The 110,230-nt window shown below is 64.3% G+C and carries 120 protein-coding genes, 1 other RNA gene and 1 pseudogene (2 of these 122 only partly in view); 51 read left to right on the forward strand and 71 right to left on the reverse strand.

Going from position 1 to position 110,230, the window contains the following annotated elements:
* A protein-coding gene (locus ACP153_RS02965) for a tetratricopeptide repeat protein (RefSeq protein ID WP_424969481.1) crosses the window boundary here: on the forward strand, positions 1-264 show its 3' portion. Its footprint begins 1,974 nt before the window's first position; 264 of the gene's 2,238 nt are visible here — the last part of the coding sequence; its start codon lies beyond the left edge, outside the window; its stop codon occupies positions 262-264.
* A 492-nt stretch (positions 265-756) separates the two neighbouring features.
* Here ACP153_RS02965 and ACP153_RS02970 read toward each other — a convergent pair whose 3' ends face one another.
* The 7 genes from ACP153_RS02970 to mgtE all read right to left on the reverse strand — a co-directional run bounded on the left by ACP153_RS02970 (position 757) and on the right by mgtE (position 10,166).
* Entirely contained in the window at positions 757-2,424 is a 1,668-nt protein-coding gene (locus ACP153_RS02970) for a calcium-binding protein (protein ID WP_424969482.1), read from the reverse strand.
* Between the two features lie 131 nt (positions 2,425-2,555).
* Positions 2,556-4,286: a calcium-binding protein gene (locus tag ACP153_RS02975; protein WP_424969483.1), complete on the reverse strand. Its 1,731-nt coding sequence runs from the start codon at positions 4,284-4,286 to the stop codon at positions 2,556-2,558.
* Between the two features lie 209 nt (positions 4,287-4,495).
* Entirely contained in the window at positions 4,496-6,295 is a 1,800-nt protein-coding gene (locus ACP153_RS02980) for an SLC13 family permease (protein WP_424969484.1), read from the reverse strand.
* Between the two features lie 19 nt (positions 6,296-6,314).
* The gene (locus ACP153_RS02985; RefSeq protein ID WP_424969485.1) at positions 6,315-7,283 is read right to left on the reverse strand and encodes a DMT family transporter; all 969 of its coding nucleotides are present in this window, start codon (positions 7,281-7,283) and stop codon (positions 6,315-6,317) included.
* Positions 7,280-8,122 carry a TIGR00282 family metallophosphoesterase gene (locus tag ACP153_RS02990; RefSeq protein ID WP_424969486.1) on the reverse strand — a complete coding sequence of 281 codons (843 nt, stop codon included), beginning with the start codon at positions 8,120-8,122 and terminating at the stop codon, positions 7,280-7,282. Before ACP153_RS02990 ends, ACP153_RS02985 begins: the two co-directional genes overlap by 4 nt.
* 71 nt (positions 8,123-8,193) lie before the next feature.
* A complete protein-coding gene (locus ACP153_RS02995) occupies positions 8,194-8,766 on the reverse strand; it encodes a 5-formyltetrahydrofolate cyclo-ligase (protein ID WP_424969487.1) in 573 nt (190 codons plus the stop codon).
* A 17-nt stretch (positions 8,767-8,783) separates the two neighbouring features.
* Positions 8,784-10,166, reverse strand: a complete 1,383-nt coding sequence (gene mgtE / locus ACP153_RS03000) for a magnesium transporter (protein WP_424969488.1) — start codon at positions 10,164-10,166, stop codon at positions 8,784-8,786.
* 136 nt (positions 10,167-10,302) lie between these two features.
* Here mgtE and guaD point away from each other — a divergent pair, with 136 nt between their 5' ends.
* The gene (gene guaD, locus ACP153_RS03005; protein ID WP_424969489.1) at positions 10,303-11,589 is read left to right on the forward strand and encodes a guanine deaminase; all 1,287 of its coding nucleotides are present in this window, start codon (positions 10,303-10,305) and stop codon (positions 11,587-11,589) included.
* 5 nt (positions 11,590-11,594) lie between these two features.
* Here guaD and ACP153_RS03010 read toward each other — a convergent pair whose 3' ends face one another.
* From ACP153_RS03010 to ACP153_RS03025, 4 genes are read right to left on the reverse strand one after another with little or no spacing between them, the layout of a single operon-like run.
* Positions 11,595-12,056, reverse strand: a complete 462-nt coding sequence (locus ACP153_RS03010; RefSeq protein WP_424969490.1) for a CAP domain-containing protein — start codon at positions 12,054-12,056, stop codon at positions 11,595-11,597.
* Positions 12,053-13,393, reverse strand: a complete 1,341-nt coding sequence (locus ACP153_RS03015; protein ID WP_424969491.1) for an 8-oxoguanine deaminase — start codon at positions 13,391-13,393, stop codon at positions 12,053-12,055. Before ACP153_RS03015 ends, ACP153_RS03010 begins: the two co-directional genes overlap by 4 nt.
* Positions 13,390-14,214 (reverse strand): histidinol-phosphatase, encoded by an 825-nt coding sequence (gene hisN, locus ACP153_RS03020; RefSeq protein WP_424969492.1) that lies wholly within the window; start codon positions 14,212-14,214, stop codon positions 13,390-13,392. Before hisN ends, ACP153_RS03015 begins: the two co-directional genes overlap by 4 nt.
* 57 nt (positions 14,215-14,271) lie before the next feature.
* Complete coding sequence (locus ACP153_RS03025) at positions 14,272-14,643, reverse strand: helix-turn-helix domain-containing protein (RefSeq protein WP_424969493.1); 372 nt, start codon at positions 14,641-14,643, stop codon at positions 14,272-14,274.
* A gap of 385 nt (positions 14,644-15,028) precedes the next feature.
* Here ACP153_RS03025 and ACP153_RS03030 point away from each other — a divergent pair, with 385 nt between their 5' ends.
* Positions 15,029-15,988: an NADPH:quinone oxidoreductase family protein gene (locus ACP153_RS03030; protein ID WP_424970001.1), complete on the forward strand. Its 960-nt coding sequence runs from the start codon at positions 15,029-15,031 to the stop codon at positions 15,986-15,988.
* Positions 15,989-15,991: 3 nt separating this feature from the next.
* On the opposite strand, the gene ACP153_RS03035 is transcribed toward ACP153_RS03030, so the two are convergent.
* Entirely contained in the window at positions 15,992-16,846 is an 855-nt protein-coding gene (locus ACP153_RS03035) for a LysR family transcriptional regulator (protein ID WP_424969494.1), read from the reverse strand.
* A 125-nt stretch (positions 16,847-16,971) separates the two neighbouring features.
* Here ACP153_RS03035 and ACP153_RS03040 point away from each other — a divergent pair, with 125 nt between their 5' ends.
* Both ACP153_RS03040 and ACP153_RS03045 read left to right on the forward strand, forming a co-directional pair.
* Complete coding sequence (locus tag ACP153_RS03040) at positions 16,972-17,190, forward strand: DUF1127 domain-containing protein (protein WP_424969495.1); 219 nt, start codon at positions 16,972-16,974, stop codon at positions 17,188-17,190.
* A gap of 168 nt (positions 17,191-17,358) precedes the next feature.
* Positions 17,359-18,081, forward strand: a complete 723-nt coding sequence (locus tag ACP153_RS03045; protein WP_424969496.1) for a Bax inhibitor-1/YccA family protein — start codon at positions 17,359-17,361, stop codon at positions 18,079-18,081.
* 58 nt (positions 18,082-18,139) lie between these two features.
* Here the strand turns inward: ACP153_RS03045 and ACP153_RS03050 are convergent, their stop codons facing one another.
* The 10 genes from ACP153_RS03050 to ACP153_RS03095 all read right to left on the reverse strand — a co-directional run bounded on the left by ACP153_RS03050 (position 18,140) and on the right by ACP153_RS03095 (position 24,423).
* Entirely contained in the window at positions 18,140-18,640 is a 501-nt protein-coding gene (locus ACP153_RS03050) for a GNAT family N-acetyltransferase (protein ID WP_424969497.1), read from the reverse strand.
* A gap of 87 nt (positions 18,641-18,727) precedes the next feature.
* The gene (gene rpmG, locus ACP153_RS03055; RefSeq protein ID WP_012179442.1) at positions 18,728-18,895 is read right to left on the reverse strand and encodes a 50S ribosomal protein L33; all 168 of its coding nucleotides are present in this window, start codon (positions 18,893-18,895) and stop codon (positions 18,728-18,730) included.
* Between the two features lie 134 nt (positions 18,896-19,029).
* Positions 19,030-19,521: a hypothetical protein gene (locus tag ACP153_RS03060; RefSeq protein WP_424969498.1), complete on the reverse strand. Its 492-nt coding sequence runs from the start codon at positions 19,519-19,521 to the stop codon at positions 19,030-19,032.
* Positions 19,522-19,601: 80 nt separating this feature from the next.
* Positions 19,602-19,986: RNase P RNA component class A (gene rnpB, locus ACP153_RS03065), an RNA gene on the reverse strand.
* A gap of 12 nt (positions 19,987-19,998) precedes the next feature.
* Positions 19,999-20,640: an N-acetylmuramoyl-L-alanine amidase gene (locus tag ACP153_RS03070; RefSeq protein ID WP_424970002.1), complete on the reverse strand. Its 642-nt coding sequence runs from the start codon at positions 20,638-20,640 to the stop codon at positions 19,999-20,001.
* 62 nt (positions 20,641-20,702) lie between these two features.
* The gene (locus ACP153_RS03075) at positions 20,703-21,353 is read right to left on the reverse strand and encodes a hypothetical protein (protein WP_424969499.1); all 651 of its coding nucleotides are present in this window, start codon (positions 21,351-21,353) and stop codon (positions 20,703-20,705) included.
* Positions 21,354-21,385: 32 nt separating this feature from the next.
* Positions 21,386-22,873 (reverse strand): Asp-tRNA(Asn)/Glu-tRNA(Gln) amidotransferase subunit GatA, encoded by a 1,488-nt coding sequence (gatA, locus tag ACP153_RS03080; protein WP_424969500.1) that lies wholly within the window; start codon positions 22,871-22,873, stop codon positions 21,386-21,388.
* A 3-nt stretch (positions 22,874-22,876) separates the two neighbouring features.
* On the reverse strand, positions 22,877-23,164 hold the full coding sequence (gene gatC / locus ACP153_RS03085) for an Asp-tRNA(Asn)/Glu-tRNA(Gln) amidotransferase subunit GatC (protein ID WP_424969501.1): 288 nt from the start codon (positions 23,162-23,164) through the stop codon (positions 22,877-22,879).
* A gap of 34 nt (positions 23,165-23,198) precedes the next feature.
* Positions 23,199-23,864 carry a ceramidase domain-containing protein gene (locus ACP153_RS03090; RefSeq protein WP_424969502.1) on the reverse strand — a complete coding sequence of 222 codons (666 nt, stop codon included), beginning with the start codon at positions 23,862-23,864 and terminating at the stop codon, positions 23,199-23,201.
* Between the two features lie 82 nt (positions 23,865-23,946).
* The gene (locus tag ACP153_RS03095) at positions 23,947-24,423 is read right to left on the reverse strand and encodes a hypothetical protein (protein ID WP_424969503.1); all 477 of its coding nucleotides are present in this window, start codon (positions 24,421-24,423) and stop codon (positions 23,947-23,949) included.
* 170 nt (positions 24,424-24,593) lie between these two features.
* Here ACP153_RS03095 and ACP153_RS03100 point away from each other — a divergent pair, with 170 nt between their 5' ends.
* Complete coding sequence (locus tag ACP153_RS03100; protein WP_424969504.1) at positions 24,594-25,286, forward strand: metal-dependent hydrolase; 693 nt, start codon at positions 24,594-24,596, stop codon at positions 25,284-25,286.
* A 76-nt stretch (positions 25,287-25,362) separates the two neighbouring features.
* Here ACP153_RS03100 and ACP153_RS03105 read toward each other — a convergent pair whose 3' ends face one another.
* The gene (locus ACP153_RS03105) at positions 25,363-25,818 is read right to left on the reverse strand and encodes a nucleoside deaminase (protein WP_424969505.1); all 456 of its coding nucleotides are present in this window, start codon (positions 25,816-25,818) and stop codon (positions 25,363-25,365) included.
* A gap of 82 nt (positions 25,819-25,900) precedes the next feature.
* On the opposite strand from ACP153_RS03105, the gene ACP153_RS03110 reads away from it, so the two are divergent.
* The 8 genes from ACP153_RS03110 (at position 25,901) to dtd (ending at position 33,686) form a co-directional block, all read left to right on the forward strand.
* Complete coding sequence (locus ACP153_RS03110) at positions 25,901-26,695, forward strand: pseudouridine synthase (protein WP_424969506.1); 795 nt, start codon at positions 25,901-25,903, stop codon at positions 26,693-26,695.
* Between the two features lie 194 nt (positions 26,696-26,889).
* Complete coding sequence (locus ACP153_RS03115; protein ID WP_424969507.1) at positions 26,890-27,783, forward strand: 5-bromo-4-chloroindolyl phosphate hydrolysis family protein; 894 nt, start codon at positions 26,890-26,892, stop codon at positions 27,781-27,783.
* A 35-nt stretch (positions 27,784-27,818) separates the two neighbouring features.
* A complete protein-coding gene (locus ACP153_RS03120) occupies positions 27,819-29,012 on the forward strand; it encodes a toxic anion resistance protein (protein ID WP_424969508.1) in 1,194 nt (397 codons plus the stop codon).
* On the forward strand, positions 29,009-29,965 hold the full coding sequence (locus tag ACP153_RS03125) for a DUF2927 domain-containing protein (protein ID WP_424969509.1): 957 nt from the start codon (positions 29,009-29,011) through the stop codon (positions 29,963-29,965). The genes ACP153_RS03120 and ACP153_RS03125 overlap by 4 nt, the downstream gene beginning before the upstream one ends.
* 23 nt (positions 29,966-29,988) lie before the next feature.
* The gene (locus ACP153_RS03130) at positions 29,989-31,116 is read left to right on the forward strand and encodes an SPFH domain-containing protein (protein ID WP_424969510.1); all 1,128 of its coding nucleotides are present in this window, start codon (positions 29,989-29,991) and stop codon (positions 31,114-31,116) included.
* A 9-nt stretch (positions 31,117-31,125) separates the two neighbouring features.
* On the forward strand, positions 31,126-32,235 hold the full coding sequence (locus ACP153_RS03135; protein WP_424969511.1) for a primosomal protein N' (replication factor Y) - superfamily II helicase: 1,110 nt from the start codon (positions 31,126-31,128) through the stop codon (positions 32,233-32,235).
* A gap of 93 nt (positions 32,236-32,328) precedes the next feature.
* The gene (locus ACP153_RS03140) at positions 32,329-33,252 is read left to right on the forward strand and encodes a carbohydrate kinase family protein (RefSeq protein ID WP_424969512.1); all 924 of its coding nucleotides are present in this window, start codon (positions 32,329-32,331) and stop codon (positions 33,250-33,252) included.
* Positions 33,249-33,686, forward strand: coding sequence for a D-aminoacyl-tRNA deacylase (dtd, locus tag ACP153_RS03145; RefSeq protein WP_424969513.1), 438 nt, complete (start codon positions 33,249-33,251; stop codon positions 33,684-33,686). The genes ACP153_RS03140 and dtd overlap by 4 nt, the downstream gene beginning before the upstream one ends.
* Positions 33,687-33,689: 3 nt before the next feature.
* Here the strand turns inward: dtd and ACP153_RS03150 are convergent, their stop codons facing one another.
* The 12 genes from ACP153_RS03150 to ACP153_RS03205 all read right to left on the reverse strand — a co-directional run bounded on the left by ACP153_RS03150 (position 33,690) and on the right by ACP153_RS03205 (position 44,051).
* Complete coding sequence (locus ACP153_RS03150; RefSeq protein ID WP_424969514.1) at positions 33,690-34,130, reverse strand: DUF302 domain-containing protein; 441 nt, start codon at positions 34,128-34,130, stop codon at positions 33,690-33,692.
* Between the two features lie 62 nt (positions 34,131-34,192).
* The gene (locus ACP153_RS03155; protein ID WP_424969515.1) at positions 34,193-35,461 is read right to left on the reverse strand and encodes an FCSD flavin-binding domain-containing protein; all 1,269 of its coding nucleotides are present in this window, start codon (positions 35,459-35,461) and stop codon (positions 34,193-34,195) included.
* Positions 35,462-35,495: 34 nt separating this feature from the next.
* Positions 35,496-36,203 (reverse strand): c-type cytochrome, encoded by a 708-nt coding sequence (locus ACP153_RS03160; RefSeq protein WP_424969516.1) that lies wholly within the window; start codon positions 36,201-36,203, stop codon positions 35,496-35,498.
* 4 nt (positions 36,204-36,207) lie between these two features.
* Positions 36,208-37,239 (reverse strand): c-type cytochrome, encoded by a 1,032-nt coding sequence (locus ACP153_RS03165; RefSeq protein ID WP_424969517.1) that lies wholly within the window; start codon positions 37,237-37,239, stop codon positions 36,208-36,210.
* The gene (soxC, locus tag ACP153_RS03170) at positions 37,223-38,500 is read right to left on the reverse strand and encodes a sulfite dehydrogenase (protein ID WP_424969518.1); all 1,278 of its coding nucleotides are present in this window, start codon (positions 38,498-38,500) and stop codon (positions 37,223-37,225) included. The genes ACP153_RS03165 and soxC overlap by 17 nt, the downstream gene beginning before the upstream one ends.
* A gap of 72 nt (positions 38,501-38,572) precedes the next feature.
* Entirely contained in the window at positions 38,573-40,267 is a 1,695-nt protein-coding gene (soxB, locus tag ACP153_RS03175; RefSeq protein WP_424969519.1) for a thiosulfohydrolase SoxB, read from the reverse strand.
* A gap of 147 nt (positions 40,268-40,414) precedes the next feature.
* On the reverse strand, positions 40,415-41,269 hold the full coding sequence (gene soxA, locus ACP153_RS03180) for a sulfur oxidation c-type cytochrome SoxA (protein WP_424969520.1): 855 nt from the start codon (positions 41,267-41,269) through the stop codon (positions 40,415-40,417).
* A gap of 53 nt (positions 41,270-41,322) precedes the next feature.
* The gene (gene soxZ, locus ACP153_RS03185) at positions 41,323-41,652 is read right to left on the reverse strand and encodes a thiosulfate oxidation carrier complex protein SoxZ (RefSeq protein ID WP_424969521.1); all 330 of its coding nucleotides are present in this window, start codon (positions 41,650-41,652) and stop codon (positions 41,323-41,325) included.
* Positions 41,653-41,670: 18 nt separating this feature from the next.
* Entirely contained in the window at positions 41,671-42,087 is a 417-nt protein-coding gene (gene soxY, locus ACP153_RS03190) for a thiosulfate oxidation carrier protein SoxY (protein ID WP_424965046.1), read from the reverse strand.
* Positions 42,088-42,122: 35 nt separating this feature from the next.
* Entirely contained in the window at positions 42,123-42,605 is a 483-nt protein-coding gene (gene soxX / locus ACP153_RS03195) for a sulfur oxidation c-type cytochrome SoxX (RefSeq protein WP_424969522.1), read from the reverse strand.
* A 120-nt stretch (positions 42,606-42,725) separates the two neighbouring features.
* Complete coding sequence (locus tag ACP153_RS03200) at positions 42,726-43,289, reverse strand: thioredoxin family protein (RefSeq protein ID WP_424969523.1); 564 nt, start codon at positions 43,287-43,289, stop codon at positions 42,726-42,728.
* Positions 43,290-43,316: 27 nt separating this feature from the next.
* Positions 43,317-44,051, reverse strand: coding sequence for a cytochrome c biogenesis CcdA family protein (locus tag ACP153_RS03205; protein WP_424969524.1), 735 nt, complete (start codon positions 44,049-44,051; stop codon positions 43,317-43,319).
* 73 nt (positions 44,052-44,124) lie between these two features.
* Between ACP153_RS03205 and ACP153_RS03210 the strand changes: the two genes are divergently transcribed.
* From ACP153_RS03210 to ACP153_RS03225, 4 genes are read left to right on the forward strand one after another with little or no spacing between them, the layout of a single operon-like run.
* Positions 44,125-44,505: a thioredoxin family protein gene (locus ACP153_RS03210; RefSeq protein ID WP_424969525.1), complete on the forward strand. Its 381-nt coding sequence runs from the start codon at positions 44,125-44,127 to the stop codon at positions 44,503-44,505.
* Positions 44,502-45,020: a GlcG/HbpS family heme-binding protein gene (locus tag ACP153_RS03215; protein ID WP_424969526.1), complete on the forward strand. Its 519-nt coding sequence runs from the start codon at positions 44,502-44,504 to the stop codon at positions 45,018-45,020. The genes ACP153_RS03210 and ACP153_RS03215 overlap by 4 nt, the downstream gene beginning before the upstream one ends.
* A 20-nt stretch (positions 45,021-45,040) precedes the next feature.
* Positions 45,041-45,388 carry an ArsR/SmtB family transcription factor gene (locus tag ACP153_RS03220; RefSeq protein ID WP_424969527.1) on the forward strand — a complete coding sequence of 116 codons (348 nt, stop codon included), beginning with the start codon at positions 45,041-45,043 and terminating at the stop codon, positions 45,386-45,388.
* 54 nt (positions 45,389-45,442) lie between these two features.
* Positions 45,443-46,504, forward strand: coding sequence for a YeeE/YedE family protein (locus tag ACP153_RS03225; protein ID WP_424969528.1), 1,062 nt, complete (start codon positions 45,443-45,445; stop codon positions 46,502-46,504).
* A 50-nt stretch (positions 46,505-46,554) separates the two neighbouring features.
* Here the strand turns inward: ACP153_RS03225 and ACP153_RS03230 are convergent, their stop codons facing one another.
* The 6 genes from ACP153_RS03230 to ACP153_RS03255 form a co-directional block, all read right to left on the reverse strand.
* Positions 46,555-47,586 carry a diguanylate cyclase domain-containing protein gene (locus tag ACP153_RS03230; protein WP_424969529.1) on the reverse strand — a complete coding sequence of 344 codons (1,032 nt, stop codon included), beginning with the start codon at positions 47,584-47,586 and terminating at the stop codon, positions 46,555-46,557.
* Positions 47,583-48,167, reverse strand: coding sequence for a heme NO-binding domain-containing protein (locus ACP153_RS03235; protein ID WP_424969530.1), 585 nt, complete (start codon positions 48,165-48,167; stop codon positions 47,583-47,585). The genes ACP153_RS03230 and ACP153_RS03235 overlap by 4 nt, the downstream gene beginning before the upstream one ends.
* Positions 48,168-48,225: 58 nt before the next feature.
* On the reverse strand, positions 48,226-49,944 hold the full coding sequence (locus tag ACP153_RS03240) for a hypothetical protein (RefSeq protein WP_424969531.1): 1,719 nt from the start codon (positions 49,942-49,944) through the stop codon (positions 48,226-48,228).
* A 37-nt stretch (positions 49,945-49,981) separates the two neighbouring features.
* Positions 49,982-51,541, reverse strand: a complete 1,560-nt coding sequence (locus ACP153_RS03245) for a trimethylamine methyltransferase family protein (protein ID WP_424969532.1) — start codon at positions 51,539-51,541, stop codon at positions 49,982-49,984.
* A 122-nt stretch (positions 51,542-51,663) separates the two neighbouring features.
* Positions 51,664-52,386, reverse strand: coding sequence for an HAD family hydrolase (locus tag ACP153_RS03250; protein WP_424969533.1), 723 nt, complete (start codon positions 52,384-52,386; stop codon positions 51,664-51,666).
* 360 nt (positions 52,387-52,746) lie between these two features.
* Complete coding sequence (locus ACP153_RS03255) at positions 52,747-53,025, reverse strand: DUF3572 domain-containing protein (RefSeq protein ID WP_424969534.1); 279 nt, start codon at positions 53,023-53,025, stop codon at positions 52,747-52,749.
* An 84-nt stretch (positions 53,026-53,109) separates the two neighbouring features.
* Between ACP153_RS03255 and ACP153_RS03260 the strand changes: the two genes are divergently transcribed.
* A complete protein-coding gene (locus tag ACP153_RS03260) occupies positions 53,110-54,495 on the forward strand; it encodes a diguanylate cyclase (RefSeq protein ID WP_424969535.1) in 1,386 nt (461 codons plus the stop codon).
* A 130-nt stretch (positions 54,496-54,625) separates the two neighbouring features.
* Here the strand turns inward: ACP153_RS03260 and ACP153_RS03265 are convergent, their stop codons facing one another.
* The 4 genes from ACP153_RS03265 to ACP153_RS03280 form a co-directional block, all read right to left on the reverse strand.
* Positions 54,626-55,150, reverse strand: a complete 525-nt coding sequence (locus ACP153_RS03265) for a periplasmic heavy metal sensor (protein WP_424969536.1) — start codon at positions 55,148-55,150, stop codon at positions 54,626-54,628.
* The gene (locus ACP153_RS03270; RefSeq protein WP_424969537.1) at positions 55,150-55,533 is read right to left on the reverse strand and encodes a hypothetical protein; all 384 of its coding nucleotides are present in this window, start codon (positions 55,531-55,533) and stop codon (positions 55,150-55,152) included. The genes ACP153_RS03265 and ACP153_RS03270 overlap by 1 nt, the downstream gene beginning before the upstream one ends.
* Positions 55,530-56,111 (reverse strand): RNA polymerase sigma factor, encoded by a 582-nt coding sequence (locus ACP153_RS03275; RefSeq protein WP_424969538.1) that lies wholly within the window; start codon positions 56,109-56,111, stop codon positions 55,530-55,532. The genes ACP153_RS03270 and ACP153_RS03275 overlap by 4 nt, the downstream gene beginning before the upstream one ends.
* Positions 56,112-56,185: 74 nt before the next feature.
* Positions 56,186-56,662, reverse strand: coding sequence for an EF-hand domain-containing protein (locus tag ACP153_RS03280; RefSeq protein ID WP_424969539.1), 477 nt, complete (start codon positions 56,660-56,662; stop codon positions 56,186-56,188).
* 206 nt (positions 56,663-56,868) lie between these two features.
* Between ACP153_RS03280 and ACP153_RS03285 the strand changes: the two genes are divergently transcribed.
* On the forward strand, positions 56,869-57,267 hold the full coding sequence (locus ACP153_RS03285) for a DUF983 domain-containing protein (RefSeq protein ID WP_424969540.1): 399 nt from the start codon (positions 56,869-56,871) through the stop codon (positions 57,265-57,267).
* Positions 57,268-57,297: 30 nt separating this feature from the next.
* Positions 57,298-57,981 carry an NUDIX hydrolase gene (locus ACP153_RS03290; protein ID WP_424969541.1) on the forward strand — a complete coding sequence of 228 codons (684 nt, stop codon included), beginning with the start codon at positions 57,298-57,300 and terminating at the stop codon, positions 57,979-57,981.
* Between the two features lie 182 nt (positions 57,982-58,163).
* Here ACP153_RS03290 and ACP153_RS03295 read toward each other — a convergent pair whose 3' ends face one another.
* The gene (locus ACP153_RS03295; RefSeq protein WP_424969542.1) at positions 58,164-59,210 is read right to left on the reverse strand and encodes an aldo/keto reductase; all 1,047 of its coding nucleotides are present in this window, start codon (positions 59,208-59,210) and stop codon (positions 58,164-58,166) included.
* Between the two features lie 115 nt (positions 59,211-59,325).
* Here ACP153_RS03295 and ACP153_RS03300 point away from each other — a divergent pair, with 115 nt between their 5' ends.
* From ACP153_RS03300 to ACP153_RS03320, 5 genes are all read left to right on the forward strand, one after another.
* A complete protein-coding gene (locus tag ACP153_RS03300) occupies positions 59,326-60,225 on the forward strand; it encodes a DMT family transporter (protein WP_424969543.1) in 900 nt (299 codons plus the stop codon).
* A 60-nt stretch (positions 60,226-60,285) separates the two neighbouring features.
* Positions 60,286-61,659, forward strand: a complete 1,374-nt coding sequence (locus ACP153_RS03305; RefSeq protein WP_424969544.1) for a thioesterase family protein — start codon at positions 60,286-60,288, stop codon at positions 61,657-61,659.
* A 60-nt stretch (positions 61,660-61,719) separates the two neighbouring features.
* The gene (locus ACP153_RS03310) at positions 61,720-62,376 is read left to right on the forward strand and encodes an ImuA family protein (RefSeq protein WP_424969545.1); all 657 of its coding nucleotides are present in this window, start codon (positions 61,720-61,722) and stop codon (positions 62,374-62,376) included.
* Between the two features lie 59 nt (positions 62,377-62,435).
* Entirely contained in the window at positions 62,436-62,999 is a 564-nt protein-coding gene (locus ACP153_RS03315; protein ID WP_424969546.1) for a YceI family protein, read from the forward strand.
* A 92-nt stretch (positions 63,000-63,091) separates the two neighbouring features.
* Positions 63,092-64,609, forward strand: coding sequence for a YifB family Mg chelatase-like AAA ATPase (locus ACP153_RS03320; RefSeq protein WP_424969547.1), 1,518 nt, complete (start codon positions 63,092-63,094; stop codon positions 64,607-64,609).
* A gap of 3 nt (positions 64,610-64,612) precedes the next feature.
* Here ACP153_RS03320 and gshB read toward each other — a convergent pair whose 3' ends face one another.
* From gshB to rsmI, 3 genes are all read right to left on the reverse strand, one after another.
* Entirely contained in the window at positions 64,613-65,548 is a 936-nt protein-coding gene (gshB, locus tag ACP153_RS03325; RefSeq protein ID WP_424969548.1) for a glutathione synthase, read from the reverse strand.
* Positions 65,549-65,630: 82 nt separating this feature from the next.
* On the reverse strand, positions 65,631-66,035 hold the full coding sequence (locus ACP153_RS03330; protein ID WP_424969549.1) for a YraN family protein: 405 nt from the start codon (positions 66,033-66,035) through the stop codon (positions 65,631-65,633).
* Between the two features lie 22 nt (positions 66,036-66,057).
* On the reverse strand, positions 66,058-66,909 hold the full coding sequence (gene rsmI / locus ACP153_RS03335) for a 16S rRNA (cytidine(1402)-2'-O)-methyltransferase (protein WP_424969550.1): 852 nt from the start codon (positions 66,907-66,909) through the stop codon (positions 66,058-66,060).
* Positions 66,910-67,025: 116 nt separating this feature from the next.
* On the opposite strand from rsmI, the gene ACP153_RS03340 reads away from it, so the two are divergent.
* The 3 genes from ACP153_RS03340 to murJ all read left to right on the forward strand — a co-directional run bounded on the left by ACP153_RS03340 (position 67,026) and on the right by murJ (position 72,685).
* The gene (locus ACP153_RS03340; RefSeq protein ID WP_424969551.1) at positions 67,026-68,207 is read left to right on the forward strand and encodes a penicillin-binding protein activator; all 1,182 of its coding nucleotides are present in this window, start codon (positions 67,026-67,028) and stop codon (positions 68,205-68,207) included.
* Positions 68,208-68,334: 127 nt separating this feature from the next.
* Entirely contained in the window at positions 68,335-71,049 is a 2,715-nt protein-coding gene (locus tag ACP153_RS03345) for a [protein-PII] uridylyltransferase (RefSeq protein ID WP_424970003.1), read from the forward strand.
* A gap of 37 nt (positions 71,050-71,086) precedes the next feature.
* Positions 71,087-72,685, forward strand: a complete 1,599-nt coding sequence (gene murJ, locus ACP153_RS03350) for a murein biosynthesis integral membrane protein MurJ (RefSeq protein ID WP_424969552.1) — start codon at positions 71,087-71,089, stop codon at positions 72,683-72,685.
* A gap of 4 nt (positions 72,686-72,689) precedes the next feature.
* Here murJ and ACP153_RS03355 read toward each other — a convergent pair whose 3' ends face one another.
* Complete coding sequence (locus ACP153_RS03355) at positions 72,690-73,373, reverse strand: rhomboid family intramembrane serine protease (protein ID WP_424969553.1); 684 nt, start codon at positions 73,371-73,373, stop codon at positions 72,690-72,692.
* 126 nt (positions 73,374-73,499) lie between these two features.
* On the opposite strand from ACP153_RS03355, the gene trpS reads away from it, so the two are divergent.
* The 15 genes from trpS to ACP153_RS03430 all read left to right on the forward strand — a co-directional run bounded on the left by trpS (position 73,500) and on the right by ACP153_RS03430 (position 85,955).
* On the forward strand, positions 73,500-74,525 hold the full coding sequence (trpS, locus tag ACP153_RS03360; protein ID WP_424969554.1) for a tryptophan--tRNA ligase: 1,026 nt from the start codon (positions 73,500-73,502) through the stop codon (positions 74,523-74,525).
* An 89-nt stretch (positions 74,526-74,614) separates the two neighbouring features.
* On the forward strand, positions 74,615-75,148 hold the full coding sequence (locus tag ACP153_RS03365; RefSeq protein ID WP_424969555.1) for a VOC family protein: 534 nt from the start codon (positions 74,615-74,617) through the stop codon (positions 75,146-75,148).
* Positions 75,149-75,259: 111 nt separating this feature from the next.
* The gene (locus ACP153_RS03370; protein ID WP_424969556.1) at positions 75,260-75,403 is read left to right on the forward strand and encodes a hypothetical protein; all 144 of its coding nucleotides are present in this window, start codon (positions 75,260-75,262) and stop codon (positions 75,401-75,403) included.
* Between the two features lie 147 nt (positions 75,404-75,550).
* A complete protein-coding gene (locus ACP153_RS03375; protein WP_424969557.1) occupies positions 75,551-76,411 on the forward strand; it encodes a branched-chain amino acid aminotransferase in 861 nt (286 codons plus the stop codon).
* A gap of 80 nt (positions 76,412-76,491) precedes the next feature.
* A complete protein-coding gene (locus ACP153_RS03380; protein WP_424969558.1) occupies positions 76,492-76,947 on the forward strand; it encodes a universal stress protein in 456 nt (151 codons plus the stop codon).
* A gap of 118 nt (positions 76,948-77,065) precedes the next feature.
* Positions 77,066-77,629, forward strand: coding sequence for a NifU family protein (locus ACP153_RS03385; protein ID WP_424969559.1), 564 nt, complete (start codon positions 77,066-77,068; stop codon positions 77,627-77,629).
* On the forward strand, positions 77,619-78,284 hold the full coding sequence (gene tsaB / locus ACP153_RS03390; RefSeq protein ID WP_424969560.1) for a tRNA (adenosine(37)-N6)-threonylcarbamoyltransferase complex dimerization subunit type 1 TsaB: 666 nt from the start codon (positions 77,619-77,621) through the stop codon (positions 78,282-78,284). Before ACP153_RS03385 ends, tsaB begins: the two co-directional genes overlap by 11 nt.
* A complete protein-coding gene (rimI, locus tag ACP153_RS03395) occupies positions 78,284-78,703 on the forward strand; it encodes a ribosomal protein S18-alanine N-acetyltransferase (protein WP_424969561.1) in 420 nt (139 codons plus the stop codon). The genes tsaB and rimI overlap by 1 nt, the downstream gene beginning before the upstream one ends.
* A gap of 180 nt (positions 78,704-78,883) precedes the next feature.
* Positions 78,884-79,873 (forward strand): BMP family lipoprotein, encoded by a 990-nt coding sequence (locus tag ACP153_RS03400; RefSeq protein ID WP_424969562.1) that lies wholly within the window; start codon positions 78,884-78,886, stop codon positions 79,871-79,873.
* Between the two features lie 74 nt (positions 79,874-79,947).
* Positions 79,948-81,495, forward strand: a complete 1,548-nt coding sequence (locus tag ACP153_RS03405; RefSeq protein WP_424969563.1) for an ABC transporter ATP-binding protein — start codon at positions 79,948-79,950, stop codon at positions 81,493-81,495.
* Between the two features lies 1 nt (position 81,496).
* Complete coding sequence (locus ACP153_RS03410) at positions 81,497-82,618, forward strand: ABC transporter permease (RefSeq protein ID WP_424969564.1); 1,122 nt, start codon at positions 81,497-81,499, stop codon at positions 82,616-82,618.
* Positions 82,618-83,253 (forward strand): LysE family translocator, encoded by a 636-nt coding sequence (locus ACP153_RS03415; protein WP_424969565.1) that lies wholly within the window; start codon positions 82,618-82,620, stop codon positions 83,251-83,253. The genes ACP153_RS03410 and ACP153_RS03415 overlap by 1 nt, the downstream gene beginning before the upstream one ends.
* A gap of 3 nt (positions 83,254-83,256) precedes the next feature.
* On the forward strand, positions 83,257-84,222 hold the full coding sequence (locus ACP153_RS03420) for an ABC transporter permease (RefSeq protein ID WP_424969566.1): 966 nt from the start codon (positions 83,257-83,259) through the stop codon (positions 84,220-84,222).
* A 58-nt stretch (positions 84,223-84,280) separates the two neighbouring features.
* Positions 84,281-85,198, forward strand: coding sequence for a sulfite exporter TauE/SafE family protein (locus tag ACP153_RS03425; protein ID WP_424969567.1), 918 nt, complete (start codon positions 84,281-84,283; stop codon positions 85,196-85,198).
* Between the two features lies 1 nt (position 85,199).
* A complete protein-coding gene (locus tag ACP153_RS03430) occupies positions 85,200-85,955 on the forward strand; it encodes a TIGR02186 family protein (RefSeq protein WP_424969568.1) in 756 nt (251 codons plus the stop codon).
* Positions 85,956-85,967: 12 nt separating this feature from the next.
* Here the strand turns inward: ACP153_RS03430 and ACP153_RS03435 are convergent, their stop codons facing one another.
* The 7 genes from ACP153_RS03435 to ACP153_RS03465 form a co-directional block, all read right to left on the reverse strand.
* On the reverse strand, positions 85,968-86,699 hold the full coding sequence (locus tag ACP153_RS03435; RefSeq protein ID WP_424969569.1) for an SDR family oxidoreductase: 732 nt from the start codon (positions 86,697-86,699) through the stop codon (positions 85,968-85,970).
* On the reverse strand, positions 86,696-88,234 hold the full coding sequence (locus tag ACP153_RS03440; RefSeq protein WP_424969570.1) for an AAA family ATPase: 1,539 nt from the start codon (positions 88,232-88,234) through the stop codon (positions 86,696-86,698). Before ACP153_RS03440 ends, ACP153_RS03435 begins: the two co-directional genes overlap by 4 nt.
* Before the next feature lie 49 nt (positions 88,235-88,283).
* A complete protein-coding gene (locus ACP153_RS03445; protein WP_424969571.1) occupies positions 88,284-88,904 on the reverse strand; it encodes an acyl-homoserine-lactone synthase in 621 nt (206 codons plus the stop codon).
* Between the two features lie 102 nt (positions 88,905-89,006).
* Positions 89,007-89,705 carry a helix-turn-helix transcriptional regulator gene (locus tag ACP153_RS03450; protein WP_424969572.1) on the reverse strand — a complete coding sequence of 233 codons (699 nt, stop codon included), beginning with the start codon at positions 89,703-89,705 and terminating at the stop codon, positions 89,007-89,009.
* On the reverse strand, positions 89,662-89,877 hold the full coding sequence (locus tag ACP153_RS03455; RefSeq protein WP_424965096.1) for a hypothetical protein: 216 nt from the start codon (positions 89,875-89,877) through the stop codon (positions 89,662-89,664). The genes ACP153_RS03450 and ACP153_RS03455 overlap by 44 nt, the downstream gene beginning before the upstream one ends.
* A 209-nt stretch (positions 89,878-90,086) precedes the next feature.
* A complete protein-coding gene (gene ccrA / locus ACP153_RS03460) occupies positions 90,087-91,379 on the reverse strand; it encodes a crotonyl-CoA carboxylase/reductase (RefSeq protein WP_424969573.1) in 1,293 nt (430 codons plus the stop codon).
* A gap of 119 nt (positions 91,380-91,498) precedes the next feature.
* Positions 91,499-92,890 carry a 1-acyl-sn-glycerol-3-phosphate acyltransferase gene (locus ACP153_RS03465; RefSeq protein ID WP_424969574.1) on the reverse strand — a complete coding sequence of 464 codons (1,392 nt, stop codon included), beginning with the start codon at positions 92,888-92,890 and terminating at the stop codon, positions 91,499-91,501.
* A 248-nt stretch (positions 92,891-93,138) separates the two neighbouring features.
* Between ACP153_RS03465 and ACP153_RS03470 the strand changes: the two are divergent.
* Positions 93,139-95,115: pseudogene (locus tag ACP153_RS03470) on the forward strand (protein meaA); the annotation flags it as partial.
* Between the two features lie 225 nt (positions 95,116-95,340).
* Here ACP153_RS03470 and ACP153_RS03475 read toward each other — a convergent pair.
* Together ACP153_RS03475 and ACP153_RS03480 are read right to left on the reverse strand one after the other, a co-directional pair.
* Complete coding sequence (locus ACP153_RS03475) at positions 95,341-97,017, reverse strand: flotillin family protein (RefSeq protein WP_424969575.1); 1,677 nt, start codon at positions 97,015-97,017, stop codon at positions 95,341-95,343.
* A gap of 40 nt (positions 97,018-97,057) precedes the next feature.
* Complete coding sequence (locus ACP153_RS03480) at positions 97,058-97,750, reverse strand: YqiJ family protein (protein ID WP_424969576.1); 693 nt, start codon at positions 97,748-97,750, stop codon at positions 97,058-97,060.
* 130 nt (positions 97,751-97,880) lie between these two features.
* Between ACP153_RS03480 and ACP153_RS03485 the strand changes: the two genes are divergently transcribed.
* Entirely contained in the window at positions 97,881-98,327 is a 447-nt protein-coding gene (locus ACP153_RS03485; RefSeq protein ID WP_424969577.1) for a helix-turn-helix domain-containing protein, read from the forward strand.
* 310 nt (positions 98,328-98,637) lie between these two features.
* Here the strand turns inward: ACP153_RS03485 and ACP153_RS03490 are convergent, their stop codons facing one another.
* Positions 98,638-99,165: a DUF4329 domain-containing protein gene (locus ACP153_RS03490; protein ID WP_424969578.1), complete on the reverse strand. Its 528-nt coding sequence runs from the start codon at positions 99,163-99,165 to the stop codon at positions 98,638-98,640.
* A gap of 79 nt (positions 99,166-99,244) precedes the next feature.
* On the opposite strand from ACP153_RS03490, the gene ACP153_RS03495 reads away from it, so the two are divergent.
* Both ACP153_RS03495 and deoD read left to right on the forward strand, forming a co-directional pair.
* Positions 99,245-99,703 (forward strand): hypothetical protein, encoded by a 459-nt coding sequence (locus tag ACP153_RS03495; RefSeq protein WP_424969579.1) that lies wholly within the window; start codon positions 99,245-99,247, stop codon positions 99,701-99,703.
* Between the two features lie 157 nt (positions 99,704-99,860).
* The gene (gene deoD / locus ACP153_RS03500; RefSeq protein WP_424969580.1) at positions 99,861-100,571 is read left to right on the forward strand and encodes a purine-nucleoside phosphorylase; all 711 of its coding nucleotides are present in this window, start codon (positions 99,861-99,863) and stop codon (positions 100,569-100,571) included.
* Between the two features lie 99 nt (positions 100,572-100,670).
* Here the strand turns inward: deoD and ACP153_RS03505 are convergent, their stop codons facing one another.
* The 10 genes from ACP153_RS03505 to ACP153_RS03550 all read right to left on the reverse strand — a co-directional run bounded on the left by ACP153_RS03505 (position 100,671) and on the right by ACP153_RS03550 (position 107,991).
* Positions 100,671-101,267 carry a hypothetical protein gene (locus ACP153_RS03505; protein WP_424969581.1) on the reverse strand — a complete coding sequence of 199 codons (597 nt, stop codon included), beginning with the start codon at positions 101,265-101,267 and terminating at the stop codon, positions 100,671-100,673.
* A gap of 182 nt (positions 101,268-101,449) precedes the next feature.
* Complete coding sequence (locus tag ACP153_RS03510) at positions 101,450-101,632, reverse strand: hypothetical protein (protein WP_424969582.1); 183 nt, start codon at positions 101,630-101,632, stop codon at positions 101,450-101,452.
* Between the two features lie 125 nt (positions 101,633-101,757).
* Positions 101,758-102,537: a succinate dehydrogenase iron-sulfur subunit gene (locus ACP153_RS03515; protein WP_424965105.1), complete on the reverse strand. Its 780-nt coding sequence runs from the start codon at positions 102,535-102,537 to the stop codon at positions 101,758-101,760.
* A 53-nt stretch (positions 102,538-102,590) separates the two neighbouring features.
* Positions 102,591-103,349, reverse strand: coding sequence for a hypothetical protein (locus tag ACP153_RS03520; protein WP_424969583.1), 759 nt, complete (start codon positions 103,347-103,349; stop codon positions 102,591-102,593).
* Positions 103,346-104,173: a hypothetical protein gene (locus tag ACP153_RS03525; RefSeq protein WP_424969584.1), complete on the reverse strand. Its 828-nt coding sequence runs from the start codon at positions 104,171-104,173 to the stop codon at positions 103,346-103,348. Before ACP153_RS03525 ends, ACP153_RS03520 begins: the two co-directional genes overlap by 4 nt.
* A complete protein-coding gene (locus tag ACP153_RS03530) occupies positions 104,170-104,997 on the reverse strand; it encodes a polysaccharide pyruvyl transferase family protein (protein WP_424969585.1) in 828 nt (275 codons plus the stop codon). Before ACP153_RS03530 ends, ACP153_RS03525 begins: the two co-directional genes overlap by 4 nt.
* A gap of 145 nt (positions 104,998-105,142) precedes the next feature.
* A complete protein-coding gene (sdhA, locus tag ACP153_RS03535) occupies positions 105,143-106,945 on the reverse strand; it encodes a succinate dehydrogenase flavoprotein subunit (protein ID WP_424969586.1) in 1,803 nt (600 codons plus the stop codon).
* A 16-nt stretch (positions 106,946-106,961) separates the two neighbouring features.
* Complete coding sequence (gene sdhD, locus ACP153_RS03540; protein WP_424969587.1) at positions 106,962-107,333, reverse strand: succinate dehydrogenase, hydrophobic membrane anchor protein; 372 nt, start codon at positions 107,331-107,333, stop codon at positions 106,962-106,964.
* 11 nt (positions 107,334-107,344) lie between these two features.
* Positions 107,345-107,728, reverse strand: a complete 384-nt coding sequence (sdhC, locus tag ACP153_RS03545) for a succinate dehydrogenase, cytochrome b556 subunit (RefSeq protein ID WP_424969588.1) — start codon at positions 107,726-107,728, stop codon at positions 107,345-107,347.
* Positions 107,728-107,991 carry a hypothetical protein gene (locus tag ACP153_RS03550; RefSeq protein WP_424969589.1) on the reverse strand — a complete coding sequence of 88 codons (264 nt, stop codon included), beginning with the start codon at positions 107,989-107,991 and terminating at the stop codon, positions 107,728-107,730. Before ACP153_RS03550 ends, sdhC begins: the two co-directional genes overlap by 1 nt.
* Positions 107,992-108,038: 47 nt before the next feature.
* Between ACP153_RS03550 and ACP153_RS03555 the strand changes: the two genes are divergently transcribed.
* The 3 genes from ACP153_RS03555 to ACP153_RS03565 all read left to right on the forward strand — a co-directional run bounded on the left by ACP153_RS03555 (position 108,039) and on the right by ACP153_RS03565 (position 109,673).
* Complete coding sequence (locus ACP153_RS03555) at positions 108,039-108,515, forward strand: c-type cytochrome (RefSeq protein ID WP_424969590.1); 477 nt, start codon at positions 108,039-108,041, stop codon at positions 108,513-108,515.
* A gap of 9 nt (positions 108,516-108,524) precedes the next feature.
* Positions 108,525-109,406 carry a c-type cytochrome gene (locus ACP153_RS03560; RefSeq protein ID WP_424969591.1) on the forward strand — a complete coding sequence of 294 codons (882 nt, stop codon included), beginning with the start codon at positions 108,525-108,527 and terminating at the stop codon, positions 109,404-109,406.
* Between the two features lie 108 nt (positions 109,407-109,514).
* Positions 109,515-109,673: a hypothetical protein gene (locus ACP153_RS03565; RefSeq protein ID WP_424969592.1), complete on the forward strand. Its 159-nt coding sequence runs from the start codon at positions 109,515-109,517 to the stop codon at positions 109,671-109,673.
* 39 nt (positions 109,674-109,712) lie between these two features.
* Here the strand turns inward: ACP153_RS03565 and ACP153_RS03570 are convergent, their stop codons facing one another.
* Positions 109,713-110,230: the 3' portion of a MaoC family dehydratase gene (locus ACP153_RS03570; protein ID WP_424969593.1), read on the reverse strand. 514 nt of this gene lie beyond the right edge of the window; the window shows 518 of its 1,032 coding nt (coding positions 515-1,032); its start codon lies off the right edge, out of view; its stop codon occupies positions 109,713-109,715.

Consider the following 110,230-nt stretch of genomic DNA (forward strand, 5'->3'; position numbering starts at 1 on the left):
GAAGCCGGGCAGGCAGGGACAGCGGAGGGATTGTTGCGCGAGGCCTATCAGATCTACTGCGAGATCTTTGCGACGCGGCCCGACCACCAATACCTCAAAACTTCCGCCGGTTGGCTGACTTCTTGCCTGCTGACGCTCGTGCGCGCTGGGGATGATCCAGAGGGGCGACAACGGGAGGCGCGCGAGATTTGCGCGCGGCACCGTCTCGACTTCGAAGAGATTGAAGCCGCCGCTGTTCAACTACCCATCAGCCCGCCGAAGTAACCCTTCCCCGCTCCTTGGGAAGCTTCGTGTCTCTCTCGCGGGTCTTCGAGCGCGGGTTCTCGGAGTGCTGATACAGGGCGATAGCGGTGGCACGCAGCCGTAGGACGCGCGCATTAGATACGTTCGAGGTGGCATCCGGGTGTTCGAAGAAGCTGAGCGGTGGAAACAGCGTTTGAGCCAAAGTCACTGCCGCCTCAAGCTCAGATAGATCCAGCCCCAGCGCGCTTGCAATCGTTTCTCGGGCAGTGAGGTCATGAACCTGTCTTTGCGAGGAAGAAACGACCAAATCTCTGCCGACGTAGAACGATGCGTCAGCGTGGATACGCGCCACTGGCTGGGTCGAGGCTATGGATCAGCCAGTCCGACACCATGGACTGCATGCATGGTCGCTTCAGATGCGCATAACGGGCCACAAGGCAACTTGCTTTTCAGGAATGCGGTGGCATTCGCGACGGGCGCGCGCTGCTTCTGACGCGGCGGCGCCCTGCGGGATCAGACCATGTCGTCCGGGAAGAACCCGCCATCGGCGATGAAGGTGTTGTAGAGCCGTTCGAGGTCCGTCACGCCGTAGAATGTCACCGAGCTGCCATTGTCGAAATCCAGCCGGATGCTGTTGTTGCCGACGGTCGCGTAGTTCTGTTCCAGCTCAGCGAGGGACGGAACACTGTCGCCCACGAGCGCGGCATCGATGAAATGCGCATCATTATAGATCTCTTCCCCGCCGAAGACGCGGTCATCGCCGAGATCTCCGGTAAAGTAAAAGACATCCGTGCCGCCCTTCCCGATCATGATGTCATTGCCGAGATTGCCGAAGAACGTATCGGACTGCTTGCCACCGATCATGATGTCGTTGCCTTCGCCGCCATCGGCCCGCAAAGACGCGCTTTCGATCTCCTCATCCACGCGGATCCGGTCTCGGCCAGCGCCGCCATAAGCTTCCACGCGGCTGCCCTGCGCGATGATCGTATCTCCGCCATTGCCGCCGAAGACAAAATCGTCCTTCCCGCCCAACAGCTCATCCCGGCCCCGCAGCCCGTAGATCCCGTCGATCTCGCCCTCCGTGCCCGAGAGCTCATCGCCAAAGAACGGGCGCACCGGGTTCTCATCACCCACCACGGAGTTCTCGAAGAGCAGGCCGAGATCCACCGCATCGCGCAACTCGCGAGTCATCTCGGCAAGGTCCGCGACCGCCTCATTCAAGGGGTCCGTCAGATCGGCGAGCAGACTGTTGAATTTCGAGTTCAGATCATTGATCGCCTGTTGGATCGGGTTGAACGGCGACAGGAGATCGGCGAGCAGATCATTGATCGCGTCGTCAATGCTGCCAAGGCTCAAGCCAATCGCATCAAGCGCAATGTTCACAAGCTCGGTTATCCCATCCACGATGAATTCTGCGAAATCACTAATCGCGTTCAGAACGTCGAGCGCACTGAACCCGAAGAGCTTGATCCCGTCGAGCGCGTCTTCCACATCTTTCAGAAGATTTGAGATCGGATCAAACACCTTTTCCAACGCGCGCTTCAGGCCGGTCGCAACGCTCGTATCCGGCATCGCGTCGGCCAGCGCATCTGCGGCCGTTTCCGCCAGCGCCGCCACTTCGCTGATCCCGTTCAGAACCTCATTGCGCAGGGCGACATACTCATCCACCGCCTCGTTGAACCCATCAATGCGCGATGGCAGACGGAAGGACCCGCCGCCCGGATAGAAGGGCTGATCGCCAAAGCTGGCCTCAAGCCGCGCGGCCTCATCCTCGGCCACGATGAACGCCGTGGCCGCCAGCGTGACGGTCGTGTTGGCCAGAGAGATCGCCTCCTTGCCGTCCTCAACCGCATCGCGGACCGGGTTCAGCTTGGTGTTGATCTGGTCCATGGTCGTCTTGGAAGTAGAGATCGAGGCCTTGAGCCCCTTGGCCGCGCTGTCAAAGGCTTTCACCGCCGTGCCGATGCCGAATGGCAGGTTTTTCAGCACATTGATCACCGAGGTCGGGATCGACAAAGCACCACTCGCACTGTTCAGCGCAGAGGAGATGGTCGCGGGGACGCCGAGAAACGCCTCCACCGCGTCGAGGGCATCGCCCACATCCACCGTCGCGGTTTGAATGGTCCCGAGATCGCTCTCGATGACCGCGACGTTCTCCAGGTAGCGTGTCAGTTGCAGCATGTCTCAACCTTCCCTTGCAGTCTTGGGCATCGGGCTGAAGGGCCGCGGCGCCGTGTACTGATACTTTCTTGCGATCATCCCCAGAGCGAGAACGGCGCGACGAAGGAGCCGCCCCGGTCCATGCCCAAAGGTCAGACCAAAATTATGTCGTCCACCAAGTCCTGAGCATCGATCCCCGCCACGATGACGCGCGCCCCGTCCACGGTAACCGTGGTGTTACCATTCCGCTCGGACAGAAGGCTCTCGGGGATCGCGTCGCCCGCATTGGCGCCCGCGACGAGATCGGCCTCGATCAGAAGCGAGTCGAGATTGTCTTCGAAATCCGTGACGAACTCGAACCCCGAACCCGCAAGAATAACGAACTTGTCTGCCTCTGTACCGCCGCTGAGGATGTCAAAGCCACGGCCACCTAAAACCGTATCCTTGCCTTTGCCACCGGAGACATTGTCGAAGCCAAGTCCCCCATCCAGCAAGTCGCTTCCGCCATCCCCCTCGATAACATCACGCCCTGCCCCGCCATAGGCTTCGTCGTTGTCAGCGCCGCCGGAGAGGGTGTCATTGGCCAACCCGCCGAAAAGGAAGTCATTGCCCTTGCGTCCCATGAGCGTGTCATCGGCGCCAAGACCGAACAGCGCGTCCTCTCCATCCGTGCCATCCAGGAAATCCGCGACAGCTTCGCCGCCTGCATCCCCTTCAACACGGTTTTCGAAAAGACTGCCCAGATCGACCACATCGCGCAGATCCTCGACTATGGTGGTCAGGTCATCCACCAGCCCATCGACCAGCCCGTTTAGCGTGTCGATCAGCGGATCGGCGAAGGCCAGCAGGTTGTCCAACGCGTCCAGGACCGGCTGGAGCGGCGTCAGCAGCAGCTCTTCCAGATCATCCGCAAGCCCGCCAAGGTCAATCCCGATGAGGCCGAGCACATCCGAAATTACGCCTTCGACGAAATCCTGAACCACCTGAAGCTGATTTCCGAGCTCCTCAAGGATCCCGCAGATATCCACAACGACCGCCGGGATGGTGAAGCCCGGGGTGATGACTGCGGGGATGGTGATCCCGGTCCCGGGGACCAGCACGCCGAAGACATAGACCGGCGGGATGACGATCTCTGGCGTGATCACCACCGGCGGCACGACAATCTCGGGCGTCACCTCGAAGACGACGCAGAGCGCCTCCTCGATATCCGAGAGCGCATTGGCAATGGGCTCAAAGACCGTGTTCACCGCGTCGAGCACCTCATCGACAATGCCCAGATCCGGCAGCAGCGCCGCCAGATCATCAGCGGCCTTGTCCAGCGCGGCCGCGGCGGCCTGCACCGGGGCCAGAAGGGCCTCCTGCGTGTTGAACCAGGCATCCGCTGCGGTTTCGTATTCGGCAATCCGCGCGGACAGCTCAGAACCATCATAAATGGTCTGGGTGCCGAGGCTCACGGACAAAAGCGCCGCCTCATCGAGGCGGAACGTATGCTCCACATTGAACCCGGTCAGAGCGATGCCCGCGGCCTCGTTCACATCCGAGAGCACATTCACCACCTGGCGCAGAGGCGCCCAGGCATCGTCGAGCGCGCCCATCGCGTCGGCCTGAACCTCGATCTGGTCAGAAGTGAACGCGGAAATATTGTCGATGGTCTTCACGGCGCTGCCAATCACGGGCGCAAAGCTCAGGGGCACGATCAGCACGTCAGGCAGATCCAGCGCGTTGGCCGGCACGCGCAGCTTGTCCTCAAGCTTGCCGGGGATCTCGAGAATGAAGTTCAGTTTTTCCAGACCAGAGCCAAGCGTTCCGGAGGCGTTGGAAGCGGTGACGATATCGTCGCGCACCCGGTTGACTGTCGTGAGGTAGCCGGTGGCCGTGGTCATAATGAAGTACCTGTGCTGAACATGACGGGGAAGCGTGTAATGCACAAAAAAGAAGCAAGCGTTTGCGCGACATTACGCCGAGACCTTGCGTCAAAGCAATAAGTCGCTGAGTTTACCCCCCGTTTACTTCCACAAAATTGCGTCTAAGCGGGGATTGATCGCGCGAGAGAGTTTTGCCTGCGCCGTAAGACACGCGGGCCGTGTCCGGTTCAGAGCGGCCAGATAAAGGGGATGACCGCGCTGGCCAGGATCCCCGTGCTCAGGTTCAGCGGAATACCAACCTTCATGAAATCCGTGAAGCGATAGCCGCCCGGGCCAAAGACCATCATGTTGGTCTGGTACCCGATCGGTGTCGCAAAGCTCGCCGAGGCCGCCACCATCACCGCGACGACCAGCGGGCGCGCATCCACGCCCAGGGCCTCCGCGAGCCCGATGGCGATCGGTGTGACCACGACAGCCACCGCATTGTTCGACACGAGCTCGGTCAGCACCGAGGTCAGCAGATAGATCGCCCAGATGATCACGAAGGGCGGCAGTTGCATCAGCCCCGGCGCCACCGCATTCACGATCAACGCCACCGCGCCGGAGGCATCGAGGGCTGCGCCAACGGCCAGCATGGCAAAGATCAGCGCCAGAAGGCGGCCATCGATGAAGGAAAACGCCTCCTCCGCGTCGATGCAGCGGGTCAGAAACACCACGGCCACAGCGACAATGGCCATCATCAGGATCGGCGCCACGCCCAGCGCCGAAAGGGTCACCACCCCCACCAGCGCGGCCAGCGCAATCGGTGCATGACTCCGGCGATAGGCCCGGGCCGAGGGCTGGGCGATATCCACCAGCCCCACATCCGCGGCAAGGCGCTGGATATCCTCCGGCGCCCCTTCGAGCAGCAGTGTGTCGCCCACCCGCACCACCAGATCATCGAGCTGCCGTCCGATATTCTGGTTCCGGCGGTGCACAGCCAGCGGATAGACCCCGTAGCGCCGCCGCAGGCGCAGCTGCCCAAGCGACCGCCCCACGAGCCCGCAACCGGGCGTGATCAGCACCTCGACCGTCGTGGTCTGGACCGAGCTCAGCTTGTCGACCCCGGGGCCCATCGCCTCCGCCGTCTCGACCGAGCGCGAGGATTTCAGGCTCAGCAGTTCCGCCATTTCCGTGCGCAGCACCACGCGGTCCCCGGCCTCCAGCGCCACATCGCTCAAGTCACGGCGCAGGGAGGCATCTCCGCGCAGCACGTCGATCAACCGCACGCCATCGCGCTTGAAAAGATCGACGCCTCTTGCCTGCTGTCCGATCAGAGGGCTATCCTCGGGGATCGCGACCTCGGTGAAGAACTTCATCTTGGATTTGTTCGACAGAAGCATCGCCATGCTGTCGCGATCGGGCAGCAGTTTGGGCCCGAGCACCGTGAGGTAAATCATCCCCCAGATCACCACGATCAGGCCAAGGGGCGTGACCTCGAACATGGAGAACGCCTCCAACCCATTGGCGCGCGCCACCCCGTCCACCAGCAGGTTGGTCGAGGTCCCGATCAGGGTCAGCGTCCCTCCCATAATCGCCGCATAGCTGAGCGGGATCAGGATCTTCGAGGCCTTGATGCCAAGGGTTTGGCTGAGCTGGACAAAGACCGGGATCATCACCACCACGACGGGCGTGTTCGACACCACCGCCGAGGAAAACACAACGAAGCTGATCAGCACCACGATGGACATCTTGGGCCGCTCTTCGGCGCGCTTTTGCGCGAGAGACGTGAACCAGTCGAGCGCGCCCGTGCGCACCAGCGCTCCCATCACGATGAACATCGCCGCGATGGTCCAGGGCGCCGGGTTCGACAGCACGTTCAGAGCAGCGTCATAGGGCAGGATCCCCAGAACCAGCAGAACGGTCGCCCCGCCAATGGCCACGACCTCGGTCGGGTAGGTCTCGCGCAGAAACAGCGCGAACATCGCGATGACCACCGAGAGGGCAATCAGGGCGTCCTGGGTTGGCGCAAGGCCGAGATCGATCATGGGGCGCGCGTGGTCTTGGTTATGGCCCTGCCGCAGGAGGCGGCGGAGCGGCGGCCTTACTGTGCGGAGCGTCAGCCTTGCTGGCAAGGGACGAATTGGCGCGCGGGGTGACAAGGAAGAGACCGACCATCATCAGGGCGGTCGCGGCCCAGACCGGACCGGAATAGCGCTCTCCGAGGATGAGCATCGCCCAGAAGAGGCCAAATCCCGTCACCAGATAGCTGACCTGCGCGGCAAAGACCGGACCGGACCGGCCCACGAGCCAGACATAGCTGCTGTAGACCAACCCGTGGATCGTGGCGCTGGCCACGAGGGCCGCGTCCGGCGCGCCCCAGGGCGGGCGCGGGTCGATCCACTGCCCCGAGAGCAGCGCGAAGGGCAGTGCCAGAACGATCCCGACCAGGGAGGCGCCCAGCAGGACCTGCACCGCATCCACCCCGTAAGTGCCCCATTTCGCGACCACATTCCCCTCCAGCGCGTAGAAGAGCGGCGCCAGCAGCGAGACCGGCACCCAGATCAGCATCGCCGCATCGGGCAGCGCCGTACCGGGCAAAACGATCAGGGCGACACCCCCGAGACCACAACAAAGCCCCGCGATCCGCTTGAGTGAGAACTTGTCAAGCCCGAGGGCCAGGGCGATGGGAAAGGCCAGCATCGGCACAAGAGAGAGCAGAATCGACGTGATCCCCGAGGGCAGGTGCACGATTGCCGCGTAGGAGGCCGAATTGGGCAGCAAGGTGCCGATGATCGCCATGATCACATAGAGCCGGATCTGCTTGCGCCCGAGCGGCAGGCGCTTGCCACGCGCCAGCGTGATGGCTCCGAGGACCACCGCCCCCACGGCAAACTGCCAGAAGATCAGGCCGAAATGGCCATAGCCTTCGGAAACCGCGATTTTCGAGAGAGGTTGGGTAACCCCCCATCCGGCCCCGAGCACAACCAGCAGACCTGTCAGCCAGAGCCGCGCGCCGGGGGCCTGATCCGTCATCGGACCGGCGCCGCGTCGGTGACCGGCGCAGGGCCCGCCGCTGCCAGCCGCCCGCCATGGCGGACCATTTCGACCCGCGTGGCCTTGCCCGTACGGTCATCGGTTTCGACATAGAGCCCCGAGAGCGTCGCCGGCCCCAGCGCCGGCACATAGCGCCCCTTGGACATGCCGGTGACGAAGCGGCGCATGGGTTCGGCCTTTTCCATACCGATCACCGAGTCGTAGTCGCCGCACATGCCCGCATCGGCCTGAAACGCCGTCCCGCCGGGCAGGATCTGCGCATCCGCGGTGGGAATATGCGTATGGGTGCCGACCACGACCGAGGCGCGCCCATCGCAGTAATGCCCCACGCCCATCTTCTCGGACGTGGCCTCGCAATGGATATCCACGAGGCTCGCCTGCACCAGACCGCCCAAGGGGTGGGCGCGCAGAACCCGGTCGAGATCCGAGAAGGGATCCGGGAAGGGCCTCTTCATGAAGACCTGCCCCAGCACTTGGGTGACGAGCACCTTGCGGCCCTGGCTCGCCGAATAGATCCTGTGACCGCGTCCAGGCGCGTCCTTGGCGAAATTCATCGGCCGCAGGATCCGCGGCTCGCTCTCGATGAATTGCAGCATGTCGCGCTGGTCAAAGGCGTGATCCCCAAGGGTCAGGCAATCCGCCCCCGCGGCCAGCAGCCCTTTGGCGTGATCGGGCGTGAGCCCCGCGCCATTGGACGCGTTCTCGCCATTCACCACCGCAAAATCGATCTTCCACGCCGCCCGCAGGCGGGGAAGCTCTTCCGCGATGGCGGACCGTCCGGCCCGCCCCATCACATCTCCAAGAAACAGCAGTCGCATGGGCCACCGTTAGGCCTCTGGCGGCTCCGGCGCAAGCGTGCTTATGCGCGCCCTTTGCGCGCGCAGGGGGCTCAGGACGGCAACAGACCCTCTTCGGTCACCAAACCGTCGAGGGGCTGATCCGTCTTCTCTCGGGGCAGTGGGTCCGGGGCCTCTTGCGCCGCATAGGCCAGACCGATGGCGCGCACGGGCCCCGCCGCACGCAAAAGCGCGAGCGTCCGGTCATAGTACCCGCCCCCATAGCCCAGGCGCGCGCCCGCCCGGTCAAAGGCCACGAGGGGCACGATCACAACGCTGGGCTGCACGATCTCGGCCTGGCGCGGGACCTGGGCGCCGAACGGCCCCTCGACCATCTCGGTCTCGGGCGTCCAGCGGTGAAAGAGCAGCGGTTGCCCTTTGCCCTGAATGACCGGGACGCAGAGGGTTCGGGTCGCGGACAGCGCAGTCATTGCGGGCAGAGGCGACATCTCGCTGCGGATCGGCATATAGCCCGATACCGCACCCGGAGGTGCATCCCGAAGCACATCGAGCAGAGCCGCAGTCGCCGCCGCAACCCAGGGAAACCCCGCTGCGCGATCCGCATCAAAGGCGGCCTTGCGGCGGGCAAAGGCCGCCTTCCGAGCCGCAGCCTTGGCGGCGGTCATGGGGTCGTCGGGCCTCGTCACAGCAAGATCATCGACGCAAAACCGAGGAAGACGAAGAACCCCACCACATCCGTTACCGTCGTCACGAAGGTGCCAGAGGCCAGAGCCGGGTCGATCCCCAGCTTGTCCAGCGCCAACGGGATCAGCAGCCCCGCGAACCCGGCAACGGCCAGGTTCACCACCATCGCCACGGCGATGACCAGCGCCAGCACCGGCGTGCCAAACCAGATCAGGCTGACCCCGCCCATGATCAGCGCAAAGACCGCCCCGTTGAGTGTGCTGGCCATGACCTCGCGCCGGAGCACCCGCCAGGCGTTCGAGCCCGTCAGGTCCTTCGTGGCAATCGCGCGCACCGCCACGGTGAGGGATTGTGTGCCGGCATTTCCGCCCATGGAGGCAACAATGGGCATCAGCACCGCGAGGGCGACGACCTGCGAGATCACATCCTCGAACAGCGAGATCACCAGCGAGGCAATGATCGCCGTCAGAAGGTTCACGCCCAGCCAGGGAAAGCGCTGCTTGGTGATGTCCCATGTGGTGTCCGAGACCGACTCGTCGCCCACACCGGCCAGACGCAGGATATCCTCGTTATGCTCCTCATCGAGCACGACCATGGCGTCATCGATGGTGATCACCCCGACCAGCCGGTCATCGGCGTCCACCACCGGGGCCGAGATCAGGTGATACTGGTTGAACGCATAGGCCACGTCGCTTTCGGGTTGGGTCACCGGAATAGTCCGGAAGGTATCCTCGGTCAGATCCAGAAGCGGCACCTCGCGCCGCGCGCCCAGCATCCGGCCGAGCGTTACATAGGCCGTGGGGCGCATGCGCGGATCCACGAGGATGATGTGGTAGAACTGCTCCGGCAGATCCTCTTCGGCGCGGATATGATCGATGGCCTGCCCGACGGTCCAATGTTCGGGCGTCATCACCAGCTCGCGCTGCATCAGGCGGCCCGCGGAATACTCGGGGTATTGCAGCGACTGCTCGACAGCGACCCGATCCGGCGCCTCCAGCACCTCGAGAATCGCGCTTTGCTGTTCGGCGTCGAGATCCTCGACCAGATCGACCACATCGTCGCTCTCAAGATCGCGGACGGCATCGGCCAGCACGGTCTTGGGCAGGGCGTCGATCACCTCTTCGCGCAGCCCCTCGTCGAGCTCCGAGAGGACCGCACCGACCTCATCGGAGGTCCAGATCTCAAGGAGTGCGCGCAAGCGCCCTGAACCGATCTGCTCAAAAAGGTCCGCGATATCAGCCGGGTGCATCGGCTCGAGGATCTCGGCCACCAGCGCCGGGTCTTCGGCGTCGAGCGCATCATAGAGGGTGGTGACCACGTCCCGGTCGAGGGCGTAATCCTCCTCCTGCATCTCTTCGATGGGTTGCGGGCTGTCCGCCATGCCTGCCTCCGGACCTGCGCGGGCCTGCGCCGAGCCACGCTGCGGGGACCATAGACAGGGCGCGCCGCGAAGGCGAGCCGCTCCGAGCGGAAATTCGACATTTACCCCGCTGGGCGTCCTGCCTACGGTGCTGCACATGCAGCATCATCTCGTGACCGGGCAAACGCTCGAATTCTTGGACAATCCCTTGCGCGCGCCTTGGCAGGACTGCGTCCGCATCGACAGCGCCGGGGCGGTGCGGATCGAAGGCGGCAAGATCGCCGAAATCGGCCCCGCCGCTGCCCTGCGGGCGGCCCATCCCGCCCTGCCTGTGACCGATATGGGCGATGCGCTGCTGCTGCCCGGTTTCGTGGATGCCCATGCGCATTACCCGCAAACCGCGATGATCGCGAGCTGGGGCAAACGGCTGATCGACTGGCTCAACAGCTATACCTTCCCCGAGGAGCTGCGCTTTGCCGACCCGGATTACGCCGCAAAGATCGCGGCGCGCTATTTCGATCTGACCCTCGCCCATGGCACGACCACGGTTTGCGCCTATTCCACGGTCCATCCCGCAAGCGTGGAGGCGTTTTTCACCGAGGCGCAGGCGCGCGGGCTGCGCGCCCTGACCGGCAAGACCTGCATGGATCGCAACGCGCCGGAGGGCCTGACCGATACCGCGCAGAGCGCCTATGACGACAGCAAACGCCTGCTGGAGGCCTGGCACGGGGTCGACCGGCTGTCCTATGTGATCACGCCGCGCTTCTCACCGACCTCAACGCGGGAGCAGCTGAGCGCCCTTGGTGCGCTTTACGGCGAGCATCCCGATTGCCTGATGCAGACGCATATCTCCGAGCAGACCGACGAGATCGCCTGGGTCGCCGAGCTCTTTCCCGAGGCGCGCGACTATCTCGACACCTATGAGGCCGCTGGGCTGCTCGGGCCCACGGGGCTTTTTGGCCATGCGATCCACCTGATGGCGCGCGAGGTCGACCGGCTGGCCGAGACCGGGGCGGCGGTGGTGCATTGTCCGACCTCGAACACCTTTATCGGTTCGGGCCTGTTTGACATGGCCGGGCTCGCGCCGCGCCTGCCCGTGGGGCTGGCCACGGATACGGGCGGCGGGTCGAGCTTTTCCATGCTGCGCACCATGGCCGCAGCCTATGAGATCGGGCAGCTGCGCGGTACGGCCGTGCATCCGGCGCAGCTCTTGTGGCTGGCCACCGCAGGCTCCGCCGAGGCGCTGCATCTGGGCGATCGGATCGGACGGCTCGCCCCGGGGATGGAGGCGGATCTGATCGCGCTCGATCTCGCCTCGACCCCGGCGATTTCCCAGCGCTACGCCGAGGCGGATGATCTCTGGGAGGCGGTGTTTCCTACCATCATGATGGGCGATGACCGGGCGATTGCCGGGGTCTGGATCGCGGGCGACCGGCGGATCTGAGCCGGTCAGCAGGCCCGGGCGTAGGTCATCACCCAGATATCGCCCGTCCCGCGCGCGGTTCCGGCGGCCTTGGGGTCAGGGCTGAGCAGATTGCGACGATGCCCCTCGGAGCCAAGCCAGGCGCGCAGCACCTGGTCCGCGTCGCGTTGGCCTTTGGCGATATTCTCCGCCGCATAGCAGGCCTCATAACCCGCCGCGCGCATCCGGCGCAGCGGGGTCGATCCATCGGGCGCCACATGGTCGAAATAGCCCTTCTCCGCCATGTCCTGCGCATGGGCAATGGCCGCACGGTCGAGCGCCGAATTCGACGCAAGTGCGCCCTGCCCCGCGTCGCGGCGCGCCCCGTTCACGACGGCCAAGAGCTCTGGTGCAGAGCTCGCCGTGGCATTCTGTACGGGCGCGATCCCCGGCCCCGCGCCACTGCATCCGGCGAGAAGCAAGGCGGCGAGCCACACCCCGCGGCTCATGTCATCAACCGGTTGAGGCAGCGGGTCTGCTCCGCCACCAGTGCGGCCGCATCCCGGCGCACCAGCTGGCTTTCGCGGACCACGGGCTTGCCCTCGACAAAAAGGTCCCGCACGCCGCTGGGACCGGAGAGCAGCAGGGCCGCCACCGGATCCCAGGCCCCGGCGGCTTCCAACCCGGACACATCCCAGACCGCAATATCCGCGCGCATCCCGACCACCAGCTGACCGAGATCGTCGCGGCCCAGCACCTCGGCCCCGCCCCGCGTGGCAATCTCGAGCATCTCGCGCGCGCTCATGGCATCGGCGCCGCTCTGAACCCGCTGCAGCAGGAAGGCCATGCGCGCCTCGGCCATCATCCCATTGCCATCATTGGAGGCCGACCCATCCACGCCCAGCGCCACATGCACTCCCGCATCCCGCATGGCCCGCACGGGCGCGATGCCCGAACCGAGGCGACAGTTGGAGCAGGGGCAATGGGCGACGCCGGTGCGGCTGCGGGCGAAGAGGTCGATCTCGCTCTCATCGAGCTTGACGCAATGGGCGTGCCAGACATCCTCGCCCGTCCAGCCCAGCTCCTCGGCATATTGCCCGGGACGGCAGCCGAACTGCGCCTCGGAATAGGCGATATCCTCGTCATTCTCGGCCAGATGGGTATGCAGCATCACGCCCTTGTCCCGCGCGAGGATGGCGGCGTCCCGCATCAGCCCGCGGCTGACGGAAAAGGGCGAACACGGCGCCACGCCAACCCGGACCATGGCGCCGGGGTTCGGGTCGTGGAACGCGTCGATCACGCGGATCGCATCGTCGAGGATCGCGGCCTCATCCTCCACCAGACTGTCGGGTGGCAGGCCCCCATCGCTCTCGCCGATGCTCATGGCCCCGCGCGTTGGGTGAAAACGCAACCCGATCTCTGCCGCGGCCTCAATCGTGTCCTCGAGCCGCACGCCGTTGGGATAGAGATAGAGGTGATCGGAGCTCAGGCTGCAGCCGGTCAGCGCCAGTTCCGCCAACCCGACCTCCGCCGAGATCCGCATATCCTCGGGCGTCATACGCGCCCAGATCGGATAGAGGGTCTGCAACCAGCCAAAGAGCAGCGCGTCTTGGGCGGCTGGGACAGCCCGGGTCAGGGTCTGGTAGAGATGGTGGTGGGTGTTCACGAGGCCCGGCGTCACCACGCAGCCCGAAACATCCAGCGTCTCGGCCCCGTCCAGCGGCAGATCCGTACCAATGGCGGTGATCACCCCGCCCTCGATCCGCAGGTCGCAATCGCTGATCTCGCGTCGCGCATCGTCCATCGTGACCAGAACACGGGCCTTGCGGAGGATGAGCGCGCTCATGCGGGCACCTCGCGCAGGATTTCGAGCGCTGCGGCGTGGATCTCGGGGCTGCCTGCGGCCAATGCGCGTCCGCCGCCATGGGCCGGGCCGCCCTGCCAATCGGTGACGATGCCGCCCGCCGCCTCGATCACCGCGATGGGCGCGCAAATGTCATAGGATTGCAGCCCCGCTTCGATCACGAGGTCCACCTGCCCGGCCGCGAGCAGGCCGTAAGCGTAGCAATCCATGCCATAGCGGGTCAGGCGGCACTGGCGCGCGACCTCCTGAAAGCCGCGCTGCTCCGTGGCGCTGCCCACTTCGGGATAGGTGGTGAAAATCGTGGCCTCGGCGAGCGCCGCACAGGGGCGCGTGCGCAGCGGGGCGCTGCCTCGTGGGCCGGTGACGGTTGCCCGACCGGTGCCACCGGAGAACCGCTCGCCAATATAGGGCTGATCAATGACACCCAACCGGGGGCCATCCGCGTCGTTCAACGAAATCAGCACGCCCCAGGTGGGCGTGCCGGACATGTAGGCGCGGGTGCCATCAATGGGATCGAGCACCCATGTCAGGCCGGAGGTTCCTGACACGGGGCCGAATTCTTCGCCAAGAATGCCGTCATCCGGCCGAAGCTCCGCCAGAACGGCGCGCATGGCTTTCTCACTCGCGCGATCAGCCTCGGTCACGGGATCGAACGCGGCCACCCCAGCCTTGTTTTCGATCCCGAGCCCCTGCTCGCGAAAGCGGGACAGGGTCGGCGCGCGGGCCGCATCGGCGAGCGCGTCTGCCACAGCCCAAAGCTCTTGCGCGGGGAACGCCTCCCCGGTCTCAACTGGCGTGTTCATCGGGTCTCTCCCGCGGTTACGAAACCGCGCTACAGACCGCGATGGCTCAGGTCAAGCTCAGGCCGCGTCGCTGAGAACCCGTGCGAGGTCGAAGAGACGGCGCCGCTGGGTTTCCGGGATCGCGTAATAGGAGCGCACAAGTTCCAGCGCTTCCTTGTCCGATAGCAGATCGCCCGGCATGTCCATCTCGTGGGCCTCGGCCACCTGAGCTGCACCCAGACCTTCGAAGAAGAAGCTCACCGGAACACCCAATGCAGACGCGATTTCCCACAGACGGGACGCGCTGACGCGATTCATGCCGGTCTCGTATTTCTGAATCTGTTGAAACTTGATTCCAACCTTGTCGGCCAATTGCTGCTGGGTCATACCCACCATCCAGCGGCGGTGACGCACGCGTTTGCCCACATGGACATCAACGGGATGTTTCATAGAACGCTCCTTTTCTCCTGTGGGTTTATCAAGCTAGTTTCGTGCCAAGTGAGCCATATGTCGGTAAAGAATCTGTCGACTGGTCCAAAAAAAACGACTCGCCCTTGGAAAACCTAGCAACTTCCTAAACATGAAGTGCTAACGCATATTTCCCCAAGCGGGTTATTGCCGGTAGCAGCTAGTCTCCTTATAGGTGTTTTGCATTTTGCAACGCATTTTGCAATACATCCTTCGGTAGATTCCTATTTTGCACTGCATTCCGCCAAGATCCGGCGGCCCTTTGCCGATGGGGATGGGCGGGTCTCTGCTGGTCGTTGCCCGCCGCCATCGCTACAGTCTTGCCCGAAGTCAGATCCGGGTCCTCGGGCCCCAGCCGGAGAACCTCATGCGCGCGTTCCGTATCCAGTCCTACGAGACCCCCCCTCAGATCGAAGACATTCCCCTCCCCGAGCCCGCAGCAGGGGAAGTGCGCCTCAAGATCGAGGCCTGCGGCCTGAATTTTGCGGATCTACTCATGTCAAAGGGCAAGTATCAGGAGAAACCTGCGCTGCCGACAACCCTCGGGATGGAAGTGGCAGGCGTGATCGACGCCCATGGCCCGGGGACCGAGGCGCCGCCGGTGGGCACCCGGGTCGCGCTCTTTGGCGGTCGGGGCGGGCTGGCCGAATATGGCTGCTTTCCAGCCGAGCGCTGCGTGCCCCTGCCGGATGGGATGCCCGCCGCGGATGCCGCCGGGTTCCAGATCGCCTATGGCACCTCCCATCTGGCGCTGGAGCATACGGCCCATCTGAAGCGGGGCGAGACGCTTCTGGTTCTGGGCGCGGCAGGCGGTGTAGGCCTGACAGCGGTGGAGATTGGCAAGCTCATGGGCGCCAAGGTCATCGCCAGCGCGCGCGGCGCGGACAAGCTGCAAAGGGCCAAGGAGGCCGGGGCCGACCACCTGATCGACAGCGATGCAGGCGATTTGCGCGAGGCGGTCAAGGCGCTCGGAGGCGCAGATGTTGTCTATGACCCCGTGGGGGGCGACGCTTTCACCGAGGCGATGCGGGCCTGCAACCCGGAGGCGCGCATGCTGATCATCGGCTTTGCCTCGGGGGATCTGCCGCAGATCAAGCCGAACCACCTGCTGGTCAAGAACATCTCGGTACAGGGTTTTTACTGGGGCGGGTTTCTGACCTTCAATCCCAAGGCCCTCACGGACAGTCTCGCGACCCTGTTTGAGTGGTACGGCGCGGGCAAGATCTCCCCCCATGTGAGCCATGTGCTGCCGCTGGATCAGGCGGCGGAGGGGCTGGAACTGCTGCGCAGCCGCGCCTCAACCGGGAAGGTCGTAATCGAGATCTGAGGCTCAAAGCTGCGCGTAGGCCTGCCGCAGGAGATCCGCGAGCGCGTCCCGCACCGGATCGCCCGCCGCGCGGTGACCATAGAGCACGATCTGCTTGGTCGCGAGCTTCGGCAGCTCGCCCCCATGGGAAATCCGCTCCAGATGGGCGGGCTCGGTCCCCTCGATCACTGCATGCACCGCCATATCCGCCGCCACGATCGGCTCGATGGTGCGCGCAGACTCAGCTTGCACGGTCATGGACCAATCCATGCCCGCCTCATCCAGAGCCAATTGCACGGAATCCTTGAAAAGGCAGCTCTGCTCGAAGGCGAGCGGCAAGGGACGGCGGCGCCAGGCCTGACCACCCACGGCACCGATCCAGACCAGCGGCAGGGCCGCCAAAGCCTCCCCGCCGCGCTCCACATGATCCTCGGTGGTCAGGATCAGATCGCATTCGCCATTCGCCAGAAATTCCTTCAGACGCATGGTGAAGCTTGAAATCAGGTCGACCTTCACCCGCGGATAGTCCTGGGTGAACCGGGCGAGCACCTGCGGGATCGCCGGGTAGACAATGTCATGGGGCACGCCGAGGGCGATCTTCCCCTCGAAGGCCTGATCGGTCATCCGCGCATAAATCTCGTCATTCAGCGCCAGCATCCGCTTGGCATAGGAGAGGAGCTGATCCCCCGTGGGCGTCAGCGCGATCCCCCGCCCCGACCGATCCAGAAGCGCGAGCCCGAGACTTTCCTCCAACCGCTTGAGCTGCATGGAGACCGCCGATTGGGTGAGGTTCAAGAGCCCGGCGGCCTTGGTCACCCCACCGGATTCCGCCACGGAGACGAAAGAGCGCAAAGCCGTCAGGTCGAGATTGCGGGGCATGTATCACCTTTCATGATTTCGAGCATCACAATCATTCGTTTTTAAAATGAGTCAAGGCCTGCCATATACATCAGAAAAGGTGATGACCTTTACGCAAACCATCGCAAATCAGAAAGGATAGACCCATGCGTGCCTCCCTCCCCCTATCCGCGTCCCTTCCTGCGCCCCGTCCTGCGCGCTTTTCCCTTCCGCGCCTTGTGCATCTGCTGACCCTTGGCCGAACGCGCAAGCAATTGCGCGGTCTTGATGCCCATATGCTGAACGATATCGGCCTGTCCCGCGAGGCCGCAGATCGCGAATCCGAGCGTCCGATCTGGGATGTGCCGCAAGGCTGGCGCAAATAAGGTGCGTCAAAAACACGGCTTTTACGATCCACCATTAAAATGAAGGGGGAATCTGCTACCAAGAAGGCCGGTTTCCCCGCAGCACACTCTTGAAAACTCGGCCATGTTCGCCAATATCAGTGGCAATCCGGGCCGCGCCATCGGCTCGTCTTTTTCAAGGAGGGTTCAATGGCACAATACGATACGATCCGCACTGCTGGCGTTGGCGCCCGCTCTGCGCAGATCGATGAAGGGCTTCGCGCCCATTTCAACAAGGTCTATGGCCTCATGTCCGTGGCGATGGTGCTGACGGGCGCTGTCGCTTGGGCTGTTGGCACCAATGAGCAGATGCTGGCCGCAATCTTTGCGACGCCGCTGAAATGGGTCGTAATGTTCGCCCCGCTGATCATGGTTTTTGCCTTCAGCGCGATGATCAACAAGATGTCCTCGGGCGCCGCTCAAGTGTTCTTCTACGCCTTTGCTGCCGCGATGGGCCTCTCGATCAGCTACATCTTTGCGATCTATACCGGCGTCTCCATCGCCACCACGTTCCTCGTGACGGCGATCGCCTTCGCGTCGCTCAGCCTCTTTGGCTACACGACGAAGAAAGATCTGAGCAGCTGGGGCCGCTTCCTGTTCATGGGGGTGATTGGCCTGATCGTCGCTTCGATCGTGAACATCTTCCTCGGCTCCCCGGCGATTGCCTTCGCTGTCTCCAGCCTTGGGGTTCTGATCTTTGCGGGGCTGACCGCTTATGATACTCAGCGCATCAAGACCGAATACATCGAGCATGCGCAGTATGGGGATCAGGAGTGGCTGGCGAAGTCGGCGATCATGGGCGCACTGAGCCTCTACATCAACTTCATCAACATGTTCATGTTCCTGCTGCAGTTCCTCGGCAATCGCGAGTGATCGCAGGACGATCAACAGACTAGGAAAGGCCGGCCTCGCGCCGGCCTTTTTCTTTGCGCTAGAGCGGGGCTTCCATCCGCACAGCCGGAAACCGCAGTCCTGCCGGACCGATGGGCACATCCACCCGTTCCAGGGACACAAAGCCCAGCGCCGCGTAGAATGGCTCGGCCGTGAGGGTCGAGAGCGCTTCGAGACGGGTCTGACCGGCCTCCTGCGCCTCCTCCATGATATCCTTCATCAGGCGCCGGCCCAGCCCCTCTCGCGTGCGGGTATGATCGGTTACCACATGGCGGATATGGCCCAGCCCCGGCGTCACGGTCCCACCCCCGGGCGCGCCCCGGGTCCAGCCGCCGGCGGCGAGGATCTCTCCCCCCTCCTCCACCACGTGGTAGGTCCCACAGGTGACCAGCGCGGGCTGGGCGCGCGAGATCACCGGTAGGATCGTCACCAGCACGGAGGGCGGATAGTCGGGCTTCAGCAGCACCGGATAGCTGCGCGCGAGCAGGGCATCCACCGCCGCAACATCCCGCGCCGTCGCAACACGTCTGGTCAAGGTCATCTCGGGCCTCCTCTGCTGGGTGGGGATCGCGCAAAGAAAAAGCCGCGCTCGGAGGCGCGGCTTGGATCGTAACGTCGGTGGGGCAGATTACTTGATCTTGCCTTCCTTGTACTCGACATGCTTGCGCGCAACCGGATCATATTTCCGGACGACCATTTTCTCGGTCATGGTCCGGGCGTTTTTCTTGGTTACGTAGAAGTGGCCGGTATCCGCGGTCGAGTTGAGGCGGATCTTGATGGTCGTCGGCTTCGCCATGTTGCGGTCTCCTGGCAGATTGCGGGCGAGAGTCGCGTCTGACCCTCGATCAACTTTGAACCCCGGCTTTTACTGGCACCGGCGCGCCTGTCAACCGCGATTCGACATGGAAAGTGCGGCAAGCGCAGCGCGGATCAGCGCGCCCGTTGTTTAAGGTCCGCCACACGGGTCTCGGAGGTCACATCCCGCAGGGCCACCAGCACAAGCCGCCGCGACAGGGCGAGCGGCGCATCACTGGAGCGCGCAGGTTGCAGCGGGGTCAGGGTGGCCTCCCAGGTTTGGGGGCCGATCTCGCCGGGCACGCAGGACACCACGAAGCTCAGCTCCCGCGCGTCGGTCAATGCCGCGTCCAGCGCGCCCTGGGCCAGGCTGCGGCTCTCCCGGGGCCAGAGCGATGCATAGCGCCCGCCCACGCAGGTCTGGGCCGATCCGAAGGGCCGGCCGGTCGCCACGAGGATGCGCCCGGTGGCCGTCACCACGAAGAGCGACTGATCGAGCTTGCCCGCAAGCGTTCCCAGCAAAGCATCCAGAATGTCGGAATCAAAAAGCCCCGCCTCAGCCGCAGCGGATTGATCGAAAGAAAACGCGCTGGTCCCGGCGCTGAATGTATTGGGAAGATCTTCCATGGTAATCACTGTGGCGGTTATCGATCTCCATTTGTGTAACACAAACTAGACAGAAATACAGTCACAAATAGATTACAAATCTGCGCGGAGAGCCTGTAAGCCGGATTTTGTCCAAGACGGCAGGCCGTCTCTGGATGACCATTCCTCTGGGTGCCCTGTTGCCAGTGCACTCTAGCTGCCAACCCGGATCCCTGGGTTGAAGCCACCCTGCCCCCGAAGGCGCGGCGGGATCCCTATTTGGCATTGCTCCCGGTGGGGCTTGCCGTGCCGGTCCTGTTGCCAGGCCCGCGGTGGGCTCTTACCCCACCGTTTCACCCTGACCCGTCCGGAGACGGGCGGTCTGATCTCTGTGGCGCTTTCCGTCGGGTTGCCCCGCCCGGGCGTTACCCGGCACCGTTGCTTCGTGGAGTCCGGACTTTCCTCTCGGACAGATAGCTATGCCCAAGCGGCCATCCAGCCCTCCGCGCGACTGCGCTGTTATCCTTGCCCAAGGGTGGGGTCAACGGGCCAATGGTGCGCGAGCGTTGCAGCCAGCGCCATATCCTGCGCGTCGAGCGGCCCGCTGGTCCCGGGACGAAAGCGCGACCGGACGGCCGCCAACCGAGTTTCCGGGTCGACCTCCGCCGTCATGCCAAATCTGGCCAGGTCCGCGGCAAACCGCGCGCCATCCACCACTGGTTGCGAGGCCGCGGCCCGCCCGGCCTCAGAAGGCCAGATTGCCAGCCCCTGCCGTGCCAAGCGCCGCCAGTCAAAGCGCGGCCCCGGATCGATCTTGCGGCCCGGGGCAAGGTCGGAATGGCCAATCACCTGGGCAGGCCCGATCGACCAGCGGGCCATGATAGCCGGCAAGAGCGTCTCCAGCGCGGTCATCAACGGCGCGGCAAAGGGGCTGACCCCGTCATTGTCGAGCTCGATCCCAATCGACGCGCTGTTCAAATCCGTGCAGCCCCCCCATTGCCCCCGCCCCGCATGCCAGGCGCGCAGGTCCTCGGGAACAAGCTGGGTAACGGCGCCATCGCGCGCGATCACATAATGGGCGGAAACCTCAGCCTGCGGGTTGCAGAGCCAGTCAATGGCCCCGGAGGCGCTCTGCATAGCCGTGTAATGCAGCACGATCAGGCGCGGCGTGAGCCCGTTCTTGCGCGGCCCGCAATTGGGCGAGCGCGGCTCGAGGATCTGGGTCAGTTGCGCACCGCGAGGCGGAACGGGCTCGGGTCCCAGCGACAGGCATAGCCGTCGCCATCCGGATCCAGCCCGCTGCGGTCGCGCTGCGGCCCGCCGGCATCAAGGAAAGCCTGCTGGGCGGCGTTGGCGTCGCTGTAGCGGTCACAGCCGCGGGTCGATAGACGGATCGGGCTGCGGGAATAGACCGGCGTTCCCACGGGATGCGAGGTCGCCAGCGCGAACTCCACGATCGAAGCGAGATCCCCGGAAGGCCGGTCCGGCAGCTCCGTGGGTTCGATCACCTGAAAGGCTTCGCGTTGCGCGGCGAGACGTTCCCGATCGCTTTCGATCGTCACGCGCTCGGACACCGCGTCAAAGCTGTTCTCATCCGAGATGCCCGGACCACGACGCAAAAGGTTCGGGTCGGGCTCGGCCCCTGCCGCCACCGCTTCGGCCACGGCCAGATCGGTCGGATCCGCGCCTTCGGGCAGAATGATCGACTCGCCGCTCGAGAGCGCTGCATCGCGGGCCTGCCGCTCGGTCCCGTAGGCGCCATAGCTGGTGCCAAATCCCGGACCGGCTCCGGCCACGTCATTGGGTGGCACGGATGTGCAGGCCGCCAGAATACCGGCGAGACCTAATGCTCCGACTGTCGAAACGAGACGCATACCAAACCTCTTCACTGCCCCCGCAGGCGAGCCTACCACCAGCGCTGCGGCTTGGCCACAAAGCCCGCAGCCTCTTCGAGCGCATAGGCGGTGTTGAGCAGATCGCCCTCTTCCCAGGGACGCCCGATCAGCTGCAGCCCGAGGGGCAGGCCCTTGCGGTCAAGGCCCGTGGGCACGGCGATGCCCGGCAGCCCGGCGAGGTTCACGGTGACGGTGAACACGTCGTTGAGATACATCTGCACCGGGTCCGCATCGATCATCTCGCCCAGACCAAACGCCGCCGAAGGCGTGGCCGGGGTCAGGATAGCATCGACCCCATCGGCGAAGACCGTCTCGAAGTCACGCTTGATCAGAGCACGCACCTTGCGGGCCCGGTTGTAATAGGCGTCGTAGAACCCAGCCGAGAGCACATAGGTCCCGACCATCACCCGGCGCTGCACTTCGGGGCCAAAGCCCTCGGCACGGGTTTTCTCATACATCTCGGTGATGCCATCGCCCTGCCCGAGCTGGGCCCGGTGGCCGAAGCGCACGCCGTCATAGCGCGCGAGGTTCGAGGAGGCCTCGGCCGGTGCGATCACGTAATAGGCGGGCAGCGCATATTTCGTGTGCGGCAGCGAGATATCCCGCAACTCGGCCCCCGCGGCCTTGAGCATCTCGGCACCTTCGGACCAGAGCGTCTCGATCTCCTCGGGCATGCCGTCCATGCGATATTCCTTGGGGATCCCGATCACCTTGCCGCGAATATCGCCCGTCAGCATGGCCTCGAAATCCGGCACCGCGAGATCCGCGCTGGTGCTGTCCTTGGGGTCGTGCCCGGCCATGGTGCCCAGCATGATCGCCGCGTCGCGCACATCCTTGGTCATGGGCCCCGCCTGATCGAGCGAGGAGGCGAAGGCCACGATGCCCCAGCGCGAGCAGCGCCCATAGGTCGGCTTCAGCCCCGTGATGCCCACGAATGCCGCAGGCTGACGGATCGAGCCGCCCGTATCGGTGCCGGTGGCGGCAAGGCAGAGATCTGCAGCCACCGCGCTGGCCGAGCCGCCGGAGGAGCCGCCCGGGGTCAGCGCCGCGTCATCATTGCCGCGCCGCCAGGGGTTCACCGCATTGCCATAGGTCGAGGTTTCGTTCGAGGACCCCATGGCGAACTCGTCCATGTTCAGCTTGCCAAGCATCACAGCGCCCGCATCAAACAGGTTCTGGCTGACGGTCGATTCGTATTCCGGCTTGAACCCTTCGAGGATCGCCGAGGCCGCCTGGGACGGCACGCCCTTGGTGCAGAAGAGATCCTTGATGCCAAGCGGGATGCCGCACATGTCGGGGGCATCGCCCTGGGCAAGCCGCGCGTCTGCGTGGCCAGCTTGCGTCAGAGCCAGCTCGGGGGTTTTGTGCACAAAGGCTCCGAGCGCGTCAGCCGCCTCCACAGCGGAGAGGCACGCCTCAGTGAGCTCGGTGGCGGTGATCTCCTTGCGGCGCAGCTTGTCGCGCGCAGCAGCGATGGTCAGGGAGGACAGATCAGACATGGGTTACTCCACAACCTTGGGCACGGCGAAAAAGCCCTCGCGCGCATCGGGGGCGTTGGCGAGCACAGCGCCCTGCTGATCCCCATCGGTGACCACATCCGCGCGCCGCTTCAGCCGCTGGGGCGTCACCGAGGTCATCGGCTCCACGCCCTCCACATCGACCTCGTTGAGCTGCTCGATGAAGCCGAGGATCGTGTTGAACTCACCTGCCAGGGCAGGCAGCGCGTCATCTTCGACCTTGATCCGGGCGAGTTTCGCGACCCGGCGTGCAGTCTCGGTATCAATGGACATCCGTAGGGCTCCGCTCAGCGTGGTTTTGCCGGGTTTAGCCTTGGCGCACGGGGCCTGCAAGCATGTGGCGGCGGTAAAGCTCGATCATCCAGCCCAGCATGACCGCGTTGAGAATATGCCACAGGAAATGGGTGCCCAGGGGCAGGCGTGCACAGAGGGTCATGTCGAGCGAGCGCGCGGTCAGCGACAGGCAGAGAATCCCCGCGCCCAGAGCCAGCCCGCGCGCGGTTGCAGGCGCGCGTCGGCGCAGTAGAACCGCGTAGGCGAAGATCAGAAGCGGCAGCGGCCAGTAAAAGCTCGAGATCCCGAAAAACGGCACCCCCGCAAAGACCGGCGTTAGCAGCGCCGTATAGGGCAGATAGGCGAGCGCCCCCAGCCCCGCGCCCCAGACCGGCCAGCCCCAGAAATGCCGGTTCGCCGCATAGATATAGAGCAGCGAGAACCCGACAATCGGCAGCACATCGGCAATCGCCGCCCAGACCTGCGCATGGGTGTGGAAGAGAAAGCTCCCCAACCCGATCAGCGCAAGCAGCCCGCACATCGCCTCCGCCAGGGCCAAACCCTGCCCCTGCACCCGGCGCCACATGACCCAAGCCGCCAACACGAAAGCCGCATTGGTCACGGCGTTGATCGGCTCGGCCCAATAGCTTGGATCCACCCGCTCGCAATACCCGTCGATCTGGTGCAGCAGCCCGTCCATATCCCCTGTCTCGCGGCGATCTCCTGCTTGGAAACCTAGGCGAGAGCGGGCCGCGGAAAAGCCCGAGGCCCGCAGCTATGGATCAGGGCATCGCGACCGCGCCGGTAATGGTGTTCTCGAAGGTGCCGGCCTCGCGATTCGAGAGGTTGCTGAAACGTCCTCCGCCGGTCAGGCCCGCCGCAGCCCCGGAGGCTCCAATCACGGACCATGTGCCCGTCATCGCGCCCTCCGCCGTCATCCCGGTGACCACCCAATCGGTCACGACGGTTGAGACGCCCTCTTTTGCAAAGACACAATGCCCCGCTCCAGCAGCCGAAGCCCGATTGATCTCGAACGAGCCAAAGCACTTGCCCGGCAGTCCGGCCATCGGGTTCTCCGGGTCGTTGGTCGCGAGCGGTTCGTACGCGCTAAGGGATTGCACCAGCATATGCCCCTCGCCCAGGACGGTCACCTCGTTCATGGACTGCCCGCTACCCGTGCCAGAGCCATCAAAGCTCTGACCGGCAAAAGTCATTGTCCCGATAAAGGACGCACATGCGGCACACAGAATGAGTTTCATAAAAGTCCTCCCAAAAGTCGTCATTTTTGTTCTTTTTTAGGCGCAAAATGCTGCGCAGGGGGCGAGCTTAGCACAGGTGACCATCTGGTCAAAATTGGCCACCCGCGTGGCTTGACCGATTCCGGTTCTGGCGGCACCCTGCACCCCGACCGGCGAATGGAGGAGATGGCATGAAAATCACTTGGCTGGGACATTCAGGCTTTCGCATCGAGATTGCCGACCAGATCCTGTTGGTCGATCCCTGGATCACCGGAAACCCCTCCTTCCCGGTCGATCAGAAGGCCGCCGCCATCGCCGACGCCACTCAGATCCTGATCACCCATGGGCACGGGGATCACAGCCCCGATGCAGTGGCCCTCTCCAGGGAACTGGGCGCACCGATTGTCGGGATCTATGACCTTATGACCTTCTGGGCGGAAACCGAGGGGGTCGAGGTGATCGGGTTCAACAAGGGCGGGACCGTAACCCTCGGCGAGGTGAACGTCACCATGGTCAACGCAGTGCACTCTTCCTCCGTCGCCACGGATCACGGGCCGATGTATGCCGGGGCCGAAGCCGGTTTCATGATCCGCGGCGAAGGCAAGACGATCTATGTCTCAGGCGACACGGATGTGATGGCGGATATGAAGATCTTCAACGATCTGCACCAACCCGAGATCGGCATCCTCGCCTGTGGCGGCCATTTCACCATGGATATGGAGCGCGCCGCCTATGCCGCGCGGAGCTTCTTTGACTTCCAGACCGTCATCCCCTGTCACTACAAGACCTTCCCCCTGCTCGCCCAATCGGCACAAGCGCTGATCGACGGGCTGCCCGGCACGGATGTGCGCACGCCCGAGGTGATGGAAACGATTGAGCTCTAGGGCGCGACAGGCTTTCTTAAGTCTCTAAATATCCTCGCCGAAGGCATCCTGACCGCGCAGCACACGCGTCCGTCGATCAGGCGCGCCGCGCGGCGAAAAAGGCCTTGAGAAGCGCCTCCGCCTCCGCCGCGCCGACCCCGTCCACAACTTCTGGCGCGTGATGGGATTGCGGCTGGGCAAAGACCCGCGCGCCATGAGCCACCCCGCCGGATTTCGGATCCGCGGCACCGTAAACAACCCGTGCCACCCGAGCCGCCGCAATCGCGGCGGCGCACATGGCACATGGCTCCAGCGTCACATAGAGCACCGCGCCCGGCAGTCGCTCGGACCCCGCCGCCGCGCAAGCCGCGCGCAGCACGAGGATCTCCGCATGGGCGGTGGGATCGCTGAGCTCCCGCGTGCGGTTCCCCGCCCGGGCGAGCTCAGCCCCGTCCGGCCCGAACAACACGGCACCAACGGGGACCTCGCCCCGCGCAGCAGCGGCGCGAGCCTCGGCAAGGGCGGTATCCATATGTCGGGCGAAGGGGCGCATGCCCCCTCATGCCGCGCCGCGCGCGCCCGGGCAAGGCCGCTTGGGGCTTTCCCAGCGCGCCGGTCTTCGCTAAGCCCGGCCCATGACACAAACCCCTCCTCCCGGCGACCGGATCGCCAAGGTCCTGGCCCGGGCCGGGATCGCCTCGCGCCGCGAGGCCGAGCGCCTGATTGCCGAAGGTCGGGTGACCGTGAACGGCAAGACCGTCGAGAGCCCCGCGCTCAACGTCACGGAGGCCGACAAGATCACCTTCGACGGCAAGGCACTGGAGCCCCCGGCCCCGCCGCGCCTTTGGCGCTACCACAAGCCCACGGGGCTCGTGACCACCGCCAAGGACGAAAAGGGCCGAGAGACGGTGTTCGACGCCCTGCCCCCGGAACTGCCCCGGGTGATGAGTGTCGGACGGCTTGATCTGAATTCCGAAGGCTTGCTGCTCCTGACCAATGATGGCGGGCTCAAGCGCAAGCTGGAGCTGCCCTCCACCGGCTGGCTGCGCCGCTACCGCGTGCGGGTCAATGGCGCGCCGGAGGATGCGGATCTCGCCCCACTGCGCAAGGGGATCGAGGTCGAAGGCGAGCGCTTTCAACCCATGGAGGCCCGCCTCGACCGCCAGCAGGGCTCCAATGCCTGGCTCACCGTGGGGCTGCGCGAGGGCAAGAATCGCGAGATTCGCCGGGCCATGAGCGCGCTGGGGCTGACCGTGAACCGCCTCATCCGGATCAGCTATGGGCCGTTCCGGCTGGGCGACCTGAAGGCGGGCGAGGTCGAGGAGATCAAGGGAAAGGTCCTCCGCGATCAGCTCGGGATGGAAGACGAAACACCGCCCGAGACCAAGAAGCCCCGCCCGCGCCGCCGTCGCAGCCCGCCGCGGCGCTGATCGCGCCCGGTTCCGCGGGATCCGGCAATAATCCCGATAGTTGCGCCCAAACCCTAGGCTAGACCTGCGGAACACCATATATTGGGCCGGAGAACGGTGTGGGGATCCCGGATGAGCGGAAGTGGCCTGAGACTTTTGGCGTTTTGCCTGCTGGCAGCGCTGATCCTCTATGCTGGTCTGGGCGGAGGTCTGTCATGAGCCGCCGCTTTGGGGGCAAATACAGCCCCGGTGCCGAAGGCGAGACGCCGACCCAGGCCGCCCCAAACCCGCCCCGTCCGCGCATGCCCGCCCGCCGCAGCCGTGTCGGCGCCCGGGTCAATGCGATGTTTTTTCTGCCTCTTCCCATTGGCCTGACCGCCTTTGGGAAGGATGCCACGGGCCTCGTGCTGAGCCTTGTAGCGCTCGGGCTGATGCTGGGCGGTGCCTGGATGCTGCGCGAGGGTCTTCTGGCTGAAGAGGCCTATGACGCACGCAAGGTCGCCAAGCGGCCCGCCCTGCCCCGCAAGATCTTTGCCGCTGTCCTCGCTGGAGCGGGGCTTGCGCTCGTGGGGGTCTCGAACGGGATCGGCCTGCTGGGTGCGGGGCTTTTCGCGGTCGCTGGCGCGGGCCTGCATCTGGCGGCTTTTGGCCTCGATCCTCTGAGCGACAAGGGCGCCGAGGGCGTCGATGCCTTCCAGACCGAGCGCGTGGCCCGGGTCGTGGATGAGGCCGAGGCGTACCTCAAGGCGATGTCCGACGCGATCCTGCGGGCGGGCGACCGGGCGCTGGAGCTGCAGGTCGACCAGTTTGCCGCCACTGCACGCGACATGTGCCGCCGTGTCGAGGAAGACCCGCGCGACTTGACGGCTGCACGCAAATATCTCGGCGTCTATTTGATGGGAGCACGGGACGCGACGGTGAAGTTTGCCGATCTCTATGGCCGCAGCCGCGATGCGAGTGCGCGGCAGGATTATGTGGCGCTGCTCAAGGATCTGGAGGCCAATTTCGCCTCCAAGACCGACGCGCTGCTCCTCGAAGACCGCACCGATCTCGATGTCGAGATCGAAGTGCTGCGCGACCGGTTGGCGCGCGAAGGCGTTCGCGCCTGAACCCGCAACACCAGAAGGATTGAAGGAACAAGCCCATGTCAGACACCGTTCGCGCCAAGGCTGAAGCCGCGCTGGCAGAGGTCACCGAAGTGACCGAAACCCTGCTGCCGACGCCCAAGACCGCCCTCGTCCCTCTGGCCGAGGCGGAGGCCCCCGTGGCCGAGAACATCCGGCGCGCCATGGATGAGATCGACATGGGCGACACCCAATCCATTGTCCGCTTCGGTTCGGGCGCACAGGCGGAGCTGCAGGAAATCAGCCAGTCCATGCTCGACGGGGTGCGCAACAAGGATGTGGGCCCGGCGGGCGACAGCCTGCGCAACATCGTCACCACGATCCGCGGCTTCTCGATCTCGGAGCTCGACGTCCGGCGCGAGCGCAGCTGGTGGGAAAGGCTCACGGGCAAGATGGCCCCCATGGCCAAGTTCGCCGCCCGCTATGAGGAAGTGCAGGGTCAGATCGACAAGATCACCGATGACCTGCTGAACCATGAGCACGTGCTGCTCAAGGACATCAAGTCGCTCGACAAGCTTTACGGCAAGACGCTGGATTTCTACGACGAGCTGGCCGTTTACATCGCCGCCGGTGAAGAGAAGATCGCCCAGCTCGACGCCACGACCATCCCCGAGAAGGTCGCCGAGGTCGATGCCGCCCCCGAAGAGCAGCAGGTAATGAAGGCGCAGGAGCTGCGCGATCTGCGCGCAGCCCGGGACGATCTGGAACGCCGGGTCCATGACCTGAAACTGACGCGCCAGGTGACCATGCAATCCCTGCCCTCGATCCGGCTGGTGCAGGAGAACGACAAGTCCCTGGTCACCAAGATCAACTCGACCCTGGTGAACACCGTGCCCCTCTGGGAGACCCAGCTCGCCCAGGCCGTGACGATCCAGCGCTCCCGCGAGGCGGCAGAAGCCGTGCGCGGCGCCAATGATCTGACCAACGAGCTGCTGACGGCCAATGCGGATAATCTTCGTCAGGCCAACCAGATCGTGCGCGAGGAGATGGAGCGCGGCGTCTTCGACATCGAAGCCGTCAAGCAGGCCAATGCCACCCTGATCGCGACGATCGAGGACAGCCTGCGCATCGCAGATGAGGGCAAGGCCAAGCGGGCCGCCGCCGAAGAGGATCTCGAGAAAATGGAATCCGAGCTGCGCGACACGCTGGCCGCCGCCAGCTCCCGCGGGGATGGCACGGGCTACAATGCCGGGAGCGCTGTGCCGAACGCATGACGAAGCGGGTCATCAGACGGGGGCGCGCCACGGGAGCGCTGGCCGGGCTTGCGCTTGGCCTCTTGGGCTGTGTGCCGCTGGACGTGGCCGATCCCGGGGCGACCTCACCCCAGCCCACGCCGCGTTCCGCCGTGCCGGAGCCGTCCCAGGCCTCTCGCGATCTGATGACCTTCTATGCCCGTTATGAGCAACGGCAGCTCACCTCGGGTTTGTTGCGAACCGATGGCGGCGGGGTGGACACGCCCTATACCGCCCGGCAACTGGCCGAGAATTTCGAGCGGATCGCGCTCTTTGACGAATACACCCTGCGGGGCGGACGCTTCGTGGCCCAGCAGACCGAGAGCCGTTTGCGCCGCTGGAAAGGGCCAGTGCGGATCCGGCCCGCTTTTGGCCGCTCGGTCTCGGAAGATCAGAAGACCCGCGACCGGGCCGAGCTGGAAAGCTATGTGGCGCGGCTCGCGCGGGTGACCGGGACGGATATCCGCACCACGGTCCGCGATGCGAATTACCACGTGCTTTTTCTGAACACTGATGAGCTGCGCGCAGCGGGGCCGATCCTGCGGGATCTCGTCCCGGGGATCGACGATGTCATCGTGCGCGACATCACCGAGATGGATCGGCTGACCTTCTGTTCGGTCTATGCGATCTCGGGCTCCGAGACACCGAATGACTACGAGACCGCCGTGGCGATCATCCGGGCCGAGCATCCCGACCTTCTGCGCCGGGGCTGCATCCATGAGGAAATCGCCCAGGGCCTCGGCCTTGCCAATGACAGCCGCGACGCGCGGCCCTCGATCTTCAACGATGATGACGAATTCGCCCTGCTCACCAGCCATGACGAGCAGCTTCTGCGCATCCTCTATGACGCGCGCCTCACCCCCGGCCTCACCCCGGACGAAGCGCGCCCCCTTGTCCAACAAATCGCCGCCGAACGCATGGGCGGCGGCAGCTGACGCCTGCCGAAAGGACCGATTGCATGAGTATCCTCGACTTTCTCTCCGGCCAGTTCATCGATGTCATCCATTGGGTGGATGATCGCCGGGACACCATGGTCTCGCGGTTCGAGCGGCAGGGGCATGAGATTAAGTACGGCGCCAAGCTGACCGTGCGCGAGGGCCAGGCGGCGGTCTTTGTCCATGAGGGGCAGCTGGCGGATGTGTTCACTCCGGGGCTCTATTTCCTCGAGACGAACAACATGCCGGTGATGACCTCGCTGCAGCATTGGGATCACGGCTTCAAGAGCCCGTTCAAATCCGAGATTTACTTCGTCAACACGACCCGGTTCAACGACCTGAAATGGGGCACCAAGAACCCGATCATGCTGCGCGATCCGGAGTTTGGGCCGACGCGGATCCGGGCCTTTGGCACCTATTCCGTGCGGGTGACGGATCCGGCGCGGTTCCTGTCCGAGATTGTCGGGACCGATGGTGAGTTCACCATGGACGAGATCAGCTTTCAGATCCGCAATATCATCGTGCAGGAGTTCAGCCGCGTGATCGCAGGCTCCGGCATTCCTGTGCTGGACATGGCGGCCAACACGGCCGAGCTGGGCAAGGGGATTGCCACAGCGATCTCGGGCACGATTGCCGAGTACGGGCTGACCCTGCCGGAGCTCTACATCGAGAATATCTCGCTGCCCCCGGCGGTGGAGGCGGCGCTCGACAAGCGCACTTCCATGGGGCTGGTGGGCGATCTGGGCAAGTTCACCCAGTATTCCGCTGCCGAGGCGATGACCGCCGCTGCCCAGGCCGGGGGCGATAGCGGCATGGGCGCCGGGCTTGGCGCGGGCATGGGGATGGCCATGGGCGCGCAGATGGCCCAGGCTGCTCAGCCCGGTCCCTGGGGTCCACGCCCGGTGGCCCAAGCCGCCCCGGTGCCGCCGCCCCCGCCGGTGGAGCATGTCTGGCACATCGCCGAGAATGGTCAGACCAAGGGGCCGTTCTCCAAGGCCGCTCTGGGCCGGATGGCCACCGACGGCGTTCTGACCCGCGAGACCTATGTCTGGACCCCCGGGCAGGATGGCTGGATGCGGGCCGAGGATGTGACGGAGCTGGCGCAGCTCTTCACGATCCTGCCGCCGCCGCCCCCGCCGCCCATGGGCTAAGCCAATCCGATGACCGAGACGCCCCCTCCCGCCCCCGCGCTGGAAGAGCACCGCTTTCCCTGCAACAATTGCGGCGCGGATTTTCGCTTTGATCCGGCGGGAAATCGGCTGATCTGCGATCATTGCGGCACAGAGGAGGAGATCGAGGGGCTCGCCCCGCCACCCTCAGGCATCACCGAGCAGGATTACCGCGCCGCGCTGAGCCGTCCGGAGACGCTGGACCTCGAAGAGACCCGGGTGCTGAATTGCCCGAACTGCGCGGCCCAGATCGAGTTCTCGCCGGAGCTGCACGCTGCCGAATGCCCCTATTGCGCGACGCCCGTGGTCACCGATACCGGGCGGCACCGCCATATCAAGCCCCAGGCCATTGCGCCCTTCGCGCTGGATGAGGCGACGGCCCATGAGGCGATGACCACCTGGCTCGGGCGGCTCTGGTTCGCGCCATCGGGCCTGTCGGACTATGCCCGCAAGGGGCGCAAGATGACCGGGGTCTATGCGCCCTTCTGGACCTATGATGCGGCGACGCGCAGCCAGTATTCCGGCGAGCGCGGGACGGTTTACTATACCACGCGGACGGTGATGCGGGACGGCAAGCCCACCACGGTTCGGGTGCAAAAGGTGCGCTGGCGGCGGGTCACGGGACGCGTGGCGCGGGCGTTTGATGACCTGCTGGTGCTGGCGGCCAAATCCTTGCCGAAGCGCTTCACGGATCAGCTGCCACCCTGGCCGCTCGCCGATCTAGTGCCTTACACGCCCGAGCTTCTGGCCGGGTTCCGGGCCGAGGGCTATACTATCGCGCTCGAGGACGGGATGACCGATGCCCGCGCGCAGATGGACGCGATGATCGCCCGGGATGTGCGCTTTGACATTGGCGGCGACCGGCAACGGATCCACAGTATCCAGACTCAAGTCTCGGATGTGACCTTCAAGCATATCCTGCTGCCGATCTGGGTCGCGGCCTACAAGTATAACGGCAAGAGCTATCGCTTCGTCGTCAATGGCCAGACTGGCAAGGTCGCGGGCGAGCGCCCCTATTCCGCCTGGAAGATCGCGGCGGCGGTGCTGGTTGGGGCGATTGTGGCCGGGGCCATCGGCTATCTGGGCGCGACCCAGGGCTGACAGGTCCGAATTTCGCGCCCCGCCGGCAATGTTACCGCTAGCATTTTGGATCAATTTGCGTAGTGTCCGCCCCGAAGACGGAGGGAGAGCGACATGATCCTATGCGCGGGCGAGGCCCTGATCGACATGCTGCCGCGGGAAACCAGCGGTGGGGAGGCGTGCTTTGCCCCCGTGGCGGGCGGCTCGGTGTTCAACACCGCCATTGCCCTCGGGCGGCTCAGCGCGGATGTGGGGCTTGTGACGGGCCTGTCGCGGGACCTCTTTGGCGAGGTCCTGTCCAATGCGCTGGCAGCCTCAGACGTGGACAGCCAGCTCGCGATCATGTCGGATCGCCCGACGACCCTGGCCTTCGTGACCCTCACCGACGGGCACGCGAAATACGCCTTCTACGATGAAAACACGGCTGGCCGCCTGCTGGAGCCGTCGGACATGCCCGATCCGGGACCCGAGGTGGGCACCCTGTTTTTTGGCGGCATCAGCCTCGCGGTGGAGCCATGTGCCGCGGCCTATGAAGCGCTCTGCCTCAAGGCCGCAGAGGGTCGCGTGGTGATGCTCGACCCGAATATCCGCCCGGGCTTCATTCAGGATGAGGCGGCCTTCCGCGCACGGCTCGACCGGATGCTTGCGGTGGCCGATATCGTGAAGGTCTCGGATGAGGATCTGGCCTGGATTGTTGGCGACGGCCCTCTGGACGAGGCTGCCACTGCCCTGCGTGCGCGCGGCCCATCGATCATCTGCGTCACACGCGGTGCCGAAGGGGTCGAGGCCCATCGCGCGAGCGGCGTGACCCGGGTCGCGGCGAAGGCCGTATCTGTGGTCGATACGGTGGGCGCGGGCGACACGTTCAACGCGGGGTTCCTTGCGGGGCTCTCCGAGGCGGGCGCGCTCTCGCCCGAGGGCCTCGCCGCGCTTTCCGAAGACACGCTCAGCGCAGCTCTGAGCCTCGGGGCCCGGGCAGCGGCGATCACCGTCAGCCGCGCAGGTGCCAACCCGCCCTGGCGCGATGAGCTGACATGAAGGCGCTGATCCAGCGGGTCTCGGAAGCCTCGGTCACGGTGGACGGCGCGGTGATCGGGCGATGCGGGCCCGGCCTGCTGATCCTTGTCTGCGGGATGCCCGAGGACACGCCGGAGAGCGTCGCGGCCCTGGCCTCCAAGATCTCGAAACTGCGGATCTTTCGGGATGAAGGTGGACGCATGAACCGCTCGGTTCTCGACACCGGGGGCAGTGCGCTGGTGGTGAGCCAGTTCACTCTGGCCGCCGATACCTCGCGCGGGAACCGCCCGGGCTTTTCCGGGGCAGCCGCCCCCGAACAGGGCGAAGCGCTCTATCTCGGATTTGCCGAGGCCCTGCGCGACACCGGCGTGGCGGTGGAGACCGGGCAGTTCGGCGCGGATATGAAGGTCGCGCTCCTCAATGACGGCCCGGTCACGATCTGGATGGAGGGTTAGGGGCTAGAAGGCCGCCGCCTCCTCCGCGATCTCGGTCAGCAGGGTCTGAACCGCCTGCATCGGGCCGTCCGGATAGCTGCGATGGCCGATCACCACCTCGCCCCCCCGATCCGCCACGAAGACGCCGTAGGGGCAATGGCCGATATTCATCGGATCCGCCTCCATCACCTCGCGCGAGATCTTGGCCGAGCAGAAAAGAAACACCTGCGCCTGATCAAACAGCACCACATCGCTGCCCACATCCGTCCCGGTGCGGGCGAGCATCTCGCCCACATGGCTCACATAGTCGATCACCAGCCCCCGATCGAGGATCGCGCTTTCGATGCCGAAGAGCGCATCCTCATAGTCGCCCTCCGTGGGATAGGTGAGGATATCGTCGCCCGCCTGGGCGGCAGAGGCCATGGCGAGAGAGCCCGCCAAAAGGAGAGTGCGGAACGCGGTCATGGGACCACCTTTCAGGGTCTAGGGGTGCGGCGGCGCCGAAGGGGCCCCGCCGCGGGTTTCGATCAGCCGAACATGTCGGTCGTGATGCCCGCATACCAGCCGAGGCTTTCCTCGTAGGTGGCCTTGCGCAGGGCGGCATCCTCGCCCGTGTTCGAGATGAAGCCGGTGGTCTTGGCGATCTTCTCTTCCGTGGCCTCATAGGAGGCGCCGACCTTCACACCGTCTTCGGTCGCGATCAGCGACCAGCAGGTGTTGGAGAATTTCGCCGGGAAGACACGGCTATCGGTGAGCGCGCCGCGCACGGCCATGGCGGCCACCTTGGCCTGGCTGTTGGCGGAATAGCCCGATTTCGGCATATCGCCCTGCTGGCTGGCATCGCCGAGCACGTGGATATTCTCATCCTCTCTGCTCTGCATGGTGGCCGGCACGACCGGCGCCCAGCCTGCCTCGTTGGTGAGGCTCGCCATATCGGCGATGCGCCCCGCCTTCTGGCCAGGGATCACGTTGCAGACATCGACCTTCTCGACCTCGCCGTCGATCACCACCTCCATCGCGTCCGGGCGCACCTCGACACTGGCGCCGCCGAAATCCGGACCGATCCGGTCGACCATCCCCGCATAGTGGTTCTGCCAGCCTTCCTCGAAGAGACCCTGTTTCGAGAACTTCTCCTTCGGGTCCACAATCAGGATCTTGGCCGTCGGGTTCATCTGGCTGAGCGTATGGGCAACCATCGAGATCCGCTCATAGGGCCCGGGCGGGCAGCGATAGGGGTTGGGCGGAGCGACCATGCAATAGGTCCCGCCCTCGGGCATGGCCATGATCTGCGCCTTCAGGAGCTGCGCCTGAGTACCGCCCTTATAGGCGTGGGGCATGGCGTCCTGCGCGCTGAGATCCCAACCGGGCACGGAGCCGTCCTTGAAATCGATCCCCGGGCTGAGGATCAGCCGGTCATAGGGCAGCATCGCGCCGCCCGCGAGCGCCACCATCTTGGCATCGCGATCCACGCCCACGGCCCAGTCATGGACCACGTTGATCCCGTAATCCGAGGCCAGCGTGCCATAGGAATGGCCGAGATCATCATATTCCTGGAACCCGCCGATGTAGAGGTTCGAGAAGAAGCAGGTGTAGTAGGTGCGTGTCGGCTCCACGAGGGTCACATCGATCGCGCCCTTGCTGTCCTTGGCAATATAACGGGCCGCGGTCGCGCCCCCGGCGCCGCCGCCCACCACGACCACCCGTGGTTTGCCTTGCGCACGCACCATGGGCGCTGCGAGGCTTGCGGACACCGCCGCACTGGTCGCAATGAAATTCCGTCTTGAAATGGTCGTCATGGTCTCTCCTCCCCGATCAACCTGAGCCCCGGGACTACCCGGGATTTTCAAAAAACGCGGCCAGGGCGGCGATTTCCTCATCGCTGAGACGCCCGGCGATCATCTGCATGACCGGATGCGGCCGCAGTTTGGTTTTGTATGCGTGCAATGCGAGCACAAAATCCTCTGTCGGCCAATAGGCAATAGAGGGAATGCCTTGATCTGACCCATCAATCTGGTGGCAGGAGGTGCATTCCGAGGCCAGGTAGGCCCCGTATTCCGCATCCCCCTGCAGTGCCAGGATATCCGGCGGCAGATCAGGCACCGAGGCCGTCGCCGTCGGCTCCGCCTCCGGGATGTTCGCCGGGCTCACCGTGAAGTCGCGCATATAGGCCAGCACATCGGCCCTGTCCTGGGGGTCTTTCAGCCCGCGAAAGCTCATCCGCGTGCCCGAGACCAGCGCCCGGGGGTTGGCGAGATAGGCATCCAGGGTCCGCAGATCCCAGATCAGCCCGTCATTGCCCGCGCGCACCATGGATTTCGAATAGGGAAACCCGTCCAGCGCCGCCGCATCGCGCCCGAAGATCTCGTTCAGATGGGGGCCGATCCGGCTCGTCGCCTCCGGCCCGATCTGATGGCAGCCCGTGCATTGCTTGAAGATCCGGGCACCACGCTCCGGATCGCCGATTGCATCCGCAGCAGCGGCGCCGGTCCATCCGACCAGCGCCGCCGCCCAGAGCAGGGGTGTCAGCTTCCCCTGCATCCGATCATTCCTGCGCTTCGAGGAAGGCGACGATGGCCGCGAGATCCTCATCCTTGCGCAGACCTGGGAAGGACATCTTGGTGCGCGGCAGGAAGGATTTGGGTTTTGCGAGGAATTCCTTGAGGTTGCCCGCATCCCAGACAAGGCCTTCGCCCGCCCGTTCCTCAAGCGCCTTGGAATAGCGGAACCCGTCCACGGCCCCGGCCGGCGCGCCCACGATGCCGTTCAGGGGTGGCCCGGTGCGATTCTTGGCCCCTTCACCCACCTGATGGCAGGCCTTGCACTTCTTGAAGACCTTTTCGCCTGCGGCCACCAGTTCCGGATCGAGCTCGGGCTCGGGCGGCGCGGCAGGAGCCGCAACTTTCACGACCTCGGCCTCGGCAGGTTCCGCAGAAGCGCTCTCATCCTCGGGGGTGACGTCCAGAACCCGCGCCCGCATGGTCACTTCGACACTGTCCTTGCAGTCCGTCATGCAGGGCTCGCCCGCAAAGATCGGGTACTCGGTCTCGGCCCGGTCATCGAGGATAAAGCCCTCGGCATTGGTCATCTCAACCTCGAGGAAGTTCTCGTTCGAGAGCACGAAATCCTCGTCCACGAGGAAGTTCGAATAGAGAATATAGGCGACGATCGCATAGACCTCGTCAGCCTCCAGAGACTGCGCATTGCCATAGGGCATGGAGCGGTTGATGTAGTCCCATGCCGTGGACAGGTAGGGCCAATAGGAGCCCACGGTCTTCAGCGGATCCTCATCGGCGAGGGTGCCGTCACCCCCGGCCAGCTTGGGCCAGTTGCCCGAGCCTTCGGCAAACTCGCCATGGCAGACCGCGCAGTTTTCGGAGAAGAGCGTCTCGCCATCCAGCACCGAGCCGGAGCCCGCAGGCAGTCCCGTCCCGTCCGGACGCACGTCGAGATCCCAGGCGGCGATCTCGGCCTCGGTGGCCGGGCGGCCCAGACCGAACCCTTCGGCAAAGCTCGGCCCTGCCAGCGCACTTGTGGCCAATGCAGCCAGGATCAACCCTTTAGGAAACTTCAACATTTTCCGCCTCCCCATTGGCGCGCACCCACCAGGTCTGGATCGCGTTGTTGTGGTAGATCGAGTTCAGACCGCGCACCTCGCGCAGCTGCGTCTTGGTCGGCTGAACATAGCCGGTGCTGTCATGGGCCCGGGCCTGGAGCATCATCTCCTCGCCCTGCCAACTGTGATCCAGATAGAACCGGGTCAGCGCCTTGTCGGTGCCGGGCGCGCCAAGGCGGGCCTCCTGCCAGTTCTTGCCGCCATCGAGGCTGACATCCACGCGCGTGATATGGCCCCGGCCAGACCAAGCCAGCCCGGTGATCACCAGTGGGCCGTGGCCATGGGTGATCGGCGATTGCGGGCTGGGCGAGGTAACGACGGATTTCGCATCCATCTCCCAGGTCCATTTCCGCGCGATGCCATCCTCAAGCACATCCGTGTATTTCGAGGTTTCCTCGCGGCTTTCCACGGGGCCATCCATGACCTCTACGCGGCGGAGCCACTTGACCCACATATTGCCTTCCCAGCCGGGAACGACGAGGCGCACTGGATAGCCGTGCTCCTTGCGCAGGGCCTCGCCATTGGCCTTGAAGGCCACCAGCACGTCATCCAGCGCCTTGTCCATCGGGATCGAACGCCCGTTCGACGAGGCATCCGCGCCCTCCACATAGACCCATTTGTCCGAGAGGTCGCCAGCCGCGCCCAGACCTGCCTCTTCGAGCAGGGTGCGCAGGGAGACGCCGGAATATTCCATGTTGTGGATCATGCCGTGGGTGAATTGCGCGCCGTTCAGCTGCGCCCCGGCCCATTCCATCCCGGAATTGGCCGCGCATTCGCAGAAATAGACGCGATTTTCACGGGGGAACCGCTCCAGATCTGCATAGGTGAAGACCAGCGGCGTATCCACGAGGCCGTTGATCATCAGCCGGTAGTCTTCCTTGCGCAGATCAATCGCGCCGGAATGGTGCCGCTCGAACGCGCAGCCCTGGGGGGTGATCGTGCCGTCCAGCGCGTGGATCGGCGTGAAGTTGATGGAACTCACCGTATCGGCGGTCAGCCATTCCACATTGCGGCGGATGACATCGCCTTCATGCTCGATGGGCAGGCCGTAAGGGGTGGCATCCACCCCATCGCCGAAGCTCTGCGCCCAAGGCTGCACTTCGGTGATCAGCGGATCGCCCGCGGCCTGGGCCGCACCGGCGCTGGCCGCACCCGCCGTCGCAGCGGCGGCCCCTTTCAGAAATCCCCGGCGGCCGGGATCAGTGGGTTTGGAATTGCTCATGCTGTCCTCCCGAAAACACTGATATCATCATATTCAAATGTTCGAATAAGTAAAGCGACAAGCGGTCTCATCTCAGGCTCCGATCACTTTGACAGAGGCGTTGGGATCGACGCTGACCGTGCCCTTGCGCTTGATATAGCTCTCGACCACATCCCAGATCGCGGGACCTTCGGTATCCTCGTTCACGCTGGCCCAACCGGAGACCACATAGGTCTTGGCCGGATCGATTGCCTCGCCGGTCTTGAGCAGGGTCATATTGGTGATCCGCTCGCCCTGGGGTTTGGTGATGTCGATCTGGTAGCCCATGCCGCCGACGCGCACCATGTCCCCGCCCTGCTGGTAATAGGGGTCCGGGTTGAAGAGGTTGTCGGCCACGTCCTCCAGAATGACATGGAGGAATTCGCCCGTCATTTCAGAGCGGTAGGCGTTCGGGTAGGACATGGAGACCGCATTGAAGAGGTCCTCGCGCGTGATGTCATCCCCCGGCAAGAGGCTCGGCCCCCAGCGGAAACCGGGGCTGAGGGCGATATCGGCCTCGCGCTCATCGATCAGCGCGTTGCAGATCAGGTCATCCCAAGTGCCGTTGAAATTGCCCCGGCGGTAGAGCAGGCTATCGGTCTTGCCGAGTACCTCGCGCAGATCCGCCTCGAAGGGCGCGCGCTCGGCATCGATCAGGGCCGTCATCTCGGCATCGGGGGTGATCACATCCGAGAAGACCGGGATCAGCTTATAGGCAAAGCCCTGGATCCCGCCATCGCGCACATCCAGATCCAGACGGCTGACAAACTTGCCGTTGGAGCCCGAGGCGATCAGCATGGTCTTGCCGATCTGCACCGGCTCGGGCAGCGCGTCATGGGTGTGCCCGGTCAGGATCACGTCGATCCCCTCGACCCGGCTGGCCATCTTCTTGTCCACGTCAAAGCCGTTATGGCTGAGCACGACAACCACATCCGCGCCCGCATCGCGCACTTCGGCAACGACCTCGCGCATACGCTCCTCGCGGATGCCGAAGCTCAGGTTCGGGAACATCCAGCCCGGGTTGGCGATGGGCATATAGGGGAAGGCCTGTCCGATCACGGCGATCTTGGCCCCGCCCCGCTCGAACATCTTGTAGGGCTCATAGGCGGGTTCATCCCACTCGGCGTCGAAGATGTTCGCGCCGAGGAAGGGGAAGTTCAGGTGGTTCTCGACGATCTCGTTGACGCGGTCGATGCCGAAGGTGAATTCCCAATGACTGGTCATCGCGTCAGGGTTCAGGGCGTTCATGATGTTGACCATGTCCTGCCCGTCGGTGCGATGGGCCGTGTAGGACCCGTGCCAGGTATCACCCCCATCAAGGAGCAGCGCATCGGGTCGGTCGGCCCGGATTGCCTTGAGGATGGTCGAGACGCGATCGAGCCCGCCCATCTTGCCATAGGTTTTGGCCAGCGCGGTGAAGTCCGGATAGGTCAGCGCATAGGCCTCGGGCGTGCCGGGCTGGATGTTGAACAGCTTGCGGAAATCCTCGCCGGTCACATGGGGCGGCAGGCCGGAATTGTCGCCAACGCCCAGATTGATCTCGGGCTCGCGGAAATAGATCGGCTTCAGCTGGCCGTGGATGTCGGTGACATGCACCAGGGTGACATTGCCGGTCGTCTCGAACTCCAGCAGGTCCGCCTCGCTCATGCGCTGCTGCGCGGCCAGACGAGACCAGTTGCCGACGCCGGACGCCCCGTAAATGGCCGAAGCGGCGACGGTGGCCTGAAGAAAATCGCGGCGGGAAATCATGGGTGCAGCTCCTGCAATAGCGTCTGGTCGTCGGGCAAACCTCACCTATGGGGTGCAGAGGACAGCCTCCGCGCCCCGCATCCGGGTTCGCAGTCTTGGAAAGGGTCAGGATGGCAGGCGCGACCGGAGCCGCGCCCACCGAAGGTCTTAGTTGCGCACCGACGGTCCTTCGACCGTCAGGCCGTTGCCGCGCGAGGCGACATAGAGCTCGAGCGCCACGAACTCGGGCGAGCCCACGGGGAAGGTCTCGGCGCGGGTATCGCGCACACAGCCCCGGAACCGCGAATGGGCGGCGTTCAGCTTGGCGTTCTTCAGGCGGTAGACCGGGAAGCCGTTGATCTGTCCCTGGGACAGGTGGTCGGCCCGGATCATGTTGCCGTAATTATCTTCGTGGCAGTTGGAGCAGGCCAGTTCGAGCTGCCCGTAGCGGGTGTAGTAGATCTCCTTGCCCTTCTCCCAGGTGGACTGGGCCGGGCCGTCAATCGCCACATTCACAGGCATGCCGCGGGAGACAGACGAGATGAGCGCGGTCATGTTGACCATGTCGCCGCCATCATATTTCCACTTCTCGGCACCCATATGGGTCTCGCGGCAATCGTTGATCTGCATCTCGAGCGTGCGCACCTCGCCCGCAGCCTCGTTCCACTTCGGATAGACCGCGCGGACGCCCGCCATGCTCTCGGGGCTTTCATGGCAGCTCGCGCAGGACTTGCCTTCGGAGCCATCCGCCGTGTCCCAGACCTCAGCGGCCTGATCGACCCAGATCATGCCCGGATTGTCGAAATCATCCATCTGCAGAGACTGCGTCTCGGTCGAACGGAAGACCCAGCCGGAATAGATCGTGTCGACATTCTCCATATGCTCGGGCGCAGCGGTGCGCACGACCATCTCGATCTCTTCATTGACGACCAATTCGGCGTCTTCATCGGCCCAGGCGGCCACGCCCAGGCTTGTCACTACGGTGGCGATACTCAGAGCGGCCTTAAGCGACAGTGTCTTCATGTGTTTCCTCCCAAACATGCGCGACCGCGGGGAGACGGTCGCGCCTTGGCCGTTCAGCTGACGGCGATCGGCTTGCTGGTCTCGTAGACCGAGCCGTCATCGTCGTACCAGGTGAAGGTGAACTCACCGGCTTCCGGGACTTTCGCGTCGAACTCGAAATACGGGTTGGTCGAGATCGCGGGCGCCAGCTCCACATCGATCACGGTCTCGCCGTTGAAGCTCGCCACGAAGCGATTGATGATCGAGCGCGGGATGGTGTTACCTTCCTTGTCCTTGCGCTGCCCGGATTCCATCTTGTGGCTGATCAGGGTCTTGATCGTGATCACGTCACCAGCCGAGGCCGACTTGGGGACTTTCACGCGGGGTTTTACACCTTTTGCCATGTTCCTCGTCTCCTCTGGTTAGCCGCCGCAGCCGCCGATGGTGACTTTGACCGTCTTGCTGTCCTGCACGAAGCTGCCATCGGCCATCTTGGCGATCGCGACCACGTCCTGGGTGCCGGCGAGACGGATGCGGGTGGAGGCGGACTGATCACCGGCCAGCGCGCCGAACTTGAACTGCGCCACGGGCGGGGTCGGGTTGCCGAGCGCCAGCACGAGGATCTCGGTCGCGCCCGGCGCGTCCACCTCGATCGGCACGGTGTTGCCGTTCTCGGCAATCTCGGGCGCGGTCAGCGTGACACCACCGGCGCCGACAGAGGCTCCGCCGGTGAAGGCTTCGATCTCGGCCTCTCCGGCGGCATAGACCACCCCGGGCAGCGCCGCGGCGAGCGCAGCACCTGCACCGACCGCCAGCGTTTCACGTCTCGTGAAGTTCATTGCAAGTCTCCTTGTCTGGGGGCAATCCCGCAGGATCACTCCGTAAGGGTCAAAAGATAGGCCACGACATCCTCGACCTGCTGAGCGGTCAGGAGCGTGCTGAGCTGCTCGGGTGCAGCCGCCTTGCCCGTGTAGGCATTGCCGGGCCGGATATAGCCCGATTTTTTGTAGAACGCGGGCATGATGGAGCCCTCGAACGTCATTTTCGCATTGGCCACGATGCCGCGCAGCTGCGCCTCGGACCAGCGCTCGCCCGCGCCGTCGAGGCTGGGGCCAACCTCGCCGTGGAACGGCACATCTTCCATATCCGTGACCGCGTGGCAGGCCACGCAATTGCCCAGGCCGCGGGTCGACATCACAACACGGCCTTCCGCAGGATCGCCGGGCGTGCCCGACAGGGACTGCTCGATTTCGCCGTATTCAGTGAATGAAACCTGCTCTGCCATGGTCTCTGCCGTGGCGGATCCGGTAACGAAGGCAAGGCCAGCCAACGTGCAAATCAGTGCGGAGCACTTCATGCGTTTCCTCCCAAGATTGTCCTCGCCGATGACCATACGCCCGGCATACACACGTATGCAACATAAAATTCAATTTTTTGCATATGTTGCTCTTGCAGCATGGGCAAGGCGTTCTAATTCTTAGGGCTTTTGCTCCTGGAACTTGCGCGCATGGTACTTCTGAAAGGGCTCATCCGTGGTGTATCCCTCCTCCAGCACCCAGGTCAGCATGTTCAGAGTCGTCCATTTCCCGAAAGCCCCGGGCACGGTCGCCACGGCCGCTTGCGGCGCGGTCACGCCCTCCGCCACCTCAGCCGGAAAGAACATCATGGTCGGCGTGAAGAGCGCATTCCATTTGCGGACGATATCCTTCTCGGCGAGGGTCTCGCCGTCGAAATCCGTGACCTCCACATCGCCGAACATGTTGATCTGGACCGCGAAGAACCGCTCGTTGAGCAGAGCGTCGATTTCGGGTTCCGGGAAGACCTCCTCATGCATGCGCGCGCAGTAGATGCAGCCGCGCTGCTCGATCAGGATGACGAGGCGTTTGCCCGCGGCCTCCGCCTCGGCGAGGTCTTCGCGCAGGTCCTTGAACGTGTCCTGCATCCAGGCCGCCTTGTGCAAGCCGTCATCGCCAATCTCCGCCGCCTGCAACGGCAACGCGGCCAACATCGCTGCTGCGATCATGCCCATCCATTTGCCCATCTCGGTTCTCCTCCCCCTTTGGACCTGTCAGCCCAGCGCGGGCATGTAGTTCAGCATCCAGTTTGCAATGACATTCATGCTGTTCGTGCCGATCAGCACCGCGAAGACCACAAGGAGCACTCCGGTCGCCTTTTCGATCCGGCCCAGATGGCGGCGAAACCCGCGCATCCAGCGCAGGAAGGGGCCAATGAAAACCGCTGCCAGCACGAAAGGCAGCGTCATGCCGATGCCGTAGACCGTCAGCAGCATCATGCCCCGCCCGACCCCGGCCCCCTCGGTCGCCACGGTGAACAGGATCGCCGCCAGCACAGGCCCGACGCAAGGCGTCCAGCCAAAGGCAAAGGCCAAGCCGATCAGGTAGGCACCCACGAGGCTCATATTGCTGGTCGAGCCGCCTTCGACCCGGAACTGCCGATAGAGGATCCCGATCCGGATCACTCCGAGGAAATGCAACCCCATCAGCAGGATCACCGCCGCCGCGACCCAGCGCAGCACATCCATATAGGCCCCGACCGCCTGCCCCAGAGCCGACGCCCCCGCGCCCATGGCCACGAAAATCGTGATCACGCCCGCGGAAAACGCCATGGAGGACAGGATCGCGCGCGACCGGATGGCTGGGGTGATCTCCGCCTCGCTCTCAAGCTGGTTCATGCCGACACCGGCCATGTAGGACAGGTAAAACGGCACGATGGGAAGGATACAGGGCGACAGGAAGGACATCAGACCCGCGAGCCCGGCCCCGAAGATCGACACATCGAACATGGGCGCGCTTCCTTGATCAATTCACATATTCAAATTAAGTTATTTGTATGAACTGCGTCAACAGGGAAGCCTGATGCCCCGCCTCGCGATCCTTCTGAGCCTGCTCCTTTTGCTGGTTGCCCCCCTCGCGGTGCGCGCCCAATCGCTGGAGCTTGTCATGGTCGAACAGACCGGCTGTCACTGGTGCGCGGCCTGGCACGCCGAGATCGGCCCGGCCTATCCCAAGACCGCCGAAGGCCAGGCTGCACCGCTGCGCATGGTCGATCTGCGCGCCCTGCCCGAAGACCTCGATCTGGTCTCGCGCCCGCGCTTCACCCCAACCTTCATTCTGGTCTCTGACGGGCAGGAGCTCGCCCGGCTCGAAGGCTATCCGGGGCAAGACTTTTTCTGGCCCGTGCTCGCGCAAATGCTCGAGACGGCCCAAAACAACGCGCTTGAGGAGGCCGCGAAATGATCCCAACCCCCTTTAGGAAAACAGTTTTGGCCGCTGGCGCGCTGCTCGTTCTGGGCGGGTCCGCGCTGGCCGATGAGGACAGCGCCTTTGTCGAGTTCAAGGTGCTGAAGCCCGAGCTGGCCATGACCGCCGCCACCGCCGCGCTCGAGTATTGCCGGGCGGGCGGCTATCAGGTGGGTGTCACGGTGGTGGATCGCTTCGGCGTCCCGCAGGTCTTTCTGCGCGACCGCTTCGCAGGCGCCCATGTCTGGGAAACCGCCACCCGCAAAGCCTGGACCGCCGTGAGTTTCCGGAGCGGCACGACGGAGCTGGACCAGGCCACCAAGCCCGGCACCCTCGCCGAGGGGATCCGTCATATCTCCCAAGCCCTGCCCCTTGGTGGCGGGTTGATGATCGAAGAAGGCGGCGGCTCGCTCGTGGGCGGGATCGGTGTCTCCGGCGCTCCAGGACCGGATATCGACGACGAATGTGCGCAAGCAGGCATTGACGCCATCGCGGACGACATCGCATTCTAGCGCAAACGAAGGCTCAACACATGGCGCTGCCCCAAGTCACCGACGATCTGAACGACGAGGAGATGGACAAGATCCTCGCCAATGCCACGGTGGCCGCGAACTTCCTCAAGGCGATCGGCCATGAGGGGCGCCTGATGATTCTATGCCATCTCGCCTCAGGTGAAAAATCGGTTCATGAGCTCGAGCTTTTGCTCTCTGCCCGGCAGGCGGCGGTGTCGCAGCAGCTCTCACGCCTGCGGCTCGAGGGTCTGGTCACACCTCGCCGCGACGGTAAGACCATATTTTACAGCCTGACAGATGAGCGCTCGCGCGCCATTATCGAGCTCGTGTATGAGCTTTTCTGCCGGGATTCAGACGCCGCGTCCTAAGGCGCGCTACCCCGGTTCACATCCATGGAGGGCGCCTGCGCCCGGGAGGAGACCATGGACGCAGTCTCGGGCGCGGTCCTCGCGTCGCTTATCGGTCTTTTGGGCGGTCTTGCCCTCGGCTATGCCGCGCGGGTGGGACGGTTCTGCACCCTCGGCGCGATCGAAGACGCGCTCTACGGTGGCAGCTATGAGCGATTGCGCATGTGGGGGATCGCGCTGGGTCTCAGTGTTTTGGGCTGTTCGGTTCTGAGCGGGACAGGCCTTTTGATCCCCTCAGAGGTATTCCTGGTGCGCGACGGTTTCTCGCCCTTCGCGATCATCTTGGGCGGGGGCCTCTTTGGTTATGGCATGGCCTTGGCGGGCAATTGTGGCTACGGCGCGCTTGCGCGTCTCGGCACCGGGGATCTGCGCGCGCTGCTCTTGGTGGTCGTGATGGGGATCACCGCTTACGCCACCTTGTTCGGGCCCTTGGCGCCTTTGCGGCTGTGGCTCTTTGAGTTGCCCATGTGGCGGGTGAACGAGGCTGTGACCCTGGATCAGATCTTGGGAGCGGCCCTGTCGATCCCGGCATGGAGCGTCGGCGCGCTCATTGGCCTTGGGTTGCTGGTTTTCTGCTTGCGCAGCTCTGTCCGGGTGCGGAGAACCGGTTTCTGGGGCGCCCTCGTTGGCGCCGCGATCATATCCGGCTGGGCCGGGACGGCCTATCTTGCCGCGACAAGTTTCGATGTGGTCGGCGTGCGATCCCATAACTTCTCGGCCCCACTCGGTGAGACGCTGGCCTTTGCCATGATGTCGAGCGTACGCCCGATCTCCTTTGCGGTCGGATCCGTTTGCGGAGTCGTGTTGGGCAGTGTCCTTGGCAGCCTGCGCCTGAAGCAGTTTCGTTGGGAAGCCTGCGAAGACCCACGTGAATTGAAACGCCAACTCCTCGGAGCTGTTCTCATGGGGAGCGGAGCGACGCTCGCCCTTGGATGCTCTGTCGGGCAAGGGCTTTCGGCCTTTGCTTTACTGACACTCAGCGCACCGCTGGCCACCATTTCTATCGCTGCCGGGGCTGCCCTTGGATTGCGAGTCCTGATCATGGGCTGGCGTCCGGGGCATAGCCAGAACCCCTGAGCCCGCTCGGTCACAAAAAAAGGCCCCCGCTGGGAGGCCTTTTCGAAGGGCTAGTGCAAGTCCCGCGCAGGCTCCGGCATGGGCCGGTCCGCAGGTTTGAACACCGTGTGCTGCGCCCGGCCTGCATTCTTGGAGGCATAGGTCGCCTCATCCGCATCCGAGAGCATTTTGTCGATCTCAACCGGATCATAGTAGTCCGAGATGGTGATCCCAATACTGGCTGAGATCCGACAGGGTTTCCCCTCGTAATGCACGGGCTGTTCCAGACGGGCAATGATCCGGTCCGCGATGCGGGTCATCAGGTCCAGATCATTACAGTTCCGGAGCACGAGCACGAACTCATCCCCGCCAACGCGGAAAACCTTGTCGTCAGCGCGCACCTCTTCCCGCAGGACTTTGGCCACTTCGAGCAAGACAAGATCCCCGGCCGCATGCCCGAGCGTGTCATTGACCGATTTGAAGTAGTCCAGGTCGATCAGCATCAGACCGAAGCCATCTTGCGGCGGGTGCGCCAGAAGCTGGCCAAAGGTCATATCCATGGCCCGGCGGTTGTTCAGCCCAGTCAGCGTGTCCGTGAGTGCACGGCTTTCCGCATCGGTCTTGGCATCCTGCAACCGGTCCACGAGATCGCGTGAGGCGTTCATGGCTGCCGCATTCGCTTCGATCAGATAGAGCACCTCGACCGCCAGATCCGAAGCGGCGAAATCCGTGAGGCTGAGATCAAACCGACGCACCGCATCCTGCACCGAGATCCCGAAGGAGAGGTTCAGGAACGCTCCGGTCCCGCCGGGCAACGCCACAACAGTGCCTTTCAAATGCATGTTCGGAAGGCCTTTCAACCCGATCTTCAGCTGCGCGCCATTCATCCGCAAAAGCTGATCCAGCACCTTGACCTTGCGGGGGCGCATGATCGTGAATTTGTCGAAGAACATTGACCCTGGGAAGGGCTGGTCCGGCATGAGTTTCTGCAGGGTGCATCCGCATTGCAGGATATGGCCGGTCGGCCCGATCCAGATATGCATGGGCATCAGTGCGTCGAGCGTGCGGGCGGAGAGCCCAAGGATACGATTACTTTCGGTCATGTCGGCACGCCCCCCAGGCTGAACTCTCGTCCTTCGGAGAAATCCTGATCCAGCAGGGTCACGGTGATCCCGGGATTTTCGGCATCCTCTTCGGCCTCGAAAAAGGCGAGCACCCCGTAATCATCGGCCATGGCGCGCAGAACCCCGAGGATCACGGGCAGCCCGTAATCCCTGTGCCACACGCATCGGACCCGGTAGGCGTTGCGGCCATCCGGATCGACCTCCAGCACCGGCATGTCGAGATCCGGAACCGCGAGCCGCGAACGGCCATGCAGATCGTCCAGCGCATCGACGAATTCCCGGAACGAGGCCCCATTGAACCGCAGCAATCGACGCAGGGCTTCGACGGAGGGGTGAGAGACCAAAAACGTTCCCAGATCCTCAAGAAAACCGTCGCGTTCCTTGTCGAGCACCTTGATCGCGGTCTCCAGCACCCGGTCTGTAATGGCATCGGGATAGGTGAGCATCGATTCAAACGCGCCCTCCGGCACTTCGGCCTGGCCCGCAATCATCTGCCATTTTTCCGGCCCGTAGGTTTCACGCACAAAAACCTCGAGCGACTTGTTGATCAATCCATGCATCGGCAAGTCTCCTGTTCGCGGAAGACTAGGCCGTCAAACCTTAAGAATTGCCCAAAGGTCAGTCGGGGGAGGGAAAGAAAATAAGTCCCTCGACCGTCAGCGCATTTCGGGCGGGCGGCGCGAGGCGATAGGCCCCTTCCCGCACGGCGCGCACCAGCGCGCGCGGATCCTCGCGGCGCTGTCCTGGGCTGCTGCCTTGGGCAAAAGCCCCGGTCTCATCAAAGCCCACCATCTGGGTGGTGACGTAATTCTGTCCGCGCACCAGCAGAACCAACGCCTCGGGTCCGGGCCAGGTCGGGTCGACCTCGCCAATCACGGCAACGCAGCTTTCGGGCGCGTAGCGACAGGCATCCAGCCAGTCTCGGACAATCTCCGGAGGCAGCGCATTCCACAGCGCTTCGGGCCAGACGGCCCCTTCCGGCGCCACGGGCAAGAGCTGCGCAAGGGCGGCGAGGCGATCCTCGGGCTCTTCGGGCGTGGTCACGCGCGCCACTTCGCGGCGCAGCGCATCGTCGATCAGGATCTGCAAATCGCGATCGGACTGTGCGCGCAAAGCCTCGAGCCCCGCTTGCCCGGCAAGCCCCCAATCGCGCGCCATCGACCGGATCGGCAGTTGCGCCGTGTCGATCTGCCCGGCCTCGAACAGCGCGAGCTGGCTTTGGGTCGAGATCCGTTGCGGGTTGAGCACCGGCGTCAGCGCCAGCGCGGCCAAAGCCAGCCCAACCAAGGCGGTTTGGATATTGGCGCGGCGGATCCCCTGATCCCAGTTGCGCCGCAGCACAACCGGCCCCGCGTAGAGCACCGCATAGGTCAGCGCGAGCAGGCAGAAACAGGCCGCCGTCACCCGCTCCGGCGTCCAGCCATACTCGGTGACACGCAGCCAGACCGCGTAGCTCCCCAAACCGGCCAGCACGGGCATCAAGAGGCAGGCAATCTGCAAGACCCAGCGATAGAGCGGGCTCGGCCCCGTCTCCACCGGTTCGCAATCGAGCGAGGCGGTGATAAGCGTGGCCAGACCAAAGACCATGGCGAGCAGGGTGGCGGCCGCGCTCAACCCGGAAAAGACCTGATCCAGCCCCTCCAGCGGGACCCGGACGACAAAGACCAGCACCACGGCTGTAACCGGGATCAGCAAGAGCTGCAGCAGTCGCAGCAGAAGGAGAGGAGAGAGGTAGTTCCTGAGCTCAAAGAGCACCGCGAGGGCCACACCCCCGACGAGGCCGGACATGCCCAGCAAGAACACCTCTTCATCCACGAGCCGATCCAGCAGCGTCACACCGACCAGCGACAGGAGCAGGCTGCAGATCATGTAGACGCCCCAGAAGACGCCGAGGAAGATCGCCGCTGAAACCGCTCGGATCACCAGCCGCCAGGCCTCATTGAAGAGCGTCGGGTAATGAAAGAGCGTCTGCTGTGTGGCCGCGATGAAAAACGGCAAGGGCACGGTCAGGAGCACGCCATAGGCCACGATCGCCGCCGGACTGTCGCCAAACCCCTCGAGCGTGGCAAAACGCAGGCTCGCCCAGAGGAGAAGCCCCGTGGGCACCACCGCCATCAGGCTTGCCCAGCCCAGCGCCCGCGGCACCGAGAGCGGCCCGGACAGCAACAGCCCCGCAGAGCAGAAGCCCAGCACCGCCGAAGCCAGGGCCAGCTCCAGCCGGGGTTGGCCCAACGCCTCGATCACGAACTCGCCCAGCCCCCAAAGCGCCAGGCCCGTCATCAAACCGAACAATCCGAGTGTCGCGCGGAACCCGGTGGGATCATGTTGTGCCGCCATGGGTCAGTCCTAGCGCGCGCGCAGCCCCTCCGAAAGCTCAGAAATCCGTCGGCGCCCCGCCTTCGGCCTTTCGCCGCTCAACAAAGGCGGTCAGCTCCTCGCGCCGCGCGGGATCCAGGGGCGGCGGGACGAATTCGGCCAGAATGTCCTTGTAGATACGGTGCGCCCGTTCCGCGGTCCAAACCGCCCCATCCAGGACCCAGGCCTCATGATTGCGCCAATCGCTGAGATAGGGCTGGTAGAAAGCCGTCTCGTAGCGCTCCTGGGTGTGCTGGATGCCGAAGAAATGCCCGTCGCCCCCAACCTCGCGCACCGCGTCGAGCGCCAGATCTCCGGGTTCCGTCGCCGTCAGCTCCGGATCGAAATAGCGCTGGATCTGCTGCAGGATCTCGCAATCCATGACGAATTTCTCGGGGCTCGCGATCAGCCCGCCCTCCAGCCAGCCTGCCGCATGATAGACCATATTCGTGCCCGACTGGACCGCGGACCAGAGGGCATTCGACGTCTCCCACATGGCCTGCCCGTCCGGGACATTGGCCGCGCAGCTGCCGCTTGCCCGCAGGGGCAGCCCGTAAAACCGCGCCATCTGCCCGGTCATCTGGGTGGCGCGCATATACTCCGGGGTCCCGAAAGCCGGAGCGCCGGATTTCATGTCCACATTCGACGTGAACGTCCCCAGCGCGACCGGACAGCCCGGCATGACATATTGCGCCAGCGCAATCGCCGAGAGCCCCTCGGCCAGAGACTGCGCAACCGCCCCGGCCAGCGTCACGGGCGCCATGGCCCCCGCCAGCGTAAAGGGCGTCACGATCAGGGCCTGCCCCTTGCGGATGCAGCGCAGGGCCCCGTCGATCATCGGCTCGTCATGTTTCAGGGGCGAGGTCGAATTGATGTTGGTGTACATGCGCGGGGTCGCGGCGAACTCTGCCTCCGTCAGCCCGCAGGCGATGCGCACCATCTCCATCACGTCTTCGACCCGCTCGCGCCCGAGACTATAGGCGTGGGGCACCTTGTCCGTGAGGGTCAGCTTCTCATAGAGCACGTCCAGATGGCGCACCGAGGCATGCACATCCACCGGCTCCACCGGATAGCCCCCGGCCACATGGATACAGTTGAAATACTGGGTAAGCTTGAGCAGGTTGCGGCACTGCTCCAGCGTACCGGGGACCTTGCCGGTCTCCATATCCCAGTAGTTCGGCGGGCTGGAGACATTGACGAAGACCATATGACCGTCGCCGATGGTGATCTGGTGGTCCGGATTGCGCGACGTGATCGTGAAGGAGGACGGGGCCTTGGCCACCATCTCCATCACGAAGGCGCGATCCATCCGGACGACCTCTCCATCCAGAACGCAGCCCGCCTCGGCCAGGATCTCGCGCGCTTTGGCGTTGAGAAAGGCGATCCCGATCTCCTCGAGGATGCGCATGGCCGTGTCGTGGATCGCCGCGACCCCCTCGGGGCTCAGGGGCTCGGTGGGGCGGTCCGTGTTGACGGGCACCTTGAAGGGCATCTGGGCGATGGTGTGGCTGGCATCGCGCCGGGTGTTTCCGGCACGACCACCGCCGCGGCGCCGCCGGGGCAAGGCATCTGGGGACAAGACAGGATCCTCCATGGCTGTGGATCCATTGGACGCGAGCCCCTTGGCGCGGGCGGGCTCATCCGCGACGCGTCATGTCGTTTTCTGCTGGATTTCGTCGGGCGACCGCGGGCGAGACGCCCTCAGGCGCTGGCGCGGCGACGGCGCAGGGGCAGCCGCTGGGTCTCGAGCCAGGCGGGCAGATGCCCCACATCTTGCAGGATCAGATCCGCATGGGGGGCAAGCTCGGGCGTTTCCGCCACCCCGGTCAGCACGCCGATAGTCTGCATCCCCGCCGCGCGGCCCGCGCGCAGGTCATGGGTGCTGTCCCCGACCATGACCACCTCGTGGGGGGACAGCGTGAAGTGGTCGCAAAACGCCAGCAACATGCCCGGATCCGGCTTCGCGCCAAAGCCACTGTCATAGCCGAGCACCAGATCGAAGGCCTGGGCGATCCCGGCCTCGGCCAGTTGGCGGCGCGCGCCCTCCTCGGAATCGTTCGTGGCCACTCCGAGGCAGAGATTGCGCGCACTCAGCTCGGCCATCAGGGGCTGCAGCGGCGTGGCCTCCGCCAATGTCACCGTCCGCGCGAGCGCGTTCAGCTCCATCAGAAGGGCTTCCTCCTCCCATGCGGGCAGGTAAGGCGCGAGGAGCACGGCGATCTCGGCGCTCGTGCCCGCAATCGCGGGACTGTCCGGCCTGAAATGGCCAAGCACCAGATCATAGCCGATCGCATCGGAGAGACGCGCCACCAGCGCCTCATCCCCGTCTGCGAGTTTATGGAGCGCTGTCGCGGCCCAACCGCTCCAGGTCTCATGAAAATCAAACAGCGTTCCGTCTTTGTCGAAAACGATTGCGCGCAGCATCGTTTGCCCCCTCGATCCCGATGCACTCGCGCATGCCCACGCTCACCGGCCTTGTTCCGTGGGCAGACGCTCCCCCGCGGCCTTGTCGGACCGCACATCTGCCCCTTGATCGGAACGCGCCGCTCCCATGGCGGTCCCGCGCGCAATTTGCCTGCCTGGCCAGATGGCTGGGTACAAAAAGGTCTCAAAGCGGCCGTTTGCCGCAATTATCCATCGCGCTGATCCCAGACTTATCGGAAATTGCACATTGCAACAAGCAGTCTGCTCAACTCTTGGGCGATGCCTGTCCAAGGCCGGTTTCAGGAAAAAGGTTAACCAGGCGCGTTTGTTAACACTCACAAACCGGCCATCACAGATTTGTCAGGTCCAATGCATCTCCGCACCGCCCGGCAACGCCGCCCGAGCGCGCATGGGCGTGTCATAGGCAATCCCGGCGGCATCACAGAACCCGACCACCCACTCATCATCCATGGTCAGAAATTCCAGAACGGAAACAAGGAATTCCGGCTCCTCGGCCCGGGCCCGCACGGTGTCGAGATCCGCGCCTGTCGCGCCCAGAAAGGTCCCCATGAGGTCGTCCTGACCGGCGATCCAGCCCAATGCCTGGAGCGCGATGGCCTCGGCTGTTTCTTGCTTCATTCGCTCCTGCCCTCTGCTCTGGAAACCGTTTGTTAACCAAACGAGCGCTAACACACATAACCATAACGTAAAGCGGAGGTCCTCATGTCGGGCAAGATCCTTGTGGTCGACGATGTTGCAACGAACCGGATCGTGATGAAGGTGAAGTTGGCAACCGCTTGCTACGACGTGATTCAGGCCGATAGCGGGCGCGCCGCGCTGGATACGGCGCGGGCCGAGATCCCCGACCTGATTCTTCTCGATGTGCTGATGCCGGATATCGATGGCTTCACCGTCTGCGAACGGCTCAAGGCCGATCCCCGCACTGCGGATATTCCGATCATCATGATCACCTCTCTCGACGACACGGAGGCGCGGCTGCGCGGGCTCTCCTGCGGCGCCGATGAGTTTCTGTCCAAACCGGTGACCGAGCTGACCCTGCTCGCGCGGGTCCGCAGCCTTCTGCGCGCCAATTCCCGCAATGCCGAGCTGCGCATGCCGACCCAGACGGCGTCGGCCGGGTTCGCCGATGCGCCCATGCCCTTCAAGCAGGCCCAAACTGAATGCGTGGGCCTTCTGATGGCACAGGACGGGGTCGGGCGTCGCTGGGCCCGCGGTCTGGCAGACCGGATCCGCGAGGATGTGAAGTTTTTCACCCGGGCGCAGGCTCTGGAGGCCAGCAAGGACCAACCCGCGGTTTTCGTGATCGAGGCCGATGCCCATCGCCCCGAGGCCGCGCTGGAGATCCTGACGGATCTGCGGTCCCGACCGGCCACGCGCCACGCCCAGCAGATCTTCATGCTGCAGGAAAGCCATCCCGAGCTGGCCGCCCGCGCCCTGGATCTCGGGGCCGATGATGTGGTGGTCGCTCCGATCACAGTGCAGGAAATGGCTCTGCGCCTGCGCGCGCAGTTGCAGCACAAACGGACGAGCGACCGGCGCCGGAATGAGGTGACCGACCGGCTCCGTCAAGCGGTGATCGATCCGCTCACAGGACTCTATAACCGTCGCTTCGCCTTGGGGCAGCTCGCCACCATCGCGCGGGAGGCCGAGGGCTCCACCCGCAGTTTCGCGGTGCTGCTCCTGGATTTCGACCATTTCAAGCAAATCAATGACAAGTTCGGCCATGCAGCCGGCGACAAGGTGCTGACCGACACCGCCAAGATCCTGCAGGCGCGGCTGCGCTCGCTCGACGTGATTGCGCGCATCGGCGGCGAAGAATTCCTGATGGTGCTGCCGGACACGGATCTCGACGAGGCCCAGCGCGTGGCGGAACGCCTGCGCGCCAGCATCGATCAGGCGCAAATCACATTGCCCGATGGCATCACGCAAGTGCCCGTCACCATCAGCATCGGTCTGGCCATTGGCGGGCATCGCACGCCCGATGCCAGCGTGTCGGAACTGCTGGAGACCGCGGATCGCGCGCTCTATGCGGCGAAATCCGACGGGCGCAACCAGGTTTCGGTGGGCACGATCAGCTCCGCCGCCTGATACCCCCCCGGGCGCGGCCAACCGGCTGCGACCCCAAGCTGCGCGCAGCACCATCCCCCTTGCGCGCCACACGACAGGGGCCGGATCCCATTTCGGATCCGGCCCCATTTTGCCCCCACCTCATATCGATTCACTCGCGCGGCGGCTTGCCGTCCCGGCCCTCGCCATGGCGCGGCCGGTTCGCCCGCGCGCGCAGCACCTCCTCGATCCGGTCCGCATAGGCGCTCCGCTCCGCATCGCTCATCTGCGCGATCGCCCCGGTGAGCGCCGCGCGCCCCGCCGCGTTGCGCGCGGCCATGGCCTCGGATTGCGAGGTGAGCAGGGTTTCGAAGGCCGCCGGATCAAAAGGCGTGCTCCGCAATGTGTCGAGCAAGGCCCGCGTCTGGCGCACCCGGGCGCGCGGCCCGCCAGCGCTTTTGCTGCGATGGTCGTCCAACGCGGCCTTCAGCGTATCGCGAGTCGTGTCGTCCAGGGCCCGGATCAAAGGGATCGGGCTGTCGATGAAGAGCGGCTTGCCCCCCGGCCCACGCGGCCCGCCCCCGAGTACCGCGCCAACCACCAGCCCGATGACCAGCAGGTTGAGCGCCAAAGATCCATAGAGCAGCCAGGGGCGCGGCGCCCGCGAGCGCTTGGTCTCTTGATCGGGCTCTGCCATCACACACCCTCCTCAAGGGCCATATCAAACGACCACATCACCGTTTCAGTCGTGGCCTCATTGCTCAGAAGATCGGCGCTGAGCGTGCTCAGCTCGGGCGCGAACCCGGCCCCCAGCCCGATGCCGAGCACGAGGGAAGCCGCCAGCGCGGTCAGAGGCGCAAGCGTCCAGCCACCCCGCGCGGGTTTGCTCCGCGAGCGCTGCAAGGGCACTACATTCGGCGCCGCATCCCCCGCCGCGGCCTCGGCCTGCACCGCGCGTCCTTCGGCCGCGATCCGGTCGAGAAAGCTGGTATCGGGCATGGGCGGGTGCGCCTGGGCCTCGCGCAGCAGCGCGTCGAGCTCCATTTCGGGGATCGGGTCGGTATCTCTGCTCCGGGTCATTCCGTAAATCCCAATTCTGCGCGGCGATGGCCGAGGGCCTTTGCCAGCATGCGTTTGCCCCGGGAGGTCAGGCTTTCCACAGCCTCCACGGAGATCTCCATGATCCCGGCGATCTCGGGGTTCGACAACCCCTCGAGATGGCGCAGAACCACCGCTTCGCGCTGCCGCACGGGCAGATCCCCGAGTGCGGCCTGCAAGGCCTCGGCGCGCTCGGCCTGACTAAGGATACGCTCCACAGACGGTGTCGGATCCGCCATTTCCCCGGCCTCGTCCAGCGGGACCGAGCGCTTGCGGCGCAGCCGGTCCATGCAGGCGTTGCGCGCCACCGTATAGAGCCAGGTGCTGGGGGCGGCGCCATCAGCGCGCCAGTCAGGGGCGATTTTCCACAGCTTCATCATGGCCTCCTGCGTGATGTCTTCGGCCTCGGCCCGGTCTCCGAGCAGGCGAAAGCACAAACGGTACACCCGCGGCGCCAGCCGGTCGGTCAACTGGCGGGCCGCACGCGGATCGCCGGTCGCAAAACGCGCCAGCAGATCCGCGTCCGAAACCGCGTCAGCCGAAGGAGAAAGGTCGGTCATGGATCGTGCCTAGCGCGCGATGCGGGTTGGGACCAGTGCCGAAGGCTCCGGTCCCACCCAGTGCGGGGTCGGGCTCAGCGCTCCATATGACGGCCGCCAAAGCCGCGCTTGCGATCCGCGAACTCTTCCTCGGAGATGGCGCCATCGCCATTGGCATCGAGCCCGTTGAACATCCGCGTGCCGCGCTCGGGCATGCCGAACTCCTCGAGGCTGACCTGCCCATCGCCATTGGCATCCGCGCGCTCCATCATCGCGTCGATGCGGCGCTCGGCACGCTCGGCCTTGCGGGCTTCCGCGGCGGCGGCCATCTCTTCGCGGCTCACCTGGCCATTGCCGTCGCTGTCGAGTGCTGCAAAGCGCGTTTCTGCAGCAGCCTGGATATCGGCTTGGGTGATCTGGCCATCGCCATTGGTGTCCAGTTCCGAGAAATCGGGGCCACCACGCTTGCCATGTCCTTCGCCGCGCGGCGAGGCCACGGCGATGGATCCGGCGGTCAGTGCCACCAGAAGCAGAGCGGTGGTCGGGACTTTTGCAGGGATCAGGGTCTTCATTGGGGTCTCCATTTTCTTGTTGGCCCCGGCATCTCCGGGACGTCTGTATGTCAAACGCGCCCGGAGCGAAGTTCCGTCGCGCATTTCCGCAAAAAAATGAACAGCCCTTTTTTCGCGACATCCCGACGCAAGGCAATCTGTCAAAGGGCGCTTGGGGGCACAGCTTGTTAAGCTGGTACCAGCGAACAGGGGTTGGGAGCTCCGTGATGACATTCGAAACACCGACGACGGAGCGTGAGCTTCGGCCGTCTCTCATACGTGGCTGGCGCCGCCGCTGCCCCAATTGCGGGTCAGGTCCGATGATGCGCAGCTATCTGCAGGTCCGTGAAAGCTGTCCGGTCTGCGGCCAGCAGTTGAACGGCCACCGGGCCGATGACGGGCCGGCCTATCTGACCATCCTCGTGGTGGGCCACCTGATGGCGCCGCTGCTGCATTGGTACTTCGTCACCCTGCGGCCGGATCCGCTGAACATCATCGCGGTGTTCTCGGTGGGCTGCGTGGCGCTGTCGCTCTACTTGTTGCCACGGCTCAAAGGGGCCATGGTCGGGTACCAGTGGGCCAAGCGGATGTATGGCTTTGCGGGATCGGAAACACCGGTCCCCTAACCCTCCGCCCCGGTCAGCGGCGGAGGAAAGATGGATAAAAGCGCAATTCGGCACGCGGCCACGGTGATCCTGATCCGGGATGCGGAGACGGCACGGCCCAGCGTGCTCATGGGGCAACGCGGGGCGCAGGCGGCCTTCATGCCCTCGAAATACGTGTTTCCCGGGGGCGCCGTGGATCCCGAGGATCGCTTCGGCACCCGTCTCGCCCAGACCAATCCGGCCTGTGAGGACAAACTCGCCAAGGATGCGCGCGGCTGCACGCCCGGAGCGATTTTTGCCGCGGCCATTCGAGAGCTTTGGGAAGAAACGGGTCTGCGCCTTGGCACGCAGGCCGCTCCAGTTGGGGATCCGGAGGCTGCGCTCGGTGCGAGTTGGCAGGCCTTTCTCCGCAGCGGGGCCGCTCCGGATGCCAGCGCCCTGCGCTTCATCTTTCGTGCCATTACCCCGCCGGGTCGGCCCCGGCGGTTTGATGCGCGGTTCCTGCTCGCTCCGGCTTCGGCGCTGATGGATGATCCGGATGATTTCTCGAAAGCCTCGGATGAGTTGAGCCATTTGCACTGGGTGCCCTTGGCCGAAGCGCGGGCGCTCGATCTGCCGTTTATCACCGAGGTGGTTCTGGGCGAGGTGACCGGCGCTCTGCCTGCGCTCGAGGCCCCAACGACGGTCCCCTTCTTTCACCATGATGAGAGCCTGTCGCGGTTCGAACGGCTCTAGGGATTGCCACGGTTTGGTCGGATGTGTCCCCGGCGGCCAGAGGTCCGGGTGCCGCGTCTGGCGTGCCAGACGCGGCGGTCGCACGCCACTCTCAGATCCCGCCTGATGTGAGCCACGCTTTGGTTGCGCGCCGTTGACCGGCACGCCCGGGGCCGCGCCCAAGCGCGCGGCTTGGCTGGCCCTTAGTAGGGCATGGGATGCGCTTTGTGGGCCGCGTCAATCTCGGCCACCACTTCGTCCGACAGGGTCAGCTCAAGACCGTTCAGAATATGCTCCAGCTGCGCGACCGAGCTGGCCCCGAAGAGGATCGAGCCCATAAAGGGCCGCGTCTTGCACCAAGCGAGCGACATCTGCGTCAGATCCAGCCCATGGGCGCGCGCGATCTCCGCATAGGCGTCCACCGCGTCCCAGACCCGGGGCGAGACCCGCCCGCCGAGATTGCCATTGATCGCCATGCGCGACCCGTCAGGCACAGCGCCGCCCTGATACTTGCCGGTCAAGAGCCCCGCCGCCAGCGGGGAGAAGGCCATCAGCCCGACGTCCTCGTTCACGCACAGCTCCGCCAGATCCGTATCGAAGAGCCGCGCCAGCAGGGAATACTCGTTCTGGATCGACACCACCCGGGGCAGCCCCTTGTCCTCGGCCATGCGCAGCCATTGGGCCGTGCCCCAGGCGCTCTCATTGCTGAGGCCGAAATGGCCGATCTTGCCCGCCTTCACGAGCTCATCCACGGTCACCAACACCTCTTCCATATGGGCCATGGTGTCCGCGCGCGACTGAACGCTTGGATCGAAGCGCCAGTTCTGGCGGAAATGATACGAGCCCCGGTTCGGCCAGTGGAGCTGATAGATGTCGATATGGTCGGTCTGCAGCCGCCGCAAGGAAGCCTCCACCGCCTCAAGGATCGTCGCGCGCGAGATCGGCGCCCCGTCCCGGATTGCGCCCAGCCCCTCGCCCGCGACCTTGGTGGCCAGCACATACTCCCCGCGCCGCCCAGGATTGGCCGCGTTCCACTGGCCGATGATCGTCTCCGTATCTCCGGCGGTCTCGGCGCTGATCGGGTTCACCGGATAGGCCTCGGCCGTGTCGATGAAATTGATCCCCGCCTCCAGCGCCATCGAGATCTGACGGTGCGCATCCGGCGTGTCGGTCTGGGTGCCGAAGGTCATGGTCCCGAGGCAGAACTCCGTGACCTGCGGGGCGCCGCGCCCAAGTGCATGTGTTTTCATGGCAGTCTCCTTGTCAGCGCGTCAGCCTAGCGCGCCGCGCGGGACGCGCAAGCACAGGCTGGCCCGGCGCATCGGTCGCGTTGCGCCTCCGGGCGCGGCCTGCGACAGGTAGCCCATGCCCCTTTGGATCCCCGTCACCCTCTTTGCGGCCTTTGCCCAGAACCTGCGCTTCATGCTGCAGCGTCACCTCAAGGTGACGGGTCTTTCGACCGCAGGCGCGACCTTCTCGCGTTTTTTGTTCTCCGCACCCCTCGTGGCCCTTATCGCCCTGAGCTACGCGGCGGCGCGCGATCTGCCCTTTCCCGAGCTCTCAACGCGGTTCTGGATCGCGGCCACGTTGGGCGGAACCTCGCAGATCCTCGCCACGATGTGCGTTGTGGCGCTCTTTGCCCATCGCAGTTTTGGCGTCGGGATCACCTTCAAGAAGACCGAAGTGATGCTGACGGCCCTGGTGGGTTTCGTGGTGCTGGGCGAGGCGATCACCTGGGGCGGGGCGGCAGCCATCGCCGTGGGCTTTGTCGGCGTGGTGATCCTGTCGGACCCGCCCGATGCGAGCGGCGACTGGCGGCGACTTCTGAACAAGGGCGTGGCGCTGGGGCTGGCCTCCGGGCTGCTCTTCGGGTTTTCGGCGATTGGTTACCGCGCGGCCTCCCTCGCGATCGACAGCACGGATGTGTTCCAGCGCGCCTCGGTCACCCTGATGTGCGTCACCGCCTTTCAAACCCTGCTGATGGCCGCCTATCTCAGCTGGCGCGAACGCGGAGAGATCACCCGCGTGGCGGCCACCTGGCGCGTCTCGTCACTGGTCGGGCTCACCTCCCTGGCCGGGTCTCTCGCCTGGTTCACCGCTTTCACCCTGCAGAACGCGGCCTATGTCAAAGCGCTCGGTCAGGTCGAGCTGGTCTTCTCCTTCCTGGCCAGCACCTTCGTCTTTCGCGAGACCACCACGCCGCGCGAGATCCTGGGCGTATGCGCCATCGTGGCGAGCGTTCTCCTGCTGGTGCTGACACTTTAACGTTGCAGCGGCCCGTCCGCGCCGCCACCCTGCGCAAAACAGAGCAGGATCGGGGCGCATATGACAGGCATCGTTGCGATCATCGGGAGCGGTGTGATCGGCGCAGGTTGGGCCGCGCGTTTTCTGCTGGGCGGATGGCATGTGCGGGTCTTCGACCCGGACCCGGGTGCGGAAACTCGACTGGAGGCCACGATCGCCCGGGCGAAGGTCAGCCTGCCGGGTCTTTATGACACGCCGCTGCCGCCCCCGGGCCGCCTGAGCCTGCACGCGACGATCCCCGAGGCGGTCAGCGGCGCGACCTGGATCCAGGAAAACCTGCCCGAGCGGCTGGAGCTGAAGCGCAAGGTCTTCCAGACGATCCAAGCCGCCTGTGCGCCGGAGGCGATCCTCGCCTCCTCGAGCGCGGGGCTCACGCTCGACGCGCTGCGAGCCTGCGCCACAAGGCCCGCGCAGATCTGCGCCATCCGTCCCTGCGACCCGGTTTATCTGCTGCCTCTGGCGGAAGTGACCTGCCCGGAGCCTGCCGTCGCGGATCGGATCCAGGCCATCCTGACCGGGCTTGGCATGATCCCCTCAGATGGATCCGTAACGCAAAGCCTGCAGGCCGCGCTTCTCCGCCGGGCTCTGGAGATGATCCGCGATGGTGAGGCCAGCCCGGTCCAGATCGACGAGGCTCTGCGTCTCGGCCTCGCGCCCCTGTGGTCCCAGAGGGGGCCCTTTGGCACCGCCAGCGATGGGGCAGGACCGGCGCAATTCGCGTTGACGGAGGGGGCAGACGGCAAAGCCTGGACAGACAGCCCCGCCGACACCCCGGCCCTCAGCCGCTCCAGCCCTCCCGCCTCGGATGCGCGCTTTGTGCAGAGGGACGCAGCACTGGTCGGCATGCTCCGCGCGCTCAAGGCCGAAACCGTAGGCGCGGGGGCCGGTCTGGCCGACGCGGACCGGGCGCGGGTTCCGGCGCAGGGTGCGGATACGGCGCCGCTTCTGACAGCGGCCCGCACGGTCCCCCGGGACTGGGCCGATTATAACGGGCATATGACCGAGGCGCGGTATCTGCACGCTTTCGGCAATGCGACGGACCGCTTCATGGAGATCCTCGGCGTGGATGCCGATTACCTTGCCTCCGGGGGGAGCTTCTTCACCGCCGAGACCCATATCCGCCATCTGGCCGAGTTGCGCATCGGGGCCGCTTTCGAGATCCGGACCACCTGCCTCGACGGGACGGGCAAGCGCATGCATCTGTGGCATGAGATGCGCTGCGACGGAGTTCTCGTGGCGACGGGGGAGCATATGCTGATCCATGTGAGCCTTGAGACACGGCGCCCTGCGCCGCCTGCCTCTCCCGTGGCCGAGGCGCTGGCGCGGATCGCCCAGGCCCATGCGCGTCTGGCCACCGGGCCGGGCGTAGGCCGCGCCATTGGTGACCCGCGCTGAGGGGTGCGATCTGGCAAAAGCCCCCTTGAGAACAAAAACGGAACAAATTATCCTCATCCCATGGCGACTCGCAGTTTGACAAAGGCCGGGCTACAGGCGGGCAGCCTGCAGGATGCCCCCCGTCCGGGGGTCGAAGTCCTGCCCGAGATGACCCTGGCCCTGCGCCGGGTGCATGAGCTGACCGGCCCGGCGCGCTGGTGTCTCGCGGCCCTCGTGGCCCGGGCGCGCACGGGGCCCGTGATCTGGATCACGCCGCGCTGGCACGCGGATCAGCTCAACCCCCAGGGCCTCGCGCCGATCTGCGACCCGCGCCGGATCCTGACCGTGACCATCGAGCGGAAGGAAGACCTGCTCTGGTGCATGGAGGAGGCCCTGCGCAACGGGGCCGCGCCCGTGGTCGTGGCCGATCTGCCCGGGCCGCCGGGCCTGACCCCGGTGCGGCGGCTGCATCTGGCCGCCGAACAAGGCGGCACACGGCAGGAGGTCGCACCGCTCGGCCTGCTACTCACCCCGGATCAGGGGGGCGCCGCCGGGATCGAGAGCCGCTGGTCCCTCATGCCCGCCCATGCCAGCCGCCACAGCGCCTGGACCCTGACCCGGCTGCGCGCCCGCAACGCTCCCCCGGGGAGCTGGCGACTGACCGCGCCCACCAGCCCCGACGGCGCCTGGCGCACCTGCCGCGCCTCCGCCTGCGAGGGCGAACACGGGCGATCATAAGCGCGGCACTGCAGAGCAAGCGCCCTATGCAGCGGCCCAAACCCCGCTACCATGGGTGTATGAAACGTCGTGTCTTTTTGTGTAGTGCCCTTGTCTGGCCCCTCGCCGCCCAGGCGGCCCCTGTTCGTTACCAGCTCGCCCCGAAGAGCGAGGTGGAATTCACCTTCTTTCTCGCCGGCGCGCCAAGCCGTGGGCGCATGCCGATCCTCGATGCGGATCTGCGGCTCGATTTCCGACGGGTCTCTGCCTCGCGGGTCGCGGTCACGCTCGATGCGGCAGGGGCGCGGACAAACCTGCCTCTGGCCAATGGCGCGTTGAAAGGGCCGAGCATTCTGGACACGGCGCGCTTTCCACAGATCCGCTACACCAGCACCGCGGTGCGCGCGCAGGACGGCGGCGCGGCGGTCTCCGGCAATCTGGCGTTGCGCGATCGGACGCAACCGGTCGCCCTGGCCGCGCGGTTCTTTCGCCAACCGGACCGGGACCCGGGCGATCTCAGCCGCCTCGTAATTGAGCTACGTGGAGAGCTCAGCCGCTCCGCCTTTGGCGCCACGGGCTTTGCCGATCTCGTTGCGGACCGGATCGAGCTGCGCTGCCTTGCGACCATCGACCGGATCGGATGAGTGTGGCAGGATGCGCAAAGGCAATCTTGGTTAACAGATAGGTAAGGTTTTGGCCGCAAAGGTTAACGCAGCCCCGCGCACCGGAGCCGCCCATGACCACCCGCGCCCATACCGTCGCCTTTCAAGGCATCGAACCCCGTCCCGTTGAGGTGCAATGCGCCTTAAGCCCTGGTTTGCCTGGGTTTTTCATCGTTGGCTTGCCTGACAAGGCGGTTTCGGAGGCCCGTGAACGGGTGCGCGCGGCCATGTCCGCGCTTGGCCTGGCCCTGCCCTCGAAGCGAATCACGATTAATCTGTCGCCAGCGGACCTGCCCAAGGAAGGCTCCCATTTCGATCTGCCGATTGCGCTGGCCCTGATGGCCGCCCTGTCGATCATCCCACCGGAGGCCGCGGAAGGCACGCTCGCCCTTGGTGAGCTCTCCCTCGATGGCACATTGGTGCCGGTGCTGGGCGCCTTGCCCGCCGCGCTCGCCGCAGCCGAGAGCGGGCGCACCCTGCTCTGTCCCGATGCCTGCGGGCCGGAGGCGGCCTGGGTGGGCGGCACCACAGTTCTCGCTGCCGGTTCGCTTCTGGGCGTGATGCGTCATTTCACCGGCGCGGCGCGTTTGACCCCGGCGCAACCCGGCGAGGTTGTCGCCGCGCCGAACGTGCCCGATCTGTCAGAGGTGAAGGGGCAAGAACGGGCCAAGCGCGCGCTGGAGGTGGCGGCGGCTGGGCGACACCATCTCTTGCTCGTCGGCTCGCCGGGTTCGGGAAAATCCATGTTGGCCAAGCGCTTGCCCGGGATCCTGCCACCATTGGATGCTGCGGAGGCGCTCGAAACCTCGATGATCCATTCCCTCGCCGGGTTGATCGATGCCGGTGGGATTTCTCGCCTGCGACCATTTCGGGAGCCCCACCACACGGCCTCCAAAGCGGCCATGGTCGGGGGCGGGCGGCTGGCAAGGCCCGGGGAGATGTCCCTCGCCCATAACGGCGTGCTCTTTCTCGACGAGCTTCCGGAGTTCAACCGCGACGTTCTCGAGAGCCTGCGCCAGCCCGTGGAAACCGGCTCTGTCGTGGTCGCGCGCGCCAATGCCCATCTGCGCTACCCCTGCCGGTTTCTGCTGATCGCGGCGGCAAACCCTTGCAAATGCGGCCATATGTTCGAGCCCGCTCAAGCTTGCGGGCGCGCGCCCCTGTGCGGGGAGGACTATATGGCGCGGCTCTCGGAGCCGCTGCTTGATCGGTTCGACATTCGGCTGGATGTCCCACCGGTCAGTTTCTCGGATCTCGACGCACCAACCGAGAGCGAACGCTCCGAGGTTGTGGCCGCGCGCGTGGCCGAAGCCCGGGCCCGGCAAGCCGCGCGGTTCGACGGGATCGAGGGGATCAGGGTGAACGCGGATGCCGAGGGCAGCCTTCTGGAAGAGATCGCCCGGCCAGACGCAGAAGGGCGCGCCCTGTTGCAGGATGCAGCAGAGCGGTTCGGGCTGACCGCGCGGGGCTATCACCGGGTGCTCAAGGTCGCGCGCACCATCGCGGATCTCGATGGATCCGACGAGATCGCCCGTCCGCATCTGGCTGAGGCGCTGAGCTACCGGGTGTCTGTCCGGGAAAAGGTGGCCTGAACTTCAGGCCTTGCGCGCCTCGATGGCATCCCAGATCAGGCCCGCGCCATTTGTGCCATCGAAGCGCTCCAGCTCCTGCAGGCCCGTGGGCGAGGTGACGTTGATCTCGGTGAGATAGGGACCGATCACGTCGATGCCGACGAAGATCTGTCCTTTCTCGCGCAGGAAGGGACCGATGGCGGCGCAGATCTCGCGATCGCGCTCGGACAGTCCGATCGGCTCGGGGCGCCCTCCCACATGCATGTTCGAGCGGGTCTCGCCCGCCGCCGGCACCCGGTTGATCGCCCCAATCGGCGCGCCATCCACAAGGATGATCCGCTTGTCGCCCTTGGCCACATCCGGCAGGAATTGCTGCATGATCAGAGGCTCGCGGTTGATACCGGAAAAGAGCTCATGGAGGGAGTTCAGGTTGCGATCCTCGGCGGTCAGACGGAACACCCCGGCCCCGCCATTGCCGTAGAGCGGCTTGAGGATGACGTCCCCATATTCCGCTTTGAAGGCTTTCAGATCGTCGAGATTGCGCGCGATCATGGTGGGCGGCGTCAGATCGGGGAACTGCAGAACCAGCAACTTCTCCGGCGCGTTGCGCACCCAGAACGGGTCATTCACCACCAGCGTGTCCGCAGCGGCCATGTCCAGCAGATGGGTCGTGGTGATGTAGCCCATGTCAAAAGGCGGGTCCTGACGCAGCCAGATCACATCCATCTCCGACAGATCAACCGTCTCGCGCGGGCCGAGCACCGCCGGGGTCCCGGCAACGCGCTGGATTTCGGCCCAGTTGCCCGTGGCGACCAGCCTGCCGCGATCGAAGGTCAGATCCTCGGGGCCATAAACAAAGATGCGATGACCGCGCGCCTGTGCCTCTTCGGTGAGCCGGAAGGAGCTGTCAGCATCGATATCGACCTCGGTGATCGGGTCCATCTGAAAGGCAACATTCATGGCGCAGGGGCTCCTTCTGGCAGCATGCGCCCGTCTTGCCGCAGCGCGCAGGCCAGCGCAATGGCTGGCAGCCTGCCGGAATTCACATGGTGATGTTCGGAATCACACGAAAGCGTCCCATGCCATCGAGCGCGGCCAGATCCACGCGCATGTCCAACAGGGCCAGTTCGGGATGCACGCCGACAAAGGCTTCTGCTGCAGATTGAATACGTGCGACCTGCGACCAATGGAGGCTTTCAATGGCCCGGGCAAAGCTGCTGCTGGATTTCACCTCGACAAAGACCAGCAGGTCCCCACGCCGGAAGATCAGATCAATCTCGCCCTCCCCGCCACGCCATCGGCGGGCCAGCAAGACACAGCCACGGTCGAGATAGGCGCGTTCAATCCGCTCCTCGGCAGAGAGCCCTGAAAGATGGGCGCGCTGTCCACGATCGCGCAGCGCAGCATGGGCCGGGCCCGAGGTAAACTGAGGCAGAGTCGTTTCCATGCCCTGTTCTTTCATGAGCGACTTAAGACTTGCCTAAGATCGCGAGGGCTTGCTTGTAGACCTGCCGCCTTGGCGCCCCCGTGGCGGCGGTGACTTCGGCCACGGCGTCTTTGGCACTTTGGCTTGCCAGTGCGGCGGTCAGCATCCGCGTGATCTCTTCTGGCGAGATGTTACGCGCGGGGGCGGGGCCGACGAGGATCACGATCTCGCCTTTGGGCGGGGTTTCGGCGACCAGGCGGCAGAGCTCCGCCAGAGTGCCAGCCCGGATTTCCTCGAACCGCTTGGTGAGTTCGCGGGCGACCACGGCGGCCCGATCCTCCCCCAGGATCTCGGCCATATCACCGAGGCTTTTCTCCAGCCGTTTCGGGCTTTCATAGAAGATCAGGGTCCCCGGGACAGCGACCAGAGATTGCAACACCTTGCGCCGCGCGCCTTTGGCCGAAGGCATGAACCCTTCAAAGAAGAACCGGTCCGTGGGCAACCCGGCAATCGACAGGGCCGTCACCGCGGCAGAGGGTCCGGGCGCCGAGGTGACCCCGTGCCCCGCAGCCCGCGCGACCTGCACCAGGTCATAGCCCGGATCCGCGATCAGCGGCGTGCCTGCTTCGGAGGCGTAAACCACGAGTGCCCCCAAAGCGAGATGGGACAGGACCTTGTCCCGCATCTTGGCGCCCGAATGATCGTGATAGGCCAGCAGCGGCCGCCCGCCCACGGGCACGCCATGGATGTCCATCAAGCGCCGCAGGCTGCGCGTATCCTCGGCCACCAGCACATCTGCCTCACGCAGCAGATCCAACCCGCGCAAGGTGATGTCCCGGGCATTCCCGATCGGCGTCGTGACCAGAACAAGTTGGCCCGCGCGCGGGTCTGACATGGCTTCATTCCTCGTTTGGCAAGCCGGGCGACGCCCGTTTACATAGCGCTGCACGCCCTTTAGGTTCGGCCAGTGACGACCACCCCTGTTCCTGACCCCGATGCGCGGAGACCCGCATGTTCCCTGTTTTCCTCAAGACGCGCAAGGCTCTGCGCGCCGCCGCCCTGAGCCTGACGGCGTCGCTTGCCCTCGCGGCCTGCACGGTGCCCTCGGATATTGCCGGCGGTGGCCCCTCGATCAACGCCTCGCGCCCAGTGCCCGTGGCGCTCTTGCTGCCCTATGGCACGGAAATCGCAAACCAGACCGGGCTCGCGCGATCGCTGGAAAACGCCGCACGCCTCGCCATGGCGGACCTGAACGGGGTGACCATCGACCTCAAGGTCTATGCCACCGCGGGCAATGCCGAACAGGCCGCCGTGGTCGCGCAGGAAGCTGTAGGCGATGGTGCCAAGATCATCCTCGGGCCGGTGTTCTCGGCTGCGGCCAATGCGGCGGGCGTCGCCGTGGCGCGCTCGAACGTCAATGTCCTGAGCTTTTCGAACAACACTGACATCGCGGGGGGCAATGTCTTTGTCCTCGGCAACACCTTCCAGAACACGGCCCGGCGCGTGGTCTCCTATGCGTCCCAGCAGGGCTCGGGCAATGTGTTCGTCGCCTATCCCCAGACCACGGTCGGCGCGGTCGGGCGCGACGCGATCCTGCAGGCAGTGGCCGAGACCGGGGCCACGGCAGCGGGCAGCATCGGCTATGAAGCCTCGCAAACCGGCGTGGTAAACGCGGTGCCGCAGATCGCCGATGCGGTCCGGTCCAGTGGGGCCACGTCCCTCGTGATGGCCGACGACACCTCGGGCAGCATCCCGCTGCTGTCGCAGCTTCTGCCGGAGAACGGGATCGACCCGACAGTCACCCAGTTTGTCGGGCTCACCCGCTGGGACATTCCGGCCTCGAGCCTTGCGCTGCCCGGGTTGCAGGGCGGGATCTTTGCCCTGCCCGACCCGGCGCTGAGCGCGCAATTCGCGGACCGGTATCAGAGCACCTATGGCGCCCCGCCCCACCCGATTGCCGGGCTGGCCTATGACGGGATCGCCGCGATCGGCGCGCTGGTCACCACCCAGCAGAGCCGCGCCCTGACCGCCGCTGCCCTGACCCAAGGCTCGGGCTTTGCGGGCGTCACCGGGGCCTTCCGCCTGCGCGCGGATGGCACGAATGAGCGCGCGCTGGCCGTGGCCCGGATCACCAATCAGGCGGTGACCATCGTCTCGCCTGCCCAACGCAGCTTCGGGGTCGGAGGCTCCTAGACCGGTGCGCACCGAAACAACGGATGTGGGCGCGCCCACCGCGCCGACCACGCCCCCGCCCAGCCCCATTCTGGGATCCGCATTGGCGGATCTGTCCCTCGTGGCCCCGCCCGCGTCGATCTATGACATGGCCGGGATGCAGGCCAAGCTCGACGCGGCCTGCGTCGAGGCGGGCACGGATGCGGGCGCGACCCGGTCCGCGGTGGTCAAACTGCTCAAGGAGGCGCGCGCCAACGGGCTTCGCGCGATCCGCGATGCGTTCGACGCAGCCCCCTTTGCCGCGCGCGAGACCGTGCGCGCCTATGCCTATCTGACCGACGGGCTGGTCACCTCGGCGATCTATGTCGCCCGGCAACATCTGCATCCGCTGCACACGCCCACAGGGGGCGAGCGGCTCTCGGTGCTGGCCGTGGGCGGCTATGGGCGCGGGGAAATGGCGCTCCATTCCGATGTGGATCTGCTGTTTCTGACGCCCTACAAGATCACCCCCTGGGCCGAGAGCGTGATCGAGACCACGCTCTATATCCTCTGGGATCTGAAGCTGAAGGTCGGCCATGCTTCGCGCACGATCAAGGACTGCCTGCGGCTGGGGCGCGAGGATTACACGATCCGCACCGCCCTCTTGGAGAACCGGTTTCTCACCGGCGATGCGGCCCTTGCGGACGAGCTGCGCACACGTCTGAAAACCGAGCTCTTTCAGGGCACATCTCAGGACTATATCGAAGCCAAGCTCGAGGAACGCGAGCAACGCCACCTGCGTCAGGGCGGCCAGCGCTTCATGCTCGAACCCAATGTCAAAGAGGGCAAAGGCGGGCTCCGCGACCTGCAATCGCTCTATTGGATCGCAAAATATGTCCACGGGGTGGAGACGGTCGACGAGCTGGAGGAGATCGGGGTTTTTGCCCATGACGAGCATATCCTCTTTGACACGGCAGAGACCTTCCTCTGGGCGGTGCGCTGTCATCTCCATATCGTCTCGGGTCGGGCGACGGACCAGCTGACCTTTGATCTGCAGGTCGAGGTCTCGGACCGCATGGGCTTCAAGGATCGCGACGGGCGACGGGGGGTGGAGCATTTCATGCAGCTCTATTTCCGCCATGCCACGAGCGTGGGCGACCTGACCCGGATCTTCCTGACCGCGTTGGAGGCGAGCCACGCCAAGCGGGAGCCGCGCCTGATCGGGCTTTTGAAACGCAAGCGCAAGAAGAAGGTGAAGGACACTTACGAGATCCGCCAGAACCGTCTGGCCATCGCGGATCCGGACAGCTTCTTCACCGATCCGGTGAACATCCTGCGGATCTTCGAGGAGGCCTTGCGCACGGGCTATCTGCTCCACCCGGATGCCATGCGGATCATCAAGGCCAACCTGTCCCTGCTGGACAAAACCGTGCGCTCGAACAAGGAAGCCAACCGGATCTTCTTTGACACGCTCTTGAAGCACGGCAACCCCGAGCGGGCCTTGCGGCGGATGAACGAGCTCGGCGTTCTGGGTACGCTCATCCCCGAGTTCCAGAAGATCGTCGCGATGATGCAATTCAACGTCTACCACCAATACACGGTGGACGAGCACATCATCCAATGCATCTCGAACCTCGCCCAGATCGAGCGTGGTGAGCTGGTCGAGAGCCTGCCGGTGGCGAGCCGGATCCTGAAGGGCGGCGTGGATCGCAAGGTGCTCTATACGGCGATGCTCCTCCACGATATCGGCAAGGGGCGCCCCGAGGATCACTCGGTCGTGGGCGCACAGATCGCCCGTCGCGTCGCCCCCCATATGGGCTTTAACGCCAAGGATTGCGAAACGGTCGAATGGCTGGTGCGCTATCACCTGCTGATGTCCGACATGGCCCAGAAGCGCGATATCTCGGACCCGCGCACGATCCGCGACTTTGCCAAGGCTGTGCGGAGCAAGGAGCGGCTCGATCTGCTCACGGTTCTGACGGTCTGCGATATCCGCGGCGTGGGGCCCGAGACATGGAACAACTGGAAGGCCCAGCTGATCCGGGCGCTTTACCGTCAGACCTCCGAAGCGCTGGAGAACGGGCTCGAGGATCTCAACCGCGAAACCCTGGAGACCGAGGCCAAGCGCGCCCTGCGTGCCGCTCTCAGCGAATGGCCCCGCAAGGAGCTGCGCGCGGAGACTGGGCGCCATTACGGGCCCTATTGGCAGGGTCTGCCGGCGGATGCCCATGTCGCGGTCGCCAATCTGCTCCGGGGGATCGAGGATGACGAGGTGCGCCTCGATCTGACCCTCGATGTGGACCGGGATGTCACGCGGATTGCCTTTGCCATGTCCGACCATCCGGGCATCTTTGCCCGGCTCGCGGGGGCGCTGGCCCTGGTCGGCGCGAATGTGGTCGATGCGCGGACCTATACCACCAAGGACGGCTACGTGACCGCGTGCTTCTGGGTGCAGGATGCCGAGGGCAAACCCTACGAGGAATCCCGCCTGCCCCGCCTGCGCAAGATGATCGACAAGACGCTGAGCGGCGAGGTCGTCACCCGCGAGGCCATGGTCAGCCGCGACAAGGTCAAGAAACGCGAGAGCCAGTTCCGCTTCCCGACTTCGATCAGCTTCGACAATGAAGGCTCGGAAATCTACACGCTCATCGAGGTGGATACCCGCGACCGGCCCGGCCTGCTCTTTGATCTGGCCCGGACCCTCGCGGAGGCGAATATCTACGTCGCCTCTGCGCAGATCGCGACCTATGGCGCGCAGGTGGTCGACACCTTCTACGTCAAGGACATGTTCGGGCTGAAACTGCATGGCGCGTCGAAACTCGCCACGATCGAAAAGCGCCTGCGCGCCGCGATCGAGAACGGGGCCGAGCGCGCACAGTCATGACCGGTGAGCCTGCCCCGCACCGCCCGAGGGCGCGGCGATGAAACCGATCCGCCTGATGGCCGGGTTCATGACCGTGGGCCTCTGGACCATGGCGAGCCGGGTGCTGGGCTTCGTGCGCGACATCCTTCTGGCGAGCCTGCTTGGGGCCGGGCCGGTGGCGGATGCGTTCTTTGTGGCCTTTTCGCTCCCCAATATGTTTCGCCGGTTCTTTGCCGAGGGCGCATTCAACATGGCCTTCGTGCCGATGTTCTCGAAGAAGCTCGAAGCGGGGGAGGATGCGGACGGCTTTGCCCGGGATGCGCTTTCAGGGCTGGCGCTCGTCCTGATCGCCTTCACGCTGCTGGCGCTGGCGGCGATGCCCTGGCTGGTGCTGGCCATGGCCTCGGGCTTTGCCGGGGATGCGCGGCTGGACCTCGCGGTCGGGTTCGGGCGGATCGTCTTTGTCTATATCCTGTTTATCTCGCTCGCGGCGCTCCTGTCCGGGGTTCTCAACGCGACGGGGCGTTTCGCGGCAGCGGCAGCAGCACCGATCCTTCTGAACGTGGTACTGATCGCAGTGCTTCTGATCGCCCAGACCGGTGTGCTGGCCGAGACGCTGACCCTGCCCGCCCCGGGCAGCACGCCGATCGCCGGGCTGCATCACGGGACCATGCTGGCCATCGGCGTGGTGATCGCCGGGATCGCACAGCTCTGGCTTCTGTGGAGGGCCGCGGCACAGGCTGGGTTTGACCTGCGCCCGCGCCGTCCGCGTATGACGCCCGAGCTCAAGCGCCTCGCCATCATCGCCGCACCGGCTGCGCTGGCCGGGGGCGTGGTTCAGGTCAACCTGCTGGTCGGACGGCAGGTGGCGAGCTTCTTCGACGGGGCTATTGCCTGGCTGACTTATGCGGATCGGCTCTACCAGCTGCCGCTCGGCGTGGTGGGCATCGCCATCGGTGTGGTGCTCCTGCCGGATCTGTCCCGCCGCCTACAGGCCGGGGACACCGCCGGGGGGCGCGACGCGTTCAACCGGGCGGGCGAGATCTGCCTGACGCTGACGGTCCCTGCCGCCGTGGCGCTGATCGCGATCCCCGAGGCGCTGATCTCGGTCCTGTTCGAGCGCGGGCGCTTCACCGCCGAGGACACCGCCGCCACCGCCCTCGCCGTTGCGGTTTATGGCATCGGTCTGCCGGCCTTCGTGCTGCAAAAGGTGTTCCAACCGCTCTATTTCGCGCGCGAGGACACGCGCACGCCCCTGCGCTTTGCCCTCTGGGCCATGGTGGTGAATGCGGTTGTGGCGATCTGCCTCGCGCCGGTCATCGGCTATATCGCAGCCGCGCTCGGCGCGACGCTGGCGGGCTGGACCATGGTCTGGCTCCTCTGGCGCGGGACCCGCAGCCTGGGCGAGGCGGCCGCGATCGATGCGCGCTTTGCCCAGCGGCTCTGGCGGATCGTTGCCGCGTCGCTGGCCATGGGCGCGCTGCTCTGGGGGGCGGAGATGCTGCTGACCGAGGCCCTGCGCACGCCGACCCTGCGCTACGGGGCGCTGGCCCTGCTGGTGGGGTTCGGCATCGCGAGCTACGGCGTGATCGGCCACCTGATTGGCGCCTTCCGCATCGCCGAGATCAAGGGCGCCCTGCGCCGGAAGCGGGGCTGACCCCTCAGCGCTTGCGCAATTTGGCCAGCACGCGGTTCCAGCCGCCCGGCACCAGCAGGAAGCTGAGCCCGAAGCCAGCCACAAACCCGCTCAGATCCGCGACCCAATCCATGCCCACTTCGAAGAAGATCGCAAAGAGGAGCTGGATCCCAAGGAGCATCCCGATCAGCGAGAAGGCCCGGTATTGCTGGCCGCCCGTCGCGATAAGCGACACCCAGAGCAGGAAGGTATAGGCCCCGATCAAACCGTAGACCCCGGGATAGCCACCGATCAGCGGCAGCTCTGCATCCAGCAAAAGACCATAGACCAGCGCCCCGGCAATGGCCGACGCCCAGAAGATCGTCAGGAAGGCGAGCCCGCCGAACACCTCGGAGACCATCTTGCCCATGGCCAGCACGAAGATCGCGACAAAGACCGCATGGGTGAAGCTCGCATGGATCAGCGGATAGGTCAGGAACCGCGCCAGCTGATCCGGTGGGAAGCGCCCATTGGCCAGCATCCAGTCGAAGACCTGATCCACGAAGCCGAAATCCCGGATCGCCGCCAGACGCCAGCCCACCGCCTCGGGCCCGCCGATGATCCCCCGCATCCCGAGACTGAAGAGCGCCTCGATCCCGATCACCACGACCGCAAGGGCCACGACCAGAGGCGGCAAGGGATTGAAGGGCGATTCCGGGGTGGGTGTCATCTTGCTTGCGGGCCTTTGCGTCACGGCGGCTGGTTGACGAGTGCTGGGGCCATGGGTAAGCGACGCAACGGGGCGCGTCCAGCCCGCCCCTTTCCGTGCCACGCCGCCAGATCGAAAGGCCCCGCCATGACCGAGACCGAAACCAGCTTCACCCCGCGGGTCTTCTCCGGCATCCAGCCCTCGGGCGGGCTGACCCTGGGCAACTATCTCGGCGCGATCAAACGCTTCGTGGACATGCAGGAGAGCGGGATCCAGACCCTCTATTGCATGGTGGATCTGCACGCGATCACCGTGTGGCAGGACCCGGCGGACCTGACCCGGAACACGCGGGAGCTTGCCGCGGGCTATCTCGCCGCCGGGATCGATCCGTCCAAATCCATGCTCTTCAACCAGAGCCAGGTGCCCGAGCACGCCCAGCTCGGCTGGATCTTCAACTGCGTGGCGCGCATGGGCTGGATGAAGCGGATGACCCAGTTCAAGGACAAGGCGGGCAAGAATGCCGAGAACGCCTCCCTGGGTCTTTTTGGCTATCCGGCGCTGATGGCGGCGGACATCCTGATCTATCATGCCACCCATGTGCCCGTGGGCGAGGACCAGAAGCAGCATATCGAGCTGACCCGGGACATTGCCGCGAAGTTCAACCATGACTTTGGCGTCGACTTCTTCCCGATGACCGAGCCGGTGATCGAAGGGGCCGCGACCCGGGTGATGTCCCTGCGCGACGGCTCCAAGAAGATGTCGAAATCCGACCCGTCGGATATGAGCCGGATCAACATGACCGATGACGCGGACACGATCGCCAAGAAGATCCGCAAGGCCAAGACCGATCCCGAGCCCCTGCCCGAGACCCTCGACGGACTGGCCGAGCGTCCCGAGGCGCGCAACCTCGTGAATATCTACGCCGCCCTTGCGGATCAGAGCGTCGAGGCGGTGATCGCCGAGCATGCGGGGGCGCAATTCGGGGCCTTCAAGCCCGCGCTGGTGGATCTGGCGGTGGACAAGCTCGCCCCGATCTCGACCGAGATGGCGCGGCTGATGAATGATCCGGCCGAGATCGACCGCCTGCTGGGTCAGGGTGCGGCCCAGGCGCGGGAGATCGCGACGCCGATCCTTGAGAAGACCTACGATATCGTGGGCATGGTCCGCAGCTGACCTAAGCAAATGCGCACAAAAGGCGTGCTCCGGCGCGCCTTTTGTGATCCTGTGCAGAGGCATAGGTTCTCCGATGAAAGGAGATCTTCATGTCTGCTACCGATCTCGATACCGCCCCTACCCGTGCCACGCCCGCCCCGGTTCCCGTCCCGACCTTGGGCCATGTTCACCTCAAGGTGGCCAATCTCGACCGCGCGCTTGGGTTTTACCGGGACCTTCTGGGCTTTGAGGTGATGGAGCGTATGGGCGCGGATGCGGCCTTTCTCGCGACTGACGGCTACCACCACCACCTCGCGCTGAACACGTGGGAGAGCAAGGATGCCAGCCCGCCCCCGCCGGGCCATACCGGGCTCTTTCACGCGGCCTTCCTCTACAAGGACCGCGCGGATCTGGGTGCCGTAGTCAAACGGGTGCTCGATGCGGGCTACCGACTCGACGGCGCCTCGGATCACGGGGTGAGCGAGGCGGTCTATCTGCGCGACCCGGACGGCAATGGGGTAGAGCTCTACCGGGACCGTCCTCGGGCCGATTGGCCCCGCCGATCGGATGGGTCTTTGAAGATGACAAGCCAGCGCCTTGATTTGGCAGCGCTTTTGGCCGAGGCGCACCCTGAACAATCCTAGCAACTTCACAAAACTGTTGCGATTTGCGCATATCCGATATGCGCAGAGGGGTTGGCAAACGCGTTTGTATCCTCTAACTAACACGCTCCGACAAAAATCGTGGAGGCAACCATGGCGTATCTGAACGCAAAACCGCAATCCGTGCGGTCTGTACCGACGACCCCGAATGAAAAATCCGCATCCCCGGATGAGGTCGTCAAAACCCCGGCTGGCCCGGGCACGATGAATTACCAGCTGGGTTTCGCCGCAGGCTGAGACCCGCATAAGAGTTTTCGCGAGGCGGCTCTGTCCGCCTCGCCCCATACCCCGGACGACCGTCCCGACGCCCCGTCCCACCCTTTCCCGAAAACCGATGGACCTTACCCCCGGACGCCCCTAGCGTGCGCCTGAGGAGGACGTGACATGGCGACGGGCACCAATATCCACACCTATTTCGAGGGCCGCTGGCATAAGGGCGATGTCCCGATCATGCGCGCGGCGGATCACGGATCCTGGCTCGGCAGCACGGTGTTTGACGGCGCGCGCTATGTGAACGGGCTCGTGCCCGATCTCGCCGCCCATTGCGCCCGGGTGAATGCCTCGGCCGAGGCGCTGATGATCACGCCCACGGTCACCACCGAAGAGATGGTTGCGCTCACCCATGAGGGGTTGGCGCTCTATCCCAAGGACGCGGCCGTCTATATCCGCCCGATGTATTGGGCGCTCGATGGCGGAACGCTCGCCGTCGCCCCGAAGGAAGGCGCGACCGGCTTTGCCATCTGCCTCGAAGAGATCCCCATGGCCCCGCCCGAGGCGGCCACGACCCTGACCCGCACGCGGTTCCGCCGCCCGGTGCTGGAGGACAACCTGACCAATGCCAAGGCCGGCTGCCTCTATCCCAACAATGCGCGGATGCTGGTGGAGGCGAGCCGCAAAGGCTTCGGCAATGCGCTGGTGGCCGATGCCATGGGCAATGTGGCCGAGAGCGCGACCTCGAATGTCTTTATCGTGCGCGACGGCACGGTGATGACACCGATCCCCAACGGCACCTTCCTCGCCGGGATCACCCGGGCCCGGCATATGGCCAACCTGCGCGCCGATGGGGTCGAGGTAATCGAGAGCGTGCTGAGCTTCGAGGATGTCGAGGCCGCGGATGAGGTGTTTCTTACCGGAAACATGATGAAAATCACCCCGGTCACCGCCTTTGATGATCGCCAGTATCAGGTCGGCCCGATCACGCGCCGGGCCCGCGAACTCTATTGGGACTGGGCCCACTCGGCCTGAGGTGCGCAGGGGTCGCATGGCATATTCGTTGCCAACCCATGCGGCATTCGCCATGATGGCGTTCGGACTGGAGGCCCCCAATGCGCAAGTTTCTCGTCGTTCTCGATGACAGCCGTGAATGTTTGAATGCCATGCGCTTTGCGGCCATGCGTGCTGCGAGCACGGGCGGCGGTGTGCAAATCCTCTCGGTGATTCCCCCCGATGAGTTCAACCACTGGATCGGCGTGGGCGAGGTCATGCGCGAAGAGAGCCGCGAGCGGATCGTGGCGCATTTCGAGGTTTTTGCGAAATGGATGCGCGACAAGCAATCCATCGACCCAGAGCTTGTGATCCGCGAGGGCGAGCCCGTGGACGAGATCCTCGGTCAGATCACCACTGATCGCGAGATCGGGGTGCTCGTGCTGGGTGCAGGCACGGGGCGCAAAGGGCCCGGGCCGCTGGTCTCGGCCCTTGTGAAATCCTCGGGGACCCTGCCCGTGCCGCTGACCATCGTGCCGGGCGAGTTGAGCAAGGATCAGCTCGAGGCGGTCTGCTAGGGCAGTTTCCGCCGAGCGGTGTCACTTTTCGCGCTGCGGATGATTTAGAATCGTTCCAACTTCTTGACCCTGCCCGCCAGACGGCGCATATAAGGTGCAACCCGAACGGAGGCTGTCCATGTTTATTCAGACTGAATCCACGCCGAACCCGGCGACCCTGAAATTCCTGCCCGGCCAGACCGTTCTGGAGACCGGCACGGCCGACTTCCCCAGCGTGGAAGCGGCCAGCGCATCGCCCCTTGCCGGGCGCATCTTTGCCGTGGATGGCGTGACCGCCGTGTTCTTCGGAACCGACTTCGTCACCGTCACCAAAGGCGAAGCGGTGGAATGGGACCATATCAAGCCAGCCGTCCTCGGCGCCGTGATGGAACACTACCAATCCGGCGACGCGGTCATGACCGGAGAGGCCAGCGCGCCTGCCGGTCACGCCAGCCATGATGGACCCGATTCCGCGATTGTCGGCCAGATCAAGGAGTTGCTCGACACCCGCGTCCGCCCCGCCGTGGCGCAGGATGGCGGCGACATCACCTTCCACGGCTTTGACCGCGGCATCGTCTATCTGCACATGCAGGGCGCCTGCGCCGGCTGCCCCTCCTCGACCCTCACGCTGAAAATGGGGATCGAGAACCTGCTGCGCCATTATATCCCCGAGGTTCTGGAAGTCCGGCCCGTTGCAGCCTGACCGAGGACCCGTTCTCGCCTTCGATACCGCGGCCGCGCATTGCGCGGCTGCTTTGTTTTGGGATGGGGAGATCCGCATCTCCCGCACCGAGACCATGGCCAAGGGACAGGCCGAACGCCTGATGCCCCTGCTGGAGGAGGTTCTGGCCGAGGGCGGAGCCGCTTGGGCGGATCTGACGGCGCTCGGGGTCGGGATCGGCCCCGGCAATTTCACAGGCATCCGGATTTCCGTGGCCGCCGCCCGCGGGCTGGGGCTGGGCCTCGGCGTGCCGGTGGTTGGGGTTTCAGAGCTAGAGGCGTTGGCCTTCGAGGCAGAAGGTCCAGCGCTCGCCAGCCTCGATGCACGGCGCGGCAATGCCTATCTGCAAGGCTTCGGCGCGGAGGGCGCGCCTCTGGCGCCTCCGATCATGGCGCCCGTTGACATCGCGGCCTTGCCGGACACCGGCCCCGCCCCCCTTTGCTTGGGCGACTTTGCCGAGGATCTTGCGGCGCGCTGCGGCGGCACAGTCGCCCCGCCCCGCCATCCCCTGCCCGAGGCCATTGCTCGCATCGCTGCCCAGCGCGCGCGCCCGGACCTGCCGCCGCCCGCGCCGCTCTACTTGCGGCCAGCGGATGCCGCCCCGGCCAAGCCCGCCCCGGCCCTGCTCACTCCGTGATGGAACCGGTCACGATGGCCGAAATCCACGCGGCCAGCTTCATCACGCCCCGGCCCTGGTCAGCCCATGAATTCGCCGACCTCCTAGCCCGTGCCGATTGCTTTCAGGTGGCCTTGCCCGGCGGCTTCGCCATTGGCCAGGTCCTCGGTCCGGAGGTGGAGCTTCTCACCCTCGCCGTGGATCCAACCCAACGCCGCCAAGGGCTTGCCCGGTCCCTGATGACCGCCTTCCACGCCGAGGCCCACGCCCGCGAGGCCGAGGAAGTCTTTCTCGAAGTCGCCGCTGAAAACACCCCCGCCCGCGCCCTTTACGAGAGCTGCGGCTACACGCAGGCCGGTCGGCGACGGCGCTATTACCGTCACCCGGACGGCAGCCGGAGCGACGCGCTCATCCTGCGGCGCAACCTTGCGCAGCACTGACGTTATGTCACCCGCCCAAGCCTCAGGCATTCGCCCGCAAATCGCGCGCTTTGGCCCGGAATCCTGTTGACGTTACCCGGAGGCCCCGCCTTACTTGGCCCGATCATTCGATCTGCTTGGGTGTGCAGGGTGACCCGATCCAGAGGCAACCGCACTCCGAAACCAACTGGGAGACGTGAGATGACCATGATGCAGAAACTGCTCGGCGCCGCAGGGGCAATGGCGCTGTCAGCCGGGGCGGCCCATGCCGAGCCCGCGCTGATTTTCGATCTGGGTGGCAAGTTCGACAAATCCTTCAACGAGGCGGCCTATACGGGTGCGCAGCGCTGGGTAGAAGAAACCGGCGGCAGCTATCGCGAGATCGAGCTGACCTCCGAAGCCCAGCGCGAGCAGGCCCTGCGCCGCTTTGCCGAAGCCGGCAACAACCCCATCGTGATGACCGGCTTTGCCTTCGGCAATGTGCTGGGCGAAGTGGCCCCGGATTACCCGGAGACCAGCTTTGCGATCATCGACATGGTGGTGGATGCCCCGAATGTGCGCTCGGTCGTGTTCAACGAGCATGAGGGCTCTTACCTTGTGGGTATGATGGCGGGCATGGCGTCGGAATCCGGCACGGTGGGCTTTATCGGCGGCATGGATATCCCGCTGATCCGCAAATTTGCCTGTGGCTATGCCCAGGGCGTCAAGGCGGCCAATCCCGACGCCACCGTCATCCAGAACATGACCGGCACCACCCCGGCAGCCTGGAATGACCCGGTGAAGGGCGGCGAGCTGACCCGGGCCCAGATCAGCCAGGGCGCGGACGTGGTCTATGCGGCCGCAGGCGGCACCGGCGTGGGCGTGCTGCAGACCGCAGCCGACGAGGACATCCTCTCCATCGGTGTGGACAGCAACCAGAACTACCTCTTCCCGGGTGAGGTTCTGACCTCGATGCTCAAGCGCGTGGACAACGCCGTCTATGAAGCCATGACCGACGGCCCCGGCTTCGAGACCGGCTTCCGCGTGCTGGGCCTCGCCGAAGAGGGCGTGGGCTACGCCGTGGACGAGTTCAATGCCGAGCTGGTCTCCGAAGACATGATGGCCGCCGTGGAAGCGGCCAAGGCCAAGATCATCGCCGGTGAGATCACCGTCCATGACTACATGTCCGACAACTCCTGCCCGGTGATGTAAGCCAGACGCAGACGACACGACCGGCGTGCGCGGGCCAGACACTCGCGCGCGCCAGACCAATACGGGGTGGGCATATGGCAGACACGCAGGCGCCGGCGATCGAACTTCGCGGCATTTCCAAAGCCTTCGGGCCGGTTCAGGCGAACAAGGACATCTCCATCCGGGTCATGCCCGGCACCATCCACGGCATCATCGGCGAGAATGGCGCGGGCAAATCCACGCTGATGAGCATCCTCTACGGCTTCTACAAGGCCGATGCGGGCGAGATCTTTATCAAGGGCGACCTGACCCAGATCCCCGACAGCCAGGCCGCGATCCGCGCCGGGATCGGCATGGTGTTCCAGCATTTCAAGCTGGTCGAGAATTTCACGGTGCTCGAAAATGTCGTGCTCGGCGCCGAAGAGGGGGCGCTGCTCCGCCCATCGTTGGCCAAGGCGCGCAAGCTCCTCAAGGAGCTGTCGGACGAATATGAGCTGAACGTAGACCCAGATGCACTGATCGAGGATCTGAGCGTTGGCCACCAGCAGCGGGTCGAGATCCTCAAGGCACTCTATCGCAAGGCCGATATCCTGATCCTGGACGAGCCCACGGGGGTGCTGACCCCGGCCGAGGCCGACCACCTGTTCCGCATCCTCGAAGGCCTGAAGGCCGAGGGCAAGACGATCATCCTGATCACCCACAAGCTGCGCGAAATCATGGAGACGACGGATACGGTCTCGGTCATGCGCCGGGGCCAGATGACCGCCACCGTGAAAACCGCCGAGACCAGCCCCGAAGAGCTCGCCGAGCTGATGGTCGGGCGCAAAGTGCTCTTGCGGGTGGACAAGACCCCGGCCCAACCCGGCGCGCCGATCCTGCAGGTCGAGAACCTGCGCGTGGTGGATGACCAAGGTGTCGAGCGGGTCAAGGGGATCTCCTTTGACGTGCGTGCGGGCGAGGTGCTGGGCATTGCCGGGGTGGCCGGGAACGGCCAGTCCGAACTGCTCGAGGTACTGGGCGGGATGATCACTGCCACGGGCCGCGTGACCCTGAACGGGACCGAGATCGACCTGAGCGGCAAGCATTCCAACGGCAAGACCCGGCGCGAACGGGGCATCGCCCATGTGCCCGAGGATCGGCAGGCCGAGGGCCTGATCATGGAATACCATGCCTGGGAAAACGTTGCCCTCGGCTATCACGAGGACCCCGCCTTCAACCGCGGTTTCCTGATGGATAACAAGGCGATCCGCACCGATGCCGAGGGCAAGATTGCCCGGTTCGATGTGCGGCCCGCCAATTGCTGGCTCTCGGCCAAGAACTTCTCCGGCGGCAACCAGCAGAAGATCGTGCTCGCCCGCGAGATCGAACGGAACCCGGAACTTCTGCTCGTGGGTCAGCCAACCCGCGGCGTGGATATCGGCGCGATCGAGTTCATCCACCAGCAGATCATCGCCCTGCGCGATGCGGGCAAGGCCATCCTGCTGGTCTCTGTGGAGCTGGAGGAGATCCTCGCCCTCTCGGACAGGGTCGCGGTGATGTTCGACGGTCAGATCATGGGCGAGCGCCCGGCCCATGCCACGAACGAAAAAGAGCTCGGTTTGCTGATGGCCGGGATCACCGAGACCCAGACGGAGGTTGCCTGACATGGACCGCATGCCGAAATGGGCCGATGCCCTGCTGGTGCCCCTGCTCAGCGTTCTGATAGCCTTCGTAATCTCGGGCCTTGTGATCGTCGCCATTGGGGAGAACCCTTGGGAGGCGCTCAAGCTGATGATCACGGGCGCGCTCGGCTCGACCTATGGCTGGGGCTATACCCTTTATTACGCAACGAATTTCATCTTCACTGGCCTCGCGGTGGCCGTCGCCTTCCATGCGCGGATGTTCAATATCGGTGGCGAGGGGCAGGCCATGCTCGGCGGGCTGGGCGTGGCGTTGGTCTGCCTCTACTTACCCCTGCCCCACTGGCTCTTGGTGCTGCCCATCGCGATCATCGGCGGGGCGATCTTCGGCGCGGCCTGGGCGGCGATCCCGGCCTACCTGCAGGCGAAACGCGGCAGCCATATCGTGATCACCACGATCATGTTCAACTTCATCGGCGCGGCCCTTCTGAACTACCTCTTGGTGAATGTCCTGCGCCCCGAGGGGAACATGGATCCGGCCACGGCCAAATTCCCCGAGGGCAGCCACCTGCCGACGCTCCATGACCTGCTGGCCCCGTTGGGGATCGAGTTCTCGCGCTCCGCCCCGGCCAATGTCAGCCTGCTGATCGCGCTCTTGGCCTGTTACCTCTTCTGGCTGCTGATCTGGCGGACGCGGCTCGGCTACGAGATCCGGACCTATGGCAATTCCGAGACCGCCGCCGTCTATGCCGGTTATGGCCCCACCAAGATCATCATGGCGGCCATGCTGATCTCCGGCGGCCTCGCGGGGATGATGGCGATCAACAACGTGATGGGGGAGGCGGAACGGCTGGTCCTGAACGCGGTCGAAGGCGCGGGCTTCATCGGCATCGCCGTGGCCCTGATGGGGCGGTCGCACCCGGTGGGTGTGTTCCTCGCCGCGATCCTCTTTGGCTTCCTCTATCAGGGCGGCGCCGAACTGGCGCTTTGGACCAGCATTCCGCGCGAGTTGATCGTGGTGATCCAGGCCCTCGTGATCCTCTTCACCGGGGCGCTCGACAACATGGTCCGGATGCCGGTTGAGAAGGTCTTCATGGCGCTGAACAAGCGCAAGGCCGCCAAAGCCGCATCGGAGCCTGCGGAGTGATGGCCGTGTTCTGGGACTACCTGCCCGCGCTGCTCGCGGCCTGGGGGATCCAGCTGGTGGGCGTGATGTCCCCGGGGCCCTCGGTGGCTCTCTTGCTGGGGGTTGGCACGGCGCAGGGCGCGCGCGCGGCGCTCCTGACATGCGCCGGTATCGCGAGCGGATCGATCATCCTCTCTCTCTCAACCGTGCTTGGCCTGACGGTGATCTTCGCGCAACTGGCCGAGGCCATGCTTGTCCTGAAACTGCTCGGCGCGGGCTATCTCGCCTGGCTCGCCTTTGGCGCCTTTCGCCGGGCCGTAAGCCCACCCCCTCCGCCAAGCCCCGCCAGCATACGGGCGTCCGCCACGCGGCTGGCACGGCGTGGTTTCCTGCTGCAGGTGACGAACCCGAAGGCCATCTTCTTCTGGATTGCCATCGCAAGCCTTGGTGGACTTGCCGCCGCACCCTGGCCAGTGATCACGGTCTTCGTTGCAGGAGCCTTCCTGAACTCCTTTATCGGCCACGGGCTCTGGGGGCTGGTCTTTGCCTCCCCGCCCATGCGGCGCCTCTACCTCTCGGGGCGGCGTTGGGTCGAGGGCGCACTCGGCGCATTCTTCGCCTTTGCCAGCTACAAACTTCTGACCACGAGGATCTGAGCCATGGATTTCGCCACCCTCCTGCAGGTCCTCGACAGCACCATCCGTCTGGCCACGCCGCTCTTGCTGGCCTGCCTCGCCGGGCTCTTCTCCGAACGCGCCGGGATCTTCGATATCGGGCTGGAGGGCAAGATGCTTGCCGCGGCCTTCCTGTCCGCCGCCGTCGCCGCCGTGACCGGCTCGGTTTGGGTCGGGCTTCTGGCGGGGATCTTCGCGGCGCTCCTCTTCTCGGCGATCCATGGGCTCGCCTCGATCACCTTCCGGGGCAACCAGCTGATCTCGGGCGTGGCGATCAACTTCCTCGCTGCGGGGTTAACGGTCCTGATCGCCCAAAGCTGGTTCAGCCAAGGCGGGCGCACCCCTTCCCTCCTCGGCGGCGCGCGGTTCGAGCCGATCACCCTGCCCTTTGCGGAGGCGCTGCAGGGCGTGCCGCTCTTCGGGCCGATCTACTACGAGCTAATTTCCGGCCACACGATCCTCGTCTATGTGGCGATGCTGGCCGTGCCCGCGACTTGGTACATCCTGTTTCGGACGCGGTTCGGTCTGCGCCTGCGCGCGGTGGGCGAGAATCCGGCCGCCGTGGACACGGCAGGCATCTCGGTCGTGGGCCTACGCTATGCCGCTGTCGGGATCTGCGGCCTGCTCTGCGGGCTCGCGGGCGCCTATCTGGCCACCGGCCTTTCGGCGGGCTTCGTCAAGGACATGACCGCAGGCCGGGGCTATATCGCCCTCGCCGCCCTGATCTTTGCGAAGTGGCGGCCCTGGTACGCGCTGATGGCCTGCCTGCTCTTTGGCTTCCTCGAGGCGATCGCCAACCGGTTCCAGAATATCGAGGTCCTCAGCATCCCGATCCCAGTGCAGCTGATGCAGGCGCTTCCCTACATTTTGACCGTCGTGATCCTCGCGGGTTTCGTCGGCAAGGCAATCCCCCCTCGCGCTGGTGGGGAACCCTATGTTAAGGAGCGCTAAGCCAATCTGCGTCGGTGCGTCCATTGCGTCCGGTGCACCGCCACGACTAAGCTGAGCCATGCAAATTTACCTCCCCATTGCCGAGGTTTCGGTTAACGCGTTCCTGCTTCTGGGACTGGGGGGGATCGTCGGGGTCCTCTCGGGTATGTTCGGGGTCGGCGGCGGGTTTCTGATGACCCCGCTGCTGTTTTTCATCGGCATTCCGCCCGCCGTGGCCGTGGCCACCGAGGCGAATCAGATCGTCGCTTCCTCCTTCTCCGGCGTGCTGGCCCATCTCAGGCGAAAGACCGTGGATCTCCGAATGGGGACCGTCCTCCTGGTGGGAGGTCTTGTCGGGGCCGCAGTCGGCGTGGTGCTCTTTAACTACCTGAAATCACTGGGTCAGGTCGATCTTCTGGTGAAGCTCTGCTACGTGGTTTTCCTCGGCGTGGTCGGCAGCCTCATGTTCATCGAGAGCCTGAACGCGATCCGCAAGTCGAAGAAAGCCGGCGGCGCCCCGCCGAAGCGGCGGCAGCGGAACTGGGTGCATTCGCTCCCCTTCAAAATGCGCTTCCGCACCTCGGGCCTCTATATCTCGGTGATCCCGCCCATCGCGGTTGGCTTCTTCGTGGGCATACTCGCGGCAATCATGGGGGTCGGCGGCGGCTTCATCATGGTGCCCGCAATGATCTATGTGCTCGGCATGCCCACCAAGGTGGTGGTCGGCACCTCGCTCTTCCAGATCATCTTTGTGACGGCCTTCACCACGCTGCTCCACGCGACGACGAACTTCACTGTGGATATGGCGCTGGCGGTGCTCCTGCTGATCGGGGGGGTGATTGGCGCACAGATCGGCACCGCGATCGGCACCAAGCTGAAGGCCGAGCAACTCCGCGTGCTGCTCGCCGCGCTCGTGCTCGCAGTCTGTGGCAAGCTGGCCTTCGATCTGCTGGTGATGCCGTCCGAGCTCTATTCCATCGGCGCGGGGGGGCACTGAGATGATCCTGCGCAGTCTCCTCCTGCTCCTGCTGCTGGTCCTGCCCCTGCAGGCGGAAACCGTGGTCGCCGATCTCAGCCAAACCCGCGTCTCGATCACCGCGAATTTCGACGGGTCCGAGATCCTGATTTTCGGCGCCGTAAAGCGAGAGACCGAGATCCCGCCCGAGAACGATCTGGGCGTGATCATCGCGGTCGAAGGCCCGCCCGAGCCGGTCACGATCCGGCGCAAGTCCAAGGTTGCCGGGATCTGGGTGAACACCGCCTCTGCCGACATCGATGCCGCGCCGACCTTCTATGCGGTCGCCTCCTCGGCCCCGCTGGACAAGATCTTGAGCCAGACCGAAGACCTGCGCCACAAGATCACCACGCGCACGGCAATCCGCGCCATCGATAGCGGCGCCGCCGAAGAACTCGACCAATTCACCGATGCGCTGGTCCGGATCCGCGCGGGCGAGGACTTGTACCAAACCCGGGAATCCGCAGTACTGCTGCGCTCGCAAACGCTGTTTTCCACCGAATTTGCCCTGCCTGCGAACCTGACCGAGGGCACCTACCGCACGCGGATTTTCCTGACCCGGGACAAGCAGGTGATCGACGAGTTCGAGACTGCCATCGATGTGCGCAAGGTCGGGCTGGAGCGTTGGATCTACAACCTCGCCCATGAGCGTCCGTTGATTTACGGGCTGCTGTCCCTGGCGATTGCGATTGCCGCGGGTTGGGGCGCGTCAGCCGTCTTCCGCTATCTCAAAGGGTGAGCCCAGAGGGGTTCAACCCCTTCCGATATAAGGCATTTTCGTCGCCATCAGGGTCATGAACTGCACATTGGCCTCGAGCGGCAGCGTGGTCATGGACCAGACCGCATCCGCAACTGCATCGGTCTCGATCATCGGGGTCGGCGGCTCTCCCCGGGCCCGCGCCGCGGCATCAATCCCTTCCAGAAGATCGGTCCGGGCATTGCCGATATCAATCTGCCCGCAAGCGATCCCGAGGGGTCGTCCGTCCAGCGAGAGCTGCCGCGTCAACCCCGTGATCGCGTGCTTCGTCGCCGTGTAGCAGACCGCGCCCTCGCGCGGCACATGGGCCGAGATCGAGCCATTGTTGATGATGCGACCACCCGCCGGATCCTGCCGACGCATCCGGCCAAAGGCCGCCCGCGCGGCGAGAAACATGCCCGTCAGGTTCACCGCCAACGCCCTGTCCCAATCGGCGACGGGCACGTCATCGATCATCGCCGCAGGCACGAAAATTCCGGCATTGTTAAAAAGCACATCGAGCCTGCCGACCGCCGCGTCAAAAGCCACAAAGGCAGCTTCGACCGCCTCCGGATCCGAGACATCCGCCGTCAGGATATGGCCATTTGCCCGTCCTGCCCGAACCTCCTCAAGCGCATCTTCCCGCCGCGCGAGCAACCCCACCTGCCAGTCTTCGGCCAGGAATTTCTCGGCCACCGCGGCGCCGATACCGCCGCTCGCGCCTGTGATCAGAATCGACTTGCTCATCGGGGATCCTCCTCCGTGGGCTCAAGGGTCAGTTTGGCGGGCGCAGCTTTCAAATCCGTTACGGTGAGCGGTCCATCGGGCCGCGCCAACCGCGCACGGGTCACCCAGATCAGGCGCTCCTGCGCCCGGGTGATGGCCACATAGGCCAGACGTTTCCACAAAGGCTGCCCCGCTTCGACCCGCCCGGCCCAAGCCGCCGCCGAGAGGTCCGGCCCAAAGACCTGCACCGTATCCCATTGACTTCCCTGGGCTTTGTGGATCGTCACCGCAGCGCCATGGAGGAAGGTCGCCCCCATCCGCGCCGCATAGGGAATGAACGGCTCTTCCTCATCGGGTAGCTCGATCTTGACGATCGAGGCCGCCGACACCTCGGGGGCCTCCGCCCCTACCACATGCAATTTCGAGAAACCCGGCTTCCGCCCGGGCCCGAGATAGATCACCTGCGCGCCCTTGATCAGGCCCCGCGCCTCCAGATCGATCCGCTTTTTCCGGTGTTTCAGGGGCAGTTCCAGCCCATCGCAAATCAGCGGCTCCCCCTCGAGCAACGCATCCGCAGGCGCGCCATAGGCCGCGCGGAACGCATGGATCATACGGATCCGCGTCGCATTCCGCCAGACCAGCGCGGGTGAACGCGCCATCAACGCGGCCTCCACCCGGCCTTGCACGACCACGCGCTCATCCCGCGATGCGGCCTCTTCGACCATGCGCTCGAACCGGTTGAAATCCACCTCCGGATCCGCAAGCCCATGGGCCAGATCGAGGATCGGGTTGTCCTCCGCCTGCCGGTGGATCCGGCTCAACACCAGCTGTCGCGGCGCGGGTAGCGTGTCGAAGACCATCTTGCCTGACTGCCCCACCGGGGGCAGCTGAGCCGGGTCGCCAAACAGGCAAAGTGTCGGAAAGATCTCGCGCAGATCGTCGAACTGCCGCTCATCAAGCATCGAGGATTCGTCAACGAATCCAATGTCTAGCGGGTCCTCGCGACGTTTCCAGCCGGTGATGAAATCCGACCCCCGCAACCCCGCGGCAGCCAGCGCACCCGGGATCGAACTATGGGCCTCATAGAACGACTTGGCCCGGTCCAGCGCCTCATCTGTCAGCCCTTCGACCTCTGGTCTGTCGCCAGATCCGGCGAGCCAGTCGGCGATCCGCTCGTATTCCGGATCATAGACTGGCGTGTAGAGGATCCGGTGGATCGTCGTTGCCGGAACCCCGCGCATGCGCAGCACCGAAGCGGCCTTGTTCGTGGGCGCGAGGATCGCGAGCGTGCGGCGGTCCTTGCGGCGGCGGCCTTCCCAATCGCCCGACACCACCTCGACCCCGGCCTTCACCAGATCATCGGCGAGCCGTGCCAACAGCAGCGTCTTGCCCGACCCGGCCTTGCCCAAAACGGCGAGCACCGAAGAGGCGGCGCCCTCGCGCGGCGGCATCAGGGTTTCGTCGGCGAGATCGACCCCGGCGGCGGCAAGGGCATCGGAGACACGATCATAGGCATCGGCCTGATCGTCGGAAAAGATTACGGCGGGGGCGGTCATGGCGCGACACTAGCCAACGCCTCCCGCCCCCACCAGCGCGAAAGATCCGTCAGGCCGCCAAGCTCGGACCAAACGCGCGTTCGTACCAATGGCAGCTGATCTCGCGGCTGATGCCGACGCGGGCGGCGAGGCGCTCGCGGAGATCTGCTTCCATCGGCCAAAGACCAACGGCGACGGCGCTGCGACCTTCGCCTTCCTGACCGAGGATTTCCGGGATCCAGCCGAGACGGCGGTAGACCAGAGTCATCCGCGCATCGAACACACCCACCGAATGGGTCAGGCCCGAGGCCACGCCGAACTCAGCACCCGCCAGCATCAGGGCACCGGCCACCTTGCTGTCGGCGCGGGGCGACAGGCAGAACCGCGTGCATTCCCAGATCAGCGGGCTCTGGATCGCCACGCCATCGGTCAGATGCAGGAAGTGATCATTGATCATGGTCGGCCCGGTGGTTGGCAGGATCCGCATGGATCCGCCATGGGTGCCATCGGGCAGTTCATAGATGACATAGATCGGGTTCACGTCGTCGTATTCGTCCCGCTCAAAGCCATTCGCGTCCACGGTGACGTCCCATTTGAGGCGCACAGAGAACTGTTCAGCCCGATCCCGGAACATGGTGTCACGGAGACGGGGGTAAGCGTTAAGCTGGTCTGCGTAGATGAAACGGATCATGGGGGCGGCCCTCTTGTTGCGAAAACGAGAGGAAGCTACGCCCGGACCTGGTTAAGGAATTCCTAGCGGTCGCAGGCAAAAAAATCCTGCACATAGGGGTATTTAGACGACGATCAGTCCCCTGATCATCGCCCGCGCAACAGCGTGAGTGGTGTTGGCCGCGCCCAATTTGAACCGCGCGCTTTCGATGTAAACCCTTAGAGTATGCTCGGAAATTTTTAGCTTCTCCGCGACCTGGCCACGGCTCAATCCGTTGGCCAGATGCGTAAGGGCATCTGATTCCCTTGGCGACAAAGGTTTCGCGGGCGGATTTATGTCTTCTTCGAGTTCCAAGGCGCGCTGATTGATGAAATGCGCGGCAAGGATGAATGTCTGGAGGTACTCCTTCCGATATGATTCCCAGGCTGAGTCGCTGGCTTTGTTGTTAACCGAGAAGACCGCGAACTGTCCGTTCGGGCCCCGGATCGGCACAGAGAGGCCTTGGTTCCCCACCCCGGTCTGGAGCGCCTCGCCCATGAACTCCCGGGCCGCTTTGGGAGACCAGTCGAGCTGCTTCCAGTCTACGGGGTTGAACCTTTGGTAGGTGCCTTTGATCACCGGATCGACGCGGGCGTAATCTTGTTCGATGTACCGTTTCACCCAAGGGGCATCGTAGGTCATCGCGCCGTATTTGTTCCCGTTGGCGTCTAGACAGTGATAGGCAAAGTTTTCGACCTCTAGCTCTTCGCGCAGGGCAAAGAGCCGTGCCTGCACGTCATCAAGCGATCTTGCCGCCTGCAAATCCTCCAGAAACGATTCCAACCCGCGGGGCATGTCTCTCCAAAGCGTTGGGTTCGTCCTCGGTCGATTGAGCCAACTCCGTGGCCGCCACCAGCATGGTGTCGTCCAGTTGTTCAGCCAGAGAAGTCAGGCCGTTTTGAAGGGCAAAACTCCGGAGATCCGCGAGAACATCAACAATCCAGTCTTGTGCCATGAGTGTTTCTTTCCAAAGGTTAACGAAACATTAACACAACTATAGCACGAGGGCATTGCCCCCGGTATTCGCGAAAAAAACCTCCCCAGAAATAGTGAGGGGCGCGATTCTAAGTGCTTGTTTGCCTTAAAACGACTGGATTGGGTCAAAGAGAAAGGCCCGCAGCACTGGATGTGCCGCGAGCCTTTCATTGATTCGTTAAGAAGAGGTTAGGCCGACTTACTCGCCTCTAGCGTGTCTTCAAAGGTCCGCAGACCGGTCCGCGGCGCCTGTACCAGCACGCTCATATTGCCCGGCTTGTGCTCGTTGCGCAGCATCTTCATATGCGCCTCCGGCAGCTCCGCCCAGGGGAAGACCTCGGACATGCAGGGATCAAGACGGCGCTCCAGCATCAGCTTGTTGGCCGAGGCCGCCTGCTTGAGATGGGCAAAGTGCGAGCCCTGCAGACGCTTCTGGTGCATCCACATGTAGCGCACGTCGAAGGTACAGTTGAACCCGGTGGTGCCCGCGCAGATCACGACCATGCCGCCCTTCTTGCAGACCAGGGTCGAGACCGGGAAGGTGCTCTCGCCCGGGTGCTCGAAGACCATGTCCACATTCACACCCTTGCCGGTGATGTCCCAGATCGCCTTGCCGAACTTCCGCGCCTCGGTGAACCACTCCTTATACTCAGGCGTGTTCACGGTGGGCAGCTGCCCCCAGCAGTTGAAGTCCTTGCGGTTGATCGCGCCCTTGGCACCAAGGCCCATGACGAAGTCGCGCTTGTCCTCATCGGAGATCACGGCGATCGCATTCGCACCGGCCGTGTTAATCAGCTGGATCGCATAAGACCCCAGACCGCCCGATGCGCCCCAGACCAGCACGTTCTGGCCGGGCTTGAGGTCATGGGGCTCGTGCCCGAACAGCATCCGATACGCCGTGGCGAGCGTCAGCGTGTAGCACGCGCTCTCTTCCCAGGTGAGGTGCTTCGGACGCGCCATGAGCTGCTGGGACTGCACGCGAGTGAACTGCGAGAACGACCCGTCCGGTGTCTCATAGCCCCAGATCCGCTGGCTCGGGGAGTACATGGGGTCGCCGCCATTGCACTCTTCATCGTCGCCATCATCCTGGTTGCAATGCACAACAACCTCGTCGCCCACCTTCCAGCGGGTGACCTTGTCGCCCACAGCCCAGACGATGCCCGAGGCATCGGAACCTGCGATATGGTAGGGCTGCTTGTGGCCGTCAAAGGGGCTGATCGGCTGGCCAAGCGCGGCCCAGACACCGTTGTAGTTCACGCCCGCGGCCATCACGAGCACTAGCACCTCATTGCTGTCGAGGGTCGGGACGTCCACAACTTCCTGCAGCATCGCCTCGGTGGGCTCGCCATGACGCTCCCGGCGGATCGCCCAGGCATACATCTGCTTGGGCACATAACCGAGCGGGGGCATCTCGCCCAGTTCATACAGGTCCTTCTCCGGTGCGTCATAGGACACAAGGGATTGATCGACATCCAGCGCCATCTGGGCCTCCTCGTAATAAACGGTTTCCGCAGCGCAGAATCAAATTGCTGCAGTGCTCACGAGGGGAATATGGGGCGCGCCGCAACATTGCAAACGAAAAACGTCTGGTTTGTGAAATTTTATGTCGCAGCCGCGAATTTTTCTGTCTCCACAGGGGCGTTTGGCGGGGTTTGTGAACCTTTGGGCACTGTATGGGCATAGTATTCGAGGATCTGCACTGCAGCAGAAGGGACCGTCACGCGCCCCTCGGCCTCCTCCACCAGCCCCCGTCTGCGCAGCACCTTCAGCCCGTCTTCCGCCCGCAAATCCGGGGGTAGGCTGTCCTCGGTCAGGGGGCTGGCGGGTTGCACGGCACTGCGCTCGGCAAAGAGCCTATCCAGTGTCTCCCGCGCGATCCCGTCCGGATGCGCCAGCAGGATATCCGCCACCAAAGGCACCGGCAAAAGCGGCACCGCCGCGCCCACCCGCGCCATCAGCTCATGGCCCAGATCCTCCACCGTGCCGCCCGCGAGGTACGCCGCGCGCATGGAGAGCGGCGCCCCGAAACTCACCCCCGCATAGCCGAACCGTTGCCGCCCTCGCAGGATCGGCCAGACCTCGGGCAGCACCGCGCCCAGCACCCGCCCCCAGGCCAGCTTGAACCGGCCCTCGGGCCGCGCCGCCACCAGCGAGGCATCCTCGAACACCCGATCATAGTTCAGCCCCACGGGCAGAAAGACCACATCCGACCCCGTCTCCGGATCGAACCCGTCCCAGAGATAGCTGAGCAGCCCGAGCTTCGGCGGCCCCAGATGGCCCGACCGCGACAGCCCGCCCTCCGGGAAGATCGCCTGGGTCACCTTGGCTTCCCGCGCCATCTGCACATAGCGGGCCAGCACCCCGCGATAGAGCGGGTTGAGCTCGCGCCGCCGGATGAAATAGGCGCCCGAGGCCCGCACCAGCCAGTTCAGCGGCCAGATCCGCGCCCATTCCCCCACCGCGTAAGACAGGGTCGTGTTCTCGGCGACGAGCCAGGTGACCAAAACATAATCCATGTTGGAGCGGTGGTTCATGACAAACACCACGGTCGCATCCGGATCGATCCCCGCGACCGAGACATCTACCCGCTCGATCCGCACCCGGTACAGCGCCCGGGTCAGCCAGCGCCCCACCCGGATCGCAAAGCCGAAATAGGTGGCGGTCGAGAAGCCCGGCACGATCTCGCGCGCATAACGCCGGGCCTTTTCAAAGGCCACATCCTCGCGCACGCCCTCGGCCTTGGCATAGGCCACCACCGCCTCCATCACCTGCGGATCATAGAGCAGCCGGTTGATATTGTCCGTGCGCCGCATGAGCTTGAACGGCTCGATGGGCCGCGCGAGCTTGGTGTTGAGCCGCGCCACGGCCCTCTCGAACCGGCGGCGTATGAACCAGCGCACGGATGGGAAAAGGAAATGCGAAGCAAAGGTCACCGCCGCGAAGAGGATGACGAGCCCAAAGAGCCAGAGAGGAACCGCGATCGTCTCGGTCATGCGCCCAGCTTGGGCCAAGCCGCGCGACGGGTCCAGAAAAAGCCGCCCCAGGCGACGCGCGTCTCCGCCGTCCCCATTGCCGCAGCGGACCAGAGACCGGGGGACAGGGCGTGCGAAATCCTCTAAAACACGGGCCGGATGGGCGCTGCTTTCTGCGTGCGCTCTGTTGCGTTGCAGCGAATTGACACGGACATAAAGTTTCCGTAGAACCCAGCGAAACGCAAGATCATTGCCGTAAGCGATTCACGAGGATGCCGATGACCGAGACCAAGAAAGACCGCCCCTGGCTGTTCCGGACCTATGCAGGTCACTCCACGGCCGAGGCCTCGAATGCGCTCTATCGTGGCAACCTCGCCAAGGGGCAAACCGGTCTTTCCGTGGCCTTCGATCTGCCGACCCAGACCGGCTATGACAGCGACCATGTCCTGTCGCGCGGTGAGGTCGGCAAGGTCGGTGTGCCCGTGGCGCATCTCGGCGATATGCGCGCGCTCTTCAAGGACATCCCGCTCGATCAGATGAACACCTCCATGACGATCAACGCGACGGCGCCCTGGCTGCTGTCGCTCTATATCGCCGTGGCCGAGGAGCAGGGCGCGGATGTCTCGAAACTGCAGGGCACCGTGCAGAACGACATCATCAAGGAATATCTCAGCCGCGGCACCTATATCTGTCCGCCCAAGCCGAGCCTGCGGATGATCACCGATGTGGCCGCCTATACCCGCGAGCATCTGCCCAAATGGAACCCGATGAACGTGTGTTCCTATCACCTGCAGGAGGCCGGTGCGACGCCAGAGCAGGAGCTGGCCTTTGCGCTGGCCACCGCCACCGCTGTGCTCGATGATTTGAAGGACAAGGTCCCCGCCGAGCACTTCCCGGCCATGGTGGGCCGGATCTCCTTCTTCGTGAATGCGGGCATCCGCTTTGTCACCGAGATGTGCAAGATGCGCGCCTTTGTGGAGCTTTGGGACGAGATCTGCCGCGACCGCTACGGTGTCGAAGAGGCCAAGTTCCGCCGCTTCCGCTACGGGGTGCAGGTGAACTCCCTCGGCTTGACCGAGCAGCAGCCCGAGAACAACGTCTACCGCATCCTGATCGAGATGCTCGCCGTGACCCTGTCGAAAAACGCCCGCGCCCGCGCGGTGCAGCTCCCGGCCTGGAACGAGGCGCTCGGCCTGCCCCGCCCGTGGGACCAACAATGGTCCCTGCGCATGCAGCAGATCATGGCATTGGAAACCGACCTTCTGGAATATGACGACCTCTTCGACGGCAACCCGGCTGTGGACCGCAAGGTCGCCGAGCTGAAGGAAGGCGCCCGCGCCGAGCTCGCCACCATCGACGGGATGGGCGGGGCCGTGGCCGCGATCGAATACATGAAGTCCCGTCTGGTGGAGGCCAATTCCGATCGCCTCGGCCGGATCGAAGTGGGTGAGACCACCGTGGTCGGCGTGAACAAGTACCAGCAGGGCGAGCCCTCGCCGCTGGTGGATGCCGATGGCGGCATCATGGTCGTGGACCCGGCGGTTGAGGCGGATCAGATCGAACGCCTCGAGGCCTGGCGCGCCGCCCGCGACGAAGACGCCGCGCAAAAGGCCCTCGCCGCTCTGCGCGAGGCCGCCATGTCCGGCGTCAATGTGATGCCCGCCTCCATCGCCGCCGCCAAGGCTGGGGTGACCACCGGCGAATGGGGTCTCGAGATCCGCAAGAGCTTCGGCGAATACCGCGCCCCCACGGGCGTATCGTCCAACCCCTCGAACCGCACCGAAGGTCTGGACGAGATCCGCGACGCGGTCTCCACCGTCTCCACCAAGCTGGGCCGCAAGCTCAAGTTCCTCGTGGGCAAACCCGGCCTCGACGGCCACTCCAACGGCGCCGAGCAAATAGCCGCCCGCGCCCGCGACTGCGGCATGGACATCACCTATGAAGGCATCCGCCTGACGCCCGAGGAAATCGTCACCGCCGCCCGGGAACAAGACGTGCATGTGGTCGGCCTGTCGATCCTGTCGGGCTCCCACATCCCCCTGATCGAAGAGCTCATGGGCCGGATGCGCGACGAGGCCCTCACCCACATCCCCGTGGTCGTGGGCGGCATCATCCCCGATGACGACGCCGACCGCCTCCGCGCCATGGGCGTGGCCAAGGTCTATACGCCAAAGGATTTCGAGCTGAACCGCATCATGTTCGACATCGTCGGCCTCGTGGACGCACAACCCGTCGCGGCGGAGTGAAGACATTAGAGCCGAACTGCAGCGCGCCCTGAACGCCGGCTCCGGCCCGTTCGGGTGTGCAGAATCACGCGCGGAATGCAGGAGCGACGAAGCAGCGTCCGCAATGCGGACAAACCCGTGCTCTTTGGCGGAAAGCTGAATGGCCGGTTTCAATCAGAAACCGGCCATCATGTTTGAAGCAATCGCTCGGGTGACAACATCTACCCGAGAACACCTGTCTCCGCGTCAGCCAGAGTGTTGGTTGTCCGCGGAAACGTCAGATGGGGGGGCCTGTTCGGTCGCGCCGCCCGTTACATCCATCACACCGTTCGCAACGCCGGAGAGACCGTTTTCCAAGCTGATGCCCAGCTCTTTGCCCAACGCCTGCATCGCGGGCATCTGCAAAGCCATGCCAAGAACAGAGTCGAGCGCCTGGTTAACTGGCGTGCCATCGTTCGACCGCGCTTCACCGCCAGCGGCACCGCCCATACCGGTCACCTGATGGATCTTGATCGAGTCGATCTTCTCCGCAGGTTTCACCATCTGGGCGATGATCGCAGGCATTGCCTCTAGTTGAGCCAAACGCACCTTCATCGCGATAATCTCGGCACTCAGCTCATTCTCGGAATTTGCAATCGCCATCTGACCTTCGGCTGTCGCCAGCAAGTCTGTTTTCTTCGCTTCGGCCCGAAATGTGATCGCGTTCGCGTCGGCCTGCGCCTCTTCAAGCTTGGCGGCAGCACGATCACTGGCTGCTTCCTTTTCGGCCTGAGCAGCGAGGCGTATCGCGGTTGCTTGACGCTCGGCTTCCTTTTGAGCCTCAATCAGGGCGATCTGCTTCACACGTTCAGCCTCCGCAACTGCGCGGGCAGTCTCGATCGCCTCGGTGGCTTTCGTGGCTTCAGCGCGGGCGCTGTCAGCAGAAGCACGCGCCTGGCTCTCTTCCTCGGACTTTCGAGCAACGATGATTTGCCGCTCCTGGTCGGCAACTTCCAACTCACGTTCCTTGGCAATTTCGGCCTCGCGGATGGTGCGCTCGCGCTCGATCTCGGCAGCACGCACGGCCTTCTCACGCTCGATCCGGGCCTCATCCTTTGCGCGATCAGAAGCTTCCTGATTGCGGGCGATCTGCGCTTCCTGCTCAGCCTGCAAGGTCTGAATTTCTTCGATCTGCTTGATCTCAGCCTGCTTTTGTTCGCGTTCAATCTGATACTTGCGCTTCTCAGCCTCCATCTCGGATTGTGCCACAGACACATCTGCCTCGGCAGTGATTTCCGCTCTCTGTTTGCGCGAGGTCGCGATCACAGCGGCCAGCTTCTGCATACCGACCGCATTAAACGCGTTGTTCTCATCAAGCGATTCAAACGGTGTCTGGTCAAGCGCGGTTAGCGAAACGGCCTCCAGTTCCAGACCGTTCTTGAGCAGATCTTCTGAGATCGCATTCTGCACCTCCTGAACGAAGCTCGCGCGGTTCTCGTGCAGCTCGTCCATCGACATCTGGGCGGCCACCGCGCGCAGACCATCTACCAGCTTGCCTTCGATCATCTCGCGGAGTTGTTCGACATGGAAAGTCCGGTCGCCCAGCGTTTGAGCCGCCCGGGAAATACCATCCTCAGTGGCGTTCACCGATACATAGAACTCCACCCCAACATCCACGCGCATTCGATCCTTCGTGATCAATGATTGATCGTTCACCCTGGCAACTTCCAAACGCAGCGTCTTCATGTTGACCTTTGAAATCTCGTGCAGGAACGGCACAACAACAGTGCCACCATCCATGATTACCTTGCGGCCACCAGACCCTGTCTTCACGAGAGACGTCTCTCGCGTTGCACGTTTGTAGAGGCGGGCCATGATGAGACCAATAAAGATCAACAGGCCGATGATGATTGCTGCGATTGTCAGGATTGGGGTGAATTGCATATACGTCTCCATTTTAGTTTCCTCTTCTGAAAGTGGCGGATCAAATCACGTAAAACTTGTCGCCTCGTTTGCGGATCAGCGTCACATCGCTCCCTTGCTCAAAAACCTCATCATCGTGAAGCGGCTCAACGCGCATGTAGTGGATGTTGCCATGGCGGTCCTTGATCTTGACTTCGGCCGGCCGACCGCGCGACGCGGTGCCCTGAGTGACTTTTCCGCGGCAACCACCCAAATGCCGTGTGCGCAAGGCGCTGGATTCCGTTTTGGGCATGATCAATGCGACCCAGTTTGCGATCACTCTGGTGACGGCAAGTGCAGGAACAAAGGCGACGATACATGCTGGAACAATCGGGAGCGGCGCACCGAAAACACCGACGGCAACAGATTGAATGATCAGGCCGCCTAACCCGAACATCGTCAAGAAAGACACAAGCCAGATCAGGAAAGGGACGTCACGCGCACCCATCCATGTAAAGATACCCGAAGACCCTGCATTACCAGTCTCGGCCTCGGGAATTGCATCATCAATGCCAAAGTCAATTCCCTCAGACGTCTCAACCGAAAAATCAAAATCCGCATCAAGATCAAGGTCGACATCAGGGGCATCACTACCGATTCCCAGAATTGAGCCACCAAAAACCGCCGTCAGGATCTCAAGCACGAAAAGACCTGCGACAACGGCAAGCGAGACAGCAAAGACGATCGCCTCGGGCATCAATAGAATTTCAAACATAGCTCTCCTTTCAATCTATACATAATATCTCATCCCGTAATTGTTAGTCATTTATATGCAAAATTCTTGATTTTTGTCACAATAGATACATTTTATGTACCACTCGCCCATCTCCATGACGAGGACGCGGATGCCTGATTTCCTGAAGAGACGCCGTCTAGCCCGGATGATTGACGCGTCCGCCAAGCAGATGGGGAATGTTGAACGCCCGGAGAAAGGATGGATTGCCTCCGTCCGCTATGCGTTGGGCATGTCCGCAGAACAGGTCGCCAAGCGCAAAGGCGTCTCCCGAAATGCGGTTTATCAGGCAGAGCGCAGCGAGTTGGACGGCGGGGTCTCGATCAATCAAATGCAAAGACTGGCGGCAGCAATGGGCGGGCGCTTTGTGTACGCCATTGTGCCGGACGAAAGGATTGAGGACCTTCTGTATCGTCAGGCACTCAAAAAAGCGAAGCACTTCATTCAGGAAGAGCCGGACAGCGCAAAATGGTCCAACGACGATCGCCAAGATTGGATCGAAGACAAAGCCGCGGAGCTTTTGCACGATTTCCCAACCGATTTCTGGGATGATCCCTAGCAAAGATCATAGGCATGGAACTCGGCAATCGCGCTGATAGGCTCCAACTCAGGAAAATACTTACAGACGTTTCCGCATGTGGCGCTGGGTATGTCTTTCACGTCCCCAAACGCCTGCACGCCGGGTTGTTTATAACCTTCGTCTACAAAACAGCATCTGGCGCGATAGGCTCCAAGCTGCCTTCTGAGTGTATTCTCTCACGAATGCTGCCTACCGGCACTCTGTTCCGGTTCTTACCAAGACCGGTGACGCGTAGACTTTCCCAAAACGAAATGGCGCTGTAGTGAGGGCCTCAAGCTCAGTGCCCGTTTCACTCTAAGATCTCGATCAGCTCCTCATAGGCATAGCTCTGCTGGACCACGATTTCGGTCTCCGGCTCGAAATCCCCATCCATGGGCAGGCAGCCGACGCCACAGATCTGACTGGCGATCATCTCCGAGCTGTCCACGTACCACATGCGGCCGCCCGGCGTTGCGATGTAGCCGTCCACGCCGTCCGCCTCATCGGCCTCCATGTCATCGCCGCTGGGGATCTCGGACCAGGCATCGGGGTCATAGCCCCCATGGGTGTGATAGGACGCGACCGGATCGAAATCCTCGGGCCAGTCCGGAGCGCAACTGTCCGAGCGGCCGCGCTGCGCCTTGGTCGCCACCAGATCCCCGTCATCGGTGTAGCCCACATATCCGCAATACTCGCGGTTCTTGCGGATCGACTTGACCTGCAGCTCCGCAAACAGCGCCCGCATGAAGGCGATCTCATCGCGCTCGGCCTGCGCCCCCGCCATGGGTGCGGCCAGCACCGCCGTCAGCCCCACGGCACAGAACAAATTTCTCGGCATGGACCAGACACTCCTTATACTCACGCCATGAACATTGGGGCAGCCTAGCCCCCAACGCGCGCCGCGCAAAGGATCTCCCATGCGTTTTGCTTTCCTCCCCCTTGCCCTCGCCCTGCTGGCCCCCGGCCCCGCCCTGGCCCAGGATCTGCCCGCCGCGCTCCAGGCCGAGATCGACACAGCCCGGGCCGATTGCGCCGCCTTCGAGAACGGCACGCTCGAGGTACCCTGGGGCGCTACGAGCCGCACCGACCTGACCGGAGATGGGGCCATGGATCTGGTGCTCGATCTGGGCCAGCTGCGCTGTTCCTCGGCGGCGAGCCTCTATTGCGGGACCGGCGGTTGCTCGGTTCTGTTTGCCGTGGGCGATACGGTCACACGCCGCCTCTCCAAAGGCTGGAGCGTCGAGAGGATGGGGCCGCTCACCGTGGTGCTGAACCAGCGGCACGGCAATGATTGCGGCGGCACGAACCTGCGCCCCTGCGTTGAGGCGATGGTCTGGTCGCCCGAGGAAAACCGGTTTTCCAGCCTCGCGGAATGACCGCGCAGGTTAACCGGATCTGACCCCAGCGCGCGCCCGTGCCCGACACTTGCCCGACACATGTCCGACAACCCGCCGACAGGGCGCCGACCCCGTCGGACAGCGCTTTTCGCGGCCTCCGCACCCGCTATACTCTGTCCCAAACAGGGAGCTTTCCATGACCGTTCATATCGGAGCCAAACCCGGCGATATCGCTGAAACCGTCCTCATGCCCGGCGATCCGCTGCGCGCGAAATGGGCCGCCGAGACCTATCTCGACGATCCGGTCTGCGTGAACGAGGTGCGCGGCATGCTGGGCTTCACCGGCACCTGGCGCGGCAACCGTGTCACGATCCACGGCTCGGGCATGGGCATGCCCAGCCTGTCGATCTACGCCAATGAGTTGATCAAGGATTACGGCGCGCAGACCCTGATCCGCATCGGCTCCACGGGCGCGATGCAGGACCATGTGACCCTGCGGGACGTCATCCTCGCCATGACCTGCTCGTCGATCTCGACCCCCTCCAGCGGCATCTTCCGCGAGCTCAACTATGCGCCCTGCGCCGATTGGAGCCTGCTCCGCGCCGCCGAGGCCGCTGCCAGCGCCAAGGGCACGACGGTCCATGTGGGCGGGATCTATTCCTCGGATGTATTCTATGACGAGCGGCCGGATCTCAACAAGGAGATGACCCGTCATGGCATCCTCGCCGTGGAGATGGAGGCCGCCGAACTCTACACCCTCGCCGCCCGCTATGGCCGCCGCGCGCTGGCCGTTCTGACCGTGTCGGACCACCTGAACACGGGCGAGGCCCTGCCCTCCGCCGAGCGGCAATCGAGCTTCGGCGACATGGTCGAGATCGCGCTTCATGCCGCGTTTGACGGGGCCTGATCCGGGGCAAACATCTGTATTTGAAAGAAAACAGCTCTGCGGAGACCGCAGAGCTGCACGCTGATTTGCACCAGGCGAGAGCCCGGAGCCGGGAGAGGCTCAGCCTGCCTTGGACTTGCGCCGCCGCAGCTTGAACGCGCCGAGCGTGCCCAGCGCTGACAAAGTCAGTAGCGCGGGCGCCGGGAGCGGGATCGGTGGGATCGGCTGAATCCCGGTCGCCGTGAAGGCCGCGGCATCATCATTGCCGACCACCCCCTCGAAGATCCCGATCAGCTGTTGACCATCGGAGAAATTGATCGCCGCGGTCGCGCCGATCATCTGGTTCCCGAAGACCGTCGGAAGGGCGAGCGGATCTGCCGGATCCACATCGAGCAGGAAGCTGAAGGTCTCGGTCGGGTCGAAATCGTTGAACAGGATGTCGAGCGTGGTGCCGCCATCCACAACCGTGTTGCCAGTGAGCCCGGTGGTCACATCCGTGCCCCCGGTCGCAGCGAAGGCAGTGCCATTCGAGCCATTGCCCGGCGCCCCCAGATTGACCGGATCGAAGACCAGCCCGGTCCCGGCCAGATCGATGTTGAACGCGGTGATCATCTCCCCCGCATCGGAGGTGTTGGTGAACGAAAAGGGTTGGCTGAACGTGTCGCCATCAATCACGAAACTGAGCGAGGGCACGGCCAGGGCCGGGAGGGGCGCCATCAGGAAAGCGGCAAGTGCAATTGGCGTCAATTTGGGAAACATTTTGAACCTCAAAGCTTCGGCGCATAAATAATCGCGCCCATAAACAACAAGCCCCGCGGTACTGAAAACGCCCCCGAAGCTTCAATATCTTAGCATATTGCGCGTCTTTTACCCAGCAATCTTCTCAAATTGCGAAGATCTCACTGATTTCGAAGACAAATCCGGGGCATCTTCTGGTCTCCGGTCACCGCGACGGCTCCGCAAGCCGCGCAGCGCCAGTCCTTATCACCCCGCCTGCGCCAGCGGCACATGCGGGTTCGGCGGGTGCGCAGCAGGTACATCAAGAGGACCACGATCAGGATCGCAATTGGAAACAATGCCATGGGGTTGGCCTCTCCGGCTTGAGGGTCCCGTCAGGACCGGCGCACTGCCTACTCGCGCGATCCCAGAACGCAAACAGGCAGGTCCGGTGGACCTGCCTGTGCGAAACGCGTGGGTCTGGCCGTACTCAGACCTGGCGCTCGACCATCATCTTCTTGATCGCGCCGATCGCCTTCGCCGGGTTCAACCCTTTGGGGCAAGTCTTGGCGCAGTTCATGATCGTGTGGCAGCGATAGAGCTTGAACGGATCCTCGAGGTCATCCAGGCGCTCGCCCGTTGCCTCGTCCCGGCTGTCGATGATCCAGCGATAGGCATGGAGCAATGCGGCCGGCCCGAGATAGCGATCGCCGTTCCACCAATAGCTCGGGCAGGAGGTGGAGCAGGAGGCGCACATCACACATTCATAAAGGCCGTCGAGTTTCTTGCGGTCCTCGATTGACTGACGCCACTCGGTGGCCGGGCGGTTCGTCTTGGTCTCCAACCAGGGCATGATCGAGGCGTGCTGGGCATAGAAATGGGTCAGATCCGGGATCAGGTCTTTGACCACGGGCATATGCGGCAGGGGATAGATCTTCACGTCGCCCTTGATCTCATCCATGCCATAGATGCAGGCCAGCGTGTTGCCGCCATCGATGTTCATGGCGCAGGATCCGCAAATCCCCTCGCGGCAGGAGCGGCGGAAGGTCAGAGTGGGATCAATCTCGTTCTTGATCTTGATCAGCGCATCCAGAACCATCGGACCGCAGGTGTCCATATCCACCCAATAGGTGTCCACGCGCGGGTTCTCGCCGCTGTCGGGATCATACCGGTAGATCTGGAACTTGCGCAGGTTCGTCGCCCCATCGGGCTTGGGCCAGGTCTTGCCCACGCGGATCGTCGAATTCTTCGGCAGGGTCAGTTGCACCATGGTCGGTCCCCTTTGTTCTCAGGCGTCCCTCAGGATGAGCCATATTTTCCAAGTTACGTGAAGCCCCCAGAGCGTCGCAGCGGCTTGCCAACGCTCCGGTTTTTGTAGGCGTATTGCCATATTTCGTCGGAAACATGGCTCGGGTTTGATTGTGTGAACTCGTAGATTGTGTCCTCGAAGGGCTCTGCAGCCAGCCATTCTCGAGGGCGCGGCAGGCAGATGCAAGCGAGGCCTTGGCGAAAGGCCCAGAGCGCAAAGCGCACATCCACGAATTTCTGCGAGCTTTCCATCACATCGAAGGGCGGCATGTCCTTGCCGCGCAGAAAAACGGTGCCTGTGCCCAGCTGATCCACACGCAGCGGCTGTTCCACCACGTTCCAGAACGTATGCACACGCCGGTAACGCATGACAGTTTCGGGTGCCAAGGGCGGATACTTCCAGAATTGCAGCCGCTTCACGCCGGGCTTGCGGTAGTAGACCCCGTGATATCCGTAGACGGCCTGCTCCGTGTTGCAATCGGCAATTCGCGCGAGGCTCGTTTCCACGTAATCCGCCGGATAATGCAGATCATCATCGATCAGAACGACCCATTCGGCATCCGAGCTGTCGGGAAAGAACTTGCCCGTGTCCTTCAGATCCTGATCGGGCAGGATCGGCACGAGATTGTCATAGGCCTGGAGATCCTCCGGAACCTCGGTGTACTCATTGAGGACCACATTCAACTGGTCGACCTGCGGTGCAATCTCGGCGACCACGCGCAGCAGAGACTCCGCGCGAGGTGGATAAGTTGCAAGGTTGGCGACGACCCTCATGCGACCTCCCGCTGGTAGCGCGCGATCTCGTCGCCTGTGCCATGCTGGAAGTAGTAATGCGGCGTGTCGAACGGGATGGGCCGCGCTCGTCCGGAGCCCACGGGAAGAAAACAGAATAGGCCTAGTGCTTTTGCGATCTTGAGCCCGGCCTTGCGGGTGATCTTTGTCCGGAACAGACCCACGTTCGCCAATCGGGTCAGCGTGTCTGAGCAGGCCCAGACGAATTTCCATTCCGGCGACAAGTCGCGGTCACGACGCTCCAGTCTCGTCAGGTTGGCCAGAAAGCCCGGCAACGCCGCGCCACGGATCACGAAAAAGGACTGCTGCAAGGGTTGCGGCGTACCGGCGCCGGAGCCGAACATGTGATCCGCGGTCATGGCGTCCTTGCAGGTCTTCCAGAGATCGGCGCCTTGCAGCAGGCAGTCCTGCTCCACATAAACGAAGTAGTCGCAATCGGACGCCATGGCATAGTTGCCAGAGACCAGCACCGAGCGCATCCACCCGCTCCAGCGCCCAACATGATCGGTGGAATGCCGGGCATTGAAGGGCAGTTCGATCCAGCGCACATTCGACCGCTTCTCGGCATCGGGTTTCAGCGGGGCCGCGGAATCCACGACGACGATCTCGGAGGGCGCCATCACCTTGGACACACTGTCCAGCCAAAGCTCGAAAAAGGGGACGGAGCGAATGACGGCATCGCCCAGTTCCTTGCGACCGGGAAACTCCTGCTTGAACTCGCGATCCGAGGACCACCAGCCGCTGCCAACCACGATGCGCGGGCCCGGTTTCAGCGCGGGGTCGCGTATGTCAGTCCCAGCACTCATGCACCCGTCGCCTGCGTTTCCCGAAGAACCCGCGCGATATCGGCCTCGTCGGAATGGTAGTGCACGTTGTCGTAAAACGGTTCGAGCGAAGACTTGAAGATCGACTCCAGCTTGCGCGTGCGGCTTGCGTAGAGGTGGACCTCCCGTCCCAGCAAGGCCGCGCCAATGCCCACATGCAGCCGGTTCGTATGGATCACCTCGAACTCCCCGATCCGGTCGAGGAATGTCTCGATCTCCGTGCGATGCGTGCCTTCGTTGCTGAGGTCGACATTGGAGGCCGGCAGATCGATCTCCAGACGTTCGATATCGGTGCGGAACATGAGCCCCGCCCCCTTGGTTGCCGCCCGGGGTTTGGGGTCCAGGTAGAACGCCATGTCGTGGCAAAAGCGCGCCTCGGGGAGGCCATCAAGGCTTTCCAATTCGTCCCTGCGCCAAAAGATCGTCCGCTCGGGATCCAGTTTGGGCCGGAACGGATAGGAGGACGGCATAACGAACACATTCTCGAACCGAGAGGCCGCGACCGCTATCTCATCCGGCCGGTTATAGAACTCGCGAAAGGCGCCGGACCCGGTCACGATCGCCTTGGGTCGTGATCCGCGCAGCTTGGCCATCAGCCGGTGGCGGAACGTGTTCTTGCGCAATTGACCGATCGGGACCTGCTCGACCGAGATGCCCAGATCCGCGAGAAACGCCGCCTGACCCGCATGGATCAAAGCATCCCCCCAATTGCCCGAATTCACGATCTCGACCACCGTGTCACCACCGACAAACCGGCTCAGGTCGTCTGCCAGATCCTGAAAACAGGGTTGTTGCCGCAAAGACATGGGGGCCGTCTCCGTCAGAAAACGTCGCGTGTCCGGAGAGACCAGCGGCGGGGCGGGAGCCAGCGCAGCAGCGGCGCTTGGCGAAGTGCATCCCGTTGGGTGCCCTCCGCTACGCCTCCACAGGCTCCTGCCGCAGCGAGGATCATCAGTAGACCCGGGCCTTCGGCGCGATTTTCTTGAGGTCGATGCCGCCCTCGTTGTGGCCCAGAAGCGGGTTCAGGTGCACCGGGCGGGTGTCCAACTCCACCTTGCCGTTCACATAGGACAGCGAGTGGACGCGCCAGTTCTCGTCGTCGCGATCCGCGTAATCCTCATGGGCGTGGGCGCCACGGCTCTCCTTGCGGGCCTCGGCGGAGACGATGGTCGCCAGCGCGTTCGGCATCAGGTTGGTGAGCTCCAGCGTCTCCATGAGGTCGGAGTTCCAGACCATCGAGCGGTCGGTGACCTGGATGTCATCGACTTTGCCAGCCACGCCGTACATCTTCTCGACCCCCTCGGCGAGGGTCTTGTCGGTGCGGAAGACGGCCGCGTCGGCCTGCATGGTTTTCTGCATCTCGAGGCGCAGCTCGGCGGTCGAGACCGTGCCCTTGGCGTGACGCAGACCGTCGAAGCGCCCAAGGGCTGCATCCACGGAAGACTGGTTGAGGGTCGGGTTGGCGGAGTTCGGATCCACAACCTGACCCGCCTTGATCGCCGCCGCGCGGCCAAAGACCACGAGGTCGATCAGGGAGTTCGAGCCGAGGCGGTTCGCCCCGTGTACCGAGGCGCAGCCGGCCTCGCCCACGGCCATCAGGCCCGGCGCGATCCGGTCGGGATCCTCAGCCGTCGGGTTGAGCACCTCGCCCCAATAGTTCGTCGGGATACCGCCCATGTTGTAATGCACGGTCGGCAGAACCGGGATCGGCTCCTTGTTCACGTCGACGCCCGCAAAGATCCGCGCGCTTTCGGAGATACCCGGCAGACGCTCGGCCAGGGTATCCGGCGGCAGGTGGTTCAGGTGCAGATGGATATGGTCGCCCTCGGCGCCCACACCACGGCCTTCGCGGATCTCCATGGTCATGCAGCGTGAGACCACATCGCGCGAGGCGAGGTCCTTGTAGGTCGGCGCGTAGCGCTCCATGAAGCGCTCGCCTTCGGAGTTGGTCAGATAGCCACCTTCGCCGCGCGCGCCTTCGGTGATCAGGCAACCGGCGCCGTAAATCCCGGTCGGGTGGAACTGCACGAACTCCATGTCCTGCAGGGGCAGGCCCTGCCGCGCGACCATGCCGCCGCCGTCGCCGGTGCAGGTATGGGCCGAAGTGGCAGAGAAATAGGCACGGCCATAGCCGCCCGTGGCCAGCACGGTCATCTTGGCGTTGAACACGTGGATCGTGCCGTCATCGAGCTTCCAGCAAACCACGCCCTGGCACTGCCCGTCCTCGGACATGATCAGGTCGATGGCGAAATACTCGATGAAGAACTCCGCATTGTTCTTGAGAGATTGGCCATAGAGCGTGTGCAGGATCGCGTGACCGGTACGGTCCGCAGCAGCACAGGTCCGCTGCACGGGGGGGCCTTCCCCGAACTCGGTGGTGTGGCCGCCAAAGGGACGCTGATAGATCTTGCCCTCTTCGGTGCGCGAGAAGGGCACGCCGTAATGCTCCAGCTCATAGACCGCTTTGGGGGCCTCACGAGCGAGGTATTCCATCGCATCCGTGTCGCCGAGCCAGTCGGAGCCCTTGACGGTGTCATACATGTGCCACTGCCAGTGATCCGGGCCCATATTGCTCAGGGATGCAGCGATGCCGCCCTGGGCCGCCACAGTGTGGGAGCGGGTCGGGAACACCTTGGAGATACAGGCCGTGCGCAGGCCCTGCTCGGCCATGCCAAGCGTCGCGCGGAGGCCAGCGCCCCCGGCCCCGACGACCACGACGTCATAGTTATGCGTCTCGTATTCGTATGCAGACATTAGGGTCTCCTCGGGGTCACAGAGCGAGCCGGGCAATGGCGAAGAGGCCAGTAGCCATCGCGCCGTAGCTCACGCATGTCATTGCAATAATCAGGGCCTTCCGGGTCGTGCCCTGGGAATAGTCCTCAATCGCGACCGTCACGCCGTGGCGGAAATGGTCGAAGCCCACCACCAGCATCAGCGCGGTCACGATGGCCGGGAAGGGCCGCGAAAGATAGGCGATCACCTCTTCATAGGGCGCACCGATGATGCTGCCGAAGGTGAAGAGGAAGAGCGGCACGAGGATCACGAGCCCGACAGAGCTCACCTGCATGTGCCAGTGATGTTCGGTTCCGGTCTTGGCAGAGCCCAGCCCAGCAGCGCGTTTGCGGTCGGTCATAAAAGCCATATCAGCCTCCCTCAGAGCGCGATGACAGTGATCAGGGTAAGAACGACGGAGCCGCCGATCACCATGTAGCCCATGGCATAAGCGTCCTTGAGCTCGAACCCGTAGCCCGCATCCCAGACGAGATGTCGAACCCCGGCGAGCGCGTGGTACCAGAGCGCCCAGATCGAGCCGAAGAAGACCAGCTTGCCGAACCAGGAGGTCACGATCCCGTCCACAAAGGCGAAGTATTCAGGCCCTGCGGCCGCCCCGAGCAGCCACCACACACAGAGCAGCGCGCCGACGAGCAGGGCATTGCCCGTGATCCGGGTGAGGATCGATGTGACGGAAGTCATCTCCGGGCGATAGATCTGAATATGCGGGGACAGGGGACGGTTCCCCCGGTTCACGTCAGCCATCACGGCACCTCATGCTTGTCCTGGCGAATGGATCTCTGATCGACATGCATAAAGAGTTTTGTGGCTCTGTCACGGCCTGACACTGTGCCGAGAGGGGTTTCCGGCGCGGTTATTTGGCGCAACCAGAAGGATTCCGGCGATTTGTGATCACGCGCCACAAAAGTGTGATCACATTCAGTGCGCCCGACACAAGCCCCGAACCAGAATCGGTTTTTTCCCGCCTTTTTCGCGGCCTGCGCCAAGTTGTGGTCGGCAGGTTCCATTTTCGTGCTACATTCTGTCGCAGAAAAGATGGGATAAGGAGCCCCTGATGTCGATCACTCGCAGCTTTGCCCTCGCCCTTGTCGGCGCCGCGGCCTTCGCCACGATGACCCCGAGCCTCGCAGTCGCGCAGTCTTACGAGAACCAGCTCAAGGCACGGCAGGGCCAGTTCCGCCTGATAGCCCTGAACATCGGCGTTCTCGGCGGCATGGCACGCGGGAACGTTCCCTATGATGCGGAAATGGCCCAGGCCGCCGCGGACAATCTGGTGGCCGTCGCGTCTCTGCATCAAGGCGCCATGTGGCCCGAAGGCTCCGACAGCATGAGCATTGACGGCACCCGCGCCATGCCATCGATCTGGGAGGATAACGCAGACTTCCTGTCCAAATGGGGCGATGTGGCAACCGCAGCCGCCGGGATCGCGGCGGTGGCGAGCGATGGTCAGGCCGCCCTCGGCCCGGCGCTCGGCCCGCTTGGGGCAACCTGCAAGGCCTGCCATGAAGCCCATCGCGCCCCAGAAAGCTAAGCGTCGATCATGAGACGGCTTTTCTGGATCGCCCTGTTGCTTGTCGCGGCAGGCGTGTCCCTTGGCCTGTTCCTGACCCGCGCGACCCTACTGGATGAGACGGCCATGGCCGGCTTGAGCGGGGATGCGGTCGCCGGAGAGGCCGTCTTTCATGCGGCGGGCTGCGCGTCTTGCCACGCCGCGCCGGGTGCCAAGGGCGAGGATCGTCTGGTCCTCGCCGGGGGGCAGCGTTTCGCCTCGCCCTTCGGGACCTTCATTGCGCCCAACATCTCGACAGATGCGGAGGCGGGGATCGGCGGCTGGTCCGAGACCGAGTTCGCCTCTGCTGTGATGCGGGGCGTGTCCCCGGACGGGATGCACTACTACCCGGCTTTCCCCTACACTGCCTATGCGCTGATGGAGCGGCAGGACGTGGCGGATCTCTGGGCCTATATGACCACCCTGCCCGCCAGTGCGGCGCCCAGCGCGCCCCATGAGCTGGGCTTTCCGTTCAACATCCGGCGCAGCGTGGCGGTGTGGAAGCTGCTGAACGGCCCGTCGGATTGGGTCCAGCCCTCGGACGCGACGGCGCAGGGCCGCTACCTCGTCGAGGCGCTGGCCCATTGCGCCGAATGTCACACGCCGCGCGACAGTCTGGGGCGGTTGGACACGGCGCGCTGGATGGCCGGGGCGCCCAACCCGTCCGGTCAGGGCAAGATCCCCGGGATCACCCCGGCCCAGCTCGACTGGTCCGCTGAGGACATCGCCTATTACCTGGAAACCGGTTTCACCCCGGATTTCGACTCGGCGGGCGGGCATATGGCCTCTGTGATCACAAACATGGCGCAACTGACGGCAGAGGACCGCAACGCCATCGCGGCCTATGTGAAGGCTCTCCCTCCGGTAGAGTAAGCGCGCGGAACAGGCGAAGCTCCGCCAAAAGTTCCGGATGCAGACTTGCGGCGCGGTGCGGCATCCCCATGTGAGGAGGAGGCCCCCCATAGCCGAAGGAATGCACATATGTCTGAGCAAACACCTGACCCCACCAAGACCTCTGCCAACCAGGGCCAAGACCTGATGGCGAAGCTCAAAACCCCGATGACCGTCACACTCCCCACTTGGGCGTTCGGTGCGGCGGGGTTTGTCGGGATCCTGCTGCTGATCGCAGCGCTCGATTGATCTGAACGCCCCGCTCGGCACCCGAGCGGGGCGCTCTGTTCAGAGCGGCATCAGCGCCCAGTAATCGAGGTCGAGCAGAACGCCGGGCAGGTACTTGCCGTTCTCGCCCTTGAGCTCCCCGACCGAGCCGTCCTTGGTCGCCACCAGCCGCAGCCGGATCGCGCCCACACCCGGTGCAGAGGTCTCCGCCTTGTCCAGAACCTCCGACCAGCACTTCACCGTATCCCCGGAGAAGCACGGGTTCGCATGGGCGCCCGCATTGAGGCCCACGACCATCTGCGCATTGGCCAGCCCATTGAAGCTGAGCGTGCGCGCCATGGAGATCACGTGCCCACCATAGATCAGCCGCTGCCCGTCCGGGCGGAAGGTCGCGTCGAAATGCACCTTGGCCGTGTTCTGCCAGAGGCGCGTGGCCTGCATATGCTCGGCCTCTTCGATGGTCACACCATCCACATGGTCGATGATCTCGCCGATCTCGTAATCGCCCCAGCGGTGGGCCTCTCCCGCCAGATCAAAATCATAACCGGTGAAATCGAGCCCCTCGGGGATGACCAGAT

It is taken from the genome of Dinoroseobacter sp. S76 (assembly GCF_049801095.1).
Classification (GTDB): Bacteria; Pseudomonadota; Alphaproteobacteria; order Rhodobacterales; family Rhodobacteraceae; genus Dinoroseobacter.

Coding starts and splice junctions, on each gene's coding strand:
- ACP153_RS02970 (WP_424969482.1), bottom strand. CDS start 2,424: ATGCTGCAACTGACACGCTACCTGGAGAACGTCGCGGTCATCGAGAGC.
- ACP153_RS02975 (WP_424969483.1), bottom strand. CDS start 4,286: ATGACCACGGCCACCGGCTACCTCACGACAGTCAACCGGGTGCGCGAC.
- ACP153_RS02980 (WP_424969484.1), bottom strand. CDS start 6,295: ATGATCGATCTCGGCCTTGCGCCAACCCAGGACGCCCTGATTGCCCTC.
- ACP153_RS02985 (WP_424969485.1), bottom strand. CDS start 7,283: ATGACGGATCAGGCCCCCGGCGCGCGGCTCTGGCTGACAGGTCTGCTG.
- ACP153_RS02990 (WP_424969486.1), bottom strand. CDS start 8,122: ATGCGACTGCTGTTTCTTGGAGATGTGATGGGGCGGGCCGGACGGTCC.
- ACP153_RS02995 (WP_424969487.1), bottom strand. CDS start 8,766: ATGACCGCCGCCAAGGCTGCGGCTCGGAAGGCGGCCTTTGCCCGCCGC.
- mgtE (WP_424969488.1), bottom strand. CDS start 10,166: ATGGCGGACAGCCCGCAACCCATCGAAGAGATGCAGGAGGAGGATTAC.
- guaD (WP_424969489.1), top strand. CDS start 10,303: ATGCAGCATCATCTCGTGACCGGGCAAACGCTCGAATTCTTGGACAAT.
- ACP153_RS03010 (WP_424969490.1), bottom strand. CDS start 12,056: ATGAGCCGCGGGGTGTGGCTCGCCGCCTTGCTTCTCGCCGGATGCAGT.
- ACP153_RS03015 (WP_424969491.1), bottom strand. CDS start 13,393: ATGAGCGCGCTCATCCTCCGCAAGGCCCGTGTTCTGGTCACGATGGAC.
- hisN (WP_424969492.1), bottom strand. CDS start 14,214: ATGAACACGCCAGTTGAGACCGGGGAGGCGTTCCCCGCGCAAGAGCTT.
- ACP153_RS03025 (WP_424969493.1), bottom strand. CDS start 14,643: ATGAAACATCCCGTTGATGTCCATGTGGGCAAACGCGTGCGTCACCGC.
- ACP153_RS03030 (WP_424970001.1), top strand. CDS start 15,029: ATGCGCGCGTTCCGTATCCAGTCCTACGAGACCCCCCCTCAGATCGAA.
- ACP153_RS03035 (WP_424969494.1), bottom strand. CDS start 16,846: ATGCCCCGCAATCTCGACCTGACGGCTTTGCGCTCTTTCGTCTCCGTG.
- ACP153_RS03040 (WP_424969495.1), top strand. CDS start 16,972: ATGCGTGCCTCCCTCCCCCTATCCGCGTCCCTTCCTGCGCCCCGTCCT.
- ACP153_RS03045 (WP_424969496.1), top strand. CDS start 17,359: ATGGCACAATACGATACGATCCGCACTGCTGGCGTTGGCGCCCGCTCT.
- ACP153_RS03050 (WP_424969497.1), bottom strand. CDS start 18,640: ATGACCTTGACCAGACGTGTTGCGACGGCGCGGGATGTTGCGGCGGTG.
- rpmG (WP_012179442.1), bottom strand. CDS start 18,895: ATGGCGAAGCCGACGACCATCAAGATCCGCCTCAACTCGACCGCGGAT.
- ACP153_RS03060 (WP_424969498.1), bottom strand. CDS start 19,521: ATGGAAGATCTTCCCAATACATTCAGCGCCGGGACCAGCGCGTTTTCT.
- ACP153_RS03075 (WP_424969499.1), bottom strand. CDS start 21,353: ATGCGTCTCGTTTCGACAGTCGGAGCATTAGGTCTCGCCGGTATTCTG.
- gatA (WP_424969500.1), bottom strand. CDS start 22,873: ATGTCTGATCTGTCCTCCCTGACCATCGCTGCTGCGCGCGACAAGCTG.
- gatC (WP_424969501.1), bottom strand. CDS start 23,164: ATGTCCATTGATACCGAGACTGCACGCCGGGTCGCGAAACTCGCCCGG.
- ACP153_RS03090 (WP_424969502.1), bottom strand. CDS start 23,864: ATGGACGGGCTGCTGCACCAGATCGACGGGTATTGCGAGCGGGTGGAT.
- ACP153_RS03095 (WP_424969503.1), bottom strand. CDS start 24,423: ATGAAACTCATTCTGTGTGCCGCATGTGCGTCCTTTATCGGGACAATG.
- ACP153_RS03100 (WP_424969504.1), top strand. CDS start 24,594: ATGAAAATCACTTGGCTGGGACATTCAGGCTTTCGCATCGAGATTGCC.
- ACP153_RS03105 (WP_424969505.1), bottom strand. CDS start 25,818: ATGCGCCCCTTCGCCCGACATATGGATACCGCCCTTGCCGAGGCTCGC.
- ACP153_RS03110 (WP_424969506.1), top strand. CDS start 25,901: ATGACACAAACCCCTCCTCCCGGCGACCGGATCGCCAAGGTCCTGGCC.
- ACP153_RS03115 (WP_424969507.1), top strand. CDS start 26,890: ATGAGCCGCCGCTTTGGGGGCAAATACAGCCCCGGTGCCGAAGGCGAG.
- ACP153_RS03120 (WP_424969508.1), top strand. CDS start 27,819: ATGTCAGACACCGTTCGCGCCAAGGCTGAAGCCGCGCTGGCAGAGGTC.
- ACP153_RS03125 (WP_424969509.1), top strand. CDS start 29,009: ATGACGAAGCGGGTCATCAGACGGGGGCGCGCCACGGGAGCGCTGGCC.
- ACP153_RS03130 (WP_424969510.1), top strand. CDS start 29,989: ATGAGTATCCTCGACTTTCTCTCCGGCCAGTTCATCGATGTCATCCAT.
- ACP153_RS03135 (WP_424969511.1), top strand. CDS start 31,126: ATGACCGAGACGCCCCCTCCCGCCCCCGCGCTGGAAGAGCACCGCTTT.
- ACP153_RS03140 (WP_424969512.1), top strand. CDS start 32,329: ATGATCCTATGCGCGGGCGAGGCCCTGATCGACATGCTGCCGCGGGAA.
- dtd (WP_424969513.1), top strand. CDS start 33,249: ATGAAGGCGCTGATCCAGCGGGTCTCGGAAGCCTCGGTCACGGTGGAC.
- ACP153_RS03150 (WP_424969514.1), bottom strand. CDS start 34,130: ATGACCGCGTTCCGCACTCTCCTTTTGGCGGGCTCTCTCGCCATGGCC.
- ACP153_RS03155 (WP_424969515.1), bottom strand. CDS start 35,461: ATGACGACCATTTCAAGACGGAATTTCATTGCGACCAGTGCGGCGGTG.
- ACP153_RS03160 (WP_424969516.1), bottom strand. CDS start 36,203: ATGCAGGGGAAGCTGACACCCCTGCTCTGGGCGGCGGCGCTGGTCGGA.
- ACP153_RS03165 (WP_424969517.1), bottom strand. CDS start 37,239: ATGTTGAAGTTTCCTAAAGGGTTGATCCTGGCTGCATTGGCCACAAGT.
- soxC (WP_424969518.1), bottom strand. CDS start 38,500: ATGAGCAATTCCAAACCCACTGATCCCGGCCGCCGGGGATTTCTGAAA.
- soxB (WP_424969519.1), bottom strand. CDS start 40,267: ATGATTTCCCGCCGCGATTTTCTTCAGGCCACCGTCGCCGCTTCGGCC.
- soxA (WP_424969520.1), bottom strand. CDS start 41,269: ATGAAGACACTGTCGCTTAAGGCCGCTCTGAGTATCGCCACCGTAGTG.
- soxZ (WP_424969521.1), bottom strand. CDS start 41,652: ATGGCAAAAGGTGTAAAACCCCGCGTGAAAGTCCCCAAGTCGGCCTCG.
- soxY (WP_424965046.1), bottom strand. CDS start 42,087: ATGAACTTCACGAGACGTGAAACGCTGGCGGTCGGTGCAGGTGCTGCG.
- soxX (WP_424969522.1), bottom strand. CDS start 42,605: ATGAAGTGCTCCGCACTGATTTGCACGTTGGCTGGCCTTGCCTTCGTT.
- ACP153_RS03200 (WP_424969523.1), bottom strand. CDS start 43,289: ATGGGCAAATGGATGGGCATGATCGCAGCAGCGATGTTGGCCGCGTTG.
- ACP153_RS03205 (WP_424969524.1), bottom strand. CDS start 44,051: ATGTTCGATGTGTCGATCTTCGGGGCCGGGCTCGCGGGTCTGATGTCC.
- ACP153_RS03210 (WP_424969525.1), top strand. CDS start 44,125: ATGCCCCGCCTCGCGATCCTTCTGAGCCTGCTCCTTTTGCTGGTTGCC.
- ACP153_RS03215 (WP_424969526.1), top strand. CDS start 44,502: ATGATCCCAACCCCCTTTAGGAAAACAGTTTTGGCCGCTGGCGCGCTG.
- ACP153_RS03220 (WP_424969527.1), top strand. CDS start 45,041: ATGGCGCTGCCCCAAGTCACCGACGATCTGAACGACGAGGAGATGGAC.
- ACP153_RS03225 (WP_424969528.1), top strand. CDS start 45,443: ATGGACGCAGTCTCGGGCGCGGTCCTCGCGTCGCTTATCGGTCTTTTG.
- ACP153_RS03230 (WP_424969529.1), bottom strand. CDS start 47,586: ATGACCGAAAGTAATCGTATCCTTGGGCTCTCCGCCCGCACGCTCGAC.
- ACP153_RS03235 (WP_424969530.1), bottom strand. CDS start 48,167: ATGCATGGATTGATCAACAAGTCGCTCGAGGTTTTTGTGCGTGAAACC.
- ACP153_RS03240 (WP_424969531.1), bottom strand. CDS start 49,944: ATGGCGGCACAACATGATCCCACCGGGTTCCGCGCGACACTCGGATTG.
- ACP153_RS03250 (WP_424969533.1), bottom strand. CDS start 52,386: ATGCTGCGCGCAATCGTTTTCGACAAAGACGGAACGCTGTTTGATTTT.
- ACP153_RS03255 (WP_424969534.1), bottom strand. CDS start 53,025: ATGAAGCAAGAAACAGCCGAGGCCATCGCGCTCCAGGCATTGGGCTGG.
- ACP153_RS03260 (WP_424969535.1), top strand. CDS start 53,110: ATGTCGGGCAAGATCCTTGTGGTCGACGATGTTGCAACGAACCGGATC.
- ACP153_RS03265 (WP_424969536.1), bottom strand. CDS start 55,150: ATGGCAGAGCCCGATCAAGAGACCAAGCGCTCGCGGGCGCCGCGCCCC.
- ACP153_RS03270 (WP_424969537.1), bottom strand. CDS start 55,533: ATGACCCGGAGCAGAGATACCGACCCGATCCCCGAAATGGAGCTCGAC.
- ACP153_RS03275 (WP_424969538.1), bottom strand. CDS start 56,111: ATGACCGACCTTTCTCCTTCGGCTGACGCGGTTTCGGACGCGGATCTG.
- ACP153_RS03280 (WP_424969539.1), bottom strand. CDS start 56,662: ATGAAGACCCTGATCCCTGCAAAAGTCCCGACCACCGCTCTGCTTCTG.
- ACP153_RS03285 (WP_424969540.1), top strand. CDS start 56,869: ATGACATTCGAAACACCGACGACGGAGCGTGAGCTTCGGCCGTCTCTC.
- ACP153_RS03290 (WP_424969541.1), top strand. CDS start 57,298: ATGGATAAAAGCGCAATTCGGCACGCGGCCACGGTGATCCTGATCCGG.
- ACP153_RS03295 (WP_424969542.1), bottom strand. CDS start 59,210: ATGAAAACACATGCACTTGGGCGCGGCGCCCCGCAGGTCACGGAGTTC.
- ACP153_RS03300 (WP_424969543.1), top strand. CDS start 59,326: ATGCCCCTTTGGATCCCCGTCACCCTCTTTGCGGCCTTTGCCCAGAAC.
- ACP153_RS03305 (WP_424969544.1), top strand. CDS start 60,286: ATGACAGGCATCGTTGCGATCATCGGGAGCGGTGTGATCGGCGCAGGT.
- ACP153_RS03310 (WP_424969545.1), top strand. CDS start 61,720: ATGGCGACTCGCAGTTTGACAAAGGCCGGGCTACAGGCGGGCAGCCTG.
- ACP153_RS03315 (WP_424969546.1), top strand. CDS start 62,436: ATGAAACGTCGTGTCTTTTTGTGTAGTGCCCTTGTCTGGCCCCTCGCC.
- ACP153_RS03320 (WP_424969547.1), top strand. CDS start 63,092: ATGACCACCCGCGCCCATACCGTCGCCTTTCAAGGCATCGAACCCCGT.
- gshB (WP_424969548.1), bottom strand. CDS start 65,548: ATGAATGTTGCCTTTCAGATGGACCCGATCACCGAGGTCGATATCGAT.
- ACP153_RS03330 (WP_424969549.1), bottom strand. CDS start 66,035: ATGGAAACGACTCTGCCTCAGTTTACCTCGGGCCCGGCCCATGCTGCG.
- rsmI (WP_424969550.1), bottom strand. CDS start 66,909: ATGTCAGACCCGCGCGCGGGCCAACTTGTTCTGGTCACGACGCCGATC.
- ACP153_RS03340 (WP_424969551.1), top strand. CDS start 67,026: ATGTTCCCTGTTTTCCTCAAGACGCGCAAGGCTCTGCGCGCCGCCGCC.
- ACP153_RS03345 (WP_424970003.1), top strand. CDS start 68,335: ATGGCCGGGATGCAGGCCAAGCTCGACGCGGCCTGCGTCGAGGCGGGC.
- murJ (WP_424969552.1), top strand. CDS start 71,087: ATGAAACCGATCCGCCTGATGGCCGGGTTCATGACCGTGGGCCTCTGG.
- ACP153_RS03355 (WP_424969553.1), bottom strand. CDS start 73,373: ATGACACCCACCCCGGAATCGCCCTTCAATCCCTTGCCGCCTCTGGTC.
- trpS (WP_424969554.1), top strand. CDS start 73,500: ATGACCGAGACCGAAACCAGCTTCACCCCGCGGGTCTTCTCCGGCATC.
- ACP153_RS03365 (WP_424969555.1), top strand. CDS start 74,615: ATGTCTGCTACCGATCTCGATACCGCCCCTACCCGTGCCACGCCCGCC.
- ACP153_RS03370 (WP_424969556.1), top strand. CDS start 75,260: ATGGCGTATCTGAACGCAAAACCGCAATCCGTGCGGTCTGTACCGACG.
- ACP153_RS03375 (WP_424969557.1), top strand. CDS start 75,551: ATGGCGACGGGCACCAATATCCACACCTATTTCGAGGGCCGCTGGCAT.
- ACP153_RS03380 (WP_424969558.1), top strand. CDS start 76,492: ATGCGCAAGTTTCTCGTCGTTCTCGATGACAGCCGTGAATGTTTGAAT.
- ACP153_RS03385 (WP_424969559.1), top strand. CDS start 77,066: ATGTTTATTCAGACTGAATCCACGCCGAACCCGGCGACCCTGAAATTC.
- rimI (WP_424969561.1), top strand. CDS start 78,284: ATGGAACCGGTCACGATGGCCGAAATCCACGCGGCCAGCTTCATCACG.
- ACP153_RS03400 (WP_424969562.1), top strand. CDS start 78,884: ATGACCATGATGCAGAAACTGCTCGGCGCCGCAGGGGCAATGGCGCTG.
- ACP153_RS03405 (WP_424969563.1), top strand. CDS start 79,948: ATGGCAGACACGCAGGCGCCGGCGATCGAACTTCGCGGCATTTCCAAA.
- ACP153_RS03410 (WP_424969564.1), top strand. CDS start 81,497: ATGGACCGCATGCCGAAATGGGCCGATGCCCTGCTGGTGCCCCTGCTC.
- ACP153_RS03415 (WP_424969565.1), top strand. CDS start 82,618: ATGGCCGTGTTCTGGGACTACCTGCCCGCGCTGCTCGCGGCCTGGGGG.
- ACP153_RS03420 (WP_424969566.1), top strand. CDS start 83,257: ATGGATTTCGCCACCCTCCTGCAGGTCCTCGACAGCACCATCCGTCTG.
- ACP153_RS03425 (WP_424969567.1), top strand. CDS start 84,281: ATGCAAATTTACCTCCCCATTGCCGAGGTTTCGGTTAACGCGTTCCTG.
- ACP153_RS03430 (WP_424969568.1), top strand. CDS start 85,200: ATGATCCTGCGCAGTCTCCTCCTGCTCCTGCTGCTGGTCCTGCCCCTG.
- ACP153_RS03435 (WP_424969569.1), bottom strand. CDS start 86,699: ATGAGCAAGTCGATTCTGATCACAGGCGCGAGCGGCGGTATCGGCGCC.
- ACP153_RS03440 (WP_424969570.1), bottom strand. CDS start 88,234: ATGACCGCCCCCGCCGTAATCTTTTCCGACGATCAGGCCGATGCCTAT.
- ACP153_RS03445 (WP_424969571.1), bottom strand. CDS start 88,904: ATGATCCGTTTCATCTACGCAGACCAGCTTAACGCTTACCCCCGTCTC.
- ACP153_RS03455 (WP_424965096.1), bottom strand. CDS start 89,877: ATGGCACAAGACTGGATTGTTGATGTTCTCGCGGATCTCCGGAGTTTT.
- ccrA (WP_424969573.1), bottom strand. CDS start 91,379: ATGGCGCTGGATGTCGATCAATCCCTTGTGTCCTATGACGCACCGGAG.
- ACP153_RS03465 (WP_424969574.1), bottom strand. CDS start 92,890: ATGACCGAGACGATCGCGGTTCCTCTCTGGCTCTTTGGGCTCGTCATC.
- ACP153_RS03475 (WP_424969575.1), bottom strand. CDS start 97,017: ATGCAATTCACCCCAATCCTGACAATCGCAGCAATCATCATCGGCCTG.
- ACP153_RS03480 (WP_424969576.1), bottom strand. CDS start 97,750: ATGTTTGAAATTCTATTGATGCCCGAGGCGATCGTCTTTGCTGTCTCG.
- ACP153_RS03485 (WP_424969577.1), top strand. CDS start 97,881: ATGCCTGATTTCCTGAAGAGACGCCGTCTAGCCCGGATGATTGACGCG.
- ACP153_RS03490 (WP_424969578.1), bottom strand. CDS start 99,165: ATGCCGAGAAATTTGTTCTGTGCCGTGGGGCTGACGGCGGTGCTGGCC.
- ACP153_RS03495 (WP_424969579.1), top strand. CDS start 99,245: ATGCGTTTTGCTTTCCTCCCCCTTGCCCTCGCCCTGCTGGCCCCCGGC.
- deoD (WP_424969580.1), top strand. CDS start 99,861: ATGACCGTTCATATCGGAGCCAAACCCGGCGATATCGCTGAAACCGTC.
- ACP153_RS03505 (WP_424969581.1), bottom strand. CDS start 101,267: ATGGCGCCCCTCCCGGCCCTGGCCGTGCCCTCGCTCAGTTTCGTGATT.
- ACP153_RS03510 (WP_424969582.1), bottom strand. CDS start 101,632: ATGGCATTGTTTCCAATTGCGATCCTGATCGTGGTCCTCTTGATGTAC.
- ACP153_RS03515 (WP_424965105.1), bottom strand. CDS start 102,537: ATGGTGCAACTGACCCTGCCGAAGAATTCGACGATCCGCGTGGGCAAG.
- ACP153_RS03520 (WP_424969583.1), bottom strand. CDS start 103,349: ATGAGGGTCGTCGCCAACCTTGCAACTTATCCACCTCGCGCGGAGTCT.
- ACP153_RS03525 (WP_424969584.1), bottom strand. CDS start 104,173: ATGAGTGCTGGGACTGACATACGCGACCCCGCGCTGAAACCGGGCCCG.
- ACP153_RS03530 (WP_424969585.1), bottom strand. CDS start 104,997: ATGTCTTTGCGGCAACAACCCTGTTTTCAGGATCTGGCAGACGACCTG.
- sdhA (WP_424969586.1), bottom strand. CDS start 106,945: ATGTCTGCATACGAATACGAGACGCATAACTATGACGTCGTGGTCGTC.
- sdhD (WP_424969587.1), bottom strand. CDS start 107,333: ATGGCTTTTATGACCGACCGCAAACGCGCTGCTGGGCTGGGCTCTGCC.
- sdhC (WP_424969588.1), bottom strand. CDS start 107,728: ATGGCTGACGTGAACCGGGGGAACCGTCCCCTGTCCCCGCATATTCAG.
- ACP153_RS03550 (WP_424969589.1), bottom strand. CDS start 107,991: ATGGAACCTGCCGACCACAACTTGGCGCAGGCCGCGAAAAAGGCGGGA.
- ACP153_RS03555 (WP_424969590.1), top strand. CDS start 108,039: ATGTCGATCACTCGCAGCTTTGCCCTCGCCCTTGTCGGCGCCGCGGCC.
- ACP153_RS03560 (WP_424969591.1), top strand. CDS start 108,525: ATGAGACGGCTTTTCTGGATCGCCCTGTTGCTTGTCGCGGCAGGCGTG.
- ACP153_RS03565 (WP_424969592.1), top strand. CDS start 109,515: ATGTCTGAGCAAACACCTGACCCCACCAAGACCTCTGCCAACCAGGGC.